Genomic DNA, 111,759 nt, shown 5'->3' with positions numbered 1-111,759 from the left:
CGGCGCCGATGCCGCTGCTGGCGCCGGTCAGCCAATAGCGTCGAGCAGGTGTGAGGCTCATCCCATTCTCCTTTTCAGCCAGGCGATCGCCCGGCCCAATACTGGTACATGTTCGTAGAGCAAGGCGCCGGCATCGAAATAGTCGCGGTGCCGGTAGACCTTGTCATGCCAGTGCAGGTGCGAGCAGCCGTCGACCCGGATCAGCTTGCCGCCGCCCAGGTGCGGATGACGGTAGCTCATGGTCCAGCGCAGATAACCTTCGCCGTCACGCACGCGGTCGAAGCCGTGGTAGTCGAAATGCAGCTCGCTGACATTCGCGTACAGCTCACCGAAATACTGCTGCAACTGCGCCAGGCCCTGGACTTCGTGCAATGGGTCGGTGAAATGCACGTCGTCGCTGTACAACTCGGCAAGCAGGTGCAGATGGTTTTTGTCGATCCGGGTGAATTCGCTGGCGAAGCGCTGGAGGAAATCACTCATGGCTGTCTACCGCCTCCTGGCGTGATGGCAGATTCTTGAACGCGGCCAAGGCCCGTTGCCTGGAGGTGCTGAGGTTGACGATCGGCGGCGGATAATCGGCGACGCCGAACAACCCGCCGGCGTTGGCCGGGTTATGCACGTCTTTTTTGTCCAGCGCCGACAGTTGCGGTAGCCAGTGCTTGATGAACAGGCCTTCGCTGTCGAATTTTTCCGACTGGCTCAGCGGGTTGAAAATCCGGAAGTAAGGCTGCGAGTCGGTGCCGGTGGACGAACTCCACTGCCAGCCGCCGTTGTTGGCTGCCAAATCGCCGTCGATCAAATGCTGCATGAAAAACCGCTCGCCTTCGCGCCAGTCAATCAGCAGGTTCTTGGTCAGGAACATCGCCACCACCATGCGCAGGCGGTTGTGCATCCAACCGGTTTCCAGCAATTGGCGCATCGCGGCGTCAATGATCGGCAGACCGGTACGGGCTTCTTTCCACGCCGCCAAATCCTCCGGCGCATCCCGCCAGGGCACGGCTTCGGTTTCCGGACGAAACGCGCGGTGGCGCGAGACTCGTGGATAGCCGACCAAAATGTGCTTGTAGAACTCACGCCAGAGCAGTTCATTGATCCAGGTGACGGCGCCGACCTTGCCGCTTTCAAACTCGCCCTGATTGCTTTGCAGGGCGGCGTGCAGGCATTGGCGCGGGGAAATCACCCCGGCGGCGAGGTAAGGCGAGAGCTGGCTGGTGCCGGGCTTGGCCGGGAAGTCCCGCTCGCTGAGGTAATAGTCGATCTGCGCGTCGGCAAAGGTTTCGAGCCGACGCTGGGCTTCGGCTTCACCCGCCGGCCACAACGCCCGCAATTCATCGCTGGGTGGGGTGAAACCGTCGACTTTGGCGGGGATTTTGTCGCTGCTGATCTTCAGCGATGCTTGCCTGGTCGGGGCGGCAACACGCTTGGGTGTCGAGCCGTGCAAGCGGTTGTAACAGACTTTGCGGAACTGGCTGTAAACCTTGAAATAGCTGCCGGTCTTGGTCAGTACGCTGCCCGGCTGGAACAGCAACTGATCGAGATAGCGATAGAAAGTGATGCCGGCATCGTCGAGCGCTTGGGCCACCGCATCGTCGCGGTTGGTTTCATTGACGCCGTACTCTTCGTTAGCGTGAACCACGTCGACCTGCAACTCGCGACACAGCTTAAGCAACACCTGCGGTGCTTGCTCCCAACGGGGTGCCTTGCGAATCAGCAGCGGAATGTTCAGTTCGCCCAGCGAGCGGCTCAGGTCATCGAGGTTGCGCAGCCAGAAATCCACTTTGCATGGCGCGTCGTCGTGCTCGTGCCATTGCTCCGGGCTCAGCAGGTACACCGCCACCGTCGGCCCGCGCGCAGCGGCAGCCGAGAGGGCGGTGTTGTCGTGCAGGCGCAGATCGCTGCGCAACCAGATCAGCTGCATGGTGGTTTCCGTGGCAGACATTAAATGAGCCCACGCTGCATCAGCGTCTGATGCGCGGCGAGGGCATCTTCGGCGAGGCTCAGGTCGGCGATACCCTGGGTGTGCACGGACAGGTCCGCGTGGTGAATGCGCACCGTGGGGCCGGCGATGAATAGGGGGCAGGCGATGCCGTTCAGCAGTTTCGGCAGCGTCGACAGGTTCATGGCTTTGCTGGAATAGAGCAGCACGCCACGGGCTTGCAGGTGTTCAGCGGCCAGCGCCAGTTCGCCGGCGGGCAGCGGCCAGTCGAAGATTTCTACCGGGCAGTCGGCGCTGCTGATCAGCCACGCGGTCAGCCACAGGCTGGGCTCGAGTGGCAGGTCCGACTGATTCACCAGCAACAGCGGTGCATCACGCAATTGCCGGTTGTTGTGGTAGATCCGTGCGCCGAATTTGCTGCGCAACCAGCCATGGAAAAACACTCGCTCCATCTGCGCGCCAAATTGCCCCTGCCAGCGTTTTTCCAGGTCGGCGAGCAGCGGCATCAATAGCTGTTCGCACAGGGTACGAGGCGGGTACAGCGACATCGCTTGATTGACGGTGTCATCGAGTGTGCGCTCGGCCAATTGGCTGACGGCTTGCAGCAGGGTTCTGCGCAGCACGTCCCAGTCGTTTTCCGCCGATTCAGTGAACGCCTGCGGCGCGTCGAGCAACTGCTTGACCTGGCTGACCGCCACGCCACGGTTGAGCCAAGTCAGGATCGCCATAATCCGCTGCACATGCTCGGCTGAGAACAGCCGATGGCCCTTGGGCGTGCGCTGCGGCACGATCAAGCCATAGCGTCGCTCCCAGGCGCGCAGGGTAATTGCGTTGACCCCGGTTTGCCGAGCCACTTCGCGGATTGGCAACCAGCCGTCGTCCAGGGCCTTTTTGTAGTCGGCGCCGAGGTCTTCGCGGGCACTGGTATCGGGTGTTGTCTTCATTAGATCGCGTTTCGCAAGCTGAGGTTTTCCGGGTGCGGTTGCAGGTACACCTGCAAGGCAATGTAAGGATCGGGATGCTGGCGGAAGTGGTGCTTGAGCAAGGTCAGCGGCACCACCAGCGGCACGATGCCGTGGCGGTACTGGCCGATCACCTGTTGCACTTCCTGTTTGTCGTCGGCGCTGATCACCTGCTTGAGGTAACCGCTGATGTGCTGCAACACATTGCTGTGGGTGCGGCGAGTGGCGCATTTTTTCAGCGCCGCCATCAGCTCGCTGAAGTAGCGCGGGCCCAGTTCATTGGGATCGGACTTGCCCATGCTGCCGAGCAAATTGCCCAGGGTTTTGTATTGCACCGGGTTATGGGCCATCAGCAGGTATTTGTAGCGCGAGTGAAATTCGGTCAGCCCACGACGGCTCAGACCTTCCTGCAACAGCTGTTGCCAGGCGGCGTAGGCGAATACGCGGGTGAGGAAGTTTTCGCGCAACACTGGATCGTTGAGGCGGCCGTCTTCTTCCACCGGCAAATCCGGGTGCAAGGCACAGAACGCCTGGGCATAGATACCGCGCCCGCCGCCATCCACAGGCGCGCCGTTGGCGTGGTAGACCTTCACCCGCTCCAGCCCGCAGGACGGCGACTTCTGCATAAAGATGTAGCCGCAGATGTCGGCCAGTTCTGCGGCCATTGCTGTGCCGTACTCAGCCAGCGGCTGGGTGACATTGAGCGCCGGGTTGACCGTGCCGATCGCTTGCGGTTGCTCGGGATCACCCACCAGGCGAATCGGCTCGCGAGGGATGCCCAGGCCGATGGCGACTTCCGGGCACACCGGGACGAACTCGAAGTAGTCGGCGAGGGTGCGGCTGCACAGGCGCGATTCCTTGTGCCCACCGTTGAAACGCACTTCGGCGCCCATCAGGCACGCGCTGATGGCGATTTTCGGTTTGGCGGGGGCAATGGACATCGAAGCACCTCGAATCTAAACCTGTACAGAGCAGTAACTCTGTACAACATAGTTCTCATCATAGATTCGAAGCTGTACAAGTCAAATTATTTGTATAGGTTTTGTCGAAAAGCGCAGAAATTAAGGTGGGAGCGAGCCTGCTCGCGAAGGGGGAGTGTCAGTCGACATAGGGGTAGCTGCGCCACCGCATTCGCGAGCAAGCCCGCTCCCACAGGGGATCTACTTCCAGCCCAATAGCCAGGTGTTGCTGTCCTTTAAGGTCTGCCAATCTATGCGCTTACTGCGTTGAGTCAGCACCGCTTGCAATTCCACTTCCAGCACCACGCCTTCCTCATCGCGGAACAGTTCGGTCACCAGAAAATGCTTTTCGCGTTGTTGCGGATGGGCTGCTGTCCATTTCGACAGCAGCAACTTGCTCGGATTGATACGGTTCATTGCAAGTGTTCGTGCAGGCGTCGCGCCGCTTCCTGGCCGCTGAGCCAGGCGCCTTCGACTCGTCCGGACAGGCACCAGTCGCCGCACACGTACAAGCCCAGATCGGCATCGGCCAGCACGCCCCATTCGTGGCTGCTGGCGGGGCGGGCGTAGAGCCAGCGGTGGGCCAGGCTGAAGCTCGGCGCTGGCATGGCGCTGTGAAGTAATTCAGCGAAGGCACCGTGCAAATGCTCGATCACCGCTTCCTTGGACAAGTCGATGTTCTGCCGGCTCCAGGTGGCAGAGGCGTGAAGGACCCAGGTGTCTAAGATGTTGTCGCGCCCCGGCTTGCTGCGGTTGCGGGCCAGCCAGTCGAGCGGGCTGTCCTGCACGAAGCAGCCTTCCATAGGGGTATCGAGCGGTGTTTCGAACGCGAGGGCGACCGCCCATGTCGGGTCCATTTTCACACCGGCAGCGGCACCGGCCAATTTCGGCGCGGCCGCGAGTAGCGCGGTAGCTTGCGGCGCCGGCGTGGCTATTACCACATGACTGAACGGACCGTGGGTGAAGCCTTCGGCGTCCTGCAGATGCCAATGCCGTTCACCGCGATAGACCTCGGTGATGCGGCAGGCGAACTGCACTTGCAGATCGCCGAGCAAGGCGCGGGTGATCGCACTCATGCGCGGCGTGCCGACCCAGCGGGTCTGTTCGTCCGGCGACAGGCTGAGTTGGCCGCCGTGGAAGGTGTAGAGCTGCGGCGTCCATTCGGCGACCCAGCCGTTGGCTTGCCAGCGCTGGACCTCGGTGACGAAGCGGCGATCGCGCGCGGTGAAATATTGCGCGCCCATGTCCAGCGCGCCGGCATCGCTGTGCTTGCTCGACATGCGTCCACCGCTGCCGCGGCTTTTATCGAAAAGTTGAACGACGTGCCCGGCCTCCGTAAGGGCCTGGGCGGCGGAGAGTCCGGCGATGCCGGTGCCGATGATTGCGATAGGTACAGTCATAGGGGCCTCGTTTACCTTTCTGTACAGACTACGCCGCGGTTTAAAGCTGTACAATATTGTTTTTTGGTATAACTTTCAGCGTTCTCGTTCTGACAGCTTGGCCTATTGTTATCAACAGAGCCTGCCCGATGCTAAAGATCCCTGTTTTAAAAATAGACTAGTGATCCGGGTAAAACGCCACGCGAGGAAGAAGTCATGCGCATATTGCTGACCGGCGGTACTGGTTTGATAGGACGTCAACTCTGCCGCCACTGGTTGAGCCAAGGCCATCAACTTACCGTCTGGAGTCGCCAACCGGAAAAAGTCGCCAAGGCGTGCGGCGCTTCGGTGCGGGGTATTGGCCGATTGCAGGACCTCGGCCAGGAGCCGATCGACGCCATCGTCAACCTGGCCGGTGCGCCGATTGCCGACCGGCCGTGGACGCACAAGCGCAAGGCCTTGCTTTGGAGCAGCCGGATCAAGCTCACGGAAGATCTGCTGGCCTGGTTGGAGACTCGCGAGCAGAAGCCTGCGGTGCTGATTTCCGGTTCGGCCATCGGCTGGTACGGCGATGGCGGTGAGCGCGAGCTGACCGAGCAATCGCCCTCGGGGATCGATGATTTCGCCAGCCAGTTGTGCATCGCCTGGGAAGAAACCGCCCAGCGTGCCGAAGGCCTGGGCATTCGCGTGGTGCTGATCCGCACCGGGCTGGTGCTGGCGGCCGAGGGCGGTTTTTTGTCGCGGCTGTTGCTGCCGTTCAAACTCGGCATGGGCGGGCGCATCGGCAGCGGTCGACAGTGGATGCCGTGGATTCACATCAATGACCAAATTGCCCTGATTGATTTTCTTCTGCACCGCGACGATGCCAGCGGTCCTTATAATGCCTGCGCGCCGAAACCGGTGCGCAACCAGCAGTTTGCCAAGACGCTGGGCGCGGTGCTGCACCGACCGACGTTTATGCCGATGCCGGCCTTCGCCCTGAAAGTCGGGCTCGGCGAATTGTCGTTGCTGTTACTGGGTGGGCAACGGGCGACTCCGGCTCGCTTGCTGGAAGCGGGCTTCACTTTCCAGTTCACTGATTTGCGCGCGGCCCTGGACGACTTGTCCGGCCGCCTCTAGAAATAGGACGTTGCATGACCGATCACGCATTGCTTCTGGTCAACCTGGGCTCGCCAGCCTCCACTTCGGTGGCGGACGTGCGCAGCTACCTCAATCAGTTTTTGATGGATCCTTACGTGATCGATCTTCCGTGGCCGGTGCGTCGTTTGCTGGTGTCGCTGATTCTGTACAAACGCCCGGAACAGTCGGCCTACGCCTATGCCTCGATCTGGTGGGAGGAGGGCTCGCCGCTGGTGGTGCTTAGCCGCCGCCTGCAACAGGCGATGACCTCGCAATGGACCCAGGGACCGGTAGAGCTGGCGATGCGTTATGGCGAGCCTTCAATCGAAATCAGGCTGACGCAGCTTGCGGCCCAGGGCCATAAGAAAATCACCCTGGCGCCGCTGTATCCGCAGTTCGCCGACAGCACCACCACCACCGTGATCGAAGAAGCCAAGCGTGTGCTGCGCGAAAAGAAGCTCGACGTGCAGTTGTCGGTGTTGCAGCCGTTCTACGATCAGCCCGAGTACCTCGATGCGTTGGTCGCCGTGAGCCGGCCGCATCTTGAGCAGGATTACGACCACTTGTTGCTGAGCTTCCACGGTTTGCCCGAGCGGCACCTGACCAAGCTCGATCCCACTGGCCAGCATTGCCTCAAGAATGAAGATTGCTGCAAGAACGCGTCGCCAGAGGTGCTTGCCACCTGTTATCGCGCTCAATGCCTGCGCACCGCGGCCCTGTTCGCCAAGCGCATGGGGCTGCCGGACGGCAAATGGTCGGTGTCGTTCCAGTCGCGGCTGGGGCGTGCGAAATGGATCGAACCCTACACCGAAGCGCGTCTGGATGAGCTTGGCAAAAGCGGCGCGAAGAAGATTCTGGTGATGTGCCCGGCGTTCGTTGCCGATTGCATCGAAACCCTGGAGGAGATCGGCGACCGCGGAGCAGCGCAGTTCCGTGAGGCGGGGGGCGAGGAGTTGGTGCTGGTGCCGTGCCTCAACGACGATCCGCAATGGGCCAAGGCGCTGGCGACCCTTTGCGAGAGAGCGCCGCTGGCGCTCTAACAGCTTCGCGAGCAGGCTCGCTCCCACAGTATTTCACTGGACTTGTGGGAGCGAGCCTGCTCGCGAAAGCTAACTAGAGGACAAACAATGAACGCCGGCCTTTAAAGCACCGGCTCATCCGCCTTCTTGTTTTTCCAGCCATCGTTGCCCGGCAGGATCAGGTTAAGCGCAATTGCGACCACCGCGCACAGCGCGATGCCTTTGAGACCGAAGTCATCCGGGCCGGTGCCAGTGCCGACCAGCACGCCGCCGATGCCGAACACCAGGGTCACCGAAACAATCACCAGGTTGCGCGCTTCGCCCAGATCGATCTTGTGGCGGATCAGGGTGTTCATGCCCACCGCCGCGATCGAACCGAACAACAGGCACAGGATCCCGCCCATTACCGGCACTGGAATGCTCTGCAACAACGCGCCGAACTTGCCAATGAATGCCAGGCTGATGGCAAAGATCGACGCCCAGGTCATGATTTTCGGGTTGTAGTTCTTGGTCAGCATCACCGCGCCGGTGACTTCGGCGTAAGTGGTGTTCGGTGGCCCGCCAAATAGCCCGGCGGCGGTGGTGGCGATGCCGTCACCGAACAGGGTGCGGTGCAGGCCAGGCTTCTTCAGGTAGTCGCGACCGGTCACGCTGCCGACCGCAATCACCCCGCCGATGTGCTCGATGGCCGGGGCCAGGGCCACCGGCACGATGAACAGAATCGCCTGCCAGTTGAATTCCGGCGCGGTGAAGGCGGGGATTGCGAACCACGGCGCGGCGGCAATTTTCGCGGTATCGACCACGCCGAAGTAGAACGCCATGCCGAAGCCCACCAGCACCCCGGAAATGATCGGCACCAGGCGGAAGATGCCTTTGCCGAACACTGCGACGATCAGCGTAGTCAGCAGCGCCGGCATCGAGATCAGCATCGCGGTTTGATAGTGGATCAGCTCGCTGCCGTCACCGGCCTTGCCCATCGCCATGTTGGCGGCAATCGGCGCCATGGCCAGGCCGATCGAGATGATCACCGGGCCGATGACGACCGGTGGCAGCAAACGGTCGATGAAACCGGTGCCTTTGATTTTCACCGCCAGGCCGAGGAAGGTGTAGACGAAACCTGCTGCCATCACGCCGCCCATGGTGGCCGCGAGGCCGAACTGGCCCTTGGCGAGGATGATCGGGGTGATGAAAGCGAAACTGGACGCCAGGAACACCGGCACCTGCCGCCCGGTGACGATCTGGAACAGAATCGTCCCGAGCCCGGCGGTGAACAGTGCGACGTTCGGGTCGAGGCCGGTGATCAGTGGCATCAGCACCAGTGCGCCGAAGGCCACGAACAACATCTGCGCACCTGACAGTACCGTGCGCCAGAGCGGATCGTTGAACTCATCCTGCATGCTCAAGCGTCCTTCTGCTTGGTGCCGAAGATCTTGTCGCCGGCATCGCCCAGGCCGGGAATGATGTAGCCGTGTTCGTTGAGTTTTTCATCGATGGACGCGGTGTAAATGGTCACGTCCGGGTGGGCTTTCTCCACGGCGGCGATGCCCTCGGGCGCCGCGACCAGCACCATGGCGCGAATATCACGGCAACCGGCCTTCTTCAGCAAGTCAATGGTGGCGACCATCGAACCGCCGGTGGCGAGCATCGGGTCGATGATCATCGCCAGGCGCTCGTTGATTTCCGGCACCAGTTTTTCCAGGTAGGTGTGGGCTTCCAGGGTTTGTTCGTTGCGAGCCACGCCGACGGCGCTGACCTTGGCGCCCGGGATCAGGCTGAGCACGCCTTCGAGCATGCCGATGCCGGCGCGCAGGATTGGCACCACGGTGATTTTCTTGCCGGCGATCTTCTCCACCGACACGGTGCCGCACCAGCCCTGGATATCGTAGGCTTCCAGCGGCAGGTCCTTGGTGGCTTCATAGGTCAGCAACGCACCGACTTCCTGAGCGAGCTCGCGGAAATTCTTGGTGCTGATGTCGGCGCGGCGCATAAGGCCAAGTTTATGACGGATCAGCGGGTGGCGGATCTCACGGATGGGCATAAGGAAAGGCTCCGGCGGCGGGCAAAAAAACCGCCCTAGATTAATCTATCCAAGGGTGTTGTCCTATAGACATACAGTACGTTAGTCCACAAACGCTTGATCTGGCCGGTGGGGATGCGTACCTTTGCCGGCTTTTCCGAACCCTCCCTGCCCCTAACCTTCCCTGGAGAGCGCCATGTCCGCTGATCTCGAGCATATCCGTCAAATCATGCGAGAGGCTGACTGCCTGTACACCGAAGCGGAAGTCGAAGCGGCCATTGCCCGCGTCGGTGCGCAAATCAACGAGCAACTGGCGGACAGCAACCCGGTGGTGTTCTGCGTGATGAACGGCGGGCTGATTTTCTCCGGCAAGCTGCTGACGCATCTGCACTTCCCGCTGGAGGCTTCCTACCTGCACGCCACCCGGTATCGCAATGAAACCAGCGGCGGCGACCTGTTCTGGAAGGCCAAGCCGGAAGTGTCGTTCATCGACCGCGACGTGCTGATCATCGACGACATCCTCGATGAAGGGCACACCCTGGGCGCGATTATCGACTTCTGCAAACATGCCGGCGCGCGCAAAGTGCACACCGCCGTGCTGATCGACAAAGACCACGACCGTAAGGCTCGTCCGGACCTCAAAGCCGATTTCGTCGGCTTGCCGTGCATCGACCGCTACATCTTCGGTTATGGCATGGACTACAAAGGCTACTGGCGCAACGCCAATGGGATCTACGCCGTTAAGGGGATGTAATAATGATGAAGCCCGGCTTTCTTGATCAAACCCTGTTCAGTGAATTGGCAGAGAAAGCCACGGCCAGTCCTCGAGGTCGCCAGCATCACAACTTCCATCAGATGGAAGATGCCTGCCATCGCATGGCTGTCGGGTTGCAGCCATCCACTTACATCCCGCCGCACCGCCACCTGGGCGAGAACAAGGCCGAGACCTTGCTGGTCCTCAAGGGGCGACTGGGGCTGTTGATCTTCAATGAAACCGGTACTGTGCAGGCTAAACACATTCTCCAGGCGGGCGGTGAATGCGTCGGTGTTGATTTGCCTACCGGCGTGTTTCATGGCCTGGTGGTGCTGGAGGACGATAGCCTTATCTTCGAGTGTAAGGCCGGCCCTTATCGCCCGGTCGGCGAAGGAGAGTTGGCCGATTGGGCGCCGCGTGAGGGTGAGGCCGGAGTGGCGAGTTATCACGCCTGGATGCGCGCTCAATTCGAGTGAATCGAAGTCGGCGGTGCAAGGTGTCGTGCTAGAGTGCCGGGCTCTGTTCCGGGAGCCCGTCATGAGCCTGTCGATTTGCCGCTGCGCCGCTTTGTTGATCGTCTTCAGCCTGCCGGCGGCCGCCATGGCCGCGCCTCCGATGCACGCACAGTTTCTGCCGCCGGATGACCTGACCTTGCGTCAGGAACAGCCCGAGCAACAGCAATTGCTGCAGATCACCGAGTACTCGGTAGTGATCGGCAGTCAGCGCCAGTCCAACCAGCAACCGATTCCCGTGACGTCGCCGACCCTGATCCGCCTCAAGGGCAAAGCCTTGAACAAAGGCGCGACCATCAGCCAGGTGCTGGTCAATTTCGACGGTGAAAGCAAAAGCCTGAAAAAACCGGTGTATGACGAATCGAGCAAGACCCTGACCCTGTACTACCCGCTGTCGCAGTACCGCTCGGTGATCGATTTGCTGCGCAACGAGTCGGTGTACTGCCAGTTCCTCAGTTATGCCAACGGCCACGTCTGGGCCGATCTGCACACTGGCAGCCAACGCGCGCGTTGAGCCGGACGCCGCGCGGGGGGTAAACTGCCCGCCCCGTGAATGACTGCGAGCTGGAGTCGGCAATGCGTAAAGACAAGAAGCAAGTGATTGGTGACGAGATCGGCGATGCGCAGATCAAACTGTTCCTCGATTTCGAACCCGTCGACGCCACTTCGCCGTCGCTGCACAAACTGATCAAGGCCTACCGTGGCCTGCGCATCGATGATTTCGAACGCTTCCTGACCTTTTTCGTCGAGGCCGGTTATGACCTGGATGGCAAGGATGAGCACGGCCAGACCTTCGTTGATCAGATCAAGGATCAGCGTAACGCCCCTGAATACATTGAGCTGATCGAGAAAGCGCGCGGCTGATCAGCCGGTTGCCTCATTCCCTGTGGCGAGGGAGCACGCTCCTTCGCCACAAATAGCTTTGCATGACGCATAAAAAACGCCCCGCTCTCAGTGAGAACGGGGCGTTTTTCTTAGGGCAGGATCACGCGTAGCTTTGGGTTTCGCTACTCGCTTCCACCAGTTCCAGCGCAACATTGTTCTGCGCGTTGATCTTGCGATACAGCGCCGCGTCGGTTTCGAGGGTTTTTTCCCGGGCCGGGAAAATTTCCTTCAACTTGGCAGCCCACTCGCCAGCGGCTTTGGCCGGGAAGCAGCGTTCGATCAGGTCGAGCATGATCGACACGGTCACCGAGGCGCCCGGGGAGGCGCCGAGCAGGGCGGCGAGGGAGCCGTCCTTGGCGGCCACCAGTTCCGTGCCAAATTGCAGCACGCCACCCTTTTTCGGGTCTTTCTTGATGATCTGCACCCGTTGGCCGGCCACTTCCAGGCGCCAGTCTTCGGCTTTCGCCTCCGGGTAGAAACGACGCAGGGATTCCAGGCGTTGCTCCATGGACTGCATCACTTCGCTGATCAGGTACTTGGTCAGGTCCATGTTGTCGCGGGCCACGGCCAGCATCGGGCCGATGTTGCCGGCACGCACCGACAGCGGCAGGTCCATCAGCGAGCCGTGCTTGAGGAATTTCGTGGTGAAACCGGCGTAAGGCCCGAACAGCAGGGATTTCTTACCGTCGACCACGCGGGTGTCCAGGTGCGGCACCGACATCGGCGGCGAACCCACGGCGGCCTGGCTGTAGACCTTGGCCTGGTGATGCTTGACCACTTCCGGATTGTCGCAACGCAGCCACTGGCCACTGACCGGGAAACCGCCGAAGCCTTTGCTTTCTTCGATGCCCGAGGCTTGCAGCAGCGGCAGGGCCGCGCCGCCGGCGCCGAGGAAGACGAACTTGGCGTCGACTTCACGGGTACTGCCGCTGTTGACGTCCTTGATGCTCACGGTCCAGCCGGCGCCGTTGCGCTTGAGGCCCGTCACGCGCTTGCAGTACTTGACCTGGGCATCGGGTGCGCTGGTCAGGTGCTTGAGCAGTTGATTGGTGAGGGCGCCGAAATTGACGTCGGTGCCGTTCATCACGCGGGTCGCGGCAATCACTTCATCCGCCGGGCGGCCCGGCATCATCAGTGGCATCCACTCGGCCATGGTGGCCTTGTCTTCGGTGTATTCCATGTCGGCGAAGGCGTGGTGCTTGCTCAGCACGTTAAAGCGTTCCTTGAGGAAGGACACGCCTTTGTCGCCTTGCACGAAGCTCAGGTGCGGCACCGGGCTGATGAAGGATTTGCTCGAGCCGAAGGTGCCTTTTTGGGTCAGGTACGACCAGAACTGCTTCGACACCTCGAACTGGGTGTTGATGTGCACGGCTTTCTTGATGTCGACGGTGCCATCGGCGGCCTGCGGCGTGTAGTTCAGCTCACACAGCCCGGCGTGGCCGGTACCGGCGTTGTTCCATGGGTTGGAACTTTCCGCGGCACCGGAATCCATCAGCTCGACGACTTCCAGCTTGATCGCGGGGTCGAGCTCTTTGAGCAGTACCGCCAGGGTGGCACTCATGATGCCAGCGCCTACCAGTACTACGTCGACTGCTTCGTTATGCGCCATTTAACGCGTCTCCAAAATCTGCAGCACCAAATTGTCGGCATGGCTGCCAGGCGTTCCGGGGCAGTTCGTGTTGGCCCAGGTCAGCTTCGCAGGATCGCCATGTCCGAATCTTCGCAATTTTTTGCAACTTCGACGGACGCTGCCGGCCGGGCTTATGAGTGCAATGAACTCATTTCAACACGCTGCTGGCAATTCGACTTATGGTCGAGACATCCGTTCGTGCAACCAAATCCGTAGCGGACAGGCTTCAGGCTCCCGTGTTCGAGACGTACGCGGTCCTGGGTCGATGGGCTGGTGTAGACACTGATGGTGCATGTTCAGACGCGAAACTTTTCATTTGCTCGCCACACTCTTGTGAAGTTGTGAAAACCCGTTTTTTTCACGCTCTTTTGAAGACGTGAACCTCAAAAAAGGGCTGTCCCAGCCTGGCACCGCGCCCGGAACACATGCCGCCGTGGCACGCACGACAGGCAAAACGGGCAGACAGCTCAGTGACCGAGCAAATGACAGCTCTGCAGATTCGCGAAAAGTGGTGATGTGCTCAGCAACAGCAAGCGCGCCAGCTTGACTCGATCTGGGTGGGCGGCTCTCTGTGGGGCGTGCGGGGTGCCAATACCTGGGTGTTGGCGATGCTGCGAGGCCCGATCAGGAGACGTCCTTATAATCGGGGGGAGATTGTAGCGAAGAAACGCAGGGAAATGGGTGTGTTTAATGACTTTTATTAGGCCTGCGGTCAGGTCATCAGCAACGGCTGCGCGGGTGAGCGGGCGGGACGCCGGACGGTGCGTGCGCTGAGCGGCAACGTCTGGTGCAGCCAGTTCAGGCGGATCTCCTCGATTTCCACCCAGCCTTCGCCCTTAGGGGGCTGGCTGCAGTGCTTGAAGGCCTGGCAGCGGCCCTGTGCATCCAGCCGCGCATAGTTGCGGTGACGAGGACGGCGAGTGAACAGCGACAGGAGGAAATGCATGGCAGCGTATCCGTTGGTGAATTCCAGCAAAGATTGGCAGGAGGCAATGACATGCAAGTGTATGGCTGGTGACAAAGCAGTGACAGGAACCGGTTTCCGAAGGTTTTGTCGGACATTTCAGCACTGGCTGGCAGACGAAGCGCACCGCTATACTGCCGGCCAGTTACTTGCCCGATTTCTGGAGAGAAGCGCATGTTGCAACGCCTGTTGTTCGGTTTGATCACTGTGACCAGTTTGACCCTGGTCGGCTGCGCCCACAGCCCGCAACAACTGAACCCGGAACCGAAGCTGACCACCCAGTTGGCGCCGGTCGGTCGTGGCCAGCCCGTAGTGGTGCGTGTGGTAGATGGCCGTCCGTCGCCAACCCTCGGTACCCGCGGTGGCCTGTACCCGGAGACGAGCGCGATCACCGTGCAGGGCGCGCAGATTCTGCCGAAGCTGCAGGCCCAGGCTGAAGCGGCGGTGCGTTTGCTGGGGTTCACCCCGACATCCGGCGCGTCCGGTGCGCCGCAATTGACGGTGACGCTGGCGGAGTTGAAGTACCAATCGCCGAAGGAAGGGATGTATGTGACCGAGGCTACGATTGGCGCGACGTTCCGTTCGGATGTGCAGAATGCTAATCGTCGTTACAGCGGACGTTATGGTGCGTCGCTGGATCAGCGGTTTGGCATGGCGCCGAATCAGGAGACCAACACCAAGCTGGTCAGTGATGTGTTGAGTGATGCGTTGACTCGGTTGTTCAAGGATCCGACGGTGGGGCAGATTCTGGCGGAGTGAGGTTTTTTTTGGATTTGGAGCCCGGCCATTGTGTCGGGCTTTTTTTTGGGTGATTGGGTGATTGGGTGGCGGGGGGGGTGTATATCCGTTGCTGTAGTAACGGCCACTTACGGTTTCGCCCTTACGGCGAGGCACTTTTGGCAAACGCCGGAGTGCCGGCCCAGCCCAAAGTACCCAAAAGGTCTGCCCCTGACGTACGGCCCCTCGCCTAGGCTCGGCGTACCTTCGCTCCGGCATTCATCCGGGGGCATTGCCCTCCGGTTGGCTTCGCTGCACCTCCATGCAATGAGCCCGACTGCGTCGTGCGGCGCTGCGCGCCAATCCCCGGATAAACGCCTCCACTCAGCCTCCCGACGGGGCGGGTGGATCAAAAGCGCGGCGAGCTACCGCTCGGCCTGATGGGTGTACACCGGTGTTAGGGATGTCCACATTAACTGTGGGAGCTGGCTTGCCAGCGATGACGGCCTGACAGCAACCAATCACTACCAGATGTACAACAATCCAAATATGGGAGCCTGCTCGCGAAGGCCCATCCCTCACGCCACTTGCGAGTAAAACTCGAGCACGCTCACTCCGGTCAGCAGATCGGCTTCGGGGAGGTCGTGATGTTGGTGCCCGCCAAGGGCGCAGTAGACCAGCCAGTGGCGGTCCTGGACGTTGAAGGCGAGGCTGCCGATCAGGGTTTGTTGTTCGTCGCTGGGGCTGATGAGGTAGAGGCGGTCCTGGTTTTCGGCATGCAGCATGGGGATTCCGTTCGCGGAGTGGGTGGTGGGGCGACAGAGTGGACTGTGCGGATGACGATCTCGTGAATCGCGCGATGATTGCGCCGAGAGGTCGTAATCGGTCGGAAAGTGTCCTCACTCGGGGATGCTTTGGTTAGAATCCGCGCCGCGGGTTTTCCGTTGTCCGCGTTATTTGCTGAGGTCTGTGATGTCGTTGCACCTGATTTCGCTGTTTACCGCCCATCCCGCCAAGCTGATTAATCTGCTGGCGCTGTTGTTGGCTTTTCCGGGCAGTTGGCTGCTGCACGCCACTCGCCGCCGCGAACAACGGGCGATGGCCAGTCTGGTAGAGCAGCGCGCGAGTCGTCCCAGCCAGGAGCCGACGCTGGACTGGGCGACGCTGCGCATGAACCGGTTTTTCTACCGCTTCGGCTTTGCCTGCCTTGGGCTGGCGCTGGTCGTGTCCTGGATCAGCACGCAATTCTGAAAGCGACAAAGCCCTGTGGCGAGGGAGCTTGCTCCCGCTGGGGCGCGCAGCGGCCCTGAACCTTTGTACTCGATGTCACTGGCCTGCCGAGCTCTCAGATGAGGGGCGGCTTCGCCACCCAGCGGCAGCAAGCTCCCTCGCCACAAAAAGCCGCCCACTCAGTTACAGCGGCAGGCCCGCTTTCACCCGGTATTGATTGCGCACCGGCGTGGCATATTGCAGCACCAAAAACGGTCGATGTTCTTCCGGGCACTCGGTGAGACGCCGTTGCCATTCTTCCTGGGCCTTGGCGAGTTCATCGGCGCCGAACACCTCGGCGGCCTTGGGCACCTGCAATTGCGGGTCGGCGTCGCTCCATTGGGCGTACGCCAGGTAGTGCACCGGGAACAGGCGGTAACCGCCGAGGATCTGCCGGTCCATTTCGATCGCCAATTGCTTGGTGTCTTCGAACAGTTCGGTGATCGGCGAGGCGAAATTCACGTGCACCCGGCCCTTGTAGCCGGTGATGCCCTTGGCGATGCTCACATCGTCTTCGCCAGGCGCTTTGCTGTAGGTCCCGGTGGTGGCGCGGATGTACAACTCGCGGGCCTTGGCCTGATCGCAGGGGTCATATTCATAGCTGATCGACACCGGAGTGAGGTTCAGCGACTGGATGACTTGGCCAAACGGCTCGTCCTTACGGCTCATGTGGAACATCTTGAGGATCGCCGACTCGGTACGGTCGTCGCCGTCCTTGGCCCGGCCTTCAGCCTGGGCGATCCAGATCGACGCGCAATCATGGCGAATCGAATGATTGATGTACGCCGAGAGCAACTGGTAGGCGGCCATTTTTTCCCGGCGGCCGGTGATCGAGCGATGCACGATAAAACTCTTGTTCAGGCGCATCAGGTCGCTGACGAAGGGCTTTTGCAGCAGGTTGTCGCCGATCGCGATGCGCGGGGTCGGCAGGCCGGCGTGGTACACCGCATAGTTGACGAAGGCCGGGTCCATCACGATGTCGCGGTGGTTGGCGATGAACAGGTAGGCGCTGCCGGACTTGAATTGCTCGACGCCGGTATAGGTCACGCCATCGGTGGCGCGCTCGATTGTGTGGTCGACGTAGAACTCGACCTTGTCCTGCAAAGTGGCCACCGAGGTCACGTCGGCGAACTCACGGCGCAGCCGATGCGCTATAAGGGGTTTGAGCATCCAGCCGAAGGCACCGGCGAAACGCGGGAAGCGGAAGTGGGTGAGGATATCTAGAAACGCCTTGTCGCCGAGCAGTCGCGCCAGCACCGCTGGGACTTCGCTGTCGTCGTAAGGTCGGATGGCATCGAATTCGCCCATCATGCTCTCTTGTTGGAAACGGCTAGGGTAAGTAAAGGTTTTGATCGAAAACCGGCGGGGCGGGGTCTGACACGTTACTCAGACGAAAATAGCCCTGCAAACAGACCGGCGATTATACGCACAAGTCACTTGGGAGACCGCGATGCTGGAAACCGCACTGTATGAATGTCCTTATTGTGGTGAAGAGGTGGAGACAACAGTCGATCTGTCCGCAGGCGATCAGTCCTATATCGAGGATTGCCAAGTGTGTTGCCGGCCGATCAACTTCGTTTTGCAGGTTGAAGGGGAAGAATGGCACCTCGAAGTGTTTAGCGAAAACGAGTGAAAAGGGGCATCCCATGCAGCGAATCTACGAACCGGAAAACCTGATGGAAGGTGAATTGCTGCAAGGCATGCTGGCCAGCGAAGGGGTGAAGGCGCACCTGGTGGGCCGCGATCTGCTCGGCGGCACCGGCGAACTGCCGGCGTGCGGGTTGCTGGGCCTGGCAGTCGATAACGACCAGGCGCAATACGCCCGGGAGTTGATCGCCGCCTACAATGACGCGCAGCCATTGCCCGGCGATGAACCGGAGAGCTTCCCTGGCACGCTGGTCTGTTAGGCTGGCGGCCGTTTGTTCAAGAGTCGTATTGCCCCATGTGTGGACGTTATGCCCTGTTCCGCTGGAATCCCGCTTTCGCGGCGCTGCCTGGTTTCCCCGTCGACCAGCAGGCGCAGTGGAATATTTCGCCGAATGATTCGGTGCTGATCCTGCGTGCCGACGCCGCCGGCCGCAATCTCGCCCGCGCCCGCTGGGGTCTGACCCCGCCGTGGCTGACGGACATGTCCAAGACCCCGGCCCATGCCCGCGCTGAAACCCTCGCCGAACAACCGATGTTTCGCCAGGCCTTCCGCGAGCGGCGCTGTTTATTGCCGGCCAACGGTTTCTACGAATGGCGTGGCGGCACGCGCAAGCGACCGTACTGGCTGACGCCAGGGGAGGGCTCGGCGCTGTTTTTCGCGGCGATCTGGGAAGCCTATCCGGTGCAGGAACAGGTCTGGCTGAGCACCGCGGTGGTCACGCAACCGGCCTCGAATCAGCGCCGGCCGTTGATCCTTGATGCCGCCGGACAAGAAGCCTGGCTTGATCCCGAGACGCCACTGCACACCTTGCAGGCGCTGCTCGCCAGCGAACCGGCCGCCTTGCGTGAACGGGTGCTGGCAAACATGGTCAATGATCCCAAGCTGAACGGCCCGGAGTGTTTGACGCCGGGCTAGGCTGACGATCATCAGTGGTTTTTTCCTACGGCGAATAGTGAAGCGTCTGAAATATGTTTCTGTGCATCTGTTGTTTCTGGCGCCGATGCCTTTCACCGCCTACGATACCCGGCATGTTTTCAGGGAGTTTCTGCATGAAAAAGACATTGGTTGTCGGCGCATTGAGCGCGGCAGTGCTGCTGGCAGGTTGCCAATCGGTAAATACCACAAGCGGCGGCGCAGTCGGCGTCGAGCGCAAGCAATACATGTTCAGCATGTTGTCGAGCCAGGAAGTCGATCAGATGTACGCCCAGTCTTATCAGAAGACCGTTGGCGAGGCATCGACCCAGGGCGTGCTGGACAAAACCAGTAATGACGCCAAGCGCATCCAGACCATCGCCAATCGCTTGATTGCCCAGGCGCCGAACTTCCGCCCGGACTCGGCGCAGTGGAAGTGGGAAGTCAATCTGATCAAGAGCGACGAGCTCAACGCCAACTGCGGGCCTGGCGGCAAGATCATTTTCTACACCGGGCTGATCGACAGCCTGAAACTCACCGACGATGAAATCGCCGCGGTCATGGGCCATGAAATCGCCCACGCCTTGCGCGAGCACGGTCGTGAGGCGATGTCCAAGGCCTACGGTATCGAAATGGCCAAGCAGGGCGCCGGTGCGTTGTTCGGTCTCGGCCAGGACAGCCTGGCGCTGGCAGACACCGTCGCCAACTACGGCATGACCTTGCCCAACAGTCGCAGCAACGAAAACGAGGCCGACTTGATTGGCCTGGAACTGGCGGCTCGCGCCGGTTACAACCCGAACGCCGCGATCACCTTGTGGAACAAGATGAGTAAAGCGTCGGAAGGCTCGCCGCCGGAGTTCATGAGCACTCACCCGGCCTCGACCAGCCGCATCGCCTCACTGGAAGCGGCGATCCCGAAAGTCATGCCGCTCTACGAAAAAGCCCCGAAATCCTAAGAGCGGGCTTTATGTGGCGAGGGAGCTTGCTCCCGCTCGAGTGCGAAGCGCTCGCCTGGTTTGCGGTCGCTTCTCGGTCAGGCGTCAGCAAACTTCCTCGCCACAGTCATCGCCTGGTCAAATCCACCCACTGCTCTGCATCGCCTTGTACACCGCCACGATCGCCAGGATGAAGAACGCCGAAGCGGCGAGGCGGCGGATCAGGGTCAGCGGCAGTTTGTCCGCGGCAAAGTTGCCGGCCAGGACCACCGGTACGTTGGCGATCAGCATGCCGGCGGTGGTGCCAATGATCACCAGCCATAACTCCGGGTATTGCGCGGCGAGCATCACCGTAGCGATCTGGGTCTTGTCGCCGATTTCCGCGAGGAAGAACGCGATCAGCGTGGTCAGGAAGGGCCCGAACTTGCGCGCGGTATTGGCTTCGTCGTCATCCATTTTGTCCGGCACCAGGGTCCACAAAGCCGTCGCGGCAAAGCTGACCGCGAGGATCCAGTGCAACATCGAATCCGAGAAGAAACTGCCGAACCAGGCACCCACCGCACCCGCCGCCGCGTGGTTGGCAAGGGTGGCCGCGACGATGCCGGCGATGATCGGCCAGGGTTTGCGAAAGCGGGCGGCAAGGATCAGCGCAAGCAGTTGCGTCTTGTCGCCGATTTCGGCCAGGGCAACGATCGCGGTGGGAATGAGCAGTGAATCCAGCATCAGGTTTCCTAAGGGGCGGGTCGACACGGCTATGACACGTACAACCTCCCCGCCCCGGGTAAGGTGTTCGTGTCATAGGTCTTGTCAAACCCTGCGATCCGTCTGATGCGGACGCTGGGGTCGCATACGCCATGGTCTGAGGACCAAGTATGTTGACGTATGCCGGACGAGCATGGCGCTCGTGGGAGACTACTCCCCTAGGACGGAGCGGATTCTGCCTAGGCAAATCCGATTGGGCAAGCCTCTTTTTTCAAAGTCCGGTCAGCCACGCTTGGCGCGGTAGATGCGAAAACCATTGCCCTCGGCCTTGATGGCACAGATGCCCAAGTGCTCTTCGATCAGCGGCTGATACTTCAGGAAGCTATTGGCAACCAGGCGAAGTTCGCCGCCGTTTTTCAGATGTTTAGCCGCTTTTCGTAGCAAGTTCTCGGTGGCGAAATAATCGGTGTGCACCCCGACATGGAACGGCGGATTGCTCAGGATCGCGCTCAAACCCATGGGCGCGGCGTCGATGCCGTCGCCGGTCATCACCTCGGCGTCCAGGCCATTGGCGGCCAGGGTCATGCGACTGCTCGCCGCAGCAAAGGCGTCGACATCCAACAGCGTGACCTGGTTATGTGGGTAGCGCCGTTTCACCGCCGCCCCCAATACCCCGGCACCGCAGCCGAAATCCAGCAAATGGCCGCTTGGCAGTTTATCCAGATGCTCCAGCAGCAGCGCACTGCCGCGATCCAGACGGCCATGGCTGAAGACGCCGGGCAGGCTGATGACTTTCAGCGGCCCTTCACTGAGTTCCAGCACATATTCCTGCGCAAGGCTTTCCAGCGACTTAGCCTGCGGAGCATTGGCCACGGTCACTTGCCAGAGCTGGCAATGGCGCGCGCTATCGAGCTTGCGCGGCTTGCCCAAGGGGTTCAATTGCTTGGCGGCGCCTTCGATGCCGCTGCGTTTTTCCCCGACCAGGTACAGCTCTTTGCCGGCCAGGCGCGAGGCCAGGGCATTGAGCAGGTAATCGGTCAGATCCTTGGACTTGGGCAAGAACACCACCGCGATGTCGAACGCTTGTTCAGGCGCAGTCACGCCAAACTGGCTGCGCTCGGGGAAGCGTGCGTCGATGGCGGCCTGGTCGCCGGCATGCCAGCACCAGCCATAGGCCTCGGGCAGGCGGCCGAGCAAATCGTCGGCGGGCAAACCGGCCAACAGCACCGCGCCCTGAAATAACTCGGCCTGACGAAGCAGTACTTCACTGCGCGGGTCCATGTGCTGCTCCTTGAAAAAAAGTGCGGCAGTTTATCAACTGACGACCCGCAGCGCTGTACCGCTGAAAAAGCCCAGGGCGTTTTCCGTCACTTGACCGACGATGCGTTGCCGCGCTTCGCGGCTGCCCCAGGCGTTGTGCGGGGTGACGATCAAGCGCGGAATGTCGGCAGCCAGCAGCGGATTGCCCTGGGTCGGTGGCTCGACGCTCAGGACATCGGTCGCCGCGCCACCGAGCTGGCCGCCACGCAAGGCATCGGCCAGGGCTTGTTCGTCGATCAAGCCGCCACGGGCGGTGTTGACCACGAATGCGCCGGGCTTCATCGAAGCCAGCTCGCGGGCGCCGATGAAGTGACGGGTGTGCTCGTTGAGCGGGCAGTGCAGGGTCAGCGCGTCAACTTGCGGCAGCAATTCGGCCAGCGGCAAACGGTCCGGGCGGGCAGGGCGGCCGGGAATTTGCCCCAGCAGCACGCGCATGCCGAAGGCTTCGGCCAGCCGCGCGACCGCGCCGCCCAACTCGCCATGACCGAGCAGGCCGAGGGTTTTACCTTCCAGCTCAACGATCGGGTAATCCAGCAGGCAGAATTGCTTGGCTTGCTGCCAGCGACCTTCGCTCACCGCTTTCTGGTAATCGGCCAGGCGTGTAGCCAGGTTCAGCAGCAGCATGATCGTGTGCTGTGCCACCGATGGCGTGCCGTAGCCCTGGCAATTGCACACGGTGATGCCGTGGGCGCGGGCGGCGGCCAGGTCAACGTTGTTGGTCCCGGTGGCGGTGATCAGGATCAGCTTGAGCTCGGGGCTGGCGGCGATCGCGGCCGCGTCGATCATGATCTTGTTGGTGATGGCCACCTGCGCGCCTTTCAAGTGCTCGATGACGTGCTCGGGCAGGGTCTGGCTGAACAGCTGCAACTCACCGAAACAGGCCTGCAGCGGACTGAGGTCAAGGTCGCCGAGGTCCAGGGACGGGTGGTCGAGAAATACCGCGCGGCGCGAGTTCGTCATCAGCTGTACCTTTTTTGCGTGGAAGTGAAGGCGTAATCTGCCGAGCCTACCAGATGAAACAAGTAGTTACGCTTGGCCTTTAGGAGCCCTCATGTACCTGACAGAGTTCTTGACCGTTGCCCTGATTCATTTGCTCGCGGTCGCCAGCCCCGGCCCGGACTTCGCCGTGGTGGTGCGCGAGAGCGTGACCCACGGTCGCCGCGCCGGCACCTGGACAGCACTGGGCGTCGGCTCGGCAATTTTCCTGCATGTGGGCTATTCGTTGCTGGGCATCGGTTTGATCGTGTCGCAATCGATCATGCTGTTCAACGCCTTGAAATGGGCGGCGGCGGCTTATCTGCTGTTCATCGGCTTCAAGGCCCTGCGTGCGAAACCGGCGAAGGCGGTGGAGGACGATCTGCACAAGGAAGCTGGCGAGCGCACGCCTCGCGGCGCCTTCACCGCCGGTTTCGTCACCAATGGTCTCAACCCGAAAGCCACGCTGTTTTTCCTCTCGCTGTTCACTGTGGTCATCAATCCGCACACGCCGCTGTCGATCCAGGCGGGCTACGGCGTTTACCTGGCCGTGGCCACGGCGATCTGGTTCTGCCTGGTGGCTCTGTTGTTCAGCCAGCGTCGGGTACGCGCCGGTTTTGCGCGGATGGGCCATTGGTTCGATCGAGTGATGGGCGTCGTGTTGATTGCCATTGGCCTCAAGCTGGCCTTCTCCGAGATGAAATGAGCACCTGAATCGCAAAACACCCCGCAAATGCTGGCCTCAAGCTAGCATTTGCAACCTTCTGCAAATCATTCCTTTGGCTGATTTGGCGCGCAAGCTACGGCTCTAAAGTGCTTAGCTTTCAGCCACGACCGTGCAGTCAAAAAGGGATTCTTATGTTGCAGACTCGCGTTATCCCCCCCGCCGAAGGTGCTTACCAGTATCCGCTGCTGATCAAGCGACTGCTGTTGTCCGGTGCCCGCTACGAAAAAACCCGGGAGATCATTTATCGCGACCAGTTGCGCTACAGCTATCCAACGTTGATCGAGCGGGTCGCCCGCCTGGCCAATGTGCTGAGCGCCGCCGGGGTCAAGGCCGGTGACACCGTGGCGGTGATGGACTGGGACAGCCATCGTTACCTGGAATGCATGTTCGCCATCCCGATGATCGGCGCGGTGATTCACACCATCAACGTGCGCCTCTCGCCGGAGCAGATCGTCTACACCATGAACCACGCCGAGGACCGCTTCGTGCTGGTCAACAGTGAGTTCGTCGGTTTGTATCAGGCGATTGCCGGGCACCTGACCACGGTCGAGAAAACCCTGCTGCTCACCGACCTGCCGGAAAAAACTGCCGACCTGCCGAACCTCGTGGGGGAATACGAAGAACTGTTGGCCGCCGCCAGCGCGCAGTACGACTTCCAGGACTTCGACGAGCACTCGGTCGCCACGACCTTCTACACCACGGGCACCACCGGTAACCCTAAAGGTGTGTATTTCACCCATCGGCAACTGGTGCTGCACACCATAGGCGTGGCGACGATCATGGGCGCCATCGACAGCGTGCGGCTGTTGGGCACCAACGACGTTTACATGCCGATCACCCCGATGTTCCACGTGCACGCCTGGGGTCTGCCCTATGTGGCGACCATGCTTGGGCTCAAACAGGTCTATCCCGGCCGCTACGATCCTGAATACCTGGTGGAGCTGTGGCGCAAGGAAAAGGTCACCTTCTCCCATTGCGTGCCCACCATCCTGCAGATGTTGCTTAACGCCAAGGGTGCGCAGAACGTTGATTTCGGCGGCTGGAAGATCGTCATCGGCGGCAGTGCCCTCAATCGCACGCTGTACGAGGCGGCAAAGGCCAAGGGCATTCAATTGACCGCTGCCTACGGCATGTCGGAAACCGGGCCGCTGGTGTCTTGCGCGCACCTCAACGAAGAGCTGATGGCCGGCACCGAAGACGAACGCACCACTTATCGGATCAAGGCCGGCGTGCCGGGGCCGCTGGTGGAAGCGGCGATCATCGACGCCGAGGGCAATTTCCTCCCGGCCGACGGCGAGTCTCAGGGCGAACTGGTGCTGCGCGCGCCATGGTTGTCCGAGGGGTATTTCAACGAGCCGGAGAAGGGCAAGGAGCTGTGGGCCGGGGGCTGGCTGCACACTGGCGACGTGGCGACCCTCGACAGCATGGGGGTGATCGACATCCGTGATCGCATCAAGGACGTGATCAAGACTGGCGGCGAGTGGATCTCCTCGCTGGACCTCGAAGACCTCATCAGCCGCCATGCAGCGGTACGCGAAGTAGCAGTGGTGGGCATCCCTGATCCGCAGTGGGGCGAGCGTCCTTTTGCCCTGCTGGTGATCCGCGAAGGCCACGCCATCGGGGCCAAGGAACTCAAGGAGCACCTCAAGCCGTTCGTCGAACAGGGGCACCTGAGCAAGTGGGCGATCCCGAGTCAGATCGCCCTTGTTACGGAAATTCCCAAGACCAGTGTCGGCAAGCTCGACAAGAAGCGAATCCGCGTCGATATCACCGAATGGCAGAGTAACAACAGTACCTTCCTGTCGACGCTTTAAGCCCCTCGCGGCGTGCCTGAAAAGGCACGCCAGCCCCACCAAGCAAGCGCTTGGCTTGTGAAATCCGAATTTTCAGCCATCCTTGCCCTGCCGACATGCGTCGGACTGGCGAAAGGACTGTTCCAGAGTGGTCGGCGGCTGCAAATCACACTTTAGAGGGATCAAGCAGTACAACCCGCTGGCTATAGTCCGCTCAAGGATTTTTAAGAACGGAGCCACCGCACAACATGGGGCGATGCAACTGCGCAATGACTTAGGGACACCTTGGTTCCCTGTCCGTCGCAGCGTTTTTAAAAGTGCTCACTGCCATAACAATAATGCACATGGAGTAGCGTCGATGACATCAGTAAACCAGTTCTGGCGCCGGGCGAAATTGCCCTTGGCGGTCAGTCTCGCCTCTTCGCTCGCCGGGCCTGCATTCGGCGTCAGTTTCAACGTCGGTGAAATCGAAGGTCAGTTCGACTCCTCCCTGTCGATCGGTGCCAGTTGGTCTACTGAGAGCCCGAACAAGAACCTGATCGGCGTCAACAACGGCGGTCGCGGCCTGTCGCAGACCTCCGACGATGGCCACGCCAACTTCAAGAGCGGGGAGACGTTCTCGAAGATCTTCAAGGGCATCCATGACCTCGAATTGAAATACGGCGACACCGGCGTTTTCGTTCGCGGCAAATACTGGTACGACTTCGAGCTTAAAGACGAAAGCCGCGAGTTCAAGGACATCAGCGACAGCAATCGCAAGGAAGGCGCCAAGTCTTCTGGCGGGCAGATCCTCGATGCCTTCGTCTACCACAACTACTCGGTCGCCGATCAGCCGGGCTCCGTGCGTCTGGGCAAGCAAGTGGTGAGCTGGGGTGAAAGTACCTTCATCGGCGGCGGCATCAACTCGATCAACCCGATTGACGTGTCTGCGTTCCGTCGTCCGGGTGCCGAGATCAAGGAAGGCCTGATCCCGGTCAACATGTTCTACGTGTCCCAGAGCCTGACCGAGAACCTGTCCGGTGAGGCGTTCTATCAACTGGAATGGGACCAGACCGTCGTCGACAACTGCGGCACTTTCTTCTCGCAACCGGACATCGTCGCCGATGGCTGCGACAACAACCTGCGCGTGCTGAACAAGCGCTCGACCATTCCGGCCATCGCTTTGGGCCCATTGGCGGCGAACGGCGTGGACGTCAACCAGGAAGGTGTTCTGGTGCAACGCGGTGGGGATCGCGATGCCCGTGACAGCGGCCAGTGGGGCGCGTCGTTGAAGTACATGTTCGAACCGCTGGACACCGAATTCGGTGCCTACTTCATGAACTATCACAGCCGTGCGCCGATCTTCAGCGCCACCGGTGCGCCACAGTCGGTGTACAACTCGGCAGCGGCATTGCCAGGCCCGTTCGCCGCCCTTGCGCCGTTGTTGGTAGCGGGTAATTCCAAGTACTTCATCGAATACCCTGAAGACATTCGCCTGTACGGCTTGAGCTTCTCCACCACCCTGCCTACCGGTACGGCGTGGAGTGGTGAGATCAGCTACCGGCCGAACGCGCCGGTGCAGCTGAACTCCACCGACATCCTGTTCGCCGGTGTGCGTCCGCTGGGCGGCCCTTACGCCAACGCTTCGCTGCTGTCGGCACCACCGGGCACCGATCTGCACGGCTACCGCCGCAAGGAAGTCACCCAGCTCCAGACGACCCTGACGCACTTCTTCGATCAGGTCATGGGCGCCAGCCGTCTGACCCTGGTCGGCGAAGTGGGCGTGACCCACGTCGGCGGCCTGGAAAGCAAAGACGACGTGCGCTACGGCCGTGACCCCGTGTTCGGTCCGGGCCAATTGCCGGCCACCGGCACCGCCAACACCTGCGCCAACATCCTTAACAACGGCACCATCAACGGTGGCGGCGCCGGTTCGCCGCAGAACAACCGTAGCCGTAACTGCACCAATGGCGGCTTCACCACCTCCACTTCGTGGGGCTACCGTGGCCGGGCCATCTGGGAATACAACGACGTGTTTGCTGGCGTGAACCTCAAGCCGAACGTGGCTTGGTCCCATGACGTCAGCGGTTACTCGCCTGGTCCTGGCGGCAACTTCGAGGAAGGTCGCAAAGCGGTCAGCCTGGGTGTCGATGCCGAATACCAGAACACCTACACCGCGAGCCTGGCCTACACCAACTTCTTCGACGGCAAGTACACCACCGTGGATGACCGCGACTTTGTTGCGCTCAGCTTCGGCGTGAACTTCTAAGCACTGCATTTTCAGGACGAACGCACTTATGAAAATAACAAAGAGTCTGTTTCACGCCGGTGTCTTGGGGCTTTCACTGCTGGCAACCAGTGTCATGGCGGCAGTGCCTGCGGCCGAAGCGGATAAGCTGGGCAAGAGCCTGACGCCGATGGGCGCGGAAATGGCCGGCAACGCCGATGGTTCGATCCCGGCCTGGAAGCCGTTGCCGAAAAACGCCGGCAGCGTCGACAGCAAGGGCTTCCTGTCGGACCCGTATGCCAGCGAAAAACCGCTGTTCACCATCACCGCCAAAGATGTCGACAAATACAAGGACAAGCTCGCACCGGGCCAGTACGCGATGTTCAAGCGCTACCCGGAAACGTTCAAGATGCCGGTGTACCCGTCCCATCGTGGCGCGACCGTGCCGGATGAGGTGTTTGCCTCCATCAAGAAAAACGCCACCTCTACCAATCTGGTGTCTGGCGGCAACGGCCTGGAAAACTTCGAAACGGCCGTGCCGTTCCCGATCCCGAAAACCGGCGTCGAAGTGATCTGGAACCACATCACTCGCTATCGCGGCGGCAGCGTGACCCGTCTGGTAACCCAGGCCACCCCGCAACCCAACGGCTCGTTCAGCCTGGTGTACTTCCAGGATCAGTTCGTGTTCCGCGACAAGATGAAGGACTACGATCCGGCGAACCCGGGCAACATCCTGTTCTACTTCAAGCAGAAAGTGACCGCGCCGGCACGTCTGGCCGGTGGCGTACTGCTGGTGCACGAAACCCTCGACCAGGTGAAAGAACCGCGTTCGGCGTGGGTCTACAACGCCGGTCAGCGTCGCGTGCGTCGTGCCCCACAAGTGTCCTATGACGGCCCGGGTACTGCGGCGGACGGTCTGCGGACTTCCGACAACCTGGACATGTACAACGGTGCCCCGGATCGCTACGACTGGAAGCTCGAAGGCAAGAAAGAGATGTACATCGCCTCCGACAGCTACAAGCTCGACGATCCGAAACTGAAATACGCCGACATCATCAAGGCCGGCCACATCAATCAGGACCTGGCGCGTTATGAACTGCGCCGCGTCTGGCATGTGGTCGCCACCTTGAAGGAAGGCCAGCGCCACATCTATGCCAAGCGTGATTTCTACATCGACGAAGACACCTGGCAAGCTGCGGTCATCGACCATTACGACGGTCGTGGCCAACTGTGGCGCGTCGCTGAAGCCCACGCCGAGAACTACTACGACAAGCAAGTGCCGTGGTATGCCCTGGAAACCCTCTACGACTTGCAGTCCGGCCGCTACCTGGCACTGGGCATGAAAAACGAAGAGAAACAGGCGTATGACTTCGGCTTCACCGCCACCACCGCCGACTTCACCCCGGCCGCCCTGCGCCAGGATGGGGTCCGCTAACCCGCACTGACCGAGGCCGCACCCTCGGCAACAACAAGCCCCGACTGGTTCGGGGCTTGTTGTTTTTAACGGATTCACAAACCGTTTTCCTGTGGGAGCGAGCCTGCTCGCGAAGGCCGCCTGCAACTCAAAAATTCTGCCGACAGATGCACCGTCTTCGCGAGCAGGCTCGCTCCCACATTGAGGAGCTACGGCGGGGGCTGTAGTCTTTTTGTAGCCATTTGTAGCAATAACCTTCATTACCTGCGCTTTTACCGCTAGTCTGCGGACATCTGCAACGCCGCCAACTGCAATTCAAACAAGAGCCGGCCATGACTGATCTGTCCCCACTACCGGGTCCCACCCACCTCGCCATCAGGGCACTGGACGGGCGTTTTTTCCGCCCGCCATTGCCTGAAGGGCATGTGCTGCGGCCGCGTCTATGCGAACGCTTGAGCGCAGGGTTGGGTGGTCGGTTGTTGCTGGTCAGTGCGCCGGCCGGGTTTGGGAAAAGCTCGTTGGCCGTGGAGTTCTGCCAGAGCCTGCCTTCGCACTGGCAAAGCCTGTGGCTGGGGCTGAGCGCGCGGGACAGTGATCCAGGACGGTTTCTCGAGCGTTTGCTCGAAGGCTTGCAGGACTACTTCCCGCAACTCGGCAGCCAGGCCCTGGGGTTGCTGAAGATGCGTCAGCGTCATCAGCCGTTCGCCTTCGAGGAGTGGCTCGACGGCTTGCTCGATGAACTGGCCGATCATCTCTCGCCGCACAAACCCTTATTGCTGGTGCTTGACGATTACCACTTGGCTCAAGGTCCGGTGCTGGATCGCTGCCTGCAATTTTTCCTCAATCATTTGCCCGATGGCCTGCTGGTGCTGGTCACCAGCCGTCAACGGCCGGACTGGCACCTGGCGCGTCTGCGCTTGTCGCGGCAATTGCTCGAATTGCATGAACAAGACCTGCGCCTGACCCACGACGAAGCCCAAACCTTGCTGGTGCGCCACAGCAGTTCATTGCGCGGCGAGGCGCTGGAGAATCTGATCCAGCGCAGCGAAGGTTGGGTCGCAGGGCTGCGCTTCTGGTTGCTCGCGGCGTCCGAAGCGGGCAGTGGCGGGGCTCTGCCGCACACCTTGCACGGTGGCGAAGGGCTGATCCGCGATTACCTGCTCGAAGAAGTCATTGATTGCCTGCCCGCCGAGGTGCAGGGTTTTCTCTACGACACCGCGCCTCAGGAGCGTTTTTGCAGCGAGTTGTGCGACGCGGTGCGCGAAGCTCACGACAGCGCGGAAATCCTCCGTTACCTGTTGGCCCACCAAGTGTTCCTGGTGCCGCTGGACGAACACGGCCACTGGTACCGCTATCACCATTTGTTTTCCGATTTGCTGCGCAGCCGGCCGACCACTCAGGCGATCGTCCCGCCGGCCAGCCTGCACCTGCGCGCCTGCCGTTGGTTCAACGCCCAGGGTCTGCTCGACGAAGCGGTGGAGCAGGCGTTGCGCGCCGGGCATCTGGATGTCGCCGCCAACCTGGTGCAGAACCTTTCCGAAGAACAACTGCTGGCGGAGCAGAACGTCGGCATGTTGCTGCGCTGGAAAATGGACTTGCCCGACAGCCTGCTGATCAGCACCCCACGCCTGATCGTGCTGTACAGCTGGGCGTTGGGCCTGGCCTGCCAACTGGATGCCGCCGAGGAATTGGCCAATCATTTGAGTCGCTTTCTGCCCGCGCCATCGGCCACCGCGCAGAAATCGATGTTGGCGCAATGGCTGGCGCTGAGCGGGATCATCGCTCGTGGCCGGGGCCAGCGCGAACTGACCATCCGCTATTGCACCGAAGCCCTCGACAGCTTGCCGGCCAAGCGCTATGGGCAACGGCTGATGTGCCTGTCGACCTTGTCCAACCTGGCGATTGCCGACAGTGACCTGTGGCGCGCGCGGGGCCTGAACCGTGAATCTCTGGAACTGGCGCAGCGAGTCGGTAATCCGCTGTTCGAAGCGCTGGCGCATTACGACCGCGCCCGCGTGCTGCAGGCCCGTGGCGAAATCCTCCGCGCCCTCGATGAAGTGCGCCAGGGCTTGCAACGTCTGCAAGGTTTGTCACCGCAGCGGCTGTACGCGGTGCGCGCGCGGCTGACGCTGTACGAAGGCTTTTTGCTGGCGCTGCGCCTGCAACCGGAAGCCGGGTTGCTGCGGTTGCACGCCGGCCTGACCGAAGCCCGGGCCTGCCGCGACATCAGCGTGTTGATCGGTCACTGCGTGATCGCCCGCATCGAAGGCTACAACGGCGAGTACGCCAAGGCTTTCGCCGAACTGGCCGAAGCCGAGCGCCTGATGCACATCTGGGACGTGCCGCCAATTTACTATCTGGCGATGATCACCCTGGTCAAATGCGAACTTTGGCTGGCCCAGGGCCGCACCGACCTGGCCGAAGCCTGGCTGGCGCGGCTGGGCCAGACTTACAACGGCGAGAACCCGGCGGCGCCGCCGGAGTTTCATCCGCAGTTACCGCTGCACGTCGAACTGCAACAAGCCCTGCTCGACGCCATCCGCGGCCAGCCGATGCTCGCCGAGGGGCGCCTTACCGCCTTGCTCGAACACGGCCAGCAAACCGGGCGGCAAATGCTCAGCGTCATGGCCCTGAACCAGAAGGTCAGCCTGCTGCTTGCCCATGGTCGCGAGCCCGAGGCCCGCAAAGCCTTGGCGCAATCCCTCGACGCGGCGGTCGGTGGCGTCCTGCAACCCTTTAACGATCTGCTGCGCCAGCACCCGCAGTGGCTGCGCGAACAGCTCGACGCCCTGACCAAAACGGCGGTGTCCCAGGATCTGGCCAAGCACTTGCCCGCTGCCAGCACCGCGCCGACATTGGCCGAACCCGCCGGCAACGCCGAACACCTCAGCACCCGCGAGCTGGCGGTCCTGCGCCTGATCGCCCAAGGCTGTTCCAATCAGGAAATCAGCGAGCAACTGTTCATCTCCCTGCACACCGTAAAAACCCACGCCAGCCATATCAACAGCAAACTCGGCGTGGAGCGGCGCACCCAGGCCGTGGCTCGGGCCAAGCAACTGGGTGTGTTGGGTTAAGTCAGCCTCGCCAAAAATTTCAACGCCCCGCATTAGTGCGATCGCTCTCGAGTTGCTGCTCGATTTTCAGCCCGGTTTGCCCCTGCGCGCGGGTATCGCGCCGTGCACCAAATCAGCCTGAGCGTGCACTGCTTTGAATCGTTTAATTCATTATTTTTTATTGTTGAATCTTTTGATTCTTGCGCCTAATCTCGGTCTCAACACGCCTGATGACGCAGCCGGGCGACTTCGTACAACCAGTGAGATCGGGGAGCAACACGTGAACGTGAAAGTACTCTTGAGCATGGCGGTAGCAACTGCATTTTCGGCCTCTACTTGGGCGGCGGACTGGAACGTCGGCGCCAACGTTGGCAACGTGCCGTGGGAGTTCCAGGACGCCAAGGGCGAGATCGTCGGCTTTGAAGTCGACGTCGTCAAAGAAGTCGCCAAGCGCGCCGGCAAGACCGTCGAGTTTGTGAACATCCCCTTCAATGGCCTGTTCAGCGCCGTGCAGTCCAAGCGCATCGACATTGCCATTTCCTCGATCACCATCACCCCGAAACGCCTGGAGTCGGTCGGCTTTGCCCAGCCTTACTACGACAGCGATCAATCACTGTCGGTGCTGACCAAGTCCGGTGTCGACGGACTTAAGGGCATGCAGGGCAAGGTGGTTGGGGTCGATACCGGCTCGACGGGCGACATGTGGGTGACCGCTCACCAGGGTGAATACAAGTTCGGCGATGTGTCCCGCTACGAAGGCCTGTCGCCAGCCATGCTTGACCTGGCATCCGGGCGCATGGATGGCTACATCAGCGACATCCCAGCGGTTCTGTATTACATCAAGGACAAGCCGCAATATCGCGTCGTGGCGCGTATTCCCACCGGCGAAAAATACTCGCTGATGCACGCCAAGGGCTGGGCTTCGGCCACTCAGGTCAACGACATCATCAGCAGCATGAAAAAAGACGGCGTGATCGCCGATCTGCACAAGAAGTGGTTCGGCGCTGATGCGCTGGCCGATTCCAGCACCGTCAAAGTGGTTGATGTTCTCAAGTAAGCCTCGGCTTCACTTCCGGCGCCGGGCGCCGTCATACCTAAGGAATCGCAATGGAGTTGTTGCAGACTTTCTTCAACTGGGGCGTGTTTGTCGACGCGCTGCCGCAGATGCTGCGCGGCCTCGGGGTGACGGTGCTGCTCGGCGTGGTCAGCATCATTCTCGGCCTGGTCGGCGGGTTGCTGCTGGCCATGCTGCGGCTTTACGGCTACGCGCCGGTGCGCCTGCTGGCGCGGATTTATATCGACGTGATGCGCTCGATTCCGCTGTTGGTGCTGCTGGTGCTGATCTATTACGCCTTGCCGTTCGTGGGCATTCGCCTGTCGTCTTTCGCGGCGGCGGCAGCGGCACTGTCCCTGGTGTCCTGCGCTTATTCTGCAGAAATTTTCCGCTCCGGCATCGAAGCGATTCCCCGTGGCCAGTTCGAGGCCGCCGCGTCCCAGGGCATGAGTTTTTTCAACACCATGCGCGACGTGATCCTGCCCCAGGCCATGCGCATCGTCCTGCCGCCGATGACCAGCAACTGCATCAACGTGATGAAAGACACCGCACTGGCCTCGGTGGTGGCAATGCCGGACCTGCTCAAGCAGGCCACGCAAGCCCAGGCCTTGTCAGCCAACCCGACGCCGCTGGTTGGCGCCGCCATCATGTACCTGCTGTTGCTGCTGCCGTTGGTGCAACTGGTGAGCTGGGTTGAACGGCGTAACAGCGCCGGGAGGAAACACTGATGAGTGCGGTCATCGAAATCGAACGTGTCGCCAAGTTCTACGGCCAGTTCCAGGCGCTGGCCGATATCAATCTGTCGGTGGAACAGGGCGAAGTGGTGGTGATTCTCGGGCCCTCGGGTTCGGGCAAGTCGACCTTGATCCGCTGCATCAACCTGTTGGAGGAATATCAGGAGGGCGACATTCGCGTCGCCGATCAGCGGGTCGAACACGGCGCGAAACTGGCCGGGATTCGTTGCGAGGTCGGCATGGTGTTCCAGAACTTCAACCTCTATCCGCACATGACGGTACTGGCCAACGTTGCTTTGGCGCCGGTGCGGGTGCGCGGTATGAATCGCCGTGATGCCCAGGCCCGCGCACGGGTGCTGCTGGAAAAAGTCGGCATGGGCGCCCACGCCGACAAATACCCCGCGCAACTGTCCGGCGGGCAGCAGCAACGGGTGGCGATTGCCCGGACCATGGCCATGGAGCCGCGGGTGATTTTGTTCGACGAACCCACCTCGGCGCTCGATCCGGAAATGGTCGGCGAAGTGCTGGACGTGATGCAGAACCTGGCGCGCTCCGGCGTGACCATGGTCGTGGTCACTCACGAAATGGGCTTTGCTCGCAAAGTCGCTGACCGGGTGATCTTCATGGAGAACGGCCGGATCATCGAACAGAACGAACCCGAAGCCTTTTTCACCCGACCGCAGGAGGCGCGAACCCAAGCCTTCCTCCAGGCCATCCTGCACCACTGATTTCTTTTGGAGACTGCCCGCTTGAATACGCTCGATATGGATTACGTCCGCAGCCAATTTCCGATGCTCGCCGACGGTTACACCTACCTGGACAACGCCGGCGGCTCGGCGGTACTGGGGCGGGTGGCCGACCGGGTGCGCGATTACCTGCTCAACAGCAGCGTGCAATTGGGCGCGTCCTACGGTGGCTCGGTCTCGGCTGGGCAACGGGTGATCGAGGCCCGGGAATCCGTGGCGCAACTGATCAACGCCTACTATCCCGAAGAATGCGTGATGGGCGGCTCGACCACGCACCTGCTGCAAATTCTGTGTCGAGCCATTGCACCGTCGATCAACAGCGGCGACGAAATCATCGTCAGCCATAGCGACCACGAAGCCAACATCGGTCCCTGGCAGCGACTGTGCGAAGAACGCGGCGCCACCTTGCGCGTCTGGTCGGTGGACCCGCAAACCCTGGAACTGGAACTCAAGGATCTCGATGCCTTGTTGAGCCCGCGAACCCGCTACGTGGCCATGACCCATGCCTCGAACATTCTGGGCAGCGTCAACCCGGTAGCGGAGGTTGCCCGTCGCGTGCATGCGGTCGGCGGCAAACTCTGTGTCGATGCCGTGGCCTACGCGCCGCATCGGCTGGTGGATGTGCAGGCCAGCGGCGCGGACTATTACGTCTTCAGTTTCTACAAGGTGTTCGGCCCGCACTTCGCCGTGTTGTGGGGCCATCGCGAGGCATTGCTGGAATTGCCGAGCCTCAACCACTTTTTCATCGGCCAGGACGTCATCCCCTACAAGCTGCAACCGGGCAACCTCAACTACGAGTTGTCCTACGGCTGCATGGGCATTGCCGATTATTTGCTGGACATCGGCCAGCGTCTGGGGGCCAGCGGCAATCCGCGGCAGGTCATGCAGGCCGCGTTCGATGCGTTCGAAGTGCAAGAGGATTTGCTGGCGGAAGTCCTGTTGGCATTTTTGCGCGAGAGCCCTGGCGTGCGCATCATCGGCAAGCCGCGAGTCACGGCGGGTGATCGAGTGCCGACCATCAGTTTCGTAGTCGAGGGCGTGCAATCCGAAGCCGTAGTACGGCGGATCGATGAGCATGGGATCGGCATTCGTTTCGGCGACTTCTACGCCCGGCACCTGATCGAGGCACTGGGGCTGGCGGCGCATGGCGGTGTCATTCGCGTCTCGATTGCTCATTACAATACCGTCGACGAGATGCAGCGACTGGTCGAGCACCTGGCTCAGGCGATCACTGATCTGCGTCCATCCTGATTTCTGCGAGCACTTTTATGCCTGTTCCTCAAAATCTTGCTGAACTGCGTGCGGCCATGGTCGAGCACCAAGAGCGCCTGACCGCGCGCACCCGTGACGCGGCGCGGTACCTCAACGACCACCCGCACGATGTCGCGCTCAATACCGTCGCGGCCCTGGCCACGCAGTCGGGGATTGCCTCGTCTGCCTTCATTCGCCTGGCCAAGGCCTTGGGCTTCAACGGGTTCAGTGATCTGCAACGGCTGTTCAAGGCGCCGCTGCAACAAGCGGCGACCACCAGCTACAGCGAGCGCATTCGCCACTTCAACGGCGAAGAACTGCTCGAAGACCCCACGGATGTCGGTGCGATCCTGCAGGCGTTCAGCCGGGCCAACATTGTTTCGCTGGAGCACTTGGCCGAAGGCCAGCAGGTCGAGGCGCTGGAAAGCGCCATCACCCAGTTGCAGCGGGCGCGGACCATTTTCGTGATCGGCATGCGCCGCTCGTTTCCCATGGCCGCGTACCTGAGCTATGCCCTGAGCCGGGTCGGACGACGCGCCGTGCAAGTCACCGGGCTTGGCGGGTCGCTGCATGAGCAGATCGGCGCGCTGCACAGCGATGACGTGCTGGTAGCGGTCAGTTTTCCGCCCTATGCCCAGGAAACCATCGATGCCTGTCAGCAAGCGGTGGTGGCGGGCACGCCGATCGTCGCCCTGACCGACAGCATCATCAGCCCGATCGGCCAGTGCGCGGCGACCATGATCGAAGTCAATGACGCCGAACTACTGGGTTTTCGCTCGCTGACGGCGGCGTTCTGCGTGGCACAAACCCTGGCCATGGGCCTGGCATTCCGCGACGGACAGTCGGTCAGCGGGCCGGATCACGACGCCCTTAAACATATTGATTGCTAAGCGACGGCCCGACGGCCGCGCTCCCACTCAACCCTCTGCGCCTGTGCAGGAGATTGCTCACATGGCTTCACCTTTACGCGATCTGGTCGGCTACGGCCAAAACCGCCCTCAGGGCGCCTGGCCCAACGGTGCCCGGTTGGCAATCAGCCTGGTGATCAACTACGAAGAAGGCTCCGAGCGCTCGTTGGCCATGGGCGATCCCGATCAGGAAAGCATGACCGAATGGGGCAGCTATCAATTCCCCGACGGCGTGCGCAACCTGGCGATGGAATCGATGTATGAATATGGCTCACGCGTTGGCATCTGGCGGATTCTCGAGATTCTCCAACAGGCCAATGTGCCTTCGACGTTCCATGCCTGCGCCGTGGCGTTCGAGCAGAACCCCGATGTGGCGAAAGCCGCGGTCGCCCTGGGTCATGAAATCTGCAGCCATGGTTATCGCTGGGAAGAAGTGTTCCGCCTGACCGAAGAAGAGGAACGCGAGCACATTCGCCTCGCCGTGGAATCGTTCGAGCGCACCTGCGGCAAGCGCCCGGTCGGCTGGTATTGCCGCTACGGCGCCAGTGTGCGGACCCGCCGCCTGGTGGCCGAGGAGGGCGGTTTCCTGTATGACTCCGACGCCTACAACGACGACGTGCCGTATTACGTCGACGTCCAGGGCAAACAGCATCTGGTGGTGCCCTATACCAGCGACGTCAACGATTTCCGCTACTGGAATTCGCCGGGGTTGTCCCAGGCTTCGGACTTCTTTGAATACATGAAAGAGAGTTTCGAGGTGCTGTACGACGAATCCGCCGATGGCCTGCGCATGATGTCGGTGGGCTTGCACCCGCGCATGGTCGGGCGTCCGGGGCGTGTTCGGGCGCTCAAGCGTTTTATCGAATACGCCCAGGGCCACGAAGGCGTGTGGTTCGCCACCCGTGAACAAATCGCCCGGGCCTGGATGACGCGCGCCTGAAGCACTGCTGGCGGATCCCGGCCGTGACTGTTTGGAGAAGTATCTATGCAACCTTTCGATACGGTGATTCGCAACGCGCGGGTGGTCACGGCCGCGGATATTTTCAGCAGTGACATCGGCATTCGCGACGGGCGCATCGCCGCCCTCGGCCTCGACCTGGCTGCAGGACTGACGGAGATTGATGCCGCCGGCCGTCACGTCACCCCCGGTGGCATCGACAGTCATGTGCATTTCGATCAACCCACCGGCGACGGTTTGGTGATGGCTGATGATTTCTCCAGCGGCACGCGCTCGGCGGCTTGCGGCGGCACCACCACGGTGATCCCGTTTGCCTGTCAGCAGAAGGGCCAGACCTTGCGCGCCGCCGTCGATGACTATCACCGTCGCGCCGGCGATAAGCCGGTGATCGATTACGCCTTTCACCTGATCGTCACCGATCCGACCCCCGAGGTCCTGCGCGAAGAACTGCCAGCGCTGATCGCCGAGGGCTACACCTCGTTCAAGATCTACATGACCTACGACGCCCTCAAGCTCAACGACCGGGAAATTCTGGAAACCCTGTCCGTCGCCCGCCGCGAAGGGGCGATGGTGATGCTGCACGCCGAGAACAGCGACTGCATCGCCTGGCTGACCGAGCGCTTGCTGGCTGCCGGGCTGGATGCGCCGCGTTACCACGCCACGTCGCGACCGATGCTGGTGGAGCGCGAGGCCACTCACCGCGCCATCGCCCTGGCCGAGTTGGTGGATGTGCCGATCCTGATCGTGCACGTGTCGGGCCGTGAAGCCATCGAGCAGATCCGCTGGGCGCAAAGCTTGGGGTTGAAGGTGTATGCCGAAACCTGTCCGCAGTACCTGTTCCTGACCGCCGATTCCCTTGGCTGTGACGACGGCTTCGACGGCGCCAAATGCATTTGCAGCCCACCGCCACGGGATGCGGCCAATCAGCGAATCATCTGGGATGGCCTGGAAAACGGCTCGTTCGAGATTTTCTCTTCCGACCATGCGCCGTTCCGTTTCGACGGCCCCGACGGCAAGAAAGCCCATGGCGAACAGGCGTCCTTCGACAAGGTCGCCAACGGTATTCCGGGCGTCGAGACGCGCATGGCATTGCTCTGGTCCGAAGGCGTGCGCACCGGGCGAATCACCGCGCAAAGCTTCGTCGCGCTGACCTCCACCAACGCCGCAAAAATGTACGGCTTGTACCCGCGCAAGGGCAGCATTGCCATCGGCACCGATGCCGATCTGGTGATCTGGGATGAAGGCCAGACCGTTCACCTGACAAATGCGATGTTGCACCACAACGTCGACTACACGCCCTACGCGGGCATGCAATTGACGGCATGGCCGGCCATGACCCTGTCCCGTGGCGAAGTGGTGTGGAACGGCGAGCCGCAAGGCCAGGCCGGTCGTGGCCGGTTCCTGGCCTGCGAGCGCCCGGCGCCGGCCCAGGTGCGTCGGCGCCAGACCGAGCTGCCGTTATGAATGACGTGCAGCGGGTGACGGCCAGCCTGATCCGAGCCTGGCAGGAGGGCGTGCGTCAACCGCTCGACGGCTTACACCTGGATAACGAAGGCCAGGCCTACGAGGTCCAGCAACGGGTCGCCGAGGCTATGGGCTGGTTTACCGACGCACCGGCCCGCGCCTGGAAACTGGGCGGCGCCCCCGGCGGCTTGATCAGCGCGGCGGGCGTGCCCGCGAGCGATATCAAACCCTCAGGCTGGCAATTGCCGACCGATTATTGCCATGGCGTCGGCATCGAAGGTGAACTGTTCGTGCGCTTGGGACGCGACCTGGACGAACACACTGACCTGGCCTGCGCCTATGCCGCCATCGACGCCTGGATGCCGGGCATCGAGCTGTGCGACACCCGCTGGATACATGGAGAACAGGCCGATCCGCTGCTGCGCCTGGCCGACCGACAACTCAACCGCGCCTTGATCGTCGGCCCAGCCCGGCCCATGGTCCCTTCGCCGGATTGGGCCCATCAGCGGGTTGAACTGTGGGTGGATGAGCAACCGGTGTTCACCGGCAGCAACAGCCATCCCTTCGCCGAACCGCTGAACTCCCTGCCATGGCTGGCCAGGCACGCAGCCGCACAAGGCAATCCGCTGCGCGCCGGTGATCTGATCGCCACGGGGAGCTGGACCGGCATTTTCTGGGCACCGTTTGGCGCAAGGGTTGAGGTGCGGTTCGCCGCTTTCGGGGCGGTAACGTTGCTCACGTGAACAGGCTCGCGTGTCGGGCTGTTCGAGCCTGAGCATCGCCAGCACTTTTTCGCTTCTAGAGCACCCGACCGCGGAGGCGGGTGTTATCCGACGTAAGCCTGCAAAAAATGTTTGATGGTTGTGGCGTAGGGCTGCCAACGAGTGGCTTCGATTTCACTTCGGAAATATTCATGGCGGTCCGCTTCGTCCCATGAGGCGATCTCTTCGAAATCACTTTCTCTCATCTTGCGATAGCTGCGCACGGCATTTGCTCTGGCGCCTTCAAGTGCCCCGTTGTCCAGACCGAACACACGTATTGTCTCTGATGCTCTGTTGCGTTCTTCATCGCTGAGGGCAGTGCGAGCGCGGACTTCTCCGGACGAATGGAAATAGAAAAAGTATTCGGGGTCATGCTCATCAGGTTTGAGGAGTACATCAGCATCGTAGAGTGGCGCTGAACGGCGATCTTTATAGTGCCCGCAATGCTCATCAGAACCACAGGCAAGAAAAAAATTACTCCAAGCGAACGTCAATTCCGGATAGCCGTTGGGGTGTCTGCGGTTTTTACGACGAAAGTGCTCGATATGCCCCTCGTGGTAAATCGCTCCCTCGCAATAAGCACAACGCAGACCGTATTCAGCCGCATCTGCCGTGGTAATACCGGGGATGCCTTGCAACTGGAACAGAGCGAAACGTAGTTGTTTCTTGCAGCAGCCCCGGAAGTCTTCCCAGGTTTGGGTCTGGTGGTCGTATTCCGCCAAGCAGGCTGGGGCGTTGATGGAGGCGCGATCCAGTTTAAGCATGGCGATCAGTCCTTGGCATCCGAGTGTTTTTTTAACTTGAACGTTTGAAAGCGGATGAGTCGGTCCGCATCGAGCAGGATCGGATGCTGGGGACCGTAGAAATCAAGCAGCTTTTCCCGCAGCGCCGCGCCTCCGGCATCCTTGTCGGTCCCGTCTTCGATTTTGGCGGTGTAGTCGGCTAGCCAATGTGCCTCGTCGACTGGCGGAATGGAGTTGACACCCATGACATCGTTGAGTGCAACGGCACTTTCCACGCCTTTGACTTCCTGCGATGGGCTGACTGCTTGCCACTGTCCCTGAGCGTTTTGGAAAAGCATACGAATGCTCTTGCTCTTCACGGTCGAAAGTACTTGGGGACTGTGAGTGCTTACGATGAACTGAATGTTCGGAAATGCTTTACGCAAGTTGGCAATAACGCGTTGCTGCCAAGCCGGGTGCAGGTGCAGATCGACCTCGTCGATCAATACGATCCCGGTTGTTTCTCGGGGGGCTTTTTCCTTGAGATGTCCATTCAGTCGCGCACAACGCAGCGCTAGATCGGCGACCAAAGTAATCATGGCGCGAACACCATCACTGAGCAGACTGAGTGGCAGTGCACCATGGTCCGGATGGGCCATTGATAGCCCTTCAAATGTCAGGCTGTAGTGAAAGTCGTTCCAGCCTTCTTCGACCATTACCTCGTTCACAGCGTTCCTGATCCCTTGCAGGCGTGCTTCCAGGTTGGAATGTTCGTAACCGGATTGTTGCTTTTGCTGGAGGGCTGCCAGTGTCGCTTTTCTCATCCATTCCTGTAATTGAACGAATGTCGAGAACACAGAGAGGCAGTCCTCATAGCCCGCAGTGCGACTTTCTGTCAGTACCGCTTTGCTCGATACATTTTTGTGGCTGACCCAAAGGCGTCTCGAGCTGTAGTAGCGAACCAGAGGAAGTGAAACCTCGGAGTTTGTTCGCAGCATTGACTGGAATTCTCTCCCCCAAGAGGCCAGCGGTTCGGACTCCTTGGTGGTGGTGCGACTTTTAGGTCCATTCAATGCTCGCTGCCATTGCACGTCGGGTGTAATCATTTCGGCATTGATGATGACTGGAAACTGCTGCTCACTCTCAAAGCCTTCGCCAATCCTGACGTAACGGGCATCGGTACGATCAATGTGCTTGGATACGCCTTGATCAAACGCACCGACAAAGGGTCCCAAAGCCGCCACGATAGCCTCCATAACCGTAGTCTTGCCTTGGCCGTTGCGCGCCGCGATGACCGTCAGCTCGGGATCGAAGTCGATTTCAAGCTCGGCAAAGCGACGGTAGTTTTTAAGGCTTAGCTTTGTGAGATTCATAAACTCTCTTCTGGCTGAATAATGCGGCCCGACGGCTCTTGCGGCGAGGATGACAGGCTGCCCCAAAAGCGCGGAACGAATAGAAGGGCATACTAACAGTGCAGCGAGCTGTGTGGTGTAGTCGAACCTACGCGGATAACGCCTTCGCTCTCTGACAGTGTCGGGGCTTTTTTCATGGAGTCGCCAGCGCTTTTCGCCCTGTGCCAAAATGCGCGCATCCACTGCCCAGGAACGCCCATGCAAGCCGCAACTCCCTCACTTATCCGCGAAACCTTCCCCGTCGGCCCGTTGCAGTGCAACTGCACGATCATCGGCGATCCGATCAGCAAAAAGGCGATTGTGGTCGATCCCGGTGGCAATCCGGATCGAATCATGGCGCGCCTCGACGCTTTGGGCTTGAAGGTGGTGAGCATCATCCACACCCATGCGCACCTGGATCATTTCCTCGCGTCCGGGCAGATGAAAGCGCTGACCGGCGCGACCTTGCATTTGCACAAGGAAGACCAGTTCCTCTGGGACAACCTGGAAATGCAATGCGGCATGTTTGGTGTGCCGTACACCCCGGTACCGCCGCCGGATCGCTGGTTGGCCGATGATGAAGAACTGGCCTGCGGTTGCGGTGTAGCGTTGCACACGCCGGGGCATACGCCGGGTTCGATGAGTTTCTGGTTTGCCGACGCCAAGCTGCTGATCGCCGGCGACACGCTGTTTAAGCGCGGGGTAGGTCGCACCGATTTGTGGGGTGGCGACCAGGCGACTATCGTTCGCTCGATCAAGCAGCGTTTGTACACCCTCGACGAGGACGCCACTGTGGTAACCGGTCACGGTCCGGACACGCGCCTGGGAGACGAAATGCGTGAGAATCCGTTCGTGCGCGCCTGAAGTTTGTGTGAGGGCGCGATGGAATTTTTGTCATGGCTGATGATCCAACGCCCGCAACGTACGTTGCTACGCCCGTTGCACCACAGAATGCAGAAAGTAGGAGCTCTTCATGTTCACCACGCGTCGTTTGATTATTGTCGCTACTGCTGTGGCCGTGCTCTCGGGCTGCGCTTCACCCAATCCTTATGACAACCAGGGCCAGGCCGATAGCGGTTCGCAAGGCATGAGCAAGACCGCTAAATATGGTGGCCTGGGCGCCCTGGCCGGTGCGCTGGCCGGTGCCGCTATCGGGCACGACAACCGTGGCAAGGGGGCGCTGATCGGCGCCGCCGTGGTGGGGGCTTCCGCCGCCGGTTACGGCTACTACGCCGACCAGCAGGAGAAGAAACTGCGCGCCAGCATGGCCAACACCGGGGTGGAAGTGCAGCGCCAGGGCGATCAGATCAAGCTGATCATGCCGGGCAACATCACCTTCGCCACTGACTCGTCGAACATTGCGTCGAGTTTCTACCAGCCGCTGAATAATCTGGCCAACTCGCTGAAGGAATTCAGCCAGAACCAGATCGAAATCGTCGGCTACACCGACAGCACCGGCAGCCGCCAGCACAACATGGACTTGTCCCAGCGTCGCGCGCAGAGCGTAGCGACTTACCTGACGTCCCAGGGCGTCAGCGGCGCCAACCTCTCGGCCCGCGGCGCCGGCCCGGATAACCCGATTGCCAGCAACGGTGATGTTAACGGCCGGGCGCAAAACCGTCGGGTCGAAGTCAACTTGAAAGCGATTCCGGGCCAGCAGTACGGTGGCCAGCAACAGCCGGGCACCGTTCAGCAATACCCGTAAACACCGAAAAAAACTGTGGGAGCGAGCCTGCTCGCGAAAGCGCTGTGTCAGACAACGATCATGTTGACTGATACACCCTCTTCGCGAGCAGGCTCGCTCCCGCTTTGTATCTGCAACGCCCCTTAGTTCGCCTCTTTCACCGCACTCAAAAATGCACAGGTTCGCTCCTGCTGCGGGTTTTCGAAGATCTGCGCCGGCGTGCCCTGTTCGTGGATCTGGCCCTTGTAGAAGAAACACACGCGATCGGCGAACTCTCGGGCGAAGCCCATCTGGTGGGTGACCATCAACATGGTGAGGTTGTGCTCGGCGCCGAGCTTGCGGATCACGTTGAGCACTTCGCCGCACAATTCCGGATCCAGCGCCGAGGTCACTTCGTCGAACAGCATGACTTTCGGCCGCATCGCCAGTGCCCGGGCGATCGCCACCCTTTGCTGCTGGCCGCCGGACAACTGTGACGGGTAGTGCCCCAGCTTGCTGCCCAGGCCGACCAGTTCCAGCAAATCCGCCGCGCGTTCCCGGGCTTCCACCGGTTTCATGCCCAACACCTGCACCGGTGCTTCGATGACGTTTTGCAGGGCGGTCATGTGTGGGAACAGGTTGAAACTCTGGAACACCATGCCGATCTTGCCGCGCACCCGGCGGATATGCCGGTCGTTGGCTGGCACCAATACGCCGTTGCGGTTGGGCATGTGGGTCAGCAGGTCGTCCTCGATGCGGATCAGCCCGTCATCAATGCCTTCGAGGGTCATCAACACCCGCAGCAAGGTCGATTTGCCCGAGCCGCTGGGGCCGATGATCGCCACTTTCTCCCCCGGCGTGACGTCCAGGTTCAAATGATCGAGTACGGTGAAATTGCCGTAGCTCTTGGTCACGTCCTGGAAGCTGACAATCGGCTTGACCGTGTTCGGTTCGTGCATGGCCAAGGCCTCTTGCGGATGCAGGGGAGTCGCAGCACTGCGAGTCGACAGTGAAGTAGTCATTAGCGTAGCTCCAGGCGCGCTTCGAGGCGCCGTACCAGGTAAGCCAGGGCGATGCTCAGGGCGAGGAAGAACAGGCCGACCATGGTGATCGGTTCCAGGTAGCGAAAGTTCTCCGAACCGATGTTCTTGGCCTGTTGCATGATTTCCACCACCGTGATCGCCGACAGCACCGGCGTGTCCTTGAGCATGGCCACCAGATAGTTGCCCAGCGGCGGCAGGATCGGCCGCAGGGCCTGCGGCAGGATGATGTTGCGATAGGCGCTGTAAGGCGCGATGTTCAACGCGGTTACCGCTTCCCATTGAGCCCGCGGCACGGCATCGAGGCCGCCGCGATAGACCTCGGCGATGTAGCAGGCGTAATGCAGGCCAATGCCGAGGATGCCCACCTGCATGGCGCTCATGCTCACGCCGTAGTTCGGCAGTACGTAGTAGAGGAAATACACCTGGATCAGCAACGGTGTGCTGCGGATGAACTCGATCACCCCGGTGGCCGGCCACGACAGCCACACCTGCCGACTGCGCCGGGCAATGGCAAGAAACAGCCCGAGCACAATCGCAATCAGAAACCCGACCAGGGTAATGCCCACGGTGTTAAGCGACGCGCGCAGCAGATCGGGGAGGATCTGCCAGGCGTAGGTCCAGTCGAACAGGGTCATGACAGGCCTCCGCGCATCCGTCCACGGGCCAGGCGCCGCTCAAGGCTGCGCATGCCAAAGTTGATGGCCTGGGCGAGGATGAAATACATCACCAGCGCCAGGCTGAAGATTTCCACGGTCTGGAACGTTGCCTGGTCCAGTTGCCGGGCGCGGAAGCTCAGGTCAGACAAGGTGATGAGCGACACCAGCGAGGTGTTTTTCAGCAACTCGATCAGCAAGTTAGTGCCCGGTGGAATCGCCGCCAGCAACGCCTGGGGCAGGATGATCCGGCGAAAACGCTTATAGCCGCTGAAGTTCAGGGCCGTGGACGCTTCGTACTGACCCTTGGCCACGGAGCTGATCGCGCCGCGCATCACTTCCGCGCCATAGGCGCCGATGTGCAGGCCAAGGCCAACAATCGCCACGGTGTAGGAACTCAATTCCAGATTGAACGGCGGCAAGGGCAGCACAAAAAACAGCCAGAACAGCTGCACCAGCAACGAAGTGCCGCGAAAGATCTCGATGTAGGTGATCGAAAACCAGCGCAGCGCCCGCCATGGGGACAAGCGCCCCAGTGCCGCGAGAATCGCCGCGACGATCGCCAGCAGCGAACCGAAGAAGGTCACCTGGATAGTCACCCAGGCGCCTTGTATCAATAGCGGAAGTAATTCACCCATGGTTCAACCTGGTTATCCGGATTTGATCAGGGGAAAAGGCATCGCGCCGCAGCGCCATGCCTGTTTCGACTATTGAGCGCAGAGCTCGGCAGCCGTCTTCGTGGTGACGTTGGACTGGTCGAAGCCGAACGGCGCGACGGTCTTCAGATGCTCCTCGGAGCCCAGCCATTTCTTCAGCTCGGCATTGACTGCATCGCGCAGGTCTTTGTCTTCCGGACGGAAGGCCAGGGCGCCGTAGCCGATGTGCGACGGATCATCCTTGAACTCGGTGACCGCCTCGACCTTCTCGCCACCTTTGGTTGCCAGGCCTTTCATGGTCAGCTGCGTACCGACCGCCGCATCGGCGCGGCCGGCGCGCACGGCTTGCAACTGCGCGGTGGTGTCCGGCACCTGCAGGATCTGCGAATCCTTGACCCCGGAGTCCCGCGCGTAGGCCAGGTTTACCGTGCCGGCCATGATCGCCAGTTTGATGTCCGGGTTCTTGGCGATGTCTTCGTAGCTGTGCAGGTTTTTCGGGTTGCCCTTGGCGGTGAGCAGGGCGTCCGGCAACTGGTACTGCGGATCGGTGAACAGCACTTGCTTGCAACGGGCCGGAGTGATGTACATGCCCGCGGCAATCACGTCGAAACGCCCGGCGCGCAGGCCGGGGATCAGCGAGCCCCACTCGGTCAGCACGCCGTCGACTTTGTTGATGCCCATTTTGGCGAAGATGATCTTGGCGATTTCCGGTGATTCACCGGTAACCCGGCCGTCCGTCTCGGTGAAGGCGAACGGCGTTTCGTTGGCATAGCCGACGCGGATGCTGCTGTTCTGCTTGACGGTTTCCAAGGTGCTGGCGGCGTGGGCGCCGGCGGCCAGGCCGAACATCGCGCAAGCCACGAACAGGCGACGCAGGGCGCTGGGGGCGCGGGTGGTGAAATTGCTCATCGGTAAAATCTCCTGTTTCTTGTGGACCCGTCGGCGACGGCTCTGTGTTAGGAGGCAGTGTTACAAGAGCAAAGCGTACAAAGACTGATCCCGCGCATCGGGATGCAGTTTCGGTACAGGTCGATTGGTTTTGTTTTGAGGACCGGCAACCAGCCCGGGCATCGACCTTGGACCGAGCATACAAAAGCCCGTCGCATCATGGCATTGCACTAGGACAATTGCTTTGCATGGATTCTCGCGGGATGCTGTCGGCACACGCACCGACGCGGGTTTCAGCGCTGATGAATAAGTGGAAAACAGCCTTGGATGGTGCCCGTAGCGGCGAGTCCAAATACAAGATCCTGGTGCAGGCCATCGCCGACGACATTGAACAAGGCGTGTTGGCCAACGATCAGAGGTTACCGCCGCAACGGCACGTTGCCGACGCCATGGGCATCAGCGTGCAGACCGTCACCAACGCTTACAAAGAACTGGAGCGCCAGGGCCTGGTGCGGTGCGAAGTGGGGCGCGGCAGTTTCGTTTCGCGGCGCATGAGCGATCGGGTCGCCACTTACATCCTCGACAGCCCGGAGCGGGCGCTGGTGGATTTTTCCATCGCGCGCATCCTCCACACCCGCGAGCATGATCAGTTCTGGCGCGAGACCTGCCGCGAACTCAGCACCGAAGAAGACCAGCCGTGGATCCATGCGTTTCGGCCGATTGCCGGTTTCGAATCGCACCGCGAAGCGGCCATGCACTGGCTCGGTCGTCAGGGCATGCGGGTGGATCGCGATGACATCCTGATCACCAACGGCGCAGCGCACGGGATCTTTCTCGCGTTGGCGTCGCTGGCCGGCCCGGACGACGTGGTGCTATGCGAAGGCATCACCGACCATGGGGTCATCGGCAATTCGCAAGTGCTCGGCTTTACCCTCAAAGGCCTGGAGATGGACCGCTTCGGCATCGACCCGGAGCATTTCGAAGACATGTGCAGCAACGAGCGCATCACCGCGCTGGTGTGCACCCCCAACCTGAACAACCCGACCACCAGCCTGATGCCCGATAACCGCCGCCGGGAAATTGCCGAGATCGCCCGGCGCTTCGGCGTGCACATCATTGAAGACGACGTGTACGGGCCGCTGCTCGATGAACAGCGCCCGCCGCCGATCAGCCATTATCTGCCGGAGCTGTCATTCTATTGCACCAGCATGACCAAGTCAGTGCTGACTGGGCTGCGTATCGGTTATCTGGTGGTGCCCAAGCGCTTGGCGTTGCGCACTGAAAGCATCCTGCGGGTCAACAGCTGGATGGCCACGCCCATGGTCTCGGAGATCGCCGCGCGCTGGATTCGCGATGGCCGTGCCGACACCCTGGTGCGCCTGCAACGCAAATTGCTCTCCGCGCGCCAGGCGATGGTCAGCGAATACCTGGGCGAGTACCTGCTCGGCCAGCACCCGCACGCGCTCAATGCCTGGGTTGGCATTCCGCCGCACTGGGAAGTCGACAGCCTGGTGCGGACCCTGCGCCACCGGCACATTGCCGTGACCTCGCCGGACCCGTTCACCGTGCGCGGCACCCCGCGAGCCCGGGCGGTGCGGATGTGCGTCGGTGCCGAATGCAGCGATCAAGAAATGCGTGACGCCTTGATCGCCATGCGCGAAATCTTCGGCCAATACCCGCAAATCCACGACTTTTAAACAGCGTGCCCGGCCAAACATTTTTGTCGGCTAAATTGCCCTAGTACATTCGTCGCGACAATTTTGCCCTCGTAGACTGCGCCCAACACCTCAGTCGGGACGCGGTCATGTCAGCGCTGCAGCTACAGGATATTTACCTCGCTCGCCAACGCATCGAAGCCTTGGTGCGGCGCACGCCGATGGAATATTCGCCGAGCCTGTCACAGCGTCTTGGCGTGGCGGTGTACCTCAAGCTCGAATCGCAGCAGCTCACCGGCAGCTTCAAATTGCGTGGCGCCAGTAACGCGGTCGCGCAACTGAATACCGAACAAAAAAACCGTGGCGTGGTGGCGGCCTCCACTGGCAATCATGGCCGTGCGTTGGCCCATGCCGCGTCGCAGCAGGGCGTGAAGGCGACCATTTGCCTGTCGAACCTGGTGCCGGCAAATAAGGTTCGCGCCATTCGCGAACTCGGTGCTGAGGTCTGCATCATCGGCCAGTCCCAGGATGACGCGCAGCGCGAAGCCGAACGCATCGCCCGTGAACAGGGCGCGACGTTGCTGCCGCCCTTCGACCATCCAGCGATCATCGCCGGGCAGGGCACCTTGGGCCTGGAAATCCTCGAGCAACTGCCGGACGTCGCCCAGGTGCTGGTGCCGTTGTCCGGCGGCGGTTTGTTTGCCGGCGTGGCCCTGGCCCTGAAAAGCATCAACTCGCAGATCATCACTCACGGCATCAGCATGCAGCGCGGCGCGGCAATGCACGCCAGCCTCGCGGTCGGCCATCCGGTGGAAGTCGAAGAGTTGTTAACCCTCGCCGATTCCCTCGGCGGCGGCATCGGTCTCGACAACCGCTACACCTTCGGCATGACCCGCGAACGCTGCGATCACCTGCACTTGCTCAGCGAAGCGTCGATCGCCAATGCCCTGCGCCATGCCTATCGCGAAGAACGGCTGGTGCTCGAAGGCGCCGCCGTGGTCGGCATTGCCGCGTTGCTCGACGGCTTGGTCGTAGCGCGCGGGCCGATCGTGGTGGTGGTCAGCGGGCGCAACGTCGACACCGAACAGCACTTGCGCGTCCTTGCCGGCGCCGATGCGTAAATTCAAACCAGAACCGGGAGCAAAGCACCGATGAGTGACGTGACCCTGTTGAGTGAAGCCGACCTGCGTGCCTGTGTGGCGCTGGACCTGGCGAGCATCGAGGCCATCGAGCAAGCCTTTGTGCTACTGGCGACCGCCGCCGTGGCCATGCCGCCGATCCTGCGCCTGGACATCCCCGAGCACAACGGCGAAGTCGACGTGAAAACCGCGTACCTGCCGGGGCTGGAGCGCTTCGCGATCAAGGTCAGCCCGGGGTTTTTCGACAACCCGGCGCTGGGCTTGCCGAGCCTCAACGGCATGATGATGTTGCTCTCGGCGCGCACCGGTTTGCTCGATGCTTTGTTGCTGGATAACGGTTACCTCACGGCCGTGCGCACCGCCGCCGCGGGCGCCGTGGCCGCCCGTTGTCTGTCGCGCCCCGATAGCCGTTGCGTGGCGCTGATCGGTGCCGGTGAGCAAGCGGCGTTGCAATTGCAGGCGCTGCGCCTGGTGCGGCCGATCGACAGCGTGCGGGTCTGGGCTCGCGACCCGGCAAAAGCCGTGGCGTTCGGCGTTGAGCTGAGCCGCGACGCCGGCCTGCAAGTCACCGCGTGCGCCACGGTCGACGAAGCCATGGCCGACTCAGACATCGCCATTACCTGCACACCGAGCCGCGCGCCGCTGATCGAAGCCCGACATCTGCGTCCCGGCCTGCACATCACCGCGATGGGCTCCGATGCCGAACACAAAAACGAGATTTCGCCACAGGTCGTGGCCCAGGTCGACCGCTACGTCGCCGACCGCTTGAGCCAGACACGCATTCTCGGCGAGCTGCACCACGCGCTGGCCGCCGGTGTGATTGACGATGAGTCGGCGTTTGCGGAACTCGGCCAGGTCCTCGCCGGCCAGCGGCCCGGTCGCACCGACGCTGCGCAGATCACCTTGTGCGACCTCACGGGCACCGGCGCCCAAGACACGGCCATGGCCAACCTGGCCTTCGAACGGGCGCGCGCGGCCGGCAAGGGTTTGCAGTTCGCCAGTTAATTGATTGTTCATTCATGGGTCACTGATCAGAGGGCATGTGCATGTCGCAGATAGTCGTCAATCTCCCGTTCGAGCGGGAGGAATACACCCAGCGCCTGACCAAGGTGCGCGCGGCCATGCAGGCGCAGGGCATCGAGTTGTTGCTGGTCACCGATCCATCGAACATGGCGTGGCTGACCGGCTACGACGGTTGGTCGTTCTACGTGCACCAGTGCGTGCTGCTGGCGCTCGACGGCGAACCGGTGTGGTTCGGTCGCGGCCAGGACGCCAACGGTGCCAAGCGCACGGTGTTCATGCGGCAAGACAATATCGTCGGTTACCCGGATATCTACGTGCAGTCCCGCGAGCGGCATCCGATGGACTACCTGTCGCGGGAAGTGATCACTGCCCGCGGTTGGGACGCGCTGACCATCGGCGTCGAGATGGACAACTATTACTTCAGCGCCGCCGCGTATCTGTCGCTCAAGCAGCACCTGCCCAAGGCCACGCTGATCGATGCCGTGGGCCTGGTGAACTGGCAGCGGGCGATCAAGTCGCCGCAGGAAATTGCCTATATGCGCATTGCCGCGCGGATCGTCGAGAACATGCACGGGCGCATCCTCGAGCGGATCGAACCGGGCATGCGCAAAAACGAACTGGTGGCGGAGATCTACAGCAGCGGCATCCTCGGTGCGGATGGCCATGGCGGCGATTACCCGGCCATCGTGCCACTGTTGCCGACTGGCGCCGATGCCAGCGCGCCGCACCTGACCTGGGACGATTCACCGTTCCAGAAGGGCGCGGGGACGTTCTTCGAAATCGCCGGTTGCTACAAGCGCTATCACTGCCCGCTGTCGCGAACCATCTATCTGGGCAAACCGCCAGCGCATTTCCTCGAAGGCGAGAAAGCCGTGGTCGAAGGCATTGCCGCCGGGCTGGACGCGGCCAAACCCGGTAACACCACCGGTGACATCGCCGTGGCGTTTTTCAAGGTGCTGGAGAAGTTCGGCATTCACAAGGACAGCCGTTGCGGCTACCCGATTGGTATCAGTTACCCGCCAGACTGGGGCGAGCGCACCATGAGCCTGCGCCCTGGCGACAACAGTGTGTTGCAGCCAGGCATGACCTTCCACTTCATGCCGGGGTTGTGGATGGACGATTGGGGCCTGGAAATCACCGAGAGCATTCTGATCACCGAGACCGGCGTCGAAACCCTGTGCAACGTGCCACGCCAACTGTTCGTGAAGGATTGAGCCATGAGCGATCTGCCCGCCAACCCGATCAGCGCCACCGTGGATTTTGCCCGCGACGGCGTGCAGCATGGGTTTCTCAAACTGCCGTATTCCCGGGACGACTCGGCCTGGGGCGCGGTGATGATTCCGATCACCGTGGTGCAGCGCGGTCAGGGCCCGACCGCGCTGCTGACCGGCGGTAATCACGGTGACGAATACGAAGGCCCGGTGGCGCTGAGCAAACTGGCGCAGCAGTTGACGGCCGCCGACGTGACCGGGCGGGTAATCATCGTGCCGTTCATGAACACCCCGGCATTTCATGCCGGCCGCCGCACCTCGCCAATCGACAAAGGCAATCTCAACCGCAGCTTCCCCGGCAAACCCGACGGCAGCGTGACCGAGAAAATCGCCGACTACTTCAATCGCACCTTGTTACCGCTGGCGGACATCGTGCTGGACATCCATTCCGGTGGCCGCACCCTGGATTTCCTGCCGTTCGCCGCCAGCCATGTGCTGCCGGACCCTGAGCAACAAACGCGATGCGAGGCCGGCATGCGCGCGTTCAATGCGCCGTACAGCATGCGCATGCTCGAACTCGATGCCGGCGCCATGTACGACACCGCCGCCGAACGCCAAGGCAAGACCTTCGTTACCACCGAACTAGGTGGCGGCGGTTCGTCCAGCGCCCGCAGCGTGGCGATTGCCGAGCGCGGTGTGCGCAATCTGCTGGTGCATGCCGGGATTGTGCAGGGCGAGGTGCAATTGGCGGAGTCGATCATGCTCGACATGCCCGACGGCGACTGCTTCATCGCCAGCGAACACGATGGATTGCTGGAAATGTGCCGCGACCTCGGCGATACCGTGAAAAAGGGCGACGTGATTGCCCGGGTCTACGACGCCACCCGCACCGGCGTCGCCCCGGTGCAATACCGCGCGGCCCGCAGTGGCTTGCTGGCGGCGCGGCATTTTCCGGGGTTGGTGCGGTGCGGCGATACCGTCGCGGTGATCGCCGAGGTAGTGACCTGAGAGGATCGTTCCCGCGCAAAGCGTTGGAACGATCATCAATGAGCGAAGGATAGGGCCCATGCACAAACTCGACCGCTACGACCTGAACATCCTGCGCATTCTTTCCGAAGACGGGCGGATCACCAAGTCGAGCCTGGCGGAGGCGATCAACCTGTCGGTGACGCCCGCCTGGGAGCGGGTGCGCAAGCTCGAAAGCCTGGGCCTGATCAAGGGTTACCGGGCGCAGATTGACTGGAACGCGGTGTTCAAGCGCCAGCAAGTGCTGGTGGAAATCACCCTCGCCCGGCACACCGCTCAGGACATGCGCCGATTCGAGCAACGCATGACTGAGGCGGCGGAGGTGGCGTTCTGTTATGCCACCGGCGGCGGGGTCGATTACCTGGCAATGATCCAGGCGCCGGACATCGATCACTATCAGCGCTTCATCGACCAGTTGCTGCTCGACGACCTGGGCATCGAGCGCTACTTCACTTACATCGTCACCAAAACCATCAAGACCGCCGGCGCGTTGCCCGCCGAGTTATCAGCAGCCCCCTGAGACCTGTGAGAGCAAGCCTGGCGGCTCGCTCATCAAAGAAATTTCGTCACCGCAAAAACTGCTGTTTGCCGTCGCCCGTTCAGAAAAAACCCGAGGTCTAGAGTCGGCAAACGCAAAATCATCCCGGCTGATCGGCTCTAGCATGGTTCCACGCTTACGCTTAGGAGTGAACGCCATGACCTACAAACACCCGCTGCTGTTCAAGGCCTTGTGCTACGTCGATGGTCATTGGGTGCACAGCGACAGTGGCCACAGCGTGGCTGTGCAGAACCCGGCCAATCGCCAGGTGATCGGCCATGTGCCGATGCTCGATCAACCGCAGATCGTCGCCGCCATCGATGCCGCTCACCGCGCCTTTAGCGCCTGGCGCGAGCAAAGCCTGGAGGCGCGCGGGGCGATTCTGCGGCGTTGGGCGGCGCTGATGCTGGAACATCAGGAAGACCTGGCGCGAATCCTCAGCCTGGAGCAGGGCAAGCCGCTGGCCGAATCCCGTGGCGAGATTGCCTACGCGGCAAGTTTTATTCCCTGGTTCGCCGAAGAAGCGCGGCGCCTCTACGGGCAGAACATTCCCAGCCACATCCCCGGCGCGCACCTCGGCACGCTCAAGGAACCGGTGGGCGTGTGCGCGTTGCTCACACCATGGAATTTCCCCTCGGCGATGATCACTCGCAAAGCCGCTGCGGCCCTGGCCGCTGGCTGCACGGTGGTGGTCAAACCGGCCCACGAAACGCCGTACTCGGCGCTGGCCCTGGCGCAACTGGCGGAGGAGGCGGGTTTCCCGGCCGGCGTATTCAACGTGGTGTTGGGCGAGCCGCAAATGGCCATGCAAACCCTGGTGCAGGATCGCCGCGTGCGTTCGGTCAGTTTCACCGGCTCGACCCGGGTCGGACAGCTTGTGCTGCAAGCCGCCGCGCATGATGTAAAGAAAGTCGCGCTGGAACTGGGTGGCAACGCGCCGTTCATCGTCTGCGCCGATGCCGACCTGACGCTCGCGGTGAGGGTTGCGGTCGAGGCCAAGTTCCAGACTTCCGGCCAGGATTGCTGCGCGGCCAACCGGATCATGGTCGAGCGCTCGATCTATCCTGAATTCCTCAAGCGCTTTGCCGCCGCGGTGCGCGAGTTGCGCGTCGGCCCGGCAATGGTTGATGGCCAGGAGCAGAAAGTCGATGTTGGTCCGCTGATGCACCAAGCCGCGTTCGACGCCACCGCCGAGCGCGTCGCCGACGCTGTACGCCTTGGCGCGCAACGCCTGGTGGGCGGCGAAGCCCACGCACTCGGCGGGTTGTTCTATCAGCCGACGGTGTTGGCCGACGTCACCCCGGCGATGCGTATTTACCGCGAAGAAAACTTCGCGCCGATTGCCGGGGTCATGGCGTTCGATTCGATCGAGCACGCCCTCGAGATGGCCAACGACACCGAATATGGTCTGGCCGCCTACATTTGTTCCAATCGCCTGGACCTGATCTACCCGCTGATCCGTCGCCTCGACCACGCGATGATCGCGGTCAATGGCGTCAAGTTTACCGGCCATCCGATCCCGTTCGGTGGCATGAAAGCCTCGGGGCTGGGCCGTGAAGGCGGCGCCGAGGGCTTCGAAGCTTTCGTCGAAACCAAATACTTTTGCCTGCACCATCAAGGCCAGTTCTAAGGAGATCCACCATGAGCCAAGAACTCGATTCGTTGTTCGAACAGGACCGCGCGCACTTCATGCACCCCTCGACCCACGCCCACGACCACGCCAGTGGCGCGCTCAAGGGACGGATCATCAAGAGCGCTTCGGGCATCCGCATTCGCGACCACGAGGGCCGTGAATTCATCGACGCCTTTGCCGGCCTGTACTGCGTGAACATCGGCTACGGTCGTACTGAAGTGGCCGACGCCATTTATAAGCAAGCCAAGGAACTGGCGTACTACCACACCTACGTCGGCCACTCGACCGAAGCGATTATCGAATTGTCGAGCCGCGTCATCGACTGGGCGCCCGAAGGCATGAAGAAGGTCTACTACGGCCTGTCCGGTTCCGACGCCAACGAAACCCAGATCAAACTGGTGCGTTACTACAACAACGTACTGGGGCGGCCGCAGAAGAAGAAAATCATCTCCCGTGATCGCGGTTACCACGGCTCGGGCATCATGACCGGTAGCCTCACCGGGCTGCCGACCTTCCACCAGCATTTCGACCTGCCGGAACAGGGCATCAAGCACACCGTGTGCCCGCACTGGTACCGCAAGGCCCCGGCCGGCATGGATGAAGCGGCGTTCGTGCGCTATTGCGCCGATGAACTGGAGAAGATGATCCTCGCCGAAGGCCCGGACACCGTGGCCGCGTTCATCGGCGAACCGCTGATGGGCACCGGCGGCATTATCGTGCCGCCGGCCGGTTACTGGGCGGCGATCCAGGCTGTGCTGAACAAGTACGATGTGCTGCTGATCGCCGATGAGGTGGTCTGCGCTTTCGGTCGCCTTGGCTCGAAAATGGGCAGCCAGCGCTACGGCATGCGCCCGGACCTGATCACTACCGCCAAAGGCCTGACCAGTGCTTACGCGCCGCTGTCAGCGGTGATCGTCGGGGAAAAGGTGTGGGACGTGATCGAAAAAGCCTCGGAATCCCAAGGCGCCATGGGCCATGGCTGGACTTATTCCGGGCATCCGATTTGCGCGGCGGCGGCCTTGGCTAACCTCGACATTCTGGCGCGGGAGAACCTCACCGAAAACGCCGAGAAGGTCGGCAGCTACCTCAACCGGCGCCTGCGCGAATCCCTGGAAGGGCACCCGCTGGTGGGCGAAGTGCGTGGCGATGGCATGCTCGCGGCGGTGGAATTCATGGCTGATCGCGAACAGCGCACACCGTTCGACGCGGCGTTGAAGGTCGGGCCGAAAGTCTCGGCCGCGTGCCTGGAACGCGGCATGATCGCCCGGGCCATGCCCCATGGCGACATCCTCGGCTTCGCCCCGCCGCTGATCCTCACCGAGGCTGAAGCGGATTTGATTGTCGACATCACCAAAGCGGCGGTGGATCAGGTGGCGGGTGAAGTGCTGGGCTGAGCCTGCGTTCGGATCTGTTGTGACCGTTCTGACGCCATCGCTGGCAAGCCAGCTCCCACAGGAATCTTTGGTGTTCACGAGAATGGACACCAACCACTGGACCCTGTGGGAGCTGGCAAGCCAGATCCCGCAGGAATCTACGGTGTGCTTGATTACCACGAAACCTGTGGGAGCTGGCTTGCCAGCGATGAGGCACTAAAGGGCAACCTAAACGTCCAGCCACAAAAAAGCCCTCGAACCAGCCATGATTCGAGGGCTTTTGCATTGCGAGAAACCTGATCTACTTCTTCAAACCGTAATGCTCATCCAGCATGCCCGGTGCGTTTGGCGATTTCGGCGCGTAGTCCCGTGGCGGCTCCTGGTTGCGCGGCGGGGTCAGGCGCTCGCGGGGGGCGGTGACCGCTTCGGAGTGCAGGGCGGCCAGCAAACGTTGACGGGTCTGTTCGTCCAGGGCCAGACGGTTGGCGCCCTCGGCGAGGTGATCTTGCACTTCCTGATAGCTCTGGGTCATTTTCTTGACCAGCGTGGCGGTGCTGTTGAAGTGGGTCACCACCTCATTCTGATAACTGTCGAAGCGTTCCTGAACATCATCGAGCTGACGCTGCGTGCGGCTGGGCGCGGCATTCGGCGCAACGCGGGCGATCAGAAAACCAATGGCGACACCCACAACCAGGGCAAGAGTCGGCAACAACCAAACTAAGAGCGAGTGTTCCACGAGTCCTTCCTCTATAAACGGCTTTGCTTTACGTTAACGGCTCGAACCTGCGCTGTATACCGCGATTCACTCGCAATAGATTGGCACAGACAATTTGCTAGACGAGTCGACCTGATCCGAGGTCACGGAGTTCCTCCCTTGCTAATGCGCGAAACCCCCGTAGTCATTGATGGCCCTGTGGGCCAATTGGAAAGCCTGTATCAGGAGATCGAGCAGCCGCGCGGCATTGCGCTGATCTGCCATCCCAACCCGGTGCAGGGCGGCACCATGCTCAACAAAGTGGTGTCGACCTTGCAGCGCACCGCGCGCGATGCCGGTTTGATCACTTTGCGTTTCAACTACCGTGGTGTCGGCGCCAGTGCGGGCACCCACGACATGGGCCACGGCGAAGTCGATGACGCACAAGCGGCGTTCGCCTGGTTGCGGGCCAAACACCCGCAGTTGCCGCTGACCTTGCTCGGTTTCTCGTTCGGTGGCTTTGTCGCGGCCAGCCTCGGCGGGCGCCTCGAAGCCCAGGGCGAACAGCTCAAGCACCTGTTCATGGTGGCACCGGCGGTCATGCGCCTGGGCGATCAGGACCCGTTGCCGCAGCATGGCGAATTGACGGTGGTGCAGCCGCAGGCGGACGAAGTGGTCGAGCCGCAATTGGTCTACGACTGGTCCGAGCGACTGGAGCGCCCCCATGAGCTGCTGAAAGTGGCAGAATGCGGACACTTTTTTCATGGCAAGCTCACCGATCTCAAGGATCTGATCCTGCCGCGCCTCTCGAATTGATTGCAGTCTGACAAGCGATAACCCATGACGACTCGTACCCGCATCCTCACCGGCATCACCACCACCGGCACGCCGCACCTGGGCAACTACGCCGGCGCCATCCGCCCGGCGATCGTCGCCAGCCGCGACAGTAATGCCGACTCGTTCTACTTCCTGGCGGACTACCACGCCCTGATCAAATGCGATGACCCGCTGCGCATCCAGCGCTCGCGTCTGGAAATCGCCGCGACCTGGCTGGCCGGTGGCCTGGATGTCGAGCGCGTGACCTTTTATCGTCAGTCCGACATTCCGGAAATCCCCGAGCTGACCTGGCTGCTGACCTGCGTCGCCGCCAAGGGCCTGCTCAACCGCGCCCACGCCTACAAGGCCTCGGTGGACAAGAACATCGAGAGCGGCGAAGACCCGGATGCGGGCATCACCATGGGCCTGTACAGCTACCCGGTGCTGATGGCGGCGGACATTCTGATGTTCAACGCGCACAAGGTGCCGGTCGGTCGCGACCAGATTCAGCACGTGGAAATGGCCCGTGACATTGGCCAGCGCTTCAACCACCTGTTCGGCCAGGGCAAAGAGTTTTTCACCATGCCCGAAGCGCTGATCGAGGAAAGCGTCGCCACGCTGCCCGGCCTCGACGGTCGCAAGATGTCGAAAAGCTACGACAACACCATCCCGTTGTTCAGCAGCGCCAAGGATATGAAAGACGCGATTTCGCGGATCGTCACCGACTCCCGCGCGCCGGGCGAAGCCAAGGATCCGGACAATTCGCACCTGTTCACGCTATTCCAGGCGTTTGCCACGCCGGCGCAGTCCGATGAATTCCGTAGCGAGTTGTTGCAGGGCCTGGGTTGGGGCGAGGCGAAGAATCGTCTGTTCCAGTTGCTCGACAATGAACTGGGTGAATCCCGCGAGCGCTATCACCGGTTGATCGAACGTCCGGCCGACCTCGAAGGCATGCTGCAACTGGGCGCGAAAAAGGCCCGCGCCGTGGCCACGCCGTTTCTCAACGAACTGCGCGAAGCGGTCGGCTTGCGTTCGTTTGTGGCGCAGACCCAGGTCGCCGCCAGCACCAAGAAGAAGGCCGCGAAAGCCGCGCGTTTCGTCAGCTTCCGTGAAGACGACGGCAGTTTCCGTTTCCGTCTGCTGGCGGCCGATGGCGAGCAATTGCTGCTGTCGCGCAACTTCGCCGACGGCAAAGCGGCGGGCGGCGTGACCAAGCAGTTGCAGTCCGGCCAGCCGCTGGACGTGCGCAGTGAAGACCTGAGCTTCAACGTCTGGCTTGACGGCGAGTGCGTCGCCGACAGCCCGGCCTTCGCCGACAACGCCGCGCGCGACGCGGCGATCGAGACGTTGCGGGTCGCGTTGACGCCTGTTCAAGAATAACCACGGGCCCCGCCCGACCAAGGGCGGATTGCCATTCCTGCGGGCCGTCGCTACAGTGACGGCCCGTTTTTGTTGCCTTGCTAACGAATTATGACGCCCCTAGAACGATATCAAGCTGATCTGAAACGCCCGGATTTCTTCCATGACGCCGCGCAGGAAACCGCCGTGCGTCATTTGCAGCGTCTGTACGACGATCTGGTCGCGGCCTCGCACAACAAACCGGGTTTGCTCGGCAAGCTGTTTGGCAAGAAAGACCAGGCGCCGGTCAGGGGCCTGTATTTCTGGGGCGGCGTCGGACGCGGCAAGACCTACCTGGTGGACACGTTCTTCGAAGCGCTGCCGTTCAAGGAAAAGACCCGCACGCACTTCCACCGCTTCATGAAGCGTGTGCACGAAGAGATGAAAACCCTGGGCGGCGAGAAAAATCCGCTGACCATCATCGCCAAGCGCTTCTCCGACGAGTCGCGGGTGATTTGCTTCGATGAATTCTTCGTCTCCGACATCACCGACGCGATGATCCTCGGCACCTTGATGGAAGAGCTGTTCAAGAACGGCGTAACCCTGGTCGCCACGTCCAACATCGTGCCCGACGGCTTGTACAAGGATGGACTGCAACGTGCGCGCTTCCTGCCGGCCATTGCGCTGATCAAGCAGAACACCGACATCGTCAACGTCGACAGCGGCGTCGACTACCGCTTGCGCCACTTGGAGCAAGCCGAGCTGTTCCACTTCCCGCTCAACGAAGCGTCCGAGGAAAGCTTGCGCAAAAGCTTCCGCGCGCTGACCCCGGAATGCACGCAAGCGATAGAGAACGATGACCTGATCATCGAAAACCGCAAGATCCGCGCGATCCGCACCTGCGACGACGTGGCCTGGTTCGACTTCCGCGAACTGTGCGACGGCCCGCGCAGCCAGAACGATTACATCGAACTGGGCAAGATCTTCCACGCCGTGTTGCTCAGCGGCGTCGAGCAAATGAGCGTCACCACCGACGACATCGCCCGACGCTTCATCAACATGGTCGATGAGTTTTACGACCGTAACGTCAAGCTGATCATTTCCGCCGAAGTCGAGCTCAAAGACCTCTACACCGGCGGCCGCTTGAACTTCGAGTTCCAGCGCACCCTCAGTCGCTTGCTGGAAATGCAGTCCCACGAATTCCTGTCGCGGGCGCACAAACCTTAGTTTTTGTCACAACCGGAAAGGGCCTGCATTGCAGGCCCTTTTTTTATGCGGGCCGATCAGTCAGCGGCCAGAAAATCCGCCAACTCGTCCTGGCGCTGACAGCCGACCAGCAGCCACAGCAGAATCCGAGCTTTTCGTGGGCAGAGAAACCCGGCCATCAAGGCGCCTTTGCCGATCAGGTCCAACTCGCTGCCGCTGAAGCCGTAGCTCGATCGGGCGGTGGAGCCGCTGCCGGTGCGGGTGGCGATGACCACGGGGATTGTAGCGGCCACCTGTTCAATGGCCCGCGCCCAACTCGCTGATACGTGCCCGGCGCCAAACCCGGCGATCACCACGCCGTCGTAGCCCAGGGCGACCAGGTTTTCCAACCATGCACTGTCGGCCGACAGCGTGGCTTCCACCAACGCGATGCGCTGCGAAGTCACTTGGGGCAGGGGCAGCACGTTACGCGGGGAGGGCGGGCGCAGGTAACGGACGCAAGCCTCCACCAGTAAACCCACGGGGCTAGTGATCGGCGAGCTGAACGCGTGCAGGGCTAGCGAATCGGTTTTGCGCACGGCGTTGGCGCTGTGAATCTGCCCGTTCATCACCACCTGCACGCCGCGCCCTCGACTGTCGTCGGCCACCGCCACGCGGCACGCATCCAGCAGATTCGCCGGCCCGTCCGCGCCTGCTTGATCGGCCGAGCGCATGGCGCCCGTCAGGATCAGCGGTTCGGGATGGCGCCAGAGGTAGTCGAAAAAGGTCGACGTTTCCTCGAGAGTGTCGGTGCCTTGGGTGATGATCACGCCGGTCGCGCCTTGCTTGATCTGGAAATTGGCCCAGGACAGCACGCTCAGCAAAAACTCGAAATCCAGTGAAGCACTGGGCAGCAGGCCCAGGGTTTCAATCCTCACCTTGGCCAATGTCTTCAATTCCTCCAGGGCGGACACCAGGGTTTCGCCGCTGACGGTCGGCACTACACCTTCGCCGGCGTTACGGGCCTGCATGCTGACCGTGCCACCCAGTGCCGCGATGGACAGTTTAGGTAATTCCATGTGTTACCTCGCTTGAGTGTGGTGACGTCGGCCTTGGCGCTTTCGCGATTCGGCCGCGTCACGGGGTGGTCATTGGGCGATCAGGAAACCGATGAACGGGATGATCAGCAGCGTGCTGATGGCCATGGACAACACATTGCCGATGAAACCGTGCATGTCCGCCGGCAAGCGCTTGGCAATCGCCCAGGCCAGGGGCGGTGCAATCAAGGCCCCGAGCAGTGCGCTCATCACGATCACCTGCCAACTGCCGCCATAGGTCAGCAGCGCCGCCGGCACCACGGACACCAGCGGGACGTAGGTCGGATACCAGCCGTGGGTCATCCAGTGCCGGCGCCACACCAATACCCCGATGGCTGACGTCAGCGCCTGGGCGCCGATCAATTGCGGCAATAATTGCGAGCCGTACACCGGACCCAACGGATTCAAGGTAAATGCCAATACCGCGCCGAGAATCAGGCCGAGACTGGCCCATTCATTGCCGAAGAAGGGCGCCTCGGAAAAATCCGCCAGGATTCGGCGCAGGGTCCAGACAACGCCGTAGTCGGGGGCTTTGCTGATCTGCGGTACGGCCGCGGGCTCGGCAGGTGTCGCCTCAGAGTGAAACTCCGCCGCAGGCGCTTTCACCAGACTCGGCACATAACGGCAAAGCAAAAACGCCAAAACGCTGGCGACTGCCATGCCCGAGACATTGCCGATCACGGCAGGCAAGTCCAGCGGGTTGCACAGGTAGTTGACCATCAGCAGGCACATCGGCGTGACCAGCACGGCGCCCAGGATCGCGCCGTTGACCGTGACCTTCCAGCCACCGCCGAACATCAGCACCATCGCTGCCGGCAATGATACGAACGCGGCAAAGGTCGGCTGCCAACTGTTCGCGGTCACCGTCCAGCCCCAGAGCAGGTTGCTCAGCAGCAACCCAAGCAACGAACTGGTCACCAGCCACGGCCATAAGCCGCTGCCATAGGAGATGGCGAATCCTTGCCAGAATTTGCCCGTGCGGTTCGCCCAATAGGCCAGATAGGCCCCGGCTAGCAGCCCGATCGAGGCGAATTCGTGCTTATAGAACGCCACCTCGCTGATGTCCCCCAACACCCAGCGCAGCCAGGCGCCTGGCTCGGGGAGACCGGACAGTAAATCGCCGTAGCCTGGCCAATGCGCGGCCCAGAGCGGGCGATAGGTGGATGAAAGCCAGATCGCCACGACGATTGTGCTGATCAACAACAGCATCACGGCCATATCGACAGGCGAGCGCTGGCCCGGCCGATTTTTCTCGGTTGTGGTTTGCATGAGTCAGCCCTCCCTTCAGCGTGGGAGGCAGGAATGCAGGCGATAACCGAGCATCGTGTCGTAAAGATCGGACCGCCGATCACGGTGCAGATCGTTCAGGCTGTTCCAGATCGGCGCGCTGCGGGCGCTGGTCAGGTCGATGTCGGCAAACAGGATTTCCTGTTGGTCCGCAGACGCCACTTTGCCAATCGGCCAGCCATTGGTGCCGGCAATCAACGAGCAGCCGAGGTAGCGTGCACCGCGTTCTTCACCAATCCGGCTGGCGGCGGCAATGAATACGTTGTTGGCGTGGGCGGCGGTCATGGTCAGGTACGAGGCCATGCACTTGCCGGCTTCATCGAACAGCGGCGGGGGCGTCCACACCCAGTTGTTCAGGCTGCAAATGATGTCCGCACCTTGCTGGCTGAGGATGCGCGGCACTTCCGGAAACCAGATGTCCCAGCAGATCAGCAAGCCGATGCGCCCGATCGGTGTCTCAAACACCGGCAAGCCTGCATCCCCCGGGGTGAACCAGAGCTTCTCCATATTCCATAAATGCGCTTTGCGGTACTTGCCGATAAAGCCATCAGGCCCGACCAGCACACCTGTATTGAACAGCCGCATGCCGTCGCGCTCGGTGAGGCCCGCCACCAGGTAAACCTGATGCTCCCGGGCGAAGGCCATCCAGCGTTGTACGCTGTTGCCCTCGGGCACCGACTCCGAATGGTCAAACGCGTCCTGTCGATTTTTGAAGAAATAACCGCAGTTGGAAAGCTCTGGCAGGACAATCAGATTTGCCCCGCCGTGAGCCGCCTCGAGCGCCAGTTCCAGGCTTTGACGCAGATTGCTTTCGCAGTGGTCCGTGCCAACCTGGGGATCGAATTGCACAACGGCGACGCGTACAGGGCTTATTGGTTCGCTCATTCCCGATGACCTCTTTTTATTGTTAATCACGCGGTTGAATTGCGTGCCTATAAGAGGTGAATCGCGAGGTGGGTGTCAGTCAGACGCTTCCGTTTTGGATGTAGTTCGCGTCGCAAGATGACCGAACGGGGCCGCGCCGTGACGTCTTCCCTTTATTACGTGGGAAAACGGACGGCGAGGCCCCGGTCGATCAGGCCGCTTGCTGAAACTGCTGCCGATACTGGTTCGGCGACAGGTCGGTGTGCTGGCGGAACAGGCGGGCGAAGAAGCTGGCGTCGTCGTAGCCGACTTCGTAGCTGATGGTCTTGATGCTTTTGCGGCTGCCGGAGAGCAGGCCCTTGGCGGTTTCGATGCGCAGGCGTTGCAGGTAATGCAGCGGTTTGTCGCCGGTGGCGGTCTGGAAACGGCGCATGAAGTTGCGGATGCTCATGCCGTGTTCCCGGGCCACGTCTTCGAAGCGGAATTTGTCGGCGAAGTGCTCTTCGAGCCAGTGCTGGATCTGCAGGATGATCACGTCCTGGTGCAGTTTCTGCCCGCCGAAGCCGATGCGGCCCGGGGCATAGCTGCGCTGCACTTCGTAAAGAATGTCACGGGCCACGGCTTGGGCGACGTTGGCGCCGCAGAAGCGTTCGATCAGGTAAATGTACAAGTCGCAGGCCGAGGTGGTGCCGCCGGCGCAGTACAGGTTGTCGGCATCGGTCAGGTGTTTGTCCTGATTGAGCTGGACCTTGGGGAAGCGCTCGGCGAAGGCGTTGAAGAAGCGCCAGTAGGTGGTCGCCTCCTTGCCATCGAGCAACCCGGCCTCGGCGAGCCAGAACACCCCGGTGGCCTCGCCGCACAGCACTGCGCCGCGGGCGTGCTGTTCGCGCAGCCACGGCAGCACCTGTGGGTAACGCTGGCACAGGGTTTCGAAGTCGTCCCAGAACGCCGGCAGGATGATCACGTCGGTGTTTTCCAGGCCGCCGTCCACCGGCATGATCACGTCGCTGAAACTGTGCACCGGTTTGCCGTCGGGGCTGACCAGGCGGGTTTCAAAGGCTGGGGTGAAGCCGCGGCCCAGTTGCTTGCCATAACGAATACTGGCCAGGTGGAAGAAGTCCTTGGCCTGCATCAGGGTAGAAGCGAAAACCTGGTCGATCGCCAGGATGCTGACACGCCGCAGGGGCGTGGAGAGTTGGATAGACATAATTCAATTTATTCTTATAGGGGAAAGTGGTCACCAAGCGGCTGGATCGTCTTATTTTTTGTCGGATGTGTCCAGTGTCCTGTCGTTGCGCCTGGGCTTAGTCTCGTCAGGAGCTATGCCACCAACAATAACCACAGGTGCCCCATGATCCCCAGAACCTTGTTCAGCTCCGAGCACGAACTCTTTCGCGACAGCGTGCGCACGTTCCTCGAAAAAGAAGCCGTGCCGTTCCATGGGCAATGGGAGAAGCAGGGCTACATCGATCGGCAGCTGTGGAACAAGGCGGGGGAGGCGGGCATGTTGTGCTCGCACCTGCCGGAAGAGTACGGCGGGCTGGGCGCGGACTTTCTTTACAGCACCGTGGTGATCGAGGAGATCGGGCGCCTGGGGTTGACCGGGATCGGTTTCTCGCTGCACTCGGACATTGTCGCGCCGTACATCCTGCATTACGGCAGCGAGGCGCTGAAGCACAAGTACCTGCCGCAGCTGGTGTCCGGGGAAATGGTCACAGCCATTGCCATGACCGAGCCGGGCGCCGGGTCTGACTTGCAAGGGGTCAAGACCACGGCGGTGCTGGATGGCGACGAATACGTGATCAATGGCTCAAAGACGTTCATCACTAATGGTTATCTGGCGGATCTGGTGATCGTGGTCGCCAAGACCGATCCCAAGGCCGGCGCCAAGGGCACCAGCCTGTTTCTGGTGGAGGCGGACACGCCGGGCTTCGACAAAGGCAAGCGCCTGGAGAAGGTCGGGATGAAGGCCCAGGACACCTCGGAGCTGTTCTTCCAGGACGTGCGAGTGCCCAAGGAAAACTTGCTGGGCCAGGCGGGCATGGGCTTCGCCTATCTGATGCAGGAACTGCCGCAGGAACGCCTGACCGTGGCCATCGGTGGCCTGGCGTCGGCCGAGGCGGCATTGCAATGGACCCTGGATTACACCCGCGAGCGCAAGGCGTTTGGCAAGTCGATTGCGGACTTCCAGAACACCCGTTTCAAACTGGCGGAAATGGCCACGGAAATTCAGATTGGTCGGGTATTCGTCGACCGCTGCCTTGAGCTGCACCTGCAAGGCAAGCTGGATGTGCCAACAGCGGCGATGGCGAAATACTGGGGCACTGACCTGCAATGCAAGGTGCTCGACGAGTGCGTGCAACTGCATGGCGGCTACGGGTTCATGTGGGAATACCCGGTCGCCCGGGCTTGGGCGGACGCGCGGGTGCAGCGGATCTATGCCGGGACCAATGAAATCATGAAGGAGATCATCGCGCGGTCGCTGTGAATGGCGGTGACTGGGCGGGCTCGCTCCAACAATGATTTTTATGGGGGCGAGCCCGCTCGCGAAGCTGTCATCCGATCAAGGCGCGGGGTTCGGATGATCCTTATGGATCGCCTCGATGCCCGCCAGCACCTCATCGGACAGTCGCAGATCGAAGCTGGCGATGTTGCTGTCCAGTTGTTCCAGGGTCGTGGCGCCGATGATGTTGCTGGTCACGAACGGCTGCTGGGTGACGAATGCCAGCGCCATCTGCGCTGGGTCCAGGCCGTGCTCGCGGGCGAGGGCGACATAGCGGCTGCACGCGGCTTCCGATTGTGGGTTGAAATAGCGGCTGAAGCGGCTGTACAAGCTCAAGCGACCCTTCGGCGGACGCGCGCCGCCTTCGTACTTGCCTGTCAAAAATCCGAATGCCAGCGGCGAATAGGCGAGCAGGCCGCACTGTTCGCGGATGGCGATTTCCGCCAGGCCCACTTCGAAGCTGCGATTGAGGAGGTTGTACGGATTCTGGATCGATACCGCGCGCGGCCAGCCCCGGGCTTCGGCCAGGGCCAGGAAGCGCATGGTGCCCCACGGGGTTTCATTGGACAGTCCGATGTGGCGGATTTTGCCGGCCTTAACCTGTTCGTCCAGGGCTTCAAGGGTGTCTTCAAGCGGTGTCAGGTTGGCTTCGGTCTTGTGTTTGTAGCCCAACTGGCCGAAGAAATTGGTGCTGCGCTCCGGCCAGTGCAATTGGTAGAGATCGATGTAGTCGGTCTGCAGGCGCTTGAGGCTGGCGTCCACCGCTTGCACGATGTGCTCGCGGTTATGGCGCAGGTTTTTGTCGCGGATGTAGTCGATGGTGTTGCCAGGGCCGGCGATTTTACTGGCGAGAATCCAGTCGGCGCGGTCGCCGCGGCTTTTGAAGTAGTTGCCGATGTAGCGTTCGGTGGTGGCGTAGGTTTGCGCCTGGGGCGGTACCGGGTACATTTCGGCGGTGTCGATGAAATTGATCCCTGCGCCTTTGGCGCGTTCGATCTGGGTGAAGGCTTCAGCCTCGCTGTTTTGCTCACCCCAAGTCATGGTCCCGAGGCACAGGGCGCTGACATTCAGATCGGTACGGCCTAGCTGGCGATAATCCATCGGATGCTCCTTGGGCAAAACAATCATAAAAGCAGGTTGAATTATTTTTCGCAATCTGCATAATTGCGCACCTCTTTCTGCAGTGGAAGTGATGCGCCGCCGCCGAAGAATCTTGCCGTTGAACGGACGCGCCGACCCGAGCCCCCGAAAGCGTCTGTATCCGGCTGCCTTTGACTTGTCAAAGTACGCACTATTCAGTAAGATCCGCCGTCTAATTTACAGGGCGGCCCCTGAGGCTATAAAGAATGAAAACTTTTACTGCTAAACCGGAAACAGTAAAGCGCGACTGGTTTGTCGTCGACGCTGCTGGTCAGACCCTGGGTCGTCTGGCCACTGAGATCGCGAGCCGTCTGCGTGGCAAGCACAAAGCCGAGTACACTCCTCACGTTGACACCGGCGACTACATCGTCGTTATCAATGCCGAGCAAGTACGTGTTACCGGTGCTAAAACCACTGACAAAATGTACTACTCCCACTCCGGTTTCCCGGGCGGCATCAAGTCGATCAACTTCGAAAAGCTGATCGCTAAAGCCCCTGAGCGCGTGATCGAGACCGCGGTCAAAGGCATGCTGCCTAAGAACCCGCTGGGTCGCGACATGTATCGTAAGCTGAAAGTCTATGCGGGCGCTGCTCACCCTCATACTGCTCAGCAGCCCCAAGAACTGAAGTTTTAACGGAATAGTTCATTATGTCGGCGACTCAAAATTACGGCACTGGCCGTCGCAAGACTGCAACCGCACGCGTTTTCCTGCGTCCGGGTACTGGCAACATCTCCATCAACAACCGCTCCCTGGACAACTTCTTCGGCCGCGAAACTGCCCGCATGGTAGTTCGTCAGCCGCTGGAACTGACTGAGACCGTCGAGAAATTCGACATCTACGTCACTGTCATCGGTGGTGGTGTAAGTGGTCAAGCTGGCGCAATCCGCCACGGCATCACTCGCGCTCTGATGGACTACGACGAGACTCTGCGCGGTGCTCTGCGCAAAGCCGGCTTCGTAACCCGCGATGCTCGTGAAGTTGAACGTAAGAAAGTCGGTCTGCGTAAAGCGCGTAAGCGTCCGCAGTACTCGAAGCGTTAATTCGCTTTCACGTTCAAAAAGAACGCCCAGTTTCCTCACGGAACTGGGCGTTTTTTTATGCGTGCGATTTATCAAAGAATTGCGCTGTGACAACTTGCCACGTCCGTAGAGCCCCTATACTACAAGGCTTGGCAGTGGAGCCCTCAGGTAATTACCTTGTCAGAATTGGGGCTTTTCATTACCATTCGGCAAAATTTTTATAAGATCAGATTTTTACTTAGTAGACGCCTGTATTAACAGGCCACAAAGCTGATGGGAGAGGACTGAATGAGCAATGACGGCGTGAATGCAGGCCGGCGTCGCTTCTTGGTAGCAGCCACATCCGTGGTGGGTGCTGCAGGAGCGGTGGGGGCTGCGGTCCCGTTCGTGGGGTCATGGTTTCCCAGTGCCAAGGCGAAAGCCGCAGGTGCACCGGTGAAAGTGAACGTGAGCAAGATTGAGCCAGGCCAGCAGATGATTGCTGAATGGCGAGGTCAGCCGGTGTTCATCGTCCGCCGTACCCAGGAGATTTTGGGGAATCTCACGAAAATCGAGGGTGATCTTTCGGACCCTGAGTCCAAGAATTCTACCCAGCCTGCCTATGTTGATGCCAAGACGCGTTCGATCAAGCCAGAAGTCCTGCTGCTGATCGGTATCTGCACGCACTTGGGTTGCTCGCCGACATTCCGACCGGAAGTGGCACCTGCGGACCTGGGTCCGAAATGGGTTGGTGGTTATTTCTGCCCGTGTCACGGTTCTCACTACGATCTGGCTGGCCGCGTCTATAAGTCGCAACCTGCGCCTTTGAACCTGCCAGTACCCCCGCATTCCTATGAGACTGACGACATCATTGTTGTCGGCGTCGATACGGAGAAAGCGTGATGAGCAAGTTCATGGATTGGGTTGATGCGCGCTTTCCCGCGACCAAAATGTGGGAAGACCATCTCAGCAAGTACTACGCCCCGAAGAACTTCAACTTCTTCTATTTCTTTGGTTCCCTGGCGCTGCTCGTTCTGGTCAACCAGATCGTCACCGGCGTCTGGCTGACCATGAGCTACACCCCGTCGGCCGAAGAGGCTTTCGCTTCGGTCGAATACATCATGCGTGACGTCGAGTACGGCTCGATCCTGCGTCTGCTGCACTCCACCGGCGCCTCGGCGTTCTTCATCGTGGTTTACCTGCACATGTTCCGTGGCCTGCTCTACGGTTCGTACCAGAAACCCCGCGAGCTGGTCTGGGTGTTCGGCATGCTGATCTACCTGGCGCTGATGGCAGAAGCGTTCATGGGTTACTTGCTGCCTTGGGGCCAGATGTCCTACTGGGGTGCCCAGGTGATCATCTCGCTGTTCGGTGCGATCCCGGTCATCGGCAACGACCTGACCCAGTGGATTCGCGGTGACTACCTGATTTCCGGTATCACCCTGAACCGCTTCTTCGCTTTGCACGTGGTCGCATTGCCGATCGTGATTCTCGGTCTGGTGGTGCTGCACGTACTGGCGCTGCATGAAGTCGGTTCAAACAACCCGGACGGCGTCGACATCAAGAAACACAAAGACGAAAACGGCATACCGCTGGATGGCATCGCTTTCCACCCGTACTACACCGTGAAAGATATCGTCGGCGTGGTGGTGTTCCTGTTCATCTTCTGCTTCGTGGTGTTCTTCTTCCCGGAAATGGGTGGTTACTTCCTCGAGAAGCCGAACTTCGAAGTGGCGAACGCCTTCAAGACGCCTGAGCACATCGCCCCGGTCTGGTACTTCACTCCGTTCTACGCGATTCTGCGGGCGGTGCCGGACAAGCTCCTGGGGGTCATTGCCATGGGCGCGGCGATTGCCGTGCTGTTTGTCCTGCCCTGGCTCGATCGCAGTCCGGTCAAGTCCATGCGCTACAAGGGTTGGCTGAGCAAAATCTGGCTCTGGGTGTTCTGCATTTCGTTCGTGATCCTCGGTGTGCTCGGCGTTCTGGCGCCTACCCCTGGCCGTACGCTGCTGTCGCAGGTGTGTACCTTCCTGTACTTCGCCTACTTCATTCTGATGCCGTTCTACACCCGGCTCGAGAAGACCAAACCGGTTCCGGAAAGGGTGACTGGCTGATGAAAAAACTATTCGCTGTTTTGATGCTCGCTGCCTTGCCGATGTTCGCCTTCGCGGCTGAACACGGCGGTCCCGAACTGGAAAGCGTCGATATCGACGTTTCCGATAAAGCCGCCATGCAGGACGGGGCGCGTACCTTCGCCAACTACTGCATGGGTTGCCACAGTGCCAAGTTCCAGCGCTACGAGCGTGTAGCCGACGATCTGGGTATTCCGCACGACCTGATGCTGTCGAAACTGGTGTTCACCGGGGCCAAGATTGGCGACCACATGAACATCGGCATGCAGCCGGCCGACGCCAAGACCTGGTTTGGCGCCGCGCCGCCGGACCTGACCTTGGTGGCTCGCGTGCGTGGGACCGACTGGCTCTACGGCTACCTGCGTTCGTTTTATGAAGACCCTGCGCGCCCTTGGGGTGTGAACAACAAGGTGTTCCCGAATGTGGGCATGCCGAACGTTCTGGTCGGCCTGCAAGGTCGCCAAGTGGTAGGATGCAAGCAAGTTCAGGTCGTCGAGGACGGCAAGAAGCAATACGATCCGCTGACCGGTACTGCGCTGACCCATGAAGCGTGCGATCAGCTGACCATCGTGCCGAAAACCGGCACGCTGAACGAAGAGCAGTTCGATGAGAAGGTCAAGAACCTGGTGACCTTCCTGGCCTACTCGGCCAACCCGGTGAAGCTGCAGCATCAGCGCATCGGTACCTACGTGTTGCTGTACCTGGCGTTCTTCTTTGTATTCGCTTACCTGCTTAAGCGTGAATACTGGAAAGACGTGCATTGATAAAGCTGTAACAATTGCTGTTGATCGCGCGCGCCCAGGGGCGTCTCTGAAGGTGTAACGAGTCTGGCAAGCCAGGCGTTACGGGAGGCGTCCTCTGGGCGCGCGCGTTTTTCCAGTTCCAATCATTTCAACAAGCGAGGAGGACCGCCATGGGCGTGACCAATCGGTTGGCCTGTTACTCCGACCCCGCCGACCACTATTCCCACCGAGTGCGCATCGTACTGGCCGAGAAGGGTGTCAGCGCCGAGATCATTTACGTTGAAGCGGGCCGTCAGCCGCCTAAACTGATCGAAGTGAACCCTTATGGCAGCTTGCCAACGCTGGTCGATCGTGACCTGGCGTTGTGGGAGTCGACGGTGGTGATGGAATACCTGGATGAGCGTTACCCGCATCCGCCTTTACTGCCCGTTTACCCGGTAGCCCGGGCCAACAGCCGTCTGCTGATTCACCGTATTCAGCGTGACTGGTGTGGCCTGGTCGATCTGATCCTCGATTCGCGCAGCAAGGAAGCCGCGCGGGTCGTGGCCCGTAAAGAGTTGCGTGAGAGCCTGACCGGTGTGTCGCCGTTGTTTGCCGACAAGCCGTTTTTCCTCAGTGAGGAACAAAGTCTGGTGGATTGCTGCCTATTACCAATACTCTGGAGATTACCGATTCTGGGTATTGAACTGCCGCGGCCTGCCAAGCCGTTGCTTGATTACATGGAGCGCCAGTTTGCGCGTGAGGCTTTCCAGGCGAGTCTGTCTGGTGTCGAACGCGACATGCGCTAAGGCTTAAGGAGCCGCTATGAACTCCAGTCGACCTTATCTGGTCCGCGCGCTCTACGAGTGGATTGTGGATAACGATTGCACCCCGCATATGCTGGTCAATTCCGAGTATCCCTCGGTGCAGGTGCCGCAAGGCTTTGCCAGTGATGGACAGATTGTCCTCAACGTCTCGCCTCAGGCGGTGCGGCATATGCACATGGACAACGAAGCGGTGAGCTTCGAGGGGCGCTTTGGTGGCGTGCCGCATACCCTGTACGTGCCTATCGCCTCGATCCTGGGCATTTACGCCCGGGAGAATGGCCAAGGCATGGTGTTCGATCTGGAATCGCCCATGGACGACGAGGAAGAGATCGAGCCGGACGATGAGCTTCCACCACCGGACAGTGAGCCGCCGCGTCCCAGCGGTCGACCCAGTTTGAAAGTGGTGAAGTAATAAAAAAGGCGATCCGGATGGATCGCCTTTTTTGTGCCTGACCGTCAGTGGTCAGTCGATGTATTCGAACAGCTTCACAATCTTCTGCACGCCGGCGACGCTTTGTACCAGGTTGGTCGCTTGCGCGGCTTCGGCCTTGGTCAACAGGCCCAGCAGGTAAACGATGCCGTTTTCGGTGACTACTTTGATGCGGGTCCCGGGAATGCTCGAATCGGCAAGCATTTGGGTTTTGATCTTGGCGGTCAGCCAGGTGTCGTTTTGCCGGGCGATGAATCCGGATGGCGGCAGGACCTGCAGTTCGTTATGCACTTTCTTCACGCGCTGGACTGCGGCGGCAGCCTGTTCGGCCTTGGCCTTGAGGTCTTCGCGAGGGGTTTGCCCGGCGAGTAGCACGATGCCGTTGTAGCTCGTGACGACGATGTGCGAGTCGTTGTCGAGGGCCGGATCGGCCTTGGCAACGTTGACGCCGACTTTGGTGTCGATCAGGGAGTCGTCGATCTTGCTGCCGAAGGTGCGGGTGCCACGGTCATCGTCGATCGGCGCTTCGCGGCTGGCTTTTACCACCGATGTGCAGCCGCTGATGCCGAGGCACAGGGTCAGGGCCAGTAGGCCTAGGCGATTAGGGGTCATTCTTCACTCCCGAACAATTGGCTGTCGATCAAGTCGCAAAGGCAATGGATCGCCAGCAGGTGGACTTCCTGAATACGTGCGGTGACGTTGGCCGGCACACGAATTTCGACATCTTCGGGCAGCAGCAGCGACGCCATGCCGCCACCGTCGCGTCCGGTCATAGCTACGACAATCATTTCGCGATCATGTGCGGCCTGGATCGCCTGAATAATGTTGGCCGAGTTACCGCTGGTGGAAATCGCCAGCAGCACATCGCCCGGTTGGCCCAGGGCGCGGATCTGTTTGGAGAAGATCTCGTTGTAGCTGTAATCATTGGCGATCGAGGTGATCGTCGAGCTGTCGGTGGTCAGCGCGATAGCCGGCAGGCTCGGACGCTCGCGCTCGAAGCGGTTCAGCAGCTCGGATGAAAAGTGCTGCGCATCGCCAGCGGAACCGCCATTACCGCACGACAGCATTTTGCCCTCATTGAGCAGTGCGTTGACCATCACCTGGCTAGCTTGCTCGATGTGCGGTGCAAGTACGTCCATCGCCTGTTGCTTGGTGTCGATACTGGCCTGAAAAAGCTGGCGAATTCGGGATTGCATGTCCATCTGTGTGACCTTAAGTAGCGCGGCTTTCCGGCACAAAAATGTGCAGCCCGCAAAGCAAAGAGCAAAATTGTCAGGTGTAAGTGTCCGCTTTCAACGGTGCCTGATCAGCTGTCAAAGGCATTCTGCAGCCAGTTCAGTTGATCGGCGTTGCTGTCGATGGCAACCACGTCGAAACGGCAAGGAGAATTGGCCCAGCGTGATTCGCGCTGAAGAAAATACTGCGCGGCGAAGATCAGTTTCTGCCGTTTGCGCCCATCGATGCTGTCGAGCGCGCCACCCCATTGGGTGTTTTTCCGGTAGCGGACTTCGACGAATACTACTGTATCGCCATCAAGCATGACCAGATCAAGCTCGCCGCGCTTGCACAGCCAGTTCTGCGCCAGCAGGCGCAGACCCTGTTGCTGAAGATGCTCGAGCGCCAGGCGCTCGGCATCTTGTCCGCTTTCACGGCGTGACCGCTCGGGCATCAGCGCGGGGTGTCGGGCAGGCGTTGAACCTGGCCGCTGACGAACTCGGCCCACGGCAACTGACGCTGGATGCGCTGGGTCTGGGTCATGCCCAGGCTGCCGGACTGGCCTTCGATGCGGCTGTCAGGCAAGGCTTTGAGTTGACCCAGGCGAGGCGCCAGGCGATAGGCATCCACACCCATGGCATACAGGCGACCCAGGCTGCCGCCGGCCTGTGGCCACTGCGCGGTGACCTGTTTGCGCAGCGGATCGTTGGCGTCCAGCAACCATGGGGTTTCGCAGAAGCGAATGCCGTTCATGTCGTTGTACTGATTGACGTCGCCGCTGGCGCTGAACACGTGGGAGGTGGCGTAGACCGGAACATCGCCAGCGTACTGGAAGTTCAGGGTCGGCTTGATCTGCTGAGCCTGTTGCGGCGTGGCGGCCAGGAAGATGAACTCGATGTCCTGGCGACGCGACGGCTGTGCCGCAACTTGCGAACCGACGGTGCTTTGCAGGCTCTTGGCGCGACCTTCGCTCTGACGCAGTTGGAACAGGTCAGCGATTTGCTGGGCCAGTTGCACCGGCTGATCAACCCGTTCGATACCGATGATGGTGCCGCCGTTGGCTTGCCAGTCCTGGCTGAACGCCTTGAGCACGCGGTCACCCCATTCGCCTTTCGGCACCATGACAGCAGCGCGGTGCAAACCATCGGCGCGGGCGCGGCGGGACACTTCGCGGGCTTCGTCTTCAGCGGCCAGACCGAACTGGAACAGTTGCGGCGGGCCTTGCTCGCCTTCGCTGTAGTTCAACGCGAGGGTGGCGATCGGCAGTTGCGGGCGAGTGCTGAGCTGTTTCACCAGCGGTTTTTCCAGCGGCCCGACCACCAGTTGCACGCCGTCGGCCTGCGCCTTGCGGTAGAACTCGTCGAGGTTGGTCAACTTGGAACTGTCGTAGAACTCGATGGCCGGCGGCTTTTGTCCGGCTTGCTGCGCCTGGTAGTGCGCGGCCATGAAGCCTTCGCGCAACGCCTTGCCCACCGAAGCCAATGGGCCGTCCTGCGGCAGCAGCAGGGCGATTTTGCCCAGCGGCGCGCTGGCCAGTTCCTTGAGCTTGGTCAGTGGCAATGGCAACTGGATTGCGGCAGGGTGTTTCGGGTTCTGCTCGCGCCAGGTGTCGATCGCGGCCTGTTGCTGCTCCAGGGTGCCGGCGGTTTTCACTGCCAGGGCGAGGCTCATCCAGCCGCCGAGGTCATCGGTGGTGGTCGGCTGCAACTGATCGGTCGGCAACGAAGCGATCAAGGTCCAGATGGCTTCGTGGTTCTTCGCTGCCGCTTCACCGCTCAACAGTGGCGCAATGAAGATGCGTTCCCTAGCAGCAGGCAGTGTCTGGCCATCGGCTTCGAGGGCGCGGGCGTGAACGGTGCCCGTGCGGATCTGCTGATCGACCGGCAACTCGCCCAGCCGTTGCAGGCTGGGGTGGCTCAGTGCGGTGAGCGCGGCTTTCGGTTGATTGCGGGTCATGGCCAGTTCAGCCGCCAGAGTGCTGGCGAAGACCTGCTGGCCAGGCTTGAGCTGTTCAATCGGCACTTGTTGCAGGATTTGCGCCGATTGGCCCGCATTGCCCTGGCGGTAGGCCAGGTCAGCGGCGCTCAGGCGCAGCAGCGAGGCTTCTTCAGGGGTTTTGCTTTGTGCAGCCTTTTCGAGCAGTTGCTCGATCGTGGCATCCGGGGTCCGTGGAAGTTCGCCAAGGCTGGAGGAGGGCGAGCTGGCGCAAGCGGCCAGTAAGGCAGCAAGGCAGAGGGCAGTTAACAGCCGCAGGCAAGCGATCATGTAAGTGTTCCTGATACTCGATCAAATTAGCGTGGAATTGTACCCAAGCACTGGCCGGGGCGCGATGTTACTGGCAAGAAACGATCAATTTAGCTCGTGTAAATGTTTCTGCAGCACGGGTGTTGCGTGAAAACCTGACACGGCATGAGCGCCGCCACGCGTTACAATGGCGGCCTTTACCGAACATGAGGTGTGCGCTTTGACTGCTCCAGGTCCATCGAATTCCGCTGCAGGCTCGCTGTTTGTGGTGGCGACGCCCATCGGCAACCTGGACGACATCAGTGCGCGGGCGCTGAAGATCCTTCGCGAGGTGGCATTGATCGCCGCTGAAGACACGCGCCACTCGCAGCGCCTGATGCAGCATTTTGGCATTGCCACGCCACTGGCGGCCTGCCACGAGCACAACGAAAGAGATGAAGGTAGCCGCTTTATTACCCGCTTGCTGGCGGGGGATAACGTCGCGCTGATTTCCGATGCCGGCACACCGCTGATTTCCGATCCGGGTTACCACCTGGTTCGTCAGGCCCGCGCGGCAGGTATCAATGTGGTGCCCGTCCCTGGTGCCTGCGCATTGATCGCAGCTTTGTCGGCGGCGGGCCTGCCCTCCGACCGATTTATCTTCGAAGGCTTTCTGCCGGCCAAGACTGTCGGCCGCCGTGCGCGGCTCGAAGCTGTCAAGGAAGAGGCGCGCACGCTGATTTTCTATGAAGCGCCGCATCGCATCCTTGAGTGCCTGCAAGATATGGAGCTGGTGTTCGGCCCCGAGCGCCCGGCGCTGCTGGCCCGTGAGTTGACCAAAACCTTCGAAACCCTCAAGGGCCTGCCGCTGGCCGAGTTGCGTGGGTTCGTCGAGGCCGACAGCAATCAGCAGCGCGGAGAATGCGTGGTGCTGGTAGCGGGTTGGTCGGCGCCGGAAAGTGAGAACGCAGTCAGCGCCGAGGCCCTGCGCGTTCTCGATTTGTTACTCGAAGAAATGCCGCTCAAGCGCGCGGCGGCACTGGCGGCGCAAATCACCGGCGAGCGCAAGAATGTGCTGTATCAGGTGGCGCTGGAGCGGCAGAAGGGCGAGTAAAAACCGCCGAAGGGAAGTGGCCAAAGGCTTTTAGCGCTTGTTCTTCGCGCGGCAGGTCGTTAACCTTCGCGGCGGAGAGTCGATCGGACAGTCGCTGCCCTCTATGAAAATTAGGGGGGGGAGGAAAGTCCGGGCTCCATAGGGCGAAGTGCCAGGTAATGCCTGGGAGGCGTGAGCCTACGGAAAGTGCCACAGAAAATAACCGCCTAAGCGCTTCGGCGCCGGTAAGGGTGAAAAGGTGCGGTAAGAGCGCACCGCACGTCTGGCAACAGTTCGTGGCTAGGTAAACCCCACTTGGAGCAAGACCAAATAGGGTCCCAAGGCGTGGCCCGCGCTGGGACCGGGTAGGTTGCTAAAGATGTCCAGTGATGGCCATCGTAGACGAATGACTGTTCAAGACAGAACCCGGCTTACAGATCGACTCTCCACCTTTTTCTTTTCCCTGCTTGGACGTTTGGCGTCAGGGTTGTATATGATCGATGGCAGCCCGCCAGATACACTCGCAGCGGCTCGCATACTGGCAATTTCCCTCCCTGCTGAATCAATAGCAGAACCGCTCTGGTAATACCGAAAAAATCTTACTCTTAATAAATCACTTTAACTTCTGAGTGCAGCTTTCTGTGTTGGCTCAAGTTATTGGTCCAATTCTCGCGTCAGATTGTCCCGGCCCCTCCAAAAACACCGCTAAATCTCCGTTCTATAAGGGTTTTCCTTCAATCCGCGCCTTGACGGTGTGGTGGGCGCATTCCTATAGTGTGCGCAAGTGGCGGAAAGTGGCATGAAGTGGGTTTTTTAAGCTCAAAACGCTAAAAATTGGAGAAACGCTGACGTGTTTCGCGGAGCTAATGCAATCAGTCTCGATGCAAAGGGCCGTCTCGCTATGCCGAGTCGGTACCGTGACGAGCTCGTTTCGCGTAGTTCCGGGCAGTTGATCGTGACCATCGATGCCGTTGATCCATGTTTATGCGTATACCCGCTTGATGAGTGGGAAATTATCGAAACCAAACTGCGCGCACTGCCTTCCCTTCGCGAAGAGAACCGCCGCCTGCAACGTTTATTGATTGGTAATGCCGTCGACCTCGAACTCGATGGCAGCGGTCGTTTCCTGGTCCCGCCGCGTCTACGCGAGTACGCCAAGCTCGACAAGCGCGCGATGCTGGTCGGCCAACTGAACAAGTTCCAACTGTGGGACGAGGATGCCTGGAACGTGGTTTCTGCCGCTGACCTTGCAGCTATTCAACAACCGGGCGCGATGCCTGATGAACTGCGTGATTTGATCCTGTGACTATTGATAGCGGCTTTAACCACATCACCGTACTGCTTGACGAAGCCGTTGAGGCTCTCGCCGTACGTCCTGATGGCTGCTATCTGGACGGTACGTTCGGGCGCGGCGGGCACAGCCGTTTGATCCTCAGTCAGCTCGGGCCCGATGGTCGGTTGCTTGGATTCGACAAGGATCCCCAAGCGATTGCCACCGGGCAAACGCTAGCGGCCGAAGACGGCCGCTTTGTCGTTGTGCAGCGCAGCTTTGCCGAGTTGGGCTCGGAAGTCGCCGAACGGGGTCTGGCCGGCAAGGTCAGCGGCGTTTTGCTAGACCTGGGCGTCTCTTCGCCGCAGCTTGACGACCCGGAGCGCGGCTTCAGTTTCCTCAATGACGGTCCGCTGGACATGCGCATGGACCCGTCCCGTGGTATCAGCGCGGCTGAATTCGTCAACACCGCCCCCGCCGAAGAAATCGCACGCGTGTTCAAGGAATACGGCGAAGAACGTTTCTCCGGTCGTATGGCCCGCGCCGTGGCCGAGCGTCGTGACATCAAGCCGTTCGAGCGTACCGGCGACCTGGCCGAAGTGCTCAAGGTTGCCAATCCGGCGTGGGAAAAGGGCAAGAACCCGGCTACCCGCGCTTTCCAGGGGCTGCGCATTCACGTCAATAACGAACTGGGCGACCTGGAAGCCGGCCTCGAAGCCGCCCTCGACGCACTGGAAATCGGCGGTCGTCTGGTGGTGATCAGCTTCCACTCCCTGGAAGACCGCATCGTCAAACTGTTCATGCGCAAACTGGTGAAAGGCGAAGCCGATAACCTGCCGCGCAACCTGCCGGTGCGGCATGTCGCCTTCGAGCCGAAAATCAAAATCCATGGCAAAGCGCAGTCCGCCTCCGAGGCCGAACTCAAAGCCAACCCGCGATCCCGTAGTGCCGTGATGCGCGTTGCGGAGAAATTGCGGTGAGCAAGCTCTTCGCCAAGCCTTTGCCTGGCGGCAGCTTTTTCATGCTGCTGTTGTTTATCGGCGTGCTCGTGTCGGCGATCGGCGTATCTTACAGCGCGCACTGGAACCGCCAGTTGTTGAACTCGCTGTACAACGAATTGAGCGTGCGTGACAAAGCGCAGGCGGAATGGGGCCGTTTGATTCTCGAGCAGAGCACCTGGACCGCCCACAGCCGTATCGAAGTGCTGGCCACCGAACAGCTGAAAATGCACATCCCTGGCGCGGCTGAAGTCCAGATGGTGGCGCCATGATGAAGCTCGAAGGCGCGCTCTTCCCTTGGCGTTTCCGCGTGGTGCTCGGCTTGCTCGGCATCATGGTGGCGGCCATTGCCTGGCGCATCATTGACCTGCAAGTGGTCGACCGTGACTTCCTTAAAGGTCAGGGCGACGCGCGCAGCGTTCGTCATATTCCGATTCCGGCGCACCGTGGCTTGATCACCGATCGCAACGGCGAGCCCTTGGCTGTCAGTACCCCAGTCACCACGCTGTGGGCCAACGCCAAGGAAATGCAACTGGCCAAGGACAAGTGGCCGGCGCTGGCCGCCGCCCTCGGTCAGGATCCGAAAGCCCTGGCCGAACGTCTCGAAGCCCAGGCCAATAAAGAATTCATCTACCTGGTGCGCGGGCTCACCCCTGAGCAAGGCCAGAGCGTGCTCGACCTGAAAGTGCCAGGCGTTTACGGCATTGAAGAATTCCGCCGCTTCTACCCGGCCGGTGAAGTCACCGCGCACATGGTCGGCTTTACCGACATCGACGACCACGGCCGCGAAGGGGTCGAGCTGGCTTATGACGAGTGGCTCGCCGGCGTGGCAGGCAAGCGGCAAGTCATCAAGGATCGGCGCGGCAGGTTGATCAAGGATGTTCAGGTCACTAAAAACGCCAAGGCCGGCAAGCCCTTGGCGTTGTCCATTGACCTGCGTCTGCAATACCTGGCCAACCGTGAGTTGCGTAACGCGATCATCGAGAATGGCGCCAAGGCTGGCAGCCTGGTGATCATGGACGTCAAGACCGGCGAAATCCTCGCCATGGTCAACCAGCCGACCTACAACCCGAACAACCGGCGCAACCTGCAACCGGCGATGATGCGCAACCGTGCAATGATCGACGTGTTTGAGCCCGGTTCGACCATGAAAGCCATTTCCATGAGTGCCGCGATCGAAACCGGCCGCTGGAAACCGACCGATACGGTCGAGGTGTACCCGGGCACCCTGCAGATCGGCAAGTACACCATCAAGGACGTCTCCAAGACCGAAGGCCCGGTGCTCGACATGACCGGCATCCTGATCAATTCCAGTAACGTCGGCATGAGTAAGGTCGCGTTCGATATCGGCGGCGAAACCATTTTCCGCCTCGCGCAGAAAGTCGGCCTCGGCCAGGACACCGGTCTCGGCTTCCCCGGCGAGCGCGTCGGCAACCTGCCGAACTACCGGGAATGGCGCAAGGCGGAAACCGCCACGCTGTCCTACGGCTACGGTATTTCCGTGACGGCGATCCAGTTGGTCCATGCGTTCTCGGCTTTGGCCAACAACGGGCGCCTCGCGCCGCTGACCCTGATCAAAACCGACAAGGCACCGCAGACCACTCAGGTACTGCCGGAAACCGTGGCCAAAACCATGCAGGGCATGCTGCAGCAAGTGATCGAAGCACCGCGCGGCGTGTTCCGTGCCCAAGTGCCGGCCTATCACGTGGGCGGCAAGTCCGGCACCGCGCGTAAGACTTCGGTCGGCACCAAGGGCTACGCGGAAAATTCCTACCGTTCGCTGTTCGCCGGTTTCGGCCCGATGAGCGACCCGCGCTTTGCCATTGTGGTGGTGATCGATGAGCCGACCAAGGCCGGTTACTTCGGTGGTCTGGTGTCGGCACCGGTGTTCAGCAAAGTGATGTCCGGCACCCTGCGCCTGATGAACATCACCCCAGACAACCTGCCACCGACCCAACAAGCGAACGCCACGCCAGTCGTTCCACTGAAAGCCAATGGAGGGCGCGGCTGATGTCTTTGAGCCTGAACAAGATTTTTGCCCACGCCGGCCGCGATCTACTGATTCGCGAATTGGCGCTGGACAGCCGTAACGTGCGCGCCGGCGACCTGTTCCTGGCGGTGCCCGGTGGTCGTTTCGATGGCCGCGAGCACATCGCTGACGCCTTGCAGCGCGGTGCTGCGGCGGTCGCCTACGAAGTCGAAGGCGCGACGGTGCTGCCGATTACTGACGTGCCGCTGATTCCGGTCAAAGGCCTGGCGGCGCAGCTGTCCGACATTGCCGGGCGCTTTTATGGCGACCCGAGCCGTCACCTGAACCTGGTCGGCGTCACCGGCACTAACGGCAAAACCAGCGTCACCCAGTTGGTAGCCCAAGCACTCGACCTGCTCGGCCAGCATTGCGGCATCGTCGGCACGTTGGGCAGCGGTTTTCACGGCGCGTTGGAAAGCGGCCTGCACACCACGCCGAATCCGATTGCCGTGCAAGCGACCCTGGCCGACCTGAAGAAGGCGGGCGCCAAAGCCGTGACCATGGAAGTTTCGTCCCACGGCCTCGATCAGGGCCGCGTCACCGCGCTGGCTTTTGACGTGGCAGTGATGACCAACCTGTCCCGCGATCACCTCGATTACCACGGCACCATGCAGGCCTACGGCGAAGCCAAGGCCAAGCTGTTTGCCTGGAATGACTTGAAGTGCCGGGTAGTCAACCTGGATGACGAGTTCGGTCAACAACTGGCGAGCGAGAAACGCGAGTCGCGCCTGATCACCTACAGCCTGCTGGACAAGGGCGCGTACCTGTATTGCCGTGACGCGCAGTTCGACGACGAAGGCGTGCGCGCCACTTTGGTCACACCGCAAGGCGAACACCATCTGCGCAGCACTTTGCTCGGGCGGTTCAACCTCAGCAACGTGTTGGCGGCGATCGGTGCCTTGCTCGGCCTCGATTACGCCCTCGACGAAATTCTCAAAGTCCTGCCGAAACTCGAAGGCCCGGCCGGGCGTATGCAGCGCCTGGGTGGCGGTACTCAGCCGCTGGTGGTGGTCGACTACGCCCACACCCCAGACGCCCTGGAAAAAGTCCTGACCGCCATGCGCCCGCACACCAAGGGTCGCTTGCTGTGCCTGTTCGGCTGCGGCGGCGATCGCGATCGCGGCAAGCGACCGCTGATGGCCGAAGTGGTCGAGCGCCTGGCCGACGGCGTACTGGTCACCGATGACAACCCGCGCAGCGAAGACCCGGCCGTGATCTTCGATGACATCCGCGCCGGCTTCACCGCTGTGGATAACGTGACGTTCGTCGCGGGCCGTGGCCAGGCGATTGCGCAATTGATCGCCAGCGCCTCGGCGGATGACGTGATCGTCCTCGCCGGCAAAGGTCACGAGGACTATCAGGAAATCAACGGCGAGCGCCACGCCTTCTCCGATCTGGTCGAGGCCGATCATGCCCTGACCGCGTGGGAGGTGGCTCATGCTTAAAGCCCTGACGTTCAGCGAGCTGGCCACAGCACTGAATGCACGCCTGGTAAACGCTGATTGCAGTTTCAATGGCGTCAGCATCGACAGCCGCGCGATCAAACCGGGCGAACTGTTCGTCGCGCTCACCGGTCCGCGCTTCGATGGCCACGACTACCTGAACGACGTCGCCGGCAAAGGCGCCGTGGGTGCGTTGGTCGAGCGTGAGGTCGCCGACAGCACCTTGCCGCAATTGCTGGTCAAGGACACCCGTCAGGCCCTGGGCCAACTGGGTGCACTGAACCGCGCTGCTTATACCGGCCCGGTCGCGGCCATCACGGGTTCCAGCGGCAAGACCACGGTCAAGGAGATGCTCGCGAGCATCCTGCGCACCCGCGGCCCGGTACACGCGACCCGTGGCAACCTGAATAACGACCTTGGCGTGCCGCTGACCTTGCTCGAACTGGCGCCGGAACACACCGCCGCCGTGATCGAGCTGGGTGCCTCGCGCCTCGGCGAAATTGCCTACACCGTGGCCATGACCAAGCCGCAGGTGGCGATTCTCAACAATGCCGGGACCGCCCACGTCGGTGAGTTCGGCGGGCCGGAAAAAATCGTTGAAGCCAAGGGCGAGATCATCGAAGGGTTGGCGGCCGATGGCGTCGCCGTGCTGAACCTTGACGACAAGGCCTTCGAAATCTGGAAAACCCGCGCTGCCGGCCGCAAGGTGCTGACCTTTGCCCTGAGCAATATTGCCGCCGATTTCCACGCCAGCGACCTCGATCGCGACGCGCGTGGTTGCCCGGCTTTTAACCTGCACAGCCCGGATGGCGTGGAGCGGGTGCAACTGAATCTGCTCGGCATTCATAACGTCGGCAACGCCTTGGCCGCCGCCGCCGCCGCGCATGCCCTGGGCGTGTCGCTGTTCGGCATCGCCACCGGCCTGGGCGCGGTGCAACCGGTCAAGGGCCGTACCGTCGCGCAATTGGCCAGCAACGGTCAGCGCGTTATCGACGACACCTACAACGCCAACCCGACCTCGATGTGCGCTGCGGTGGACATCCTCACCGGCTTCAGCGGCCGGACAGTGCTGGTGCTCGGCGACATCGGCGAGTTGGGCGAGTGGGCAGAGCAGGGCCATCGCGACGTTGGCGAATATGCCCGTGGCAAAGTTTCGGCGCTGTACGCCGTGGGGCCGATGATGGCGCATGCGGTCCAGGCCTTCGGTCCGCAAGCCTTCCATTCCAGTACTCAGGCGGAACTGATCCAGGCCCTGAGCGCCGAGCAAGACCCCGACACCACTATTTTGATCAAGGGTTCGCGCAGCGCGGCGATGGAAAACATCGTCGCCGCCCTGTGCGGGTCCAGCATGGAGAAACATTAATGCTGCTGCTGCTAGCGGAGTATCTGCAACAGTTCTACAAAGGCTTCGCGGTCTTCCAGTACCTGACCCTGCGCGGGATCCTCGGTGTGCTGACCGCGCTGGTTTTGTCGCTGTGCTACGGCCCGTGGATGATCCGCACCCTGCAGAACCGCCAGATCGGCCAATCGGTCCGTAACGATGGTCCGCAGTCGCACCTGTCGAAATCGGGTACCCCGACCATGGGCGGTGCGCTCATCCTGTCGTCCATCGGCGTCAGCACCTTGCTCTGGGCCGACCTGTCCAACCGCTATGTCTGGACTGTGTTGCTGGTGACCCTGTTGTTCGGCGCCATCGGCTGGGTCGACGACTACCGCAAAGTGATCGAGAAAAACTCCCGTGGCTTGCCGAGCCGCTGGAAATACTTCTGGCAATCGGTGTTCGGCCTCGGCGCGGCGATCTTCCTTTATATGACCGCTTCGTCGCCGGTGGAAACCACGCTGATCCTGCCGATGCTCAAGGACTACAGCATTCCGCTGGGCATCGGTTTCGTCGTGCTGACTTACTTCGTGATCGTCGGTTCGAGCAACGCGGTCAACCTGACCGATGGCCTCGACGGCCTGGCGATCATGCCGACCGTGATGGTCGGCGGCGGGTTGGGGATCTTCTGCTACCTGTCGGGTAACGTGAAATTCGCTGAATACCTGTTGATCCCCTACGTACCGGGCGCGGGCGAACTGATCGTGTTCTGCGGCGCGCTGATCGGTGCCGGGCTGGGCTTCCTGTGGTTCAACACTTATCCGGCGCAGGTGTTCATGGGCGATGTCGGCGCGCTGGCGCTGGGCGCGGCGCTGGGCACCATTGCCGTGATCGTGCGCCAGGAAATCGTCCTGTTCATCATGGGCGGCGTGTTCGTGATGGAGACCCTGTCAGTCGTCATTCAGGTGGCCTCCTTTAAGCTCACCGGTCGCCGTGTGTTCCGCATGGCGCCGATCCACCACCACTTTGAACTCAAGGGCTGGCCCGAGCCGCGAGTGATCGTGCGTTTCTGGATCATCACCGTGATTCTTGTACTGGTTGGCCTTGCCACCCTGAAGCTGAGGTAGAACGAGTGTCTCTGATCGCTTCTGACCACTTCCGCATCGTTGTCGGCCTCGGCAAAAGCGGCATGTCCCTGGTTCGCTTCCTGGCGAACCGGGGCACGTCGTTTGCCGTGGCCGACACGCGGGAAAATCCACCGGAGCTGGTCACGCTGCGCCGTGACTACCCGCACGTGGAAGTGCGTTGTGGCGAGCTGGACGTTGAATTCCTCTGCCGTGCCGATGAGCTCTACGTGAGCCCCGGCCTGGCATTGGCGACCCCGGCCCTGCAAGCCGCCGCCGCCCGTGGCGTGAAGTTGTCCGGAGATATCGAGCTGTTCGCGCGCAACGCGAAGGCGCCGATTGTCGCCATCAGCGGTTCCAACGCGAAAAGCACCGTCACCACCCTGGTGGGCGAAATGGCCGTGGCGGCGGGCAAGCGGGTTGCCGTGGGCGGTAACCTCGGCACCCCGGCGCTGGATCTGCTCAGCGACGACGTCGAGCTGTACGTGATGGAGCTGTCGAGCTTCCAACTGGAAACCACCGATCACCTCGGCGCTGAAGTGGCCACCGTGCTCAACGTCAGCGAAGACCACATGGACCGCTACAGCGGCCTGCCGGCCTATCACCTGGCTAAACACCGGATTTTCCGCGGCGCGAAGCAGTTTGTGGTCAACCGCCAGGATGCCTTGAGCCGGCCGTTGATGGGCGAGGGCCAGCCATGCTGGACCTTCGGCTTGAGCAAACCTGATTTCAAAGCCTTCGGTATCCGCGAAGAAGACGGCGAGAAATACCTCGCCTTCGAATTCCAGAACCTGATGCCGGTGCGCGAGTTGAAGATTCGCGGCGCCCACAATCAGTCCAACGCCCTGGCGGCCCTTGCCTTGGGCCACGCGGCCGGCCTGCCGTTCGACGCCATGCTCGCCAGTCTGCGCACCTTCGCCGGCCTGGAGCATCGCTGCCAATGGGTGCGTGACCTCGACGGCGTCAGCTACTACAACGATTCCAAAGCCACCAACGTCGGCGCCGCCCTCGCGGCCATCGAAGGCTTGGGCGCGGACATCGACGGTAAGCTGATTCTGATCGCCGGCGGCGACGGCAAAGGCGCCGACTTCAAGGACCTGCGCGACCCGGTGGCGGCCAACTGCCGCGCCGTGGTCCTGATGGGCCGCGATTCAGAGCTGATCGGCCAGGCCATCGGCGCGAGCGTGCCGCTGATCCGCGTCGACTCCCTGTCCGAAGCCGTTGCGCAATGCCGCGCCGTCGCCGAAGCCGGCGATGCGGTGCTGCTGTCGCCGGCCTGCGCCAGTTTCGACATGTTCAAGAATTATGAAGATCGTGGTCACCAGTTCGTCCGCGCCGTGGAGGAACTGGCATGAGCCTGCGAAATATCATCAAGCCGTATCCGTCGCCGATCATCACCGGGCGCGGCATCGACCTCGATTTCCCGATGCTTGCCGGTTGCCTGACCCTGCTCGGCCTCGGCCTGGTGATGATTGCCTCGGCGTCCTCGGAAGTGGCATCGGTGCAATCCGGCAGCGCCTTCTACTACATGATCCGCCACCTGATTTACGCCGGTTTGGGCCTGGGTGCCTGCGTCGTCACCATGATGATTCCAATCGCCACTTGGCAACGCCTGGGCTGGCTGATGCTGCTCGGCGCCTTCGGTTTGCTGGTGATGGTGATCATCCCGGGCATTGGCCGTGAAGTGAACGGCTCGATGCGCTGGATCGGTTTCAGTTTCTTCAACGTCCAGCCCTCGGAAATCGCCAAGGTGTTCGTGGTGATTTACCTCGCCGGCTACCTGGTGCGGCGGCAGAAAGAAGTGCGCGAGAGCTGGATGGGCTTCTTCAAGCCGTTCATCGTGCTGCTGCCCATGGCTGGCCTGTTGCTGATGGAACCAGACTTCGGCGCCACCGTGGTGATGATGGGCGCGGCGGCGGCAATGCTGTTCCTCGGCGGCGTCGGGTTATTCCGCTTCAGTTTGATGGTGTTGCTCGCGGTCGGGGCGGTGGTGCTGTTGATTCAAGTGCAGCCCTATCGGATGGCCCGTCTCACCAACTTCGCCGATCCCTGGGCCGACCAGTTTGGCGCCGGTTATCAATTGTCCCAGGCGCTGATCGCCTTCGGTCGCGGTGAATGGCTGGGCGTCGGCCTGGGCAATAGCGTGCAGAAGCAGTTCTACCTGCCGGAAGCGCACACCGACTTCGTGTTCTCGGTCCTGGCCGAAGAGCTCGGCGCGGTCGGTTCGCTGTGCACCGTGGCGCTGTTCGTTTTCGTTTGTATTCGCGGCATGTACATCGGCTTGTGGGCGGAGAAGGCCAAGCAGTTCTTCGCCGCTTATGTGGCCTACGGCTTGTCGTTCCTGTGGATCGGTCAATTCCTGATCAACATCGGGGTGAACGTTGGCCTGCTGCCGACCAAGGGCCTGACCCTGCCGTTCCTCAGTTACGGCGGCAGCTCGCTGGTGATCTGCTGTGCCTGTCTCGGCTTGTTGCTGCGCATTGAGTGGGAGAGTCGAACCCATTTGGGTAGCGAAGAGATGGAGTTCCAGGAAAGCGACTTCGCCGAGGAGCCGAGCCATGGGCGCTAACGTCTTGATCATGGCCGGCGGTACCGGGGGCCACGTGTTCCCGGCCCTGGCCTGCGCGCGCGAATTCCAGGCCCGTGGCTACACCGTGCATTGGCTCGGCACGCCTCGCGGTATCGAAAACGAATTGGTCCCGGCAGCCGGCATCGAGTTGCATCGTATCCATGCCAGCGGTTTGCGCGGCAAGGGCAAGCTGTCGCTGCTCAAGGCGCCGATGATGTTACTCAAATCGGTCTGGCAGGCACGGGCGATCATTCGCCGGTTGCGGCCGGTCTGCGTGGTGGGCTTCGGTGGCTATGTGACCGGTCCTGGTGGTGTTGCCGCCAAATTGGCCGGCGTGCCGGTGATCGTTCATGAACAGAACGCTGTGGCCGGTACCGCCAATCGGTTGCTGGTGCCGTTGGCCGCTCGGGTGTGTGAAGCCTTCCCCGACACCTTTACCCTGTCGGACAGCCGTCGGACCACCGGTAATCCGGTGCGCACCGAGCTGTTCCTCGACACACCGCGCCCGGCTCTGGCCGGTCGCAAAGCGCGTTTGTTGGTCCTGGGCGGGAGCCTGGGCGCAGAACCGTTGAACAAATTGCTGCCTGAAGCCCTGGCCCGCGTCGCTGTCGACCTGCGCCCGGACGTGTTTCATCAGGCCGGCAAAAACCACGATGAAGTGACGGCCGAGCGTTACCGCGCTGCGGGCGTGGAAGCGCAGGTGCAGCCCTTCATCAAAGACATGGCCCATGCCTATGGCTGGGCCGACCTGGTGGTGTGCCGCGCAGGCGCGTTGACCATCAGTGAACTGGCTGCCGCCGGTCTGCCCTCGATGCTGGTGCCTTTGCCCCACGCCATCGACGATCACCAGACCCGCAATGCCGATTATTTGGCCCGTGAAGGCGCTGCCTTCCTGATGCCGCAAAGAACGACCGGCGCCGCGGACCTTGCCGCGCGCCTGACCGAGGTTTTGATGCAACCGCAACGACTGAACGACATGGCCGGCGCTGCTCGTCGACTGGCCAAACCCGACGCCACCCGTAGCGTGGTCGATACCTGCCTGGAGGTGGCCCATGGTTGAGAATCAAAAAGCCATGCCGCATCCGGAAATGCGCCGTATCCGTCGCATCCATTTCGTCGGTATCGGCGGCGTGGGCATGTGCGGCATTGCCGAAGTGTTGTTGAATCTGGGCTATGCCGTGTCCGGTTCCGACCTGAAAGCCTCGCCAGTCACCGAACGCCTTGAGTCCTTTGGCGCGCAGATCTTTATCGGTCACCGCGCCGAGAACGCTGCTGCCGCCGACGTGCTGGTGGTGTCCAGCGCAGTCAACACTTCGAACCCGGAAGTGGCCACGGCCCTTGAACGTCGTATTCCGGTGGTGCCCCGCGCCGAGATGCTCGCCGAGCTGATGCGTTATCGCCACGGCATTGCCGTCGCCGGTACCCACGGCAAAACCACCACCACCAGCCTGATTGCCTCGGTGTTCGCCGCCGGTGGCCTCGACCCGACTTTCGTCATCGGCGGTCGCTTGAACGCCGCGGGCACCAATGCCCAACTTGGCACCAGCCGTTACCTGATCGCCGAAGCCGACGAAAGCGATGCGAGTTTCCTGCACCTGCAACCGCTGGTGGCCGTGGTCACCAACATCGACGCCGACCACATGGCGACCTACGACGGTGACTTCAACAAGCTGAAGAAAACCTTTGTCGAGTTCCTGCACAACCTGCCGTTCTACGGCTTGGCGGTGATGTGCCTGGACGATGCCGTGGTGCGCGAGATCCTGCCACTGGTCAAACGTCCGACCATGACTTACGGCTTCAGTGAAGACGCTGACGTGCGCGCAATCAATGTGCGTCAGCAAGGCATGCAGACCTTCTTCACCGTGCTGCGTCCGGACCGCGAGCCACTGGATGTCTCGGTGAACATGCCGGGCAACCACAACGTGCTCAATTCCCTGGCCACTATCTGCATCGCCACTGACGAAGGCGTCAGCGATGAAGCCATCGTCCAGGGCCTGTCGGGCTTCCAGGGTGTTGGCCGACGCTTCCAGGTCTACGGCGAGTTGCCGGTGGACGGCGGCAACGTGATGCTGGTGGACGACTACGGTCATCACCCGACCGAAGTCGCCGCTGTGATCAAAGCCGTGCGCGGTGGCTGGCCGGAGCGTCGTCTGGTGATGGTCTACCAGCCGCACCGCTACAGCCGCACCCGGGATTTGTACGACGATTTCGTCAATGTGTTGGCCGACGCCAACGTGCTGCTGTTGATGGAAGTCTATCCGGCCGGCGAAGAGCCGATCCCCGGTGCCGACAGCCGCAAGCTGTGCAACAGCATCCGCCAGCGTGGGCAGTTGGACCCGATCTACATCGAGCGCGGTGTCGACCTCGCCCCAGTGGTCAAACCGCTGCTGCGTGCTGGCGACATCCTGCTGTGCCAGGGCGCCGGTGACATCGGTGGTCTCGCGCCGAAACTGCTGGCCAGCCCGTTGTTCGCCGGCGCTGTCGCGGCGCCGAGCGAGGGGAAGTTGAAATGACGACTGCCTACGCCAACCTCGTCTCCACGATTGCACCGACAGCGTTCGGCCGCGTCGCCGTGCTGTTCGGCGGCAAGAGTGCCGAGCGCGAGGTGTCGCTGAAATCTGGTAACGCCGTGCTCGAAGCGCTGCAGAGCGCCGGTGTGGACGCGTTCGGCCTCGACGTCGGCGATGACCTGCTGCAGCGTTTGCTGAATGAAAAAATCGACCGCGCCTTCATCATTCTCCATGGTCGCGGCGGTGAAGACGGCAGCATGCAAGGCCTGCTCGAATGCCTCGGCATCCCGTACACCGGCAGCGGCATCCTGGCCTCGGCGCTGGCGATGGACAAATTGCGTACCAAGCAGGTGTGGCACAGCCTCGGCATCCCGACGCCACGCCACGCGGTACTGAGTTCCGAGGCCGATTGTATTTCGGCGGCTGCGGAACTGGGCTTCCCTTTGATCGTCAAACCGGCCCATGAAGGTTCAAGTATCGGGATGGCCAAAGTGACCTCCGCGCCGGAGTTGGTTGAAGCGTGGAAAGCGGCCAGTACCTACGACTCACAAGTGCTGGTCGAGCAATGGATTCACGGTCCGGAGTTCACCATCGCCACCCTGCGTGACCAGGTGTTGCCGCCGATTGCCCTGGGCACGACCCACAGCTTCTACGACTACGACGCCAAGTACGTGGCGTCCGATACCCAGTATCGGATCCCGTGCGGCCTCGACAGTCACAAGGAACAGGAATTGATGGACCTCACGGCCAAAGCCTGTGAGGCGCTGGGTATCGCCGGTTGGGGCAGGGCGGACGTGATGCAGGACGCCGACGGGCAGTTCTGGTTCCTCGAAGTCAACACCGCGCCGGGCATGACCGATCACAGCCTGGTGCCGATGGCGGCCCGTGCCGCCGGTCTGGATTTCCAGCAACTGGTCCTGGCGATTCTCGCCGCCAGTGTCGAGCAGAGAGGGTAAGGCCATGCCAGGCGCTCAGCTCCGTCATCAGCCACCCGCACCGAGCCGTAAGCCGGTGCCGCGGGGTGCCAGCCGAATGGTGGCCAAAGAGCCGATGTCTGCGCGTCTGCCGAAAGCCAATTTTGGCTTTCTGAAGAGCCTGTTCTGGCCGGTAATGCTGGTGGCGCTGGGGTTCGGTACGTATGAAGGCGCACAGCGGTTGCTGCCATACGCCGACCGGCCGATCACCAAGATCAACGTGCAGGGCGATTTGAGTTACATCAGCCAGCAAGCAGTGCAGCAACGGATCGCCCCATACGTGGCGTCGAGTTTCTTCACCATCGACCTGGCGAGCATGCGTACCGAGCTGGAGCAGATGCCCTGGATCGCCCACGCCGAAGTGCGTCGGGTGTGGCCGGACCAGGTGGTGATTCGCCTCGAAGAACAATTGCCCGTAGCCCGTTGGGGCGACGAGTCGCTGCTGAACAACCAGGGCCAGGCGTTCACGCCCAAGGAGCTGGCTAACTACGAACACCTGCCACAGCTGTTCGGCCCTCAACGGGCCCAGCAGCAAGTGATGCAGCAATACCAGGTGCTGAGCCAGATGCTCAGGCCATTGGGCTTCTCGATTGCACGCCTGGAACTGCGTGAACGAGGCAGCTGGTTCCTGACCACCGGCGCCGGCAGTGCCGGCCCGGGAATCGAACTGCTGCTGGGACGCGGCAACCTGGTGGAAAAGATGCGCCGCTTCATTGCCATCTATGACAAGACGCTCAAAGAGCAGATTACGAACATTGCGCGCATCGATCTGCGCTACGCCAACGGCCTCGCTGTTGGCTGGCGGGAACCTGTAGCGCCCACGACAGCCCAACCCGCTGTCGCGAAGAATTAAGAAGAGGCAGGACCCATGGCAAACGTGCAAAGCGGCAAAATGATCGTCGGTCTCGATATCGGCACCTCCAAGGTGGTGGCGCTGGTAGGCGAGGTGTCGGACGACGGCACGCTGGAAATCGTCGGGATCGGTACGCACCCGTCCCGTGGCCTGAAAAAAGGCGTGGTGGTGAACATCGAGTCCACCGTGCAATCGATCCAGCGCGCCATCGAAGAAGCGCAGCTGATGGCCGGTTGCCGGATCCACTCGGCGTTTGTCGGCGTGGCCGGCAACCACATTCGCAGCCTGAACTCCCACGGCATCGTGGCGATCCGTGATCGCGAAGTCAGCGCCGCCGACCTTGAGCGCGTGCTCGATGCCGCCCAGGCCGTGGCCATTCCCGCCGACCAGCGCGTGCTGCACACGCTGCCGCAGGATTACGTGATCGACAACCAGGAAGGCGTGCGTGAGCCGCTGGGCATGTCCGGCGTGCGTCTGGAAGCCAAGGTCCACGTGGTCACCTGCGCCGTCAACGCTGCACAGAACATTGAAAAATGCGTGCGTCGTTGCGGTCTGGAAATCGACGACATCATTCTCGAGCAACTGGCGTCCGCGTACTCGGTGCTGACCGATGACGAGAAAGAACTGGGCGTGTGCCTGGTGGACATCGGCGGCGGCACCACTGACATCGCGATCTTCACCGAAGGCGCGATCCGTCACACCGCGGTGATCCCGATTGCCGGCGACCAGGTGACCAACGACATCGCCATGGCGCTGCGTACACCGACCCAGTACGCCGAAGAGATCAAAATCCGCTACGCCTGCGCCCTGGCCAAACTGGCCGGTGCCGGCGAGACCATCAAGGTGCCAAGCGTCGGCGACCGTCCACCGCGCGAACTGTCGCGCCAGGCCTTGGCCGAAGTGGTCGAGCCGCGTTACGACGAACTGTTCACCCTGATCCAGGCTGAACTGCGCCGCAGCGGCTACGAAGATTTGATCCCGGCCGGCATCGTGCTGACCGGCGGCACCTCGAAGATGGAAGGCGCGGTCGAGCTGGCCGAGGAAATCTTCCACATGCCGGTGCGCCTGGGCGTGCCCCATGGCGTCAAGGGCCTGGATGACGTGGTACGCAACCCGATTTATTCCACCGGCGTTGGCCTGTTGATGTACGGCCTGCAGAAGCAGTCCGACGGGATTTCGTTCTCGGGCATCAGCAGCCGCGACAGTTACAGCAACGAAGAAGCCAAACCGGCCTTGCTCGATCGCATCAAGAGCTGGGTACAGGGCAACTTCTAAAGAATTACCGCAGTACCGAAACATGCAGTACCGATTCGAGTAGCACCGCAATACACGCAGTAGGCGAAAAAAAACTAGAGAACGTAAGGAGAGGGAACATGTTCGAACTCGTAGACAACATCCCCGCAAGCCCGGTCATTAAAGTCATCGGTGTTGGCGGAGGCGGCGGCAACGCTGTCAACCATATGGTCAAGAGCAACATTGAAGGCGTTGAATTCATCTGCGCCAACACTGATGCCCAGGCGCTGAAATCCATCGGCGCGCGGACCATCCTGCAATTGGGCACTGGCGTGACCAAGGGTCTGGGCGCTGGCGCCAACCCTGAAGTCGGCCGTCAAGCCGCGCTGGAAGATCGCGAGCGCATTGCCGAAGTCCTGCAAGGCACCAACATGGTGTTCATCACCACCGGCATGGGCGGCGGTACCGGTACCGGTGCGGCCCCGATCATTGCCGAAGTGGCCAAGGAAATGGGCATTCTCACCGTTGCGGTGGTGACCCGTCCGTTCCCGTTCGAAGGTCGCAAGCGCATGCAGATCGCCGACGAAGGCATCCGTCTGCTGTCTGAAAGCGTCGACTCGTTGATCACTATTCCCAACGAGAAACTGCTGACCATCCTGGGCAAAGACGCGAGCCTGCTGTCCGCGTTCGCCAAGGCTGACGATGTGCTGGCCGGTGCCGTTCGCGGTATCTCCGACATCATCAAGCGTCCTGGCATGATCAACGTCGACTTCGCCGACGTACGCACCGTGATGAGCGAAATGGGCATGGCGATGATGGGCACTGGCTGCGCCAGCGGTCCGAACCGTGCACGTGAAGCCACGGAAGCGGCGATCCGCAACCCGTTGCTCGAAGACGTGAACCTGCAAGGCGCACGCGGCATCCTGGTGAACATCACCGCCGGTCCTGACCTGTCCCTGGGTGAGTACTCCGACGTGGGTAGCATCATTGAAGCCTTCGCTTCCGAGCACGCCATGGTCAAGGTCGGCACCGTCATCGATCCGGACATGCGCGACGAGCTGCACGTCACCGTGGTTGCCACCGGTCTGGGCGCGAAAATCGAGAAGCCTGTGAAGGTCATCGACAACACCGTTCACACCTCCATGGCTTCGCAACCGCAACAGCAAGCCCCTGCGCGTCAGGAGCAGCCAGCGGTGAATTACCGTGATCTGGATCGTCCGACCGTCATGCGCAACCAGGCTCAGGCCGGTGCTGCGACTGCCGCGAAGATGAATCCGCAAGATGACCTGGACTACCTGGACATTCCAGCCTTCCTGCGTCGTCAGGCTGATTGATGGAATGTATCAGGGCTATGAAGGTGATTGGTGTTCAGCAAAGGTCTGGTCTGCTATCATCGCCAGCCTTTGTTGATACCAGTTCGCAATTTGCGCTGAAGCGGCCCAAGCCATGATTAAACAACGCACACTGAAAAATATTATCCGTGCCACAGGTGTCGGCCTGCACTCCGGGGAGAAGGTTTACCTGACCCTCAAGCCGGCACCTATCGACACCGGCATCGTGTTTGTTCGTGCCGATCTGGACCCTGCGGTGCAGATTCCTGCTCGCGCGGAAAACGTTGGCGAAACCACGATGTCGACCACGCTGGTCAACGGTGACGTCAAGGTGGACACGGTGGAGCACTTGCTCTCGGCCATGGCTGGCCTGGGCATCGATAACGCCTACGTCGAGCTCTCCGCGTCCGAAGTCCCGATCATGGATGGTAGCGCTGGACCCTTCGTATTCCTGATTCAATCGGCCGGCCTGGAAGAGCAGGACGCCGCCAAGAAATTCATCCGCATCCTGCGTGAAGTGACTGTGGAAGACGGCGACAAGCGCGCCACTTTCGTCCCTTTTGAAGGTTTCAAGGTGAGTTTCGAGATCGATTTCGATCACCCGGTGTTCCGTGACCGGACCCAAAGTGCAAGCGTGGATTTTTCCAGCACTTCGTTCGTAAAAGAAGTCAGCCGCGCCCGTACCTTTGGTTTCATGAGTGATATCGAGTACCTGCGCAAGCACAACCTCGCACTCGGCGGCAGCGTTGAGAACGCTATCGTGGTCGACGCGGATGGCGTACTGAACGAAGACGGCCTTCGCTATGAAGACGAATTCGTGAAGCACAAGATCCTCGATGCAATTGGCGATCTCTACCTGCTGGGCAATAGCCTGATTGGTGAGTTCAAGGGCTTCAAGTCCGGCCATGCACTGAACAACCAGCTGCTGCGCAAGTTGATTGAGCAGACAGATGCCTGGGAAGTGGTGACGTTCGAAGACGCCAGCACCGCACCGATCTCTTACATGCGCCCTGTTGCGGCGGTGTAAGTAAAAAAACCTCTCTAGTTTTTTAAAGGCCACCTTTGGGTGGCCTTTTTTTATGCCCGTTGATAACGCATTTCCTGTGAGGGCTTCAGCCAGCGACCACCCGATTGCGCCCGGCTTCCTTGGCCTGGTACAGCGCTCGGTCGGCGTTGAACAACAGCCGTTCCGGGTTCGCCTCCGGGTCGCCGGCCCAAGTGCTTACGCCAATGCTCACGGTCATTGGCGGGGCATCGCTGGGCAAGGGCGGCAAGTGTTCCACCGCCAGGCGAATGCGCTCGGCCATGTTCATCGCGCCGTCGGCATCGGTTTCCGGCAGCACCACGGAGAACTCCTCGCCGCCGTAGCGCGCCACCAGGTCGGCCGGGCGGCGGATGGTTTCGCGGATCACCCGGGCCAGCCGCCGCAGTGCTTCGTCGCCCTGAGGGTGGCCGTAGCGGTCGTTGAAAGCCTTGAAGCGATCGGCGTCGATCATCAGCAGCGACAATGGCTGCGTCGAGCGCAACGCGCGGAACCATTCGTGGCGCAGGGTCAGGTCCAGCGTCCGGCGGTTGGCCACGCCGGTCAGCTCGTCTGTGGCGGCCAGTTGCGCCAGCTCACGTTCGGCTTTGCGCCGCAACCGTAACTCGCGGCTCAGCAGCCGAGCCAGCCAGAGCAGGGCGACGCACAGCACGCCAGTGGCGCCGATCACCACGGCCGCCGTGCGTTGCCAAGGGGCGAAGATCTCATCCCGCGACAGCGCGACGATCACCGTGATGGGCAAATTGCCGACCTTGGAAAAAGTGTACAGGCGTTCGGCGCGATCCACGCTCGACACACTGCTGAACGTGCCGCTGCCCTGGCGCAGGATGCGCACCACATTGGGCCGGCTGGAAAAATCACGGCCAATCGAGCCGTTTTCCAGATGTGGTTTTTGCCCGAGCAGGATGCCTTCGTGGCTGATCACGTTGAGGGTGCTGCCATGGCCGATGTTCAGGCTGTTGAACAGTTGGTCGAAGTACGCCAGGCGCATCGACGCTACCGCCACACCGAGAAACTCACCGCTGGACGATTGAATGCGCCGGCTGAAACTGATGCGCCATTCATCTCGTTCGTCGCAATCGCAGCGGTGCTTGTACGGGCGGCTGATGAACATGCCGGTGTCGCGGTTGAACGCATGGGCCAGGTAGTAATCGCGATCGGCGTGGTTGGCGGGTTTCGGCTCCAGTGCCGAGGAGTCCGCGACCACTTCGCCGTACTGGTCCAGCAGCAGGATATCGCCCTTGAAACGCGTGGCGGTGGAACGGTCAAACAGCACCAGGTGGCGGATCTGCGGTGCCACCTGCTTCAAGTCATCCCGCTGCGCGGCGGCGATCAAGCCTTGCAGGGTCAAGTCATACAACTCGACATTACGCAGCACGTCGGCATCGATCAGTTGCGCGAGGTTACCGGCGCTGCGGCTCGCAGTGATTTGTGCGTTCGCGTGTTCGCGGATCAGCAGGAAGGTCACAATGCAGACAATCGCCACCGCCGTCAGCGCGCTCCCGAGCATCAGCAGCCACTCGGATCGTCGGGTGCGCCCCGGGTCGGCGGCAGTCGTGCGGTTCGACATCATGGATCGCCTCGGCTGAACGGGATATCAGCGAACTCCTATCAGCGTAGCTCCTGCAACAGACACGCCATGATCGCGGTGGAAGGCCGGAAAGCTTATGCGGCTTCGCGTGCACAATGTTGTGGAAGGCCACAGGGGACTGCTTTACCGAAAAGGAATCTTGCATGGCCATAGGCAGTGGGATCAAACCGGCAAATAAATCCCGAAGGTGTTCATGCCCCGGTCGCTGCGCACAAACACATCGCCGCCGTGCATCAGCGCAATCGCTTTGACGATCGCCAGCCCCAAACCGTGGTTATTGCCGCTGTTGGCCCGTGAGGCATCGACCCGGTAGAAACGCTCGAACAGGCGCGGCAGGTGCTCGCTGGCAATCGGCATGCCGGGATTGGCCACGCCGATGCTGACCTGGTGCTCCTGCACTTCGATGTGCACCTCGATCACTTGGCCTGGCTCGGTGTGTTGCACCGCGTTACTCAACAGATTAATCAACGCCCGGCGCAGGTGCGCGATTTCGATCTGCACCTGCGCATCGCCGCTGACTTTGACCTGCACCTGAGCATCTTCAAGGATGAAGTCCAGGTATTCGAGGGTGGTCGCCACTTCGTCGGCCAGCGAGGTGCTGGTGAGTTTGGTGGCTTTGCTTCCCTGGTCGGCGCTGGCCAGGAACAGCATGTCATTGATGATCGAGCGCAAGCGTTCCAGCTCTTCGAGGTTCGATTGCAACACTTCGAAGTAATGTTCCGCCGAGCGCCCGCGGGTCAGCGCGACCTGGGTCTGCCCGATCAGATTGGTCAGCGGCGAGCGCAATTCATGGGCGACGTCAGCGTTGAACGACTCCAGGCGCGAATAAGCCTGTTCAACCCGTTCCAGGGTCGAGTTGAACGAGCTGACAAACTGGCTCAACTCCGGCGGCAGCGGCGACAGCCGCAAACGGCCGGCGCGCAGGGGCGGGGCCAGGCGCTGTGCCTCCTGGGACAGCTTGATCAACGGCTTGAGGCCAATGCGCGCCACCCAATAGCCCAGCGCCGAGGCCATCAGTACCCCGACAATCGCCAGGCCAATCAGCGCGATCAGCAACTGATGCTGGGTATGGAAAAACGTCTCGGTGTCGATGCCGATCATGAAGCGCAGCGGCGGGCGCTGGTCCTTGGCCGGGAACTCACTGACCAGCACTTTCAGCGGATACGGTTGGTCGGGCAACGTCATGTCGCGCATGCCCAGCGGCCCTTGTGCGAACGCGCGGATATGCGGCGTCAGGTTGCCGTATTCGTAGCGCGGGTCGCCGCTGGTGATCCAGAAGCGGATGCGCTTGTCTTCCTCGCCCAGCAACTTGAGCTTGTTGTTGATCTTCACCCAATGCTCGGGCGTGCCGTAGCGCCCGACCGTGGATTCGAGCACGCTGTAGCGCGCATCGAGTTCCGCTTCCGGCAACAGGCCCAGGCCACGGTCGACCTGTTGGTACAAGGCCCCGCCGATCAACAGGAACACCAGCAGCGCCACCAGGGTGAACATGCCGCTGAGCCGCAGGGCGATGCTGTTAGTGGACACTGCGGCTCTCCAGCACATAGCCCATGCCACGGATGGTGTGCAGCAGTTTTTCCTCGAAAGGCCCGTCAAGCTTGGCCCGCAGGCGTTTGATCGCCACTTCGACGACATTCGCGTCGCTGTCGAAATTGATGTCCCAGACCATCTCGGCGATCGCGGTTTTCGAGAGGATTTCTCCCTGGCGCCGTGCCAGCACACTGAGCAACGAAAACTCTTTGGCGGTCAGGTCCAGGCGCGCGCCGGCGCGGGTGGCTTTGCGGCTGATCAGGTCGATCCACAAATCGGCGATGCTCACCTGCACCGGTTCGTGGCCGCCGCTGCGGCGGGTCAGGGCTTGCAGGCGGGCCACCAGTTCAAGGAAGGAAAACGGCTTGCCCAGGTAATCGTCGGCGCCGTCGCGCAGGCCCTTGATCCGGTCTTCAACGCGCTCGCGGGCGGTGAGCATGATCACCGGGGTTTGCTTGCGCGCCCGCAATGCGCGTAGCACACCGAAGCCGTCCAGGCCCGGCAACATCACGTCGAGGACGATCACCGCGTAGTCACTTTCCAGCGCCAGGTGCAGGCCTTCGATGCCGTCCCGCGCCAGGTCCACGGTATAGCCCTGTTCCGTCAGGCCGCGGTGCAGGTAATCCGCGGTTTTTTCTTCGTCTTCGATAATCAGAACGCGCATGACCCCGCCTCAGTCTGTGGTGGCCAGGGCCGTGGTCGGCACTGGCTTGGGCCCATGAAATAGCCGCTCAAGCCACAAGTATATGACCGGCGTGGTAAACAGCGTCAGCATCTGGCTCACCAGCAGCCCGCCGACCACCGCGATCCCCAGCGGCTGGCGCAATTCCGCCCCGGCGCCGTAGCCGAGCATCAGCGGCAGGGCGCCGAGCAGGGCGGCGAGGGTGGTCATAATGATCGGCCGGAACCGCGTGATACAGGCCTGGTAAATCGCTTCTTCCGGTGCCATCCCGCCATTGCGCTGGGCGTCGAGGGCGAAGTCGATCATCAGGATGCCGTTTTTCTTGACGATACCGATCAGCAGCACCAGGCCGATCAGCGCCATGATCGAGAAGTCCTGGCCGCACAGCCACAACATGATCACCGCGCCCAGGCCTGCCGCCGGCAACGTCGAGATAATTGTCAGTGGATGGACAAAACTCTCATAAAGCACGCCCAAGATGATGTACACCGCCACCAGCGCCGCGAGAATCAGCCACGGTTGGCTGGCCAGCGAACTCTGGAACGCCTGCGCCGCGCCCTGGAAGTTGCCGCTGATCGCCGTCGGCATGCCGATGTCAGCCTTGGCCTGGTTGAGCAAAATCACCGCATCGCCGAGTGCCACGCCGGGCGCCAGGTTGAACGACAGGTTGGCGGCCGGGAACATCCCGTCATGGGCGATGGACAGCGGCCCGACCGTCGGCGCATCGAACCGCGCCAGTGCCGACAGCGGGACCATTTCCCCGCTGAGCGGCGAGCGCAAGTAGAAATAATTGAGGCTTTCGGCCTTGCCGCGTTGTTTGGTGTCCAGCTCCAGAATCACGTTGTACTGATTGATTTCAGTCTGGAATTCGTTGATCTGCCGCTGGCCGAAGGCGTCGTACAGCGCTTCATCGACATCGCTGGCGGTCAGGCCAAATCGCGCCGCCGCGCTGCGGTCGATGCTGATGTGGGTGATGCTGCCGCCCAGTTGCAAATCGTTGGAAATATCGCGAAACGCCGGGTTGGCCCGCAGTTTCTCGGTCAGGCGTTGAGTCCAGGTGCTGAGCGTCGGGCCGTCGTTGCTCTTGAGCACGTATTGATACTGCGCGCGGCTCGGCCCGGAGCTGAGGTTGATGTCCTGGCCGGCACGCAAGTACAGGACGATGCCCGGCACTGCCATCAGTTTCGGGCGAATGCGGTCGATGAACTGACTGGCCGACACATCGCGGTCGCTCCGTTGTTTCAGCGAGATCCAGAAGCGCCCGTTGGCGATGGTCTGGTTGTTGCCCGACACACCCACCGAATGGGAGAACGCCTGCACGGCCGGGTCGGCGGCGACGATTTCGGCCATCGCCTTGTGTTTTTTCACCATGTCGTTGAAGGAAATGTCCGCGGCAGCCTCGGTCGTCCCGAGCACGAAGCCGGTGTCTTGTACCGGGAAGAAGCCTTTGGGAATGAAAATGTAACCGCCCACCGCCAGCAGCACCGAGAGGCCGAACACGCCGATCATCAACTTCTGATGGGCCAGGGCTTTGCGCAGGCCTTTTTCGTACCAGGCCAGCAAGCGCTCGGCGAAGCCCTTTTTAGCGTGCGCGTGCTGCACCGGCGCTTTCATGAACAGCGCGGCCAAGGTTGGCGCCAAGGTCAGCGAGACCACCACCGAAATCAGTATGGTTGCGGTGGCGGTCAGGGCGAACTCCTTGAACAGTCGCCCGACCACGCCGCCCATGAACAGCAGCGGAATAAACGCCGCCACCAGCGAGAAACTGATCGACACCACGGTGAAGCCGATTTCCCCGGCGCCCTTGATCGCCGCCTCGCGCATGCCATCGCCGGCCTCGAGGTGGCGGTGAATGTTCTCCACCACCACGATCGCATCGTCGACCACAAACCCCACGGCCACCACGATCGCCACCAGCGTCAGGTTGTTCAGGCTGAAACCCATCACGTACATCAAGGCGAAACTGGCGATCAGCGACACCCCGAGCACCGCCGAGACAATCAGCGTGGCCGACAATTGACGCAGGAACAGCGCCATCACCGCCACCACCAGTAGAATCGCGATCAGCAGGGTGATTTCCACTTCATGCAGCGAGGCGCGAATGGTTTGCGTGCGGTCCACCAGCACTTTCACCTGCACCGAGGCCGGCAACATCGCTTCCAGCCCCGGCAGCGCCGCTTGGATGCGCTCCACGGTCTCGACGATGTTCGCCCCCGGTTGCCGGGAAATTACCAGGTTGACCCCCGGCCGATCCCCGGCCCAGGCCTGCACGTAGGCATCTTCCGAACCGTTGACGACTTTGGCGACATCCTTCAGGTGAACCGGGGCGCCGTCCTTGTAGGAAACGATCAACTGGCTGTAGTCATCGGGGTGGAACAACTGGTCGTTGGTCGACAGCGTGGAAATGCTCGACTCGCCATACAGCGCGCCTTTGGCCAGGTTGAGGCTGGTTTGCTGGATCGCCAGGCGAATGTCCGCCAGGGTCAGACCGATGGCAGCCAGTTTGTCGGCGGACACTTGCACGCGGATCGCCGGACGTTGCTGACCGGTGATGTTGATCTGGCCTACGCCGTTGATCTGGCTGATCTGACGCGAGAGCAGGGTTTCCACCAGGTCACTGAGTTCGGTACCGGGCATTTGCGTGGAGCTGACGCTGAGGATCAGCACCGGGCTGTCAGCCGGGTTGACCTTTCGCCAGGTCGGCAGGGTAGGCATGTCTTTCGGCAGTTTGCCGGCCGCAGTGTTGATCGCCGCTTGCACTTCCTGGGCGGCGGTGTCGATGCTTTTGTTGAGGGTGAATTGCAGGGTCAGGTTGGTCGAGCCCAGGGCACTGCTGGATGTCATTTGCGTCACGCCGGGGATGGCGCTGAATTGCACCTCCAGTGGCGTGGCCACCGACGACGCCATGGTTTCCGGGCTGGCGCCGGGCAGTTGCGCCGCAACCTGGATGGTGGGGAATTCCGCCTCCGGCAAAGGGGCGATCGGTAGCCGTGGAAAAGCAATCGCACCCAGCAATACCAGGGCGAAGGTCAGCAGGATGGTCGCCACCGGGTGGTTGACGCACCACGCGGAGATCGAGCCCTGGCCCTTCATGGCTGCACCTGCGCGCCCGTCTGCACCACTTGCGGCGGCTCGGTCAGTACCTGCACTTGCGAGCCGGGTTTGAGCCGAGACTGGCCATCGCTGACCAACACATCACCGGCTTTCACACCTTTGATGATGTCCTGGCCACTGCCCTGGTCAATCATCTGCACTTGCACGGTTTCAACCTTGTCGCCGTTGACCCGGTAAACGAAGTGTTGATCCATGCCCCGTTGAACGACAGTGGGCGGCACCACCAGCGCATTCTTCTCCAGCGCAGTCTGCACTTTCACCGTCACCAGCAGGCCGGGCCAGAGCTTCTGCTTGGGATTGTTGAATTCTGCCTTGGCGCGGATGGTCCCGGTGTTGGCGCTGATCTGGTTGTCGATCAGGGTCAAATGGCCGTCGCCCAGCAGATTGCCGGTTTCACCGTCGGTGTCGGCGCCGATGTAGGCTTTTACCTGCGCACGAGTAGGATCGCCGACCAAGTCCTGCAGGACCGGCAGCATCTGTTGCGGCAGGGAGAACTCCACGGCAATCGGGTCGATCTGCGTCACTGAGAACAGCCCTTGGGTGTCGCTCATGCGCAGGAAATTGCCTTCGTCCACCGTGCGAATCCCGACCCGACCGGTGACCGGCGAACGAATCTGCGTGTAGGACAACTGCACCTGCGCCGCGTCGATCGCTGCCTGGTTGCCTTGCAAGGTCGCTTTGAGCTGGTTGACCAAGGCTTGTTGCTGGTCGTAGGTCTGCTTCGACACACCGTCATCGACGCTGAGCAGCTTGTAGCGCTTGAGGTTGACCTGCGCCACTTGCAACTGCGCCTGGCTTTCGCCCAATTGCGCCTTGGCCTGGTCGAGGCTGGCGCGGATCGAGCGATCATCGATGGTAGCGAGCAAATCCCCTTTGTTGACCAATTGCCCTTCCTTCACCAGCAACTTGGTGAGAATGCCGTCGATCTGCGGGCGAATCACCACACTGTGCAGCGACAACACCGAGCCGATGCCACTGACGAAACGCGGCACGTCCTTCTGCGCCACGCTGACCACGCGCACCGGAACCGCCGTCGGTGCCGCCAGTTTGGTGGCCGCCGGTTTGGTCGCGAGCCAGAGACCGACAGCACCCACGACGATCAACAGGCCAATGATCAGGGCGGTTTTCTTGGGGATTCGCATGCGGGTGAGGCGCCAGGGTCAGGTGAATGGGAAGTGTGGCAGGGTTATCTGCTTGTTATAGCCCTGTCACCGGGTCAGCAGGGTGACGGCTAACTGACAGCGCTGTCAGTTTGGCATCGTCAGTTTACCGGAGGACCGCGTTATCGTTCTTCGCGAGCAGGCTCGCTCCCACCAAGGCCCTACGCAATTTCATCTGTGGGAGCGAGCCTGCTCGCGAAGACGTTATCGCTCATCGCTGGCACGTCGAGCCGTCGCACCGCAGCTCCCACAGGTTTTGGCGTCATTCACCTATTTTGCGTACACCTCTGACCCTGTGGGAGCTGGCTTGCCAGCGATGGCGGCAAACCTGCCTCCACAAAACCCGACAGACCGCTTGCAGCTTCCCGCCGCATCTACCGCTATACTGCCGACCTTTTCGCGCCCATCCACCGGGCTCGACACTTGTGTGCACCACCCGGAGCTTTCATGACTTCCCCGAAACAACCGTCGGTTGACGCCCCAGCGGACGACCAGGCCGAGCTGCCCGACAGCCTCGACGGCGCGACTCCGCCCGCTATCCCTGCCTTCAAGTTTCCGTTCAAGCCCGGCGACCTGGCTGCGGCCAAGCCTGCCAGCCAGCCGTGGTACAAAAACGGCGCCAAGAACGGCCACACCAAAACCCCAGGCGCCGCGCCACCGGGCACCCGTCGCTCGATGGGCAAACGCTGACAACAGCGTTGGGGAAAATTCAGTCGTCTACCGAGACGATTCCCACAAGCATCGGCGATTAGCCCTCTGGGAACATCGATAGGCACTCATTGAAGATTCGTACCCGCGTTCTGCGGGTTCGATAATCCTCAATGAAGGCTGCCAAGATGTTTGTGCTCAAATTTCCATTGCTGCTCTGTCTGATGTCGTTAATCACTGGGTGCGTTTCATCAACCGTCGAGCCGATCCGGTTCGGCGTCGAAGCCTTGGTGCCGCCCTTCGAAAGCCGTGATGAGCAAGGCGCGCTGGTGGGCCTGAACATCGAGCTGGGCAATGCGCTGTGCGCCGAACTCAACACCCGCTGCGAATGGGTCGACCAGCCTTACGCCACCAACATCGACGCCCTGCAAGCCAAACGCTTCGACGCAATCATGCCGATGACCGCCACGCCAGCGCGCCGACAGCGGCTGGCGTTCACCGACAACCTCTACCCGCTGAGCAGTCGCCTGGTGGCGCGCAAGGACTGGAACCCCGGCGCCGACCTGCTGACGCTCAAAGGTGTGCGCCTTGGTGTGTTGGCCGGCACCAGCCGTGAAGCCTATGCCCAAGCCCGATGGGCACCCATGGGTGTCGAGGTGCGCAGCTTCGACCTCAACGAACAGTTGATCAGCAGCCTGCTGGCCGGTGAAATCGACGTCACCCTGCAAGACTCCATCGAAATCAGCCATGCCCTGTTGAACCAGGCTCGCGGTGAGGCTTACGGCTTTTTCGCCCCGGCGATAGACGATCCCATGCTCGGCAGCGGCGTGGCGATCGCCGTGCGCAAGGACGACAGCCGTTTACGCGACGATTTGAACGCCGCCCTCGCACGGCTCAAGCACAACGGCAAATACCAGCGCATCACCGAGCGTTACCTGCCACCTACTGCGGCGGCATCGTCGCGCTATTTGCGCAACGCGGAGGGTTTGCCGTTCTCGGACGCGGTCAAGGTAGGGCCGACGCTTTACCTCAGTGGCGTGCTGGGGTTGAACGCTGCGGGTGATCTGGTCAAGGGCGGCATCACCCCGGAAATGGTCCAGACCATGGACAACTTGAGTTCAGCGCTGCAACGCGCCGGTTCCTCATTGGATAACGTCGCCAAGTGCACTGTGATCCTGGCGGACATCAAGGATTTCGCGGCCATGAACGCGGTGTATAGCCGTTACTTCCCGCAGGACCGGTTACCGGCGCGCACGACGTTTGCCGCCAGGCAGTTGGTGCTGGATGCGCGCGTTGAAGTCGAATGCGTGGCCATCGCGGCGAGTTAAAGAATCATGCCGCGCGCAGCGAGATAAACGCGTAGTTCACCGGCACTTCGGTCACCACTAGCGCGCCGGCAGCGGTGACTTGTGCGGCGATGTCGTCGCCCGACACATGGAATTGCCACGCGCTGTCGGCGGCGGCAACAGGCTGGCGTTGCACTTGATCGATCACCGTGGCGAATGCGCTCATGTCCGGCAGGTAGGCGGTAAAGCCGTCGCCCTTGAGTGCGGTGGTGCGGATGCCCAGCAGTGCGCAGATCATGTCTTTGGTGTGCACATCATCGCGATCGGCCTGGCGTGAACGCTGAATCAGCTGCGCCAGTTCCTGGTCGACCAGTTCGCCGCCGATAATCAGCTCCGGACCTTGCTCCCAGGACTCCGGCGGGCATTCCTTGATGGCGGGGTTGAGCGGGATGTGCGGGTTGATTTCCATCGGATAGATACGACACACCAGCGGCCGGCGGTCGTAGATGCGGCACAGGTTGTCTTCGTCAAGATTCCGACAGGGGCCGACGTTGTACGCGGCGAAGGTGATGGCGACATGCGCCTCGGTCGAACCGCTGTGCACGGTCACCGAACGCCGTTCGGCGTGCTCGCGTTGCTGCGCCGGCAAGCCCAGGCCATTGCCGAGAAAACCTTCCACCAGCACGATCACCTGGCCGCCATCCGCCGCCCACATGCGGGCTTCGGCCAGGGTCAGGGGCACGTGGTGGTCGTTGCAGCATTTGCCACAACCTACGCAGGAGAACGTTGTATTCATTGAGCGGCCGGTCGCAGGTGAGTGCATGAAGCGGTGCCAGAAAATCACCGCGAGGGCCGCAGTCGAAGCAAGTTATGCGCCAGCCGTTGTGGCGCTTTACTTGGTCTTGCCGGCCGGGCGGATCGAATCCCACTCGGTGATGTAGGCGGTTTTGCTTTTTTTGTTGTACAGGCACAGCTCGGTGCCGGCGGCGCCCTTCATGTGTTTTTGCGGGTAAGTGCCTTGCAGCAGCACGGCGGCGTAGTCGACACGGTCGTCGTATTCAGCGGGTTTGCCCACGGCTTTGACGTTTTTCAGGCCACTGGCGGTGACGCAGCTTTCGTTCATGGCTTTGTAGTAATCGGCCCAGGCATCGCTGCTGGAAGCCTGCGCCTGGGTGGCCAGGGCGGTGAGGCAGAAGAGGGTAGCGGTCAGGGCTTTCATGGGTGCGGCATCCTTGAGGGGGTTTTTGTCCTGGGTTGGAGTGTGCCGAGGCGATTGAGTTCGCCAGTGATGGCTTCTCCGCGACCAGGCTCGCTTCACCTCGAACGCGCTCACCGGTGGAAGCGAGCCTGCTCGCGAAAGTCGCGCCTCAATATCCCGTCAGGCCGTGACTTCTTCGCGCCGCACCACGCGCATTCCGGCGCTTTGATACAGGCGCCGGGCGCGCTGGTTGTCTTCCAGCACCTTGAGGTCGACAAAGCCTTCGCGGCGCAGTTGGAACACTTTGAACGCATGCAGCAGCAACGCCCGGCCCAGACCTTGGCCCTGCGCGCGCGGGTGCACCACCAGGTTCTTGATGTAGGCGCTGGTCCAGCACTGCGCCACGCCGACGATGCCTTGTTCATCCTGGGCGATGAAGCACAGCGCTGGATCGTATTCAGGGTCGCTGTCGAAGCGTTCGCGCCAGACTTCCAACGCTGGCACGCGCCCGCCACCTTCACGTTCGCCGAGCGCCATCAAGCGATGGATCGCTTCGGCGTGCTGCGCGCCGTAAGTGGTGACGCGCACGTTGGCCGGCCACGTCGCCAGCGGCAAAGGTGCGCCGAGGTCGCGGCGCATCAGCAGGCACCAGGTCTCGCTCATGTCAGTGACCCTGGGCCACCGCTTTGGCGGCGTCGATCAGGCACTTGGTCAACTCTGGCGAAGAGAACTTGGTCAGCACCGCATTCGCCCCGGCCAGCCGGGCCTTCTCGGCATTCATTGCGCTGTCCAGGGAGGTGTGCAGCAGCACATACAGGTGCGCAAAGTCCGGGGTCTCGCGCAGGGTGCGGGTGAACGCATAGCCGTCCATCTCAGACATTTCGATGTCCGAGACAATCAGGTTGATCTGCTGCGCCGTGCCTTGCAGGTCGAGCAGGCAATCGATGGCCTCCTTCGCACTGCGCGCGGTGTGGCATTGCAGCCCAAGGTTGCGCAGGGTGTGCACCGATTGCTGTAGCGCCACCTGGCTGTCATCGACCACCAGGATGCGCGCGTTGCCCAGCACTTCGGCGTCTTCCATGCTCAGCTCGGTCGGCGCCATTTCGATCTGCGCCGGGGCGATGCCGTGGATGACTTTCTCGATATCCAGCACCTGCACCAGGGTGCCGTCCACCGAGGTCACGCCCGTAATGTATGAGCGCACACCGCCAGAGCCGAAGGGCGGCGGGCGGATGTCGGTGGTCAGGCAATGCACGATCTTGCTCACGGCCTGCACATGCAAACCCTGTTTGGAACGGCTGACGTCGGTGACGATCAGGCAGCCGCCGTCCGGGTCGAGCAGCGGCCGTTCGCCAATCGCGCGGCTCAGGTCGATCACCGACAGCGAGTTACCGCGCAGGGTAGCGATGCCTTTGACGTGCGGATGCGCTTCCGGAAGTTTGGTCAGCGGCGGGCAGGGGATGATTTCACTGACTTTGAGCAGGTTGATCGCCATCAGCTTGCCGCTGCGCAAGGTAAACAGCAGAAGCGAGAGGGAGTCTGCGCGGGCTTTGGTGGTGGACATAAAAACCTTCTGTGGAAAAGGTAACGGCGAGCGCGGGGCTTGCCGACAGCGCTTGATATCGGGTTATCGACCTGTCACCGACAGGCTTTAGGTGAACCGGCAAACACCGACCCTTTGTGGCGAGAGCGCTTCATTTCATGCCCAAGCGCTTGGCCATCCGTCCCAGGTTGGCCCGGTCCAGGCCCAGTTCACGGGCGGCGCTGGCCCAGTTGTGCGAGTGTCGCTCGAGGCTGGCTGCGATCAGTTGGCGCTGGTAGTTTTCCGTGGCTTCACGCAGGTCACCGGAGATCAGCGGCGCCGGAGCCTGGCTTTCGGCCGCCGCTTGCTCCGGTGAATCGACATTGCCGTGGGGCAAGTCGAGGTCGCTGGCGCTAAGGCTCAGGATCTTCGGCCGTTCCTTGCAATTGCCCAAGGCTTTGAGGGCGCTGCGGCCGATCAAATGTTCCAGCTCCCGGACGTTGCCCGGCCAGCTGTAAGCCAGTAGCGAGGCCTGGGCATCGGCGTTCAGGCGCAGGCTGTTAAGCCCCATGCGCGAGCGGTTCTGTTCGAGGAAGTAACCGCTGAGCAGCAACACGTCGCGGCCGCGATCACGCAGGGCCGGCACCAGCAGCGGGTAGACGCTCAAGCGGTGGTAGAAGTCGGCCCGGTAGCGACCGCTGCGCACTTCTTCGGCGAGGTCGCGGTTGGTCGCGGCGATCAGGCGCACGTCCACCTGGTGTTCCTTGTCCGAGCCCAGACGTTGCAATTGGCCGCTCTGCAACACGCGCAACAGCTTGGCCTGCACGGTCAGCGACAGTTCGCCCACTTCATCAAGGAACAGCGTGCCGCCGTTGGCCAGTTCGAACTTGCCGCGACGGTCACTGGTGGCGCCGGTGAAGGCACCGCGCACGTGGCCGAACAGTTCGCTTTCCACCAGGGTGTCGGGCAGGGCGGCGCAGTTGAGGCTGATGATCGGTTTGTCGGCGCGGCGCGAGGCGGCGTGAATGGCTTGCGCCACCAGCTCCTTGCCCACCCCGGTTTCCCCGGTGATCAATACGGTCAAGTCGCTGCCGCCCACCAGGTTGATCTCTTCCACCAGGCGTTTATGCGCCTTGCTCTGGCCGATCATCTCGCGGTTCTGCTGGCCGCTGGCCTGGCGATAGACCTCGGCGCGCTGGCGCTCGTCTTCGGCGCGATTGGACAGACGCTGGATGCGCTCGGCGGCGTTCACCGTGGCGGCGGCCAGGCTGGCGAAGGCTTGCAGGGTGTCGAGTTCGACCGGTTCCAGTTGCTGCGGGTCGAGGGCGTCGAGGGTCAGCAAGCCCCATGGGCGTTCGTCGACGAACAACGGGCAACCCATGCAGTCGTGCACTTCGAGGTGATCGTCGAGGCCATCGACCAACCCGTCATAAGGGTCTGGCAGGTCGCTGTCGGCGGCAAAACGGGTGGGCCCCGGATGGCTGAGCAGCGCCTCGAAGCGCGGGTGTTCGCTGATCTTGAAGCGCCGGCCCAAGGTGTCAGTGCTCAAGCCATCGACGGCTAACGGCACCAGCCATTCGCCGTCAATGCGCAACAGCGCGGTGGCGTCGCAGGGCAGCAGGGCGCGCATGGCTTCGAGCAGGCGGCGGTAGCGCTCGCTCTCAGGCAGTTCGCGGGACAGGTCGGAGACCAGGGGCAACAGCGTGGTAAGCAGTAGTTTTGCAGTCATAGTGACTCCGTGTAGTCGCGCTGACTATAAATCTGTCAGTGTCGATATGACTAATATATTTTTAACTGATTGATTTACATAGATTAATTTTTTGGCACGGAACCTGATATCTAAACGACAAACACACTAAAACACCGGAGTGCCTTCCATGCTTAGCGTTCAAGATCGTGCCATCGTTAAATCCACTGTGCCACTGCTCGAAAGCGGCGGCGAAGCCCTCATCACTCACTTCTACCGGATGCTGCTGTCCGAGTTCCCGGAAGTGCGCCCACTGTTCAACCAGGCGCACCAGGCCAGCGGCGACCAGCCTCGGGCCCTGGCCAACGGCGTGTTGATGTACGCACGGCATATCGACCAGCTCGACCAACTGGGCGACCTGGTGGCCAAGATCATCAACAAGCACGTGGCCCTGCAAATTTTGCCGGAACACTACCCGATCGTCGGCAGCTGCCTGCTGCGCGCCATCGCTGAAGTGCTGGGCGAAGAAATCGCCACCCCTGAAGTCATCGCCGCCTGGGGCGCTGCCTACGGCCAGTTGGCCGATATCCTGATCGGCGCCGAAGCGTCGATCTACGAGCAAAAAGCCCAGGCGCCTGGCGGCTGGCGCGGGGCGCGGGAATTCATCGTCGCGAAGAAAGTGCAAGAGAGCGCCGAGATCGTGTCGTTCTACTTTGAGCCGGCAGACAAGGGCCAGATTCTGGATGCCGCACCGGGGCAATACATTGGTATGAAGCTGTTCCTCGACGGCGAGGAAATCCGCCGCAATTATTCGCTGTCGGCGCGCCCGAGCAACAGCCAGTACCGCATCAGCGTCAAACGCGAACCCGGCGGCCGCGCTTCGAACCACTTGCACGATAACCTCAACGTCGGCGACAGCATTCAACTGTTCACTCCGTCGGGCGAATTCGTGCTGACTGACAGCGACAAGCCATTGGTGCTGATCAGTGGCGGCGTCGGCATCACCCCGACCCTGGCGATGCTCGAAGCGGCACTGGAAACCGAGCGTCCGGTGCACTTTATCCACTGCGCGCGCAACGGCGGCGTGCACGCCTTCCGCGACGTGATCGACACTCTGGCCGAACGTTATCCACAGCTCCAACGCTTCTACTGCTACGCCGAAGACGATGGCCTCAGCCCGGCGGCGCACAGCGTCGGTTACCTGACCCAGGAGAAACTGGCCGAGTGGTTGCCTGAGCAGCGTGACCTGGACGCTTACTTCCTGGGCCCTAAAGGCTTCATGGCGGCGATCAAGCGCCACCTCAAAGCCCTGGGCGTACCGGAGAAGCAAAGTCGTTACGAGTTCTTCGGTCCGGCGTCTGCGCTGGAGTAATTCTCCAAGACCGAGTCGCCCACTTCGCGAGCAGGCTCGCTCCCACTCTGGATGGCATTCCAAGGTGAGAGCGGGCTTGCTCCGGGCGGCGTTCCGACGAAGGCGTACTGTCAGGCAATACATCTCCATGGCTAGTGCGGGCCTCATCGCTGGCAAGTCGAATCGTCGCACCGCAGCTCCCAGAGTGTTTGGGGTGGATGATGTTTCTGTGCACGACGCAGAACCCTGTGGGAGCTGGCTTGCCAGCGATGACTTCTGCTTAGTCACTAGAGATTTTGCAGGTGTACATATCGATTTCTCTGGTGATGGCTAGAATTGGTTCCGCTCTTACAGCGGGTTACTTGGAAAAGCGCCAAGTAACCAAGCGCTTTTTGATCCCCTCCATTCGGTGCCTCGCTAAGGCTCGGCATGCC

Annotated in this window: 108 protein-coding genes, 1 other RNA gene and 1 riboswitch (1 of these 110 only partly in view); of the genes, 67 read left to right on the top strand and 42 right to left on the bottom strand. The window is 61.2% G+C overall.

The genetic code is table 11. The features are described from left to right. From RG836_RS22110 to RG836_RS22080, 7 genes are all read right to left on the bottom strand, one after another. A protein-coding gene (locus RG836_RS22110; protein WP_310849564.1) for an SDR family NAD(P)-dependent oxidoreductase crosses the window boundary here: on the bottom strand, positions 1–61 show its start. The gene continues 722 nt to the left of window position 1, outside the view; only the first 61 of its 783 coding nucleotides appear in the window; it begins with the start codon at positions 59–61; its stop codon lies beyond the left edge, outside the window. Continuing rightward, positions 58–480: a nuclear transport factor 2 family protein gene (locus tag RG836_RS22105; RefSeq protein WP_310849562.1), complete on the bottom strand. Its 423-nt coding sequence runs from the start codon at positions 478–480 to the stop codon at positions 58–60. The genes RG836_RS22110 and RG836_RS22105 overlap by 4 nt, the downstream gene beginning before the upstream one ends. Then, entirely contained in the window at positions 473–1,918 is a 1,446-nt protein-coding gene (phrB, locus tag RG836_RS22100) for a deoxyribodipyrimidine photo-lyase (RefSeq protein WP_310849560.1), read from the bottom strand. The genes RG836_RS22105 and phrB overlap by 8 nt, the downstream gene beginning before the upstream one ends. Positions 1,919–1,938: 20 nt before the next feature. Then, positions 1,939–2,880, bottom strand: a complete 942-nt coding sequence (locus RG836_RS22095) for a MerR family transcriptional regulator (RefSeq protein ID WP_310849558.1) — start codon at positions 2,878–2,880, stop codon at positions 1,939–1,941. Continuing rightward, positions 2,880–3,839, bottom strand: a complete 960-nt coding sequence (locus tag RG836_RS22090) for a 2-thiouracil desulfurase family protein (protein WP_310849556.1) — start codon at positions 3,837–3,839, stop codon at positions 2,880–2,882. Before RG836_RS22090 ends, RG836_RS22095 begins: the two co-directional genes overlap by 1 nt. A gap of 219 nt (positions 3,840–4,058) precedes the next feature. Continuing rightward, complete coding sequence (locus RG836_RS22085; RefSeq protein WP_310849555.1) at positions 4,059–4,274, bottom strand: TIGR02450 family Trp-rich protein; 216 nt, start codon at positions 4,272–4,274, stop codon at positions 4,059–4,061. Continuing rightward, positions 4,271–5,257, bottom strand: coding sequence for an NAD(P)/FAD-dependent oxidoreductase (locus tag RG836_RS22080; protein ID WP_310849553.1), 987 nt, complete (start codon positions 5,255–5,257; stop codon positions 4,271–4,273). Before RG836_RS22080 ends, RG836_RS22085 begins: the two co-directional genes overlap by 4 nt. A gap of 195 nt (positions 5,258–5,452) precedes the next feature. Between RG836_RS22080 and RG836_RS22075 the strand changes: the two genes are divergently transcribed. Together RG836_RS22075 and hemH are read left to right on the top strand one after the other, a co-directional pair. Next, the gene (locus RG836_RS22075; RefSeq protein WP_310849551.1) at positions 5,453–6,355 is read left to right on the top strand and encodes a TIGR01777 family oxidoreductase; all 903 of its coding nucleotides are present in this window, start codon (positions 5,453–5,455) and stop codon (positions 6,353–6,355) included. A gap of 14 nt (positions 6,356–6,369) precedes the next feature. Further along, complete coding sequence (gene hemH / locus RG836_RS22070) at positions 6,370–7,395, top strand: ferrochelatase (protein ID WP_310849550.1); 1,026 nt, start codon at positions 6,370–6,372, stop codon at positions 7,393–7,395. Positions 7,396–7,496: 101 nt separating this feature from the next. On the opposite strand, the gene RG836_RS22065 is transcribed toward hemH, so the two are convergent. Beyond that, the gene (locus tag RG836_RS22065; protein ID WP_310849548.1) at positions 7,497–8,771 is read right to left on the bottom strand and encodes a uracil-xanthine permease family protein; all 1,275 of its coding nucleotides are present in this window, start codon (positions 8,769–8,771) and stop codon (positions 7,497–7,499) included. A 2-nt stretch (positions 8,772–8,773) separates the two neighbouring features. Then, positions 8,774–9,412: a uracil phosphoribosyltransferase gene (gene upp, locus RG836_RS22060; RefSeq protein ID WP_310849547.1), complete on the bottom strand. Its 639-nt coding sequence runs from the start codon at positions 9,410–9,412 to the stop codon at positions 8,774–8,776. Between the two features lie 175 nt (positions 9,413–9,587). Here upp and RG836_RS22055 point away from each other — a divergent pair, with 175 nt between their 5' ends. The 4 genes from RG836_RS22055 (at position 9,588) to RG836_RS22040 (ending at position 11,521) form a co-directional block, all read left to right on the top strand. Further along, positions 9,588–10,145, top strand: coding sequence for a hypoxanthine-guanine phosphoribosyltransferase (locus RG836_RS22055; RefSeq protein WP_310849545.1), 558 nt, complete (start codon positions 9,588–9,590; stop codon positions 10,143–10,145). A 2-nt stretch (positions 10,146–10,147) separates the two neighbouring features. After that, positions 10,148–10,621 (top strand): WbuC family cupin fold metalloprotein, encoded by a 474-nt coding sequence (locus RG836_RS22050; protein WP_310849544.1) that lies wholly within the window; start codon positions 10,148–10,150, stop codon positions 10,619–10,621. Between the two features lie 61 nt (positions 10,622–10,682). After that, a complete protein-coding gene (locus RG836_RS22045; RefSeq protein WP_310849542.1) occupies positions 10,683–11,171 on the top strand; it encodes a hypothetical protein in 489 nt (162 codons plus the stop codon). A 62-nt stretch (positions 11,172–11,233) separates the two neighbouring features. Beyond that, complete coding sequence (locus tag RG836_RS22040) at positions 11,234–11,521, top strand: PA4642 family protein (protein WP_310849540.1); 288 nt, start codon at positions 11,234–11,236, stop codon at positions 11,519–11,521. A 121-nt stretch (positions 11,522–11,642) separates the two neighbouring features. On the opposite strand, the gene mqo is transcribed toward RG836_RS22040, so the two are convergent. After that, positions 11,643–13,151 carry a malate dehydrogenase (quinone) gene (gene mqo / locus RG836_RS22035; protein ID WP_310849539.1) on the bottom strand — a complete coding sequence of 503 codons (1,509 nt, stop codon included), beginning with the start codon at positions 13,149–13,151 and terminating at the stop codon, positions 11,643–11,645. A 733-nt stretch (positions 13,152–13,884) separates the two neighbouring features. Continuing rightward, the gene (locus RG836_RS22030; protein ID WP_310849537.1) at positions 13,885–14,118 is read right to left on the bottom strand and encodes a hypothetical protein; all 234 of its coding nucleotides are present in this window, start codon (positions 14,116–14,118) and stop codon (positions 13,885–13,887) included. 192 nt (positions 14,119–14,310) lie between these two features. Between RG836_RS22030 and RG836_RS22025 the strand changes: the two genes are divergently transcribed. Further along, positions 14,311–14,895, top strand: a complete 585-nt coding sequence (locus RG836_RS22025; protein ID WP_310849535.1) for a YajG family lipoprotein — start codon at positions 14,311–14,313, stop codon at positions 14,893–14,895. A gap of 536 nt (positions 14,896–15,431) precedes the next feature. On the opposite strand, the gene RG836_RS22020 is transcribed toward RG836_RS22025, so the two are convergent. Continuing rightward, the gene (locus RG836_RS22020) at positions 15,432–15,638 is read right to left on the bottom strand and encodes a hypothetical protein (RefSeq protein ID WP_310849533.1); all 207 of its coding nucleotides are present in this window, start codon (positions 15,636–15,638) and stop codon (positions 15,432–15,434) included. 187 nt (positions 15,639–15,825) lie between these two features. On the opposite strand from RG836_RS22020, the gene RG836_RS22015 reads away from it, so the two are divergent. Beyond that, positions 15,826–16,104 carry a hypothetical protein gene (locus RG836_RS22015; RefSeq protein ID WP_310849531.1) on the top strand — a complete coding sequence of 93 codons (279 nt, stop codon included), beginning with the start codon at positions 15,826–15,828 and terminating at the stop codon, positions 16,102–16,104. A 162-nt stretch (positions 16,105–16,266) separates the two neighbouring features. On the opposite strand, the gene RG836_RS22010 is transcribed toward RG836_RS22015, so the two are convergent. After that, positions 16,267–17,430, bottom strand: coding sequence for a 1-acyl-sn-glycerol-3-phosphate acyltransferase (locus RG836_RS22010; RefSeq protein WP_310849529.1), 1,164 nt, complete (start codon positions 17,428–17,430; stop codon positions 16,267–16,269). A 142-nt stretch (positions 17,431–17,572) separates the two neighbouring features. Here RG836_RS22010 and RG836_RS22005 point away from each other — a divergent pair, with 142 nt between their 5' ends. The 4 genes from RG836_RS22005 to RG836_RS21990 all read left to right on the top strand — a co-directional run bounded on the left by RG836_RS22005 (position 17,573) and on the right by RG836_RS21990 (position 19,638). Beyond that, positions 17,573–17,755 carry a CPXCG motif-containing cysteine-rich protein gene (locus RG836_RS22005; protein WP_310849528.1) on the top strand — a complete coding sequence of 61 codons (183 nt, stop codon included), beginning with the start codon at positions 17,573–17,575 and terminating at the stop codon, positions 17,753–17,755. Between the two features lie 13 nt (positions 17,756–17,768). After that, positions 17,769–18,029, top strand: coding sequence for a putative signal transducing protein (locus RG836_RS22000; protein WP_310849526.1), 261 nt, complete (start codon positions 17,769–17,771; stop codon positions 18,027–18,029). Positions 18,030–18,064: 35 nt separating this feature from the next. Then, positions 18,065–18,685: an SOS response-associated peptidase gene (locus RG836_RS21995; RefSeq protein WP_310849524.1), complete on the top strand. Its 621-nt coding sequence runs from the start codon at positions 18,065–18,067 to the stop codon at positions 18,683–18,685. Between the two features lie 134 nt (positions 18,686–18,819). Further along, positions 18,820–19,638 carry a M48 family metallopeptidase gene (locus tag RG836_RS21990; protein WP_310849522.1) on the top strand — a complete coding sequence of 273 codons (819 nt, stop codon included), beginning with the start codon at positions 18,820–18,822 and terminating at the stop codon, positions 19,636–19,638. A 117-nt stretch (positions 19,639–19,755) separates the two neighbouring features. On the opposite strand, the gene RG836_RS21985 is transcribed toward RG836_RS21990, so the two are convergent. The 3 genes from RG836_RS21985 to RG836_RS21975 form a co-directional block, all read right to left on the bottom strand. Continuing rightward, positions 19,756–20,340 carry a TMEM165/GDT1 family protein gene (locus tag RG836_RS21985; RefSeq protein ID WP_310849520.1) on the bottom strand — a complete coding sequence of 195 codons (585 nt, stop codon included), beginning with the start codon at positions 20,338–20,340 and terminating at the stop codon, positions 19,756–19,758. An 86-nt stretch (positions 20,341–20,426) separates the two neighbouring features. After that, positions 20,427–20,551: riboswitch (yybP-ykoY riboswitch) on the bottom strand. Positions 20,552–20,601: 50 nt separating this feature from the next. Beyond that, positions 20,602–21,600 carry a class I SAM-dependent methyltransferase gene (locus tag RG836_RS21980; protein ID WP_310849518.1) on the bottom strand — a complete coding sequence of 333 codons (999 nt, stop codon included), beginning with the start codon at positions 21,598–21,600 and terminating at the stop codon, positions 20,602–20,604. A gap of 33 nt (positions 21,601–21,633) precedes the next feature. Beyond that, positions 21,634–22,599, bottom strand: coding sequence for a 2-hydroxyacid dehydrogenase (locus tag RG836_RS21975; RefSeq protein ID WP_310849516.1), 966 nt, complete (start codon positions 22,597–22,599; stop codon positions 21,634–21,636). Positions 22,600–22,690: 91 nt separating this feature from the next. Between RG836_RS21975 and RG836_RS21970 the strand changes: the two genes are divergently transcribed. The 13 genes from RG836_RS21970 (at position 22,691) to RG836_RS21910 (ending at position 39,665) form a co-directional block, all read left to right on the top strand. Further along, positions 22,691–23,320 (top strand): LysE family translocator, encoded by a 630-nt coding sequence (locus RG836_RS21970; RefSeq protein ID WP_310849515.1) that lies wholly within the window; start codon positions 22,691–22,693, stop codon positions 23,318–23,320. 152 nt (positions 23,321–23,472) lie between these two features. Then, complete coding sequence (locus RG836_RS21965; protein WP_310849513.1) at positions 23,473–25,155, top strand: fatty acid--CoA ligase; 1,683 nt, start codon at positions 23,473–23,475, stop codon at positions 25,153–25,155. A gap of 337 nt (positions 25,156–25,492) precedes the next feature. Continuing rightward, the gene (locus RG836_RS21960; RefSeq protein WP_310849511.1) at positions 25,493–27,382 is read left to right on the top strand and encodes a DUF1302 domain-containing protein; all 1,890 of its coding nucleotides are present in this window, start codon (positions 25,493–25,495) and stop codon (positions 27,380–27,382) included. Positions 27,383–27,410: 28 nt separating this feature from the next. Next, a complete protein-coding gene (locus tag RG836_RS21955) occupies positions 27,411–28,775 on the top strand; it encodes a DUF1329 domain-containing protein (protein WP_310849509.1) in 1,365 nt (454 codons plus the stop codon). Between the two features lie 311 nt (positions 28,776–29,086). Continuing rightward, on the top strand, positions 29,087–31,828 hold the full coding sequence (locus RG836_RS21950; protein ID WP_310849507.1) for a LuxR C-terminal-related transcriptional regulator: 2,742 nt from the start codon (positions 29,087–29,089) through the stop codon (positions 31,826–31,828). A gap of 259 nt (positions 31,829–32,087) precedes the next feature. Continuing rightward, on the top strand, positions 32,088–32,864 hold the full coding sequence (locus tag RG836_RS21945) for a transporter substrate-binding domain-containing protein (RefSeq protein WP_310849505.1): 777 nt from the start codon (positions 32,088–32,090) through the stop codon (positions 32,862–32,864). 50 nt (positions 32,865–32,914) lie between these two features. Continuing rightward, complete coding sequence (locus tag RG836_RS21940) at positions 32,915–33,589, top strand: amino acid ABC transporter permease (RefSeq protein WP_310849503.1); 675 nt, start codon at positions 32,915–32,917, stop codon at positions 33,587–33,589. After that, positions 33,589–34,323, top strand: a complete 735-nt coding sequence (locus tag RG836_RS21935; protein WP_310849501.1) for an amino acid ABC transporter ATP-binding protein — start codon at positions 33,589–33,591, stop codon at positions 34,321–34,323. The genes RG836_RS21940 and RG836_RS21935 overlap by 1 nt, the downstream gene beginning before the upstream one ends. Before the next feature lie 21 nt (positions 34,324–34,344). Further along, positions 34,345–35,592, top strand: coding sequence for a cysteine desulfurase-like protein (locus RG836_RS21930; protein ID WP_310849500.1), 1,248 nt, complete (start codon positions 34,345–34,347; stop codon positions 35,590–35,592). A gap of 17 nt (positions 35,593–35,609) precedes the next feature. Then, positions 35,610–36,482 carry a MurR/RpiR family transcriptional regulator gene (locus RG836_RS21925; RefSeq protein ID WP_310849498.1) on the top strand — a complete coding sequence of 291 codons (873 nt, stop codon included), beginning with the start codon at positions 35,610–35,612 and terminating at the stop codon, positions 36,480–36,482. 61 nt (positions 36,483–36,543) lie between these two features. After that, positions 36,544–37,440: an allantoinase PuuE gene (locus RG836_RS21920; RefSeq protein ID WP_310849496.1), complete on the top strand. Its 897-nt coding sequence runs from the start codon at positions 36,544–36,546 to the stop codon at positions 37,438–37,440. Positions 37,441–37,485: 45 nt separating this feature from the next. Further along, positions 37,486–38,922 carry a dihydropyrimidinase gene (gene hydA, locus RG836_RS21915; protein ID WP_310849494.1) on the top strand — a complete coding sequence of 479 codons (1,437 nt, stop codon included), beginning with the start codon at positions 37,486–37,488 and terminating at the stop codon, positions 38,920–38,922. Further along, entirely contained in the window at positions 38,919–39,665 is a 747-nt protein-coding gene (locus RG836_RS21910) for a 2-keto-4-pentenoate hydratase (RefSeq protein ID WP_310849492.1), read from the top strand. Before hydA ends, RG836_RS21910 begins: the two co-directional genes overlap by 4 nt. An 83-nt stretch (positions 39,666–39,748) precedes the next feature. On the opposite strand, the gene RG836_RS21905 is transcribed toward RG836_RS21910, so the two are convergent. Next, positions 39,749–40,447, bottom strand: a complete 699-nt coding sequence (locus RG836_RS21905; RefSeq protein ID WP_310849490.1) for a retron system putative HNH endonuclease — start codon at positions 40,445–40,447, stop codon at positions 39,749–39,751. 5 nt (positions 40,448–40,452) lie between these two features. Next, positions 40,453–41,778, bottom strand: a complete 1,326-nt coding sequence (locus RG836_RS21900) for an AAA family ATPase (protein ID WP_310849489.1) — start codon at positions 41,776–41,778, stop codon at positions 40,453–40,455. Positions 41,779–42,015: 237 nt separating this feature from the next. Between RG836_RS21900 and RG836_RS21895 the strand changes: the two genes are divergently transcribed. Then, entirely contained in the window at positions 42,016–42,660 is a 645-nt protein-coding gene (locus RG836_RS21895; protein ID WP_310849488.1) for an MBL fold metallo-hydrolase, read from the top strand. Positions 42,661–42,769: 109 nt separating this feature from the next. Next, positions 42,770–43,501 carry a YiaD family glycine zipper/OmpA-like lipoprotein gene (locus tag RG836_RS21890; RefSeq protein WP_310849486.1) on the top strand — a complete coding sequence of 244 codons (732 nt, stop codon included), beginning with the start codon at positions 42,770–42,772 and terminating at the stop codon, positions 43,499–43,501. A 122-nt stretch (positions 43,502–43,623) separates the two neighbouring features. On the opposite strand, the gene ehuA is transcribed toward RG836_RS21890, so the two are convergent. The 4 genes from ehuA to ehuB form a co-directional block, all read right to left on the bottom strand. Beyond that, positions 43,624–44,418 (bottom strand): ectoine/hydroxyectoine ABC transporter ATP-binding protein EhuA, encoded by a 795-nt coding sequence (gene ehuA / locus RG836_RS21885; protein ID WP_310849642.1) that lies wholly within the window; start codon positions 44,416–44,418, stop codon positions 43,624–43,626. Positions 44,419–44,480: 62 nt separating this feature from the next. Beyond that, positions 44,481–45,137: an ectoine/hydroxyectoine ABC transporter permease subunit EhuD gene (ehuD, locus tag RG836_RS21880; protein WP_310849485.1), complete on the bottom strand. Its 657-nt coding sequence runs from the start codon at positions 45,135–45,137 to the stop codon at positions 44,481–44,483. After that, a complete protein-coding gene (ehuC, locus tag RG836_RS21875) occupies positions 45,134–45,793 on the bottom strand; it encodes an ectoine/hydroxyectoine ABC transporter permease subunit EhuC (RefSeq protein ID WP_310849483.1) in 660 nt (219 codons plus the stop codon). Before ehuC ends, ehuD begins: the two co-directional genes overlap by 4 nt. 69 nt (positions 45,794–45,862) lie before the next feature. Next, the gene (gene ehuB, locus RG836_RS21870) at positions 45,863–46,720 is read right to left on the bottom strand and encodes an ectoine/hydroxyectoine ABC transporter substrate-binding protein EhuB (protein ID WP_310849481.1); all 858 of its coding nucleotides are present in this window, start codon (positions 46,718–46,720) and stop codon (positions 45,863–45,865) included. A 281-nt stretch (positions 46,721–47,001) separates the two neighbouring features. Here ehuB and ehuR point away from each other — a divergent pair, with 281 nt between their 5' ends. The 8 genes from ehuR (at position 47,002) to RG836_RS21830 (ending at position 56,318) form a co-directional block, all read left to right on the top strand. After that, positions 47,002–48,396 carry a MocR-like ectoine utilization transcription factor EhuR gene (ehuR, locus tag RG836_RS21865; RefSeq protein ID WP_310849480.1) on the top strand — a complete coding sequence of 465 codons (1,395 nt, stop codon included), beginning with the start codon at positions 47,002–47,004 and terminating at the stop codon, positions 48,394–48,396. 107 nt (positions 48,397–48,503) lie between these two features. Then, a complete protein-coding gene (eutB, locus tag RG836_RS21860) occupies positions 48,504–49,475 on the top strand; it encodes a hydroxyectoine utilization dehydratase EutB (protein WP_310849478.1) in 972 nt (323 codons plus the stop codon). 30 nt (positions 49,476–49,505) lie between these two features. Beyond that, positions 49,506–50,498, top strand: a complete 993-nt coding sequence (gene eutC / locus RG836_RS21855; protein WP_310849477.1) for an ectoine utilization protein EutC — start codon at positions 49,506–49,508, stop codon at positions 50,496–50,498. Between the two features lie 41 nt (positions 50,499–50,539). Then, positions 50,540–51,730, top strand: a complete 1,191-nt coding sequence (gene doeA / locus RG836_RS21850; RefSeq protein ID WP_310849475.1) for an ectoine hydrolase DoeA — start codon at positions 50,540–50,542, stop codon at positions 51,728–51,730. Between the two features lie 3 nt (positions 51,731–51,733). Beyond that, positions 51,734–52,735 carry a N(2)-acetyl-L-2,4-diaminobutanoate deacetylase DoeB gene (doeB, locus tag RG836_RS21845; protein WP_310849473.1) on the top strand — a complete coding sequence of 334 codons (1,002 nt, stop codon included), beginning with the start codon at positions 51,734–51,736 and terminating at the stop codon, positions 52,733–52,735. Positions 52,736–52,793: 58 nt separating this feature from the next. Continuing rightward, positions 52,794–53,273, top strand: a complete 480-nt coding sequence (locus RG836_RS21840; protein WP_310849472.1) for an Lrp/AsnC family transcriptional regulator — start codon at positions 52,794–52,796, stop codon at positions 53,271–53,273. Between the two features lie 175 nt (positions 53,274–53,448). After that, complete coding sequence (locus RG836_RS21835; protein ID WP_310849470.1) at positions 53,449–54,921, top strand: NAD-dependent succinate-semialdehyde dehydrogenase; 1,473 nt, start codon at positions 53,449–53,451, stop codon at positions 54,919–54,921. A gap of 11 nt (positions 54,922–54,932) precedes the next feature. Next, the gene (locus RG836_RS21830; RefSeq protein WP_310849468.1) at positions 54,933–56,318 is read left to right on the top strand and encodes an aspartate aminotransferase family protein; all 1,386 of its coding nucleotides are present in this window, start codon (positions 54,933–54,935) and stop codon (positions 56,316–56,318) included. A 280-nt stretch (positions 56,319–56,598) separates the two neighbouring features. Here RG836_RS21830 and RG836_RS21825 read toward each other — a convergent pair whose 3' ends face one another. Then, positions 56,599–57,033: a Z-ring associated ZapG family protein gene (locus RG836_RS21825; protein WP_310849466.1), complete on the bottom strand. Its 435-nt coding sequence runs from the start codon at positions 57,031–57,033 to the stop codon at positions 56,599–56,601. Positions 57,034–57,177: 144 nt separating this feature from the next. Between RG836_RS21825 and RG836_RS21820 the strand changes: the two genes are divergently transcribed. From RG836_RS21820 to zapE, 3 genes are all read left to right on the top strand, one after another. After that, the gene (locus RG836_RS21820) at positions 57,178–57,807 is read left to right on the top strand and encodes an alpha/beta hydrolase (RefSeq protein ID WP_310849464.1); all 630 of its coding nucleotides are present in this window, start codon (positions 57,178–57,180) and stop codon (positions 57,805–57,807) included. Between the two features lie 24 nt (positions 57,808–57,831). Continuing rightward, positions 57,832–59,187, top strand: a complete 1,356-nt coding sequence (locus RG836_RS21815) for a tryptophan--tRNA ligase (protein WP_310849463.1) — start codon at positions 57,832–57,834, stop codon at positions 59,185–59,187. A 90-nt stretch (positions 59,188–59,277) separates the two neighbouring features. Continuing rightward, a complete protein-coding gene (zapE, locus tag RG836_RS21810; RefSeq protein ID WP_310849461.1) occupies positions 59,278–60,372 on the top strand; it encodes a cell division protein ZapE in 1,095 nt (364 codons plus the stop codon). 56 nt (positions 60,373–60,428) lie between these two features. Here zapE and RG836_RS21805 read toward each other — a convergent pair whose 3' ends face one another. From RG836_RS21805 to RG836_RS21790, 4 genes are all read right to left on the bottom strand, one after another. Further along, a complete protein-coding gene (locus RG836_RS21805) occupies positions 60,429–61,409 on the bottom strand; it encodes an asparaginase (protein WP_310849459.1) in 981 nt (326 codons plus the stop codon). 69 nt (positions 61,410–61,478) lie between these two features. Continuing rightward, complete coding sequence (locus RG836_RS21800; protein WP_310849457.1) at positions 61,479–62,696, bottom strand: hypothetical protein; 1,218 nt, start codon at positions 62,694–62,696, stop codon at positions 61,479–61,481. Positions 62,697–62,711: 15 nt separating this feature from the next. Further along, a complete protein-coding gene (locus tag RG836_RS21795; protein ID WP_310849455.1) occupies positions 62,712–63,599 on the bottom strand; it encodes a nitrilase family protein in 888 nt (295 codons plus the stop codon). Between the two features lie 190 nt (positions 63,600–63,789). After that, on the bottom strand, positions 63,790–64,686 hold the full coding sequence (locus RG836_RS21790) for a GlxA family transcriptional regulator (protein ID WP_310849640.1): 897 nt from the start codon (positions 64,684–64,686) through the stop codon (positions 63,790–63,792). Between the two features lie 243 nt (positions 64,687–64,929). On the opposite strand from RG836_RS21790, the gene RG836_RS21785 reads away from it, so the two are divergent. Further along, positions 64,930–66,066 (top strand): acyl-CoA dehydrogenase family protein, encoded by a 1,137-nt coding sequence (locus RG836_RS21785; RefSeq protein ID WP_310849453.1) that lies wholly within the window; start codon positions 64,930–64,932, stop codon positions 66,064–66,066. A gap of 75 nt (positions 66,067–66,141) precedes the next feature. Here RG836_RS21785 and RG836_RS21780 read toward each other — a convergent pair whose 3' ends face one another. Beyond that, positions 66,142–67,182: an NADP(H)-dependent aldo-keto reductase gene (locus RG836_RS21780; protein ID WP_310849451.1), complete on the bottom strand. Its 1,041-nt coding sequence runs from the start codon at positions 67,180–67,182 to the stop codon at positions 66,142–66,144. Between the two features lie 245 nt (positions 67,183–67,427). Between RG836_RS21780 and rplM the strand changes: the two genes are divergently transcribed. The 7 genes from rplM to RG836_RS21745 all read left to right on the top strand — a co-directional run bounded on the left by rplM (position 67,428) and on the right by RG836_RS21745 (position 72,314). Further along, positions 67,428–67,856 carry a 50S ribosomal protein L13 gene (gene rplM, locus RG836_RS21775; protein ID WP_007939824.1) on the top strand — a complete coding sequence of 143 codons (429 nt, stop codon included), beginning with the start codon at positions 67,428–67,430 and terminating at the stop codon, positions 67,854–67,856. Between the two features lie 14 nt (positions 67,857–67,870). Continuing rightward, entirely contained in the window at positions 67,871–68,263 is a 393-nt protein-coding gene (gene rpsI / locus RG836_RS21770; protein ID WP_003205364.1) for a 30S ribosomal protein S9, read from the top strand. A gap of 267 nt (positions 68,264–68,530) precedes the next feature. Then, positions 68,531–69,124, top strand: a complete 594-nt coding sequence (gene petA, locus RG836_RS21765) for a ubiquinol-cytochrome c reductase iron-sulfur subunit (protein ID WP_310849430.1) — start codon at positions 68,531–68,533, stop codon at positions 69,122–69,124. Beyond that, positions 69,124–70,335, top strand: coding sequence for a cytochrome b (locus tag RG836_RS21760; RefSeq protein WP_310849428.1), 1,212 nt, complete (start codon positions 69,124–69,126; stop codon positions 70,333–70,335). Before petA ends, RG836_RS21760 begins: the two co-directional genes overlap by 1 nt. Further along, complete coding sequence (locus RG836_RS21755) at positions 70,335–71,117, top strand: cytochrome c1 (RefSeq protein WP_310849425.1); 783 nt, start codon at positions 70,335–70,337, stop codon at positions 71,115–71,117. The genes RG836_RS21760 and RG836_RS21755 overlap by 1 nt, the downstream gene beginning before the upstream one ends. A gap of 149 nt (positions 71,118–71,266) precedes the next feature. Next, on the top strand, positions 71,267–71,884 hold the full coding sequence (locus RG836_RS21750) for a glutathione S-transferase N-terminal domain-containing protein (protein ID WP_310849424.1): 618 nt from the start codon (positions 71,267–71,269) through the stop codon (positions 71,882–71,884). A gap of 16 nt (positions 71,885–71,900) precedes the next feature. Next, positions 71,901–72,314 (top strand): ClpXP protease specificity-enhancing factor, encoded by a 414-nt coding sequence (locus RG836_RS21745; RefSeq protein WP_310849422.1) that lies wholly within the window; start codon positions 71,901–71,903, stop codon positions 72,312–72,314. Positions 72,315–72,365: 51 nt separating this feature from the next. Here the strand turns inward: RG836_RS21745 and RG836_RS21740 are convergent, their stop codons facing one another. The 4 genes from RG836_RS21740 to RG836_RS21725 form a co-directional block, all read right to left on the bottom strand. Further along, positions 72,366–72,944, bottom strand: a complete 579-nt coding sequence (locus RG836_RS21740) for a BON domain-containing protein (RefSeq protein ID WP_310849420.1) — start codon at positions 72,942–72,944, stop codon at positions 72,366–72,368. Next, positions 72,941–73,534, bottom strand: coding sequence for a phosphoheptose isomerase (locus RG836_RS21735; RefSeq protein ID WP_020297558.1), 594 nt, complete (start codon positions 73,532–73,534; stop codon positions 72,941–72,943). The genes RG836_RS21740 and RG836_RS21735 overlap by 4 nt, the downstream gene beginning before the upstream one ends. A 104-nt stretch (positions 73,535–73,638) precedes the next feature. Continuing rightward, positions 73,639–74,001: a YraN family protein gene (locus RG836_RS21730; RefSeq protein ID WP_310849638.1), complete on the bottom strand. Its 363-nt coding sequence runs from the start codon at positions 73,999–74,001 to the stop codon at positions 73,639–73,641. Next, complete coding sequence (locus RG836_RS21725) at positions 74,001–75,812, bottom strand: penicillin-binding protein activator (protein ID WP_310849418.1); 1,812 nt, start codon at positions 75,810–75,812, stop codon at positions 74,001–74,003. Before RG836_RS21725 ends, RG836_RS21730 begins: the two co-directional genes overlap by 1 nt. 166 nt (positions 75,813–75,978) lie before the next feature. Between RG836_RS21725 and rsmI the strand changes: the two genes are divergently transcribed. From rsmI to lpxC, 18 genes are all read left to right on the top strand, one after another. Next, complete coding sequence (gene rsmI / locus RG836_RS21720) at positions 75,979–76,884, top strand: 16S rRNA (cytidine(1402)-2'-O)-methyltransferase (RefSeq protein WP_310849416.1); 906 nt, start codon at positions 75,979–75,981, stop codon at positions 76,882–76,884. Between the two features lie 75 nt (positions 76,885–76,959). Beyond that, positions 76,960–77,313: RNase P RNA component class A (gene rnpB, locus RG836_RS21715), an RNA gene on the top strand. 400 nt (positions 77,314–77,713) lie between these two features. Further along, complete coding sequence (gene mraZ, locus RG836_RS21710; protein ID WP_248739348.1) at positions 77,714–78,169, top strand: division/cell wall cluster transcriptional repressor MraZ; 456 nt, start codon at positions 77,714–77,716, stop codon at positions 78,167–78,169. Further along, entirely contained in the window at positions 78,166–79,113 is a 948-nt protein-coding gene (gene rsmH / locus RG836_RS21705) for a 16S rRNA (cytosine(1402)-N(4))-methyltransferase RsmH (RefSeq protein ID WP_409078102.1), read from the top strand. Before mraZ ends, rsmH begins: the two co-directional genes overlap by 4 nt. Next, the gene (ftsL, locus tag RG836_RS21700; RefSeq protein ID WP_047532978.1) at positions 79,110–79,403 is read left to right on the top strand and encodes a cell division protein FtsL; all 294 of its coding nucleotides are present in this window, start codon (positions 79,110–79,112) and stop codon (positions 79,401–79,403) included. The genes rsmH and ftsL overlap by 4 nt, the downstream gene beginning before the upstream one ends. Beyond that, positions 79,403–81,142 (top strand): peptidoglycan D,D-transpeptidase FtsI family protein, encoded by a 1,740-nt coding sequence (locus RG836_RS21695; RefSeq protein ID WP_310849634.1) that lies wholly within the window; start codon positions 79,403–79,405, stop codon positions 81,140–81,142. Before ftsL ends, RG836_RS21695 begins: the two co-directional genes overlap by 1 nt. Continuing rightward, on the top strand, positions 81,142–82,605 hold the full coding sequence (locus RG836_RS21690; protein WP_310849413.1) for a UDP-N-acetylmuramoyl-L-alanyl-D-glutamate--2,6-diaminopimelate ligase: 1,464 nt from the start codon (positions 81,142–81,144) through the stop codon (positions 82,603–82,605). The genes RG836_RS21695 and RG836_RS21690 overlap by 1 nt, the downstream gene beginning before the upstream one ends. After that, a complete protein-coding gene (locus RG836_RS21685; RefSeq protein ID WP_310849411.1) occupies positions 82,598–83,965 on the top strand; it encodes a UDP-N-acetylmuramoyl-tripeptide--D-alanyl-D-alanine ligase in 1,368 nt (455 codons plus the stop codon). The genes RG836_RS21690 and RG836_RS21685 overlap by 8 nt, the downstream gene beginning before the upstream one ends. Further along, on the top strand, positions 83,965–85,047 hold the full coding sequence (gene mraY, locus RG836_RS21680) for a phospho-N-acetylmuramoyl-pentapeptide-transferase (RefSeq protein WP_310849409.1): 1,083 nt from the start codon (positions 83,965–83,967) through the stop codon (positions 85,045–85,047). Before RG836_RS21685 ends, mraY begins: the two co-directional genes overlap by 1 nt. Before the next feature lie 5 nt (positions 85,048–85,052). Further along, positions 85,053–86,399: a UDP-N-acetylmuramoyl-L-alanine--D-glutamate ligase gene (gene murD, locus RG836_RS21675; protein ID WP_310849408.1), complete on the top strand. Its 1,347-nt coding sequence runs from the start codon at positions 85,053–85,055 to the stop codon at positions 86,397–86,399. Further along, on the top strand, positions 86,396–87,613 hold the full coding sequence (ftsW, locus tag RG836_RS21670; protein ID WP_409078101.1) for a putative lipid II flippase FtsW: 1,218 nt from the start codon (positions 86,396–86,398) through the stop codon (positions 87,611–87,613). Before murD ends, ftsW begins: the two co-directional genes overlap by 4 nt. Then, a complete protein-coding gene (gene murG, locus RG836_RS21665; protein ID WP_310849406.1) occupies positions 87,603–88,673 on the top strand; it encodes an undecaprenyldiphospho-muramoylpentapeptide beta-N-acetylglucosaminyltransferase in 1,071 nt (356 codons plus the stop codon). The genes ftsW and murG overlap by 11 nt, the downstream gene beginning before the upstream one ends. After that, positions 88,666–90,126 (top strand): UDP-N-acetylmuramate--L-alanine ligase, encoded by a 1,461-nt coding sequence (murC, locus tag RG836_RS21660; protein ID WP_310849404.1) that lies wholly within the window; start codon positions 88,666–88,668, stop codon positions 90,124–90,126. The genes murG and murC overlap by 8 nt, the downstream gene beginning before the upstream one ends. Further along, the gene (locus RG836_RS21655) at positions 90,123–91,079 is read left to right on the top strand and encodes a D-alanine--D-alanine ligase (protein ID WP_310849400.1); all 957 of its coding nucleotides are present in this window, start codon (positions 90,123–90,125) and stop codon (positions 91,077–91,079) included. Before murC ends, RG836_RS21655 begins: the two co-directional genes overlap by 4 nt. A 4-nt stretch (positions 91,080–91,083) precedes the next feature. Next, positions 91,084–91,950 (top strand): cell division protein FtsQ/DivIB, encoded by an 867-nt coding sequence (locus RG836_RS21650; protein ID WP_310849398.1) that lies wholly within the window; start codon positions 91,084–91,086, stop codon positions 91,948–91,950. 15 nt (positions 91,951–91,965) lie between these two features. Beyond that, complete coding sequence (gene ftsA / locus RG836_RS21645; RefSeq protein ID WP_054045544.1) at positions 91,966–93,225, top strand: cell division protein FtsA; 1,260 nt, start codon at positions 91,966–91,968, stop codon at positions 93,223–93,225. A gap of 98 nt (positions 93,226–93,323) precedes the next feature. Then, positions 93,324–94,517 carry a cell division protein FtsZ gene (ftsZ, locus tag RG836_RS21640; RefSeq protein WP_310849395.1) on the top strand — a complete coding sequence of 398 codons (1,194 nt, stop codon included), beginning with the start codon at positions 93,324–93,326 and terminating at the stop codon, positions 94,515–94,517. A gap of 112 nt (positions 94,518–94,629) precedes the next feature. Next, a complete protein-coding gene (gene lpxC, locus RG836_RS21635) occupies positions 94,630–95,541 on the top strand; it encodes a UDP-3-O-acyl-N-acetylglucosamine deacetylase (RefSeq protein ID WP_310849394.1) in 912 nt (303 codons plus the stop codon). Positions 95,542–95,626: 85 nt separating this feature from the next. Here lpxC and RG836_RS21630 read toward each other — a convergent pair whose 3' ends face one another. From RG836_RS21630 to RG836_RS21610, 5 genes are all read right to left on the bottom strand, one after another. Next, positions 95,627–97,129, bottom strand: a complete 1,503-nt coding sequence (locus RG836_RS21630) for a GGDEF domain-containing protein (protein WP_310849391.1) — start codon at positions 97,127–97,129, stop codon at positions 95,627–95,629. 180 nt (positions 97,130–97,309) lie between these two features. Then, a complete protein-coding gene (locus RG836_RS21625; RefSeq protein WP_310849389.1) occupies positions 97,310–98,674 on the bottom strand; it encodes a heavy metal sensor histidine kinase in 1,365 nt (454 codons plus the stop codon). Then, a complete protein-coding gene (locus RG836_RS21620; protein WP_310849387.1) occupies positions 98,664–99,341 on the bottom strand; it encodes a heavy metal response regulator transcription factor in 678 nt (225 codons plus the stop codon). Before RG836_RS21620 ends, RG836_RS21625 begins: the two co-directional genes overlap by 11 nt. A 9-nt stretch (positions 99,342–99,350) precedes the next feature. After that, complete coding sequence (locus RG836_RS21615; protein WP_310849386.1) at positions 99,351–102,452, bottom strand: multidrug efflux RND transporter permease subunit; 3,102 nt, start codon at positions 102,450–102,452, stop codon at positions 99,351–99,353. Next, positions 102,449–103,615: an efflux RND transporter periplasmic adaptor subunit gene (locus RG836_RS21610; RefSeq protein ID WP_310849385.1), complete on the bottom strand. Its 1,167-nt coding sequence runs from the start codon at positions 103,613–103,615 to the stop codon at positions 102,449–102,451. Before RG836_RS21610 ends, RG836_RS21615 begins: the two co-directional genes overlap by 4 nt. A gap of 465 nt (positions 103,616–104,080) precedes the next feature. Between RG836_RS21610 and RG836_RS21605 the strand changes: the two genes are divergently transcribed. Together RG836_RS21605 and RG836_RS21600 are read left to right on the top strand one after the other, a co-directional pair. Continuing rightward, positions 104,081–104,323 (top strand): hypothetical protein, encoded by a 243-nt coding sequence (locus tag RG836_RS21605; protein WP_310849384.1) that lies wholly within the window; start codon positions 104,081–104,083, stop codon positions 104,321–104,323. 146 nt (positions 104,324–104,469) lie between these two features. Next, positions 104,470–105,609 carry a transporter substrate-binding domain-containing protein gene (locus tag RG836_RS21600; protein WP_310849382.1) on the top strand — a complete coding sequence of 380 codons (1,140 nt, stop codon included), beginning with the start codon at positions 104,470–104,472 and terminating at the stop codon, positions 105,607–105,609. 4 nt (positions 105,610–105,613) lie between these two features. On the opposite strand, the gene RG836_RS21595 is transcribed toward RG836_RS21600, so the two are convergent. From RG836_RS21595 to norR, 5 genes are all read right to left on the bottom strand, one after another. Next, positions 105,614–106,363 (bottom strand): YkgJ family cysteine cluster protein, encoded by a 750-nt coding sequence (locus RG836_RS21595; RefSeq protein WP_310849380.1) that lies wholly within the window; start codon positions 106,361–106,363, stop codon positions 105,614–105,616. A gap of 96 nt (positions 106,364–106,459) precedes the next feature. Then, a complete protein-coding gene (locus RG836_RS21590) occupies positions 106,460–106,786 on the bottom strand; it encodes a hypothetical protein (RefSeq protein ID WP_310849379.1) in 327 nt (108 codons plus the stop codon). Between the two features lie 159 nt (positions 106,787–106,945). Beyond that, positions 106,946–107,428 (bottom strand): GNAT family N-acetyltransferase, encoded by a 483-nt coding sequence (locus RG836_RS21585; protein WP_310849378.1) that lies wholly within the window; start codon positions 107,426–107,428, stop codon positions 106,946–106,948. A gap of 1 nt (position 107,429) precedes the next feature. Further along, the gene (locus tag RG836_RS21580; protein WP_310849377.1) at positions 107,430–108,329 is read right to left on the bottom strand and encodes a chemotaxis protein CheV; all 900 of its coding nucleotides are present in this window, start codon (positions 108,327–108,329) and stop codon (positions 107,430–107,432) included. Between the two features lie 130 nt (positions 108,330–108,459). Continuing rightward, positions 108,460–110,016 carry a nitric oxide reductase transcriptional regulator NorR gene (gene norR / locus RG836_RS21575; protein WP_310849376.1) on the bottom strand — a complete coding sequence of 519 codons (1,557 nt, stop codon included), beginning with the start codon at positions 110,014–110,016 and terminating at the stop codon, positions 108,460–108,462. Positions 110,017–110,164: 148 nt separating this feature from the next. Between norR and hmpA the strand changes: the two genes are divergently transcribed. Further along, complete coding sequence (hmpA, locus tag RG836_RS21570) at positions 110,165–111,346, top strand: NO-inducible flavohemoprotein (RefSeq protein WP_310849375.1); 1,182 nt, start codon at positions 110,165–110,167, stop codon at positions 111,344–111,346. The last annotated feature ends 413 nt before the right edge of the window (positions 111,347–111,759 follow it).

Source organism: Pseudomonas rhizozeae, from assembly GCF_031583775.1.
Taxonomy (GTDB): domain Bacteria; phylum Pseudomonadota; class Gammaproteobacteria; order Pseudomonadales; family Pseudomonadaceae; genus Aquipseudomonas.
Note: the sequence above shows the minus strand (reverse complement) of the source record. Positions and strands in the feature narration are given on the sequence as shown.

Excerpts from the sequence above, each read along its gene's own strand:
- RG836_RS22105 (WP_310849562.1), bottom strand. The coding sequence starts at position 480 with ATGAGTGATTTCCTCCAGCGCTTCGCCAGCGAATTCACCCGGATCGAC.
- phrB (WP_310849560.1), bottom strand. The coding sequence starts at position 1,918 with ATGCAGCTGATCTGGTTGCGCAGCGATCTGCGCCTGCACGACAACACC.
- RG836_RS22095 (WP_310849558.1), bottom strand. The coding sequence starts at position 2,880 with ATGAAGACAACACCCGATACCAGTGCCCGCGAAGACCTCGGCGCCGAC.
- RG836_RS22090 (WP_310849556.1), bottom strand. The coding sequence starts at position 3,839 with ATGTCCATTGCCCCCGCCAAACCGAAAATCGCCATCAGCGCGTGCCTG.
- RG836_RS22085 (WP_310849555.1), bottom strand. The coding sequence starts at position 4,274 with ATGAACCGTATCAATCCGAGCAAGTTGCTGCTGTCGAAATGGACAGCA.
- RG836_RS22080 (WP_310849553.1), bottom strand. The coding sequence starts at position 5,257 with ATGACTGTACCTATCGCAATCATCGGCACCGGCATCGCCGGACTCTCC.
- RG836_RS22075 (WP_310849551.1), top strand. The coding sequence starts at position 5,453 with ATGCGCATATTGCTGACCGGCGGTACTGGTTTGATAGGACGTCAACTC.
- hemH (WP_310849550.1), top strand. The coding sequence starts at position 6,370 with ATGACCGATCACGCATTGCTTCTGGTCAACCTGGGCTCGCCAGCCTCC.
- RG836_RS22065 (WP_310849548.1), bottom strand. The coding sequence starts at position 8,771 with ATGCAGGATGAGTTCAACGATCCGCTCTGGCGCACGGTACTGTCAGGT.
- upp (WP_310849547.1), bottom strand. The coding sequence starts at position 9,412 with ATGCCCATCCGTGAGATCCGCCACCCGCTGATCCGTCATAAACTTGGC.
- RG836_RS22055 (WP_310849545.1), top strand. The coding sequence starts at position 9,588 with ATGTCCGCTGATCTCGAGCATATCCGTCAAATCATGCGAGAGGCTGAC.
- RG836_RS22050 (WP_310849544.1), top strand. The coding sequence starts at position 10,148 with ATGATGAAGCCCGGCTTTCTTGATCAAACCCTGTTCAGTGAATTGGCA.
- RG836_RS22045 (WP_310849542.1), top strand. The coding sequence starts at position 10,683 with ATGAGCCTGTCGATTTGCCGCTGCGCCGCTTTGTTGATCGTCTTCAGC.
- RG836_RS22040 (WP_310849540.1), top strand. The coding sequence starts at position 11,234 with ATGCGTAAAGACAAGAAGCAAGTGATTGGTGACGAGATCGGCGATGCG.
- mqo (WP_310849539.1), bottom strand. The coding sequence starts at position 13,151 with ATGGCGCATAACGAAGCAGTCGACGTAGTACTGGTAGGCGCTGGCATC.
- RG836_RS22030 (WP_310849537.1), bottom strand. The coding sequence starts at position 14,118 with ATGCATTTCCTCCTGTCGCTGTTCACTCGCCGTCCTCGTCACCGCAAC.
- RG836_RS22025 (WP_310849535.1), top strand. The coding sequence starts at position 14,311 with ATGTTGCAACGCCTGTTGTTCGGTTTGATCACTGTGACCAGTTTGACC.
- RG836_RS22020 (WP_310849533.1), bottom strand. The coding sequence starts at position 15,638 with ATGCTGCATGCCGAAAACCAGGACCGCCTCTACCTCATCAGCCCCAGC.
- RG836_RS22015 (WP_310849531.1), top strand. The coding sequence starts at position 15,826 with ATGTCGTTGCACCTGATTTCGCTGTTTACCGCCCATCCCGCCAAGCTG.
- RG836_RS22010 (WP_310849529.1), bottom strand. The coding sequence starts at position 17,430 with ATGGGCGAATTCGATGCCATCCGACCTTACGACGACAGCGAAGTCCCA.
- RG836_RS22005 (WP_310849528.1), top strand. The coding sequence starts at position 17,573 with ATGCTGGAAACCGCACTGTATGAATGTCCTTATTGTGGTGAAGAGGTG.
- RG836_RS22000 (WP_310849526.1), top strand. The coding sequence starts at position 17,769 with ATGCAGCGAATCTACGAACCGGAAAACCTGATGGAAGGTGAATTGCTG.
- RG836_RS21995 (WP_310849524.1), top strand. The coding sequence starts at position 18,065 with ATGTGTGGACGTTATGCCCTGTTCCGCTGGAATCCCGCTTTCGCGGCG.
- RG836_RS21990 (WP_310849522.1), top strand. The coding sequence starts at position 18,820 with ATGAAAAAGACATTGGTTGTCGGCGCATTGAGCGCGGCAGTGCTGCTG.
- RG836_RS21985 (WP_310849520.1), bottom strand. The coding sequence starts at position 20,340 with ATGCTGGATTCACTGCTCATTCCCACCGCGATCGTTGCCCTGGCCGAA.
- RG836_RS21980 (WP_310849518.1), bottom strand. The coding sequence starts at position 21,600 with ATGGACCCGCGCAGTGAAGTACTGCTTCGTCAGGCCGAGTTATTTCAG.
- RG836_RS21975 (WP_310849516.1), bottom strand. The coding sequence starts at position 22,599 with ATGACGAACTCGCGCCGCGCGGTATTTCTCGACCACCCGTCCCTGGAC.
- RG836_RS21970 (WP_310849515.1), top strand. The coding sequence starts at position 22,691 with ATGTACCTGACAGAGTTCTTGACCGTTGCCCTGATTCATTTGCTCGCG.
- RG836_RS21965 (WP_310849513.1), top strand. The coding sequence starts at position 23,473 with ATGTTGCAGACTCGCGTTATCCCCCCCGCCGAAGGTGCTTACCAGTAT.
- RG836_RS21960 (WP_310849511.1), top strand. The coding sequence starts at position 25,493 with ATGACATCAGTAAACCAGTTCTGGCGCCGGGCGAAATTGCCCTTGGCG.
- RG836_RS21955 (WP_310849509.1), top strand. The coding sequence starts at position 27,411 with ATGAAAATAACAAAGAGTCTGTTTCACGCCGGTGTCTTGGGGCTTTCA.
- RG836_RS21950 (WP_310849507.1), top strand. The coding sequence starts at position 29,087 with ATGACTGATCTGTCCCCACTACCGGGTCCCACCCACCTCGCCATCAGG.
- RG836_RS21940 (WP_310849503.1), top strand. The coding sequence starts at position 32,915 with ATGGAGTTGTTGCAGACTTTCTTCAACTGGGGCGTGTTTGTCGACGCG.
- RG836_RS21935 (WP_310849501.1), top strand. The coding sequence starts at position 33,589 with ATGAGTGCGGTCATCGAAATCGAACGTGTCGCCAAGTTCTACGGCCAG.
- RG836_RS21925 (WP_310849498.1), top strand. The coding sequence starts at position 35,610 with ATGCCTGTTCCTCAAAATCTTGCTGAACTGCGTGCGGCCATGGTCGAG.
- RG836_RS21920 (WP_310849496.1), top strand. The coding sequence starts at position 36,544 with ATGGCTTCACCTTTACGCGATCTGGTCGGCTACGGCCAAAACCGCCCT.
- hydA (WP_310849494.1), top strand. The coding sequence starts at position 37,486 with ATGCAACCTTTCGATACGGTGATTCGCAACGCGCGGGTGGTCACGGCC.
- RG836_RS21910 (WP_310849492.1), top strand. The coding sequence starts at position 38,919 with ATGAATGACGTGCAGCGGGTGACGGCCAGCCTGATCCGAGCCTGGCAG.
- RG836_RS21905 (WP_310849490.1), bottom strand. The coding sequence starts at position 40,447 with ATGCTTAAACTGGATCGCGCCTCCATCAACGCCCCAGCCTGCTTGGCG.
- RG836_RS21900 (WP_310849489.1), bottom strand. The coding sequence starts at position 41,778 with ATGAATCTCACAAAGCTAAGCCTTAAAAACTACCGTCGCTTTGCCGAG.
- RG836_RS21895 (WP_310849488.1), top strand. The coding sequence starts at position 42,016 with ATGCAAGCCGCAACTCCCTCACTTATCCGCGAAACCTTCCCCGTCGGC.
- RG836_RS21890 (WP_310849486.1), top strand. The coding sequence starts at position 42,770 with ATGTTCACCACGCGTCGTTTGATTATTGTCGCTACTGCTGTGGCCGTG.
- ehuA (WP_310849642.1), bottom strand. The coding sequence starts at position 44,418 with ATGCACGAACCGAACACGGTCAAGCCGATTGTCAGCTTCCAGGACGTG.
- ehuD (WP_310849485.1), bottom strand. The coding sequence starts at position 45,137 with ATGACCCTGTTCGACTGGACCTACGCCTGGCAGATCCTCCCCGATCTG.
- ehuC (WP_310849483.1), bottom strand. The coding sequence starts at position 45,793 with ATGGGTGAATTACTTCCGCTATTGATACAAGGCGCCTGGGTGACTATC.
- ehuB (WP_310849481.1), bottom strand. The coding sequence starts at position 46,720 with ATGAGCAATTTCACCACCCGCGCCCCCAGCGCCCTGCGTCGCCTGTTC.
- ehuR (WP_310849480.1), top strand. The coding sequence starts at position 47,002 with ATGAATAAGTGGAAAACAGCCTTGGATGGTGCCCGTAGCGGCGAGTCC.
- eutB (WP_310849478.1), top strand. The coding sequence starts at position 48,504 with ATGTCAGCGCTGCAGCTACAGGATATTTACCTCGCTCGCCAACGCATC.
- eutC (WP_310849477.1), top strand. The coding sequence starts at position 49,506 with ATGAGTGACGTGACCCTGTTGAGTGAAGCCGACCTGCGTGCCTGTGTG.
- doeA (WP_310849475.1), top strand. The coding sequence starts at position 50,540 with ATGTCGCAGATAGTCGTCAATCTCCCGTTCGAGCGGGAGGAATACACC.
- doeB (WP_310849473.1), top strand. The coding sequence starts at position 51,734 with ATGAGCGATCTGCCCGCCAACCCGATCAGCGCCACCGTGGATTTTGCC.
- RG836_RS21840 (WP_310849472.1), top strand. The coding sequence starts at position 52,794 with ATGCACAAACTCGACCGCTACGACCTGAACATCCTGCGCATTCTTTCC.
- RG836_RS21835 (WP_310849470.1), top strand. The coding sequence starts at position 53,449 with ATGACCTACAAACACCCGCTGCTGTTCAAGGCCTTGTGCTACGTCGAT.
- RG836_RS21830 (WP_310849468.1), top strand. The coding sequence starts at position 54,933 with ATGAGCCAAGAACTCGATTCGTTGTTCGAACAGGACCGCGCGCACTTC.
- RG836_RS21820 (WP_310849464.1), top strand. The coding sequence starts at position 57,178 with ATGCGCGAAACCCCCGTAGTCATTGATGGCCCTGTGGGCCAATTGGAA.
- RG836_RS21815 (WP_310849463.1), top strand. The coding sequence starts at position 57,832 with ATGACGACTCGTACCCGCATCCTCACCGGCATCACCACCACCGGCACG.
- zapE (WP_310849461.1), top strand. The coding sequence starts at position 59,278 with ATGACGCCCCTAGAACGATATCAAGCTGATCTGAAACGCCCGGATTTC.
- RG836_RS21805 (WP_310849459.1), bottom strand. The coding sequence starts at position 61,409 with ATGGAATTACCTAAACTGTCCATCGCGGCACTGGGTGGCACGGTCAGC.
- RG836_RS21800 (WP_310849457.1), bottom strand. The coding sequence starts at position 62,696 with ATGCAAACCACAACCGAGAAAAATCGGCCGGGCCAGCGCTCGCCTGTC.
- RG836_RS21795 (WP_310849455.1), bottom strand. The coding sequence starts at position 63,599 with ATGAGCGAACCAATAAGCCCTGTACGCGTCGCCGTTGTGCAATTCGAT.
- RG836_RS21785 (WP_310849453.1), top strand. The coding sequence starts at position 64,930 with ATGATCCCCAGAACCTTGTTCAGCTCCGAGCACGAACTCTTTCGCGAC.
- RG836_RS21780 (WP_310849451.1), bottom strand. The coding sequence starts at position 67,182 with ATGGATTATCGCCAGCTAGGCCGTACCGATCTGAATGTCAGCGCCCTG.
- rplM (WP_007939824.1), top strand. The coding sequence starts at position 67,428 with ATGAAAACTTTTACTGCTAAACCGGAAACAGTAAAGCGCGACTGGTTT.
- rpsI (WP_003205364.1), top strand. The coding sequence starts at position 67,871 with ATGTCGGCGACTCAAAATTACGGCACTGGCCGTCGCAAGACTGCAACC.
- petA (WP_310849430.1), top strand. The coding sequence starts at position 68,531 with ATGAGCAATGACGGCGTGAATGCAGGCCGGCGTCGCTTCTTGGTAGCA.
- RG836_RS21760 (WP_310849428.1), top strand. The coding sequence starts at position 69,124 with ATGAGCAAGTTCATGGATTGGGTTGATGCGCGCTTTCCCGCGACCAAA.
- RG836_RS21755 (WP_310849425.1), top strand. The coding sequence starts at position 70,335 with ATGAAAAAACTATTCGCTGTTTTGATGCTCGCTGCCTTGCCGATGTTC.
- RG836_RS21750 (WP_310849424.1), top strand. The coding sequence starts at position 71,267 with ATGGGCGTGACCAATCGGTTGGCCTGTTACTCCGACCCCGCCGACCAC.
- RG836_RS21745 (WP_310849422.1), top strand. The coding sequence starts at position 71,901 with ATGAACTCCAGTCGACCTTATCTGGTCCGCGCGCTCTACGAGTGGATT.
- RG836_RS21740 (WP_310849420.1), bottom strand. The coding sequence starts at position 72,944 with ATGACCCCTAATCGCCTAGGCCTACTGGCCCTGACCCTGTGCCTCGGC.
- RG836_RS21735 (WP_020297558.1), bottom strand. The coding sequence starts at position 73,534 with ATGGACATGCAATCCCGAATTCGCCAGCTTTTTCAGGCCAGTATCGAC.
- RG836_RS21730 (WP_310849638.1), bottom strand. The coding sequence starts at position 74,001 with ATGCCCGAGCGGTCACGCCGTGAAAGCGGACAAGATGCCGAGCGCCTG.
- RG836_RS21725 (WP_310849418.1), bottom strand. The coding sequence starts at position 75,812 with ATGATCGCTTGCCTGCGGCTGTTAACTGCCCTCTGCCTTGCTGCCTTA.
- rsmI (WP_310849416.1), top strand. The coding sequence starts at position 75,979 with ATGGCGGCCTTTACCGAACATGAGGTGTGCGCTTTGACTGCTCCAGGT.
- RG836_RS21695 (WP_310849634.1), top strand. The coding sequence starts at position 79,403 with ATGAAGCTCGAAGGCGCGCTCTTCCCTTGGCGTTTCCGCGTGGTGCTC.
- RG836_RS21690 (WP_310849413.1), top strand. The coding sequence starts at position 81,142 with ATGTCTTTGAGCCTGAACAAGATTTTTGCCCACGCCGGCCGCGATCTA.
- RG836_RS21685 (WP_310849411.1), top strand. The coding sequence starts at position 82,598 with ATGCTTAAAGCCCTGACGTTCAGCGAGCTGGCCACAGCACTGAATGCA.
- mraY (WP_310849409.1), top strand. The coding sequence starts at position 83,965 with ATGCTGCTGCTGCTAGCGGAGTATCTGCAACAGTTCTACAAAGGCTTC.
- ftsW (WP_409078101.1), top strand. The coding sequence starts at position 86,396 with ATGAGCCTGCGAAATATCATCAAGCCGTATCCGTCGCCGATCATCACC.
- murG (WP_310849406.1), top strand. The coding sequence starts at position 87,603 with ATGGGCGCTAACGTCTTGATCATGGCCGGCGGTACCGGGGGCCACGTG.
- murC (WP_310849404.1), top strand. The coding sequence starts at position 88,666 with ATGGTTGAGAATCAAAAAGCCATGCCGCATCCGGAAATGCGCCGTATC.
- RG836_RS21655 (WP_310849400.1), top strand. The coding sequence starts at position 90,123 with ATGACGACTGCCTACGCCAACCTCGTCTCCACGATTGCACCGACAGCG.
- RG836_RS21650 (WP_310849398.1), top strand. The coding sequence starts at position 91,084 with ATGCCAGGCGCTCAGCTCCGTCATCAGCCACCCGCACCGAGCCGTAAG.
- ftsA (WP_054045544.1), top strand. The coding sequence starts at position 91,966 with ATGGCAAACGTGCAAAGCGGCAAAATGATCGTCGGTCTCGATATCGGC.
- ftsZ (WP_310849395.1), top strand. The coding sequence starts at position 93,324 with ATGTTCGAACTCGTAGACAACATCCCCGCAAGCCCGGTCATTAAAGTC.
- lpxC (WP_310849394.1), top strand. The coding sequence starts at position 94,630 with ATGATTAAACAACGCACACTGAAAAATATTATCCGTGCCACAGGTGTC.
- RG836_RS21630 (WP_310849391.1), bottom strand. The coding sequence starts at position 97,129 with ATGATGTCGAACCGCACGACTGCCGCCGACCCGGGGCGCACCCGACGA.
- RG836_RS21620 (WP_310849387.1), bottom strand. The coding sequence starts at position 99,341 with ATGCGCGTTCTGATTATCGAAGACGAAGAAAAAACCGCGGATTACCTG.
- RG836_RS21615 (WP_310849386.1), bottom strand. The coding sequence starts at position 102,452 with ATGAAGGGCCAGGGCTCGATCTCCGCGTGGTGCGTCAACCACCCGGTG.
- RG836_RS21610 (WP_310849385.1), bottom strand. The coding sequence starts at position 103,615 with ATGCGAATCCCCAAGAAAACCGCCCTGATCATTGGCCTGTTGATCGTC.
- RG836_RS21605 (WP_310849384.1), top strand. The coding sequence starts at position 104,081 with ATGACTTCCCCGAAACAACCGTCGGTTGACGCCCCAGCGGACGACCAG.
- RG836_RS21600 (WP_310849382.1), top strand. The coding sequence starts at position 104,470 with ATGTTTGTGCTCAAATTTCCATTGCTGCTCTGTCTGATGTCGTTAATC.
- RG836_RS21595 (WP_310849380.1), bottom strand. The coding sequence starts at position 106,363 with ATGAATACAACGTTCTCCTGCGTAGGTTGTGGCAAATGCTGCAACGAC.
- RG836_RS21590 (WP_310849379.1), bottom strand. The coding sequence starts at position 106,786 with ATGAAAGCCCTGACCGCTACCCTCTTCTGCCTCACCGCCCTGGCCACC.
- RG836_RS21585 (WP_310849378.1), bottom strand. The coding sequence starts at position 107,428 with ATGAGCGAGACCTGGTGCCTGCTGATGCGCCGCGACCTCGGCGCACCT.
- RG836_RS21580 (WP_310849377.1), bottom strand. The coding sequence starts at position 108,329 with ATGTCCACCACCAAAGCCCGCGCAGACTCCCTCTCGCTTCTGCTGTTT.
- norR (WP_310849376.1), bottom strand. The coding sequence starts at position 110,016 with ATGACTGCAAAACTACTGCTTACCACGCTGTTGCCCCTGGTCTCCGAC.
- hmpA (WP_310849375.1), top strand. The coding sequence starts at position 110,165 with ATGCTTAGCGTTCAAGATCGTGCCATCGTTAAATCCACTGTGCCACTG.